106 protein-coding genes and 2 tRNA genes (2 of these 108 cut by a window edge) are annotated in these 112,146 nt (G+C 65.0%); 55 read left to right on the plus strand and 53 right to left on the minus strand.

Annotated features, from left to right (window positions below; all coding sequences use genetic code 11):
- The 7 genes from ftsH to V6B15_RS11270 form a co-directional block, all read right to left on the minus strand.
- Window positions 1–501, minus strand: partial view of an ATP-dependent zinc metalloprotease FtsH gene (gene ftsH / locus V6B15_RS11240; protein WP_334201210.1) — the 5' portion only. 1,458 nt of this gene lie to the left of the window's left edge; 501 of the gene's 1,959 nt are visible here — the first part of the coding sequence; the start codon lies at window positions 499–501; the stop codon falls past the left edge of the window.
- Between the two features lie 120 nt (window positions 502–621).
- The gene (locus V6B15_RS11245; protein ID WP_442969019.1) at window positions 622–1,251 is read right to left on the minus strand and encodes an exopolysaccharide biosynthesis protein; all 630 of its coding nucleotides are present in this window, start codon (window positions 1,249–1,251) and stop codon (window positions 622–624) included.
- 60 nt (window positions 1,252–1,311) lie between these two features.
- The gene (locus tag V6B15_RS11250; protein ID WP_334201211.1) at window positions 1,312–1,764 is read right to left on the minus strand and encodes a MaoC family dehydratase; all 453 of its coding nucleotides are present in this window, start codon (window positions 1,762–1,764) and stop codon (window positions 1,312–1,314) included.
- Window positions 1,764–3,182 (minus strand): aldehyde dehydrogenase family protein, encoded by a 1,419-nt coding sequence (locus tag V6B15_RS11255; RefSeq protein ID WP_334201212.1) that lies wholly within the window; start codon window positions 3,180–3,182, stop codon window positions 1,764–1,766. The genes V6B15_RS11250 and V6B15_RS11255 overlap by 1 nt, the downstream gene beginning before the upstream one ends.
- A 25-nt stretch (window positions 3,183–3,207) precedes the next feature.
- Window positions 3,208–4,284 (minus strand): CaiB/BaiF CoA transferase family protein, encoded by a 1,077-nt coding sequence (locus tag V6B15_RS11260; RefSeq protein WP_334201213.1) that lies wholly within the window; start codon window positions 4,282–4,284, stop codon window positions 3,208–3,210.
- Window positions 4,285–4,311: 27 nt separating this feature from the next.
- Window positions 4,312–5,478 (minus strand): acyl-CoA dehydrogenase family protein, encoded by a 1,167-nt coding sequence (locus V6B15_RS11265; RefSeq protein WP_334201214.1) that lies wholly within the window; start codon window positions 5,476–5,478, stop codon window positions 4,312–4,314.
- 51 nt (window positions 5,479–5,529) lie between these two features.
- Window positions 5,530–5,603, minus strand: a tRNA-Gln gene (locus tag V6B15_RS11270).
- A gap of 188 nt (window positions 5,604–5,791) precedes the next feature.
- Between V6B15_RS11270 and V6B15_RS11275 the strand changes: the two genes are divergently transcribed.
- Together V6B15_RS11275 and V6B15_RS11280 are read left to right on the plus strand one after the other, a co-directional pair.
- On the plus strand, window positions 5,792–7,000 hold the full coding sequence (locus V6B15_RS11275; protein ID WP_253520001.1) for a Ppx/GppA phosphatase family protein: 1,209 nt from the start codon (window positions 5,792–5,794) through the stop codon (window positions 6,998–7,000).
- Window positions 6,993–7,658 (plus strand): RlmE family RNA methyltransferase, encoded by a 666-nt coding sequence (locus V6B15_RS11280; protein WP_334201215.1) that lies wholly within the window; start codon window positions 6,993–6,995, stop codon window positions 7,656–7,658. The genes V6B15_RS11275 and V6B15_RS11280 overlap by 8 nt, the downstream gene beginning before the upstream one ends.
- A 55-nt stretch (window positions 7,659–7,713) precedes the next feature.
- Here V6B15_RS11280 and V6B15_RS11285 read toward each other — a convergent pair whose 3' ends face one another.
- On the minus strand, window positions 7,714–8,415 hold the full coding sequence (locus tag V6B15_RS11285) for a c-type cytochrome (RefSeq protein ID WP_334201216.1): 702 nt from the start codon (window positions 8,413–8,415) through the stop codon (window positions 7,714–7,716).
- A 135-nt stretch (window positions 8,416–8,550) separates the two neighbouring features.
- Between V6B15_RS11285 and V6B15_RS11290 the strand changes: the two genes are divergently transcribed.
- A complete protein-coding gene (locus tag V6B15_RS11290; protein ID WP_334201217.1) occupies window positions 8,551–9,444 on the plus strand; it encodes a prephenate dehydratase in 894 nt (297 codons plus the stop codon).
- Window positions 9,445–9,448: 4 nt separating this feature from the next.
- Here V6B15_RS11290 and V6B15_RS11295 read toward each other — a convergent pair whose 3' ends face one another.
- Window positions 9,449–10,546, minus strand: a complete 1,098-nt coding sequence (locus V6B15_RS11295; protein WP_334201218.1) for an isoaspartyl peptidase/L-asparaginase family protein — start codon at window positions 10,544–10,546, stop codon at window positions 9,449–9,451.
- 110 nt (window positions 10,547–10,656) lie between these two features.
- Here V6B15_RS11295 and V6B15_RS11300 point away from each other — a divergent pair, with 110 nt between their 5' ends.
- Both V6B15_RS11300 and V6B15_RS11305 read left to right on the plus strand, forming a co-directional pair.
- Window positions 10,657–11,892: a mechanosensitive ion channel gene (locus V6B15_RS11300; protein WP_334201219.1), complete on the plus strand. Its 1,236-nt coding sequence runs from the start codon at window positions 10,657–10,659 to the stop codon at window positions 11,890–11,892.
- Between the two features lie 97 nt (window positions 11,893–11,989).
- The gene (locus V6B15_RS11305; RefSeq protein ID WP_334201220.1) at window positions 11,990–12,952 is read left to right on the plus strand and encodes an SDR family NAD(P)-dependent oxidoreductase; all 963 of its coding nucleotides are present in this window, start codon (window positions 11,990–11,992) and stop codon (window positions 12,950–12,952) included.
- 56 nt (window positions 12,953–13,008) lie between these two features.
- Here the strand turns inward: V6B15_RS11305 and V6B15_RS11310 are convergent, their stop codons facing one another.
- Together V6B15_RS11310 and V6B15_RS11315 are read right to left on the minus strand one after the other, a co-directional pair.
- The gene (locus V6B15_RS11310) at window positions 13,009–14,010 is read right to left on the minus strand and encodes a zinc transporter ZntB (protein WP_334201221.1); all 1,002 of its coding nucleotides are present in this window, start codon (window positions 14,008–14,010) and stop codon (window positions 13,009–13,011) included.
- Window positions 14,007–15,212 carry an acyltransferase family protein gene (locus tag V6B15_RS11315; protein ID WP_334201222.1) on the minus strand — a complete coding sequence of 402 codons (1,206 nt, stop codon included), beginning with the start codon at window positions 15,210–15,212 and terminating at the stop codon, window positions 14,007–14,009. Before V6B15_RS11315 ends, V6B15_RS11310 begins: the two co-directional genes overlap by 4 nt.
- Before the next feature lie 68 nt (window positions 15,213–15,280).
- On the opposite strand from V6B15_RS11315, the gene V6B15_RS11320 reads away from it, so the two are divergent.
- The 4 genes from V6B15_RS11320 to V6B15_RS11335 all read left to right on the plus strand — a co-directional run bounded on the left by V6B15_RS11320 (window position 15,281) and on the right by V6B15_RS11335 (window position 18,667).
- Entirely contained in the window at window positions 15,281–16,111 is an 831-nt protein-coding gene (locus V6B15_RS11320; RefSeq protein ID WP_334201223.1) for a LytTR family DNA-binding domain-containing protein, read from the plus strand.
- Window positions 16,112–16,155: 44 nt separating this feature from the next.
- Entirely contained in the window at window positions 16,156–17,307 is a 1,152-nt protein-coding gene (gene ispG, locus V6B15_RS11325; RefSeq protein WP_334201224.1) for a flavodoxin-dependent (E)-4-hydroxy-3-methylbut-2-enyl-diphosphate synthase, read from the plus strand.
- A gap of 42 nt (window positions 17,308–17,349) precedes the next feature.
- Window positions 17,350–17,898 (plus strand): retropepsin-like aspartic protease family protein, encoded by a 549-nt coding sequence (locus V6B15_RS11330; protein ID WP_334201225.1) that lies wholly within the window; start codon window positions 17,350–17,352, stop codon window positions 17,896–17,898.
- Window positions 17,899–17,959: 61 nt separating this feature from the next.
- Window positions 17,960–18,667, plus strand: a complete 708-nt coding sequence (locus V6B15_RS11335) for a murein L,D-transpeptidase catalytic domain-containing protein (protein WP_334201226.1) — start codon at window positions 17,960–17,962, stop codon at window positions 18,665–18,667.
- A 5-nt stretch (window positions 18,668–18,672) separates the two neighbouring features.
- Here the strand turns inward: V6B15_RS11335 and V6B15_RS11340 are convergent, their stop codons facing one another.
- A complete protein-coding gene (locus V6B15_RS11340; protein ID WP_334201227.1) occupies window positions 18,673–20,100 on the minus strand; it encodes a L,D-transpeptidase family protein in 1,428 nt (475 codons plus the stop codon).
- Window positions 20,101–20,241: 141 nt separating this feature from the next.
- On the opposite strand from V6B15_RS11340, the gene V6B15_RS11345 reads away from it, so the two are divergent.
- Window positions 20,242–21,132, plus strand: coding sequence for a DMT family transporter (locus tag V6B15_RS11345; protein ID WP_253520067.1), 891 nt, complete (start codon window positions 20,242–20,244; stop codon window positions 21,130–21,132).
- Here V6B15_RS11345 and V6B15_RS11350 read toward each other — a convergent pair.
- A complete protein-coding gene (locus V6B15_RS11350; protein WP_334201228.1) occupies window positions 21,129–21,281 on the minus strand; it encodes a hypothetical protein in 153 nt (50 codons plus the stop codon). The genes V6B15_RS11345 and V6B15_RS11350 overlap by 4 nt on opposite strands.
- A 217-nt stretch (window positions 21,282–21,498) precedes the next feature.
- Between V6B15_RS11350 and acnA the strand changes: the two genes are divergently transcribed.
- Genes acnA through V6B15_RS11365 form a run of 3 tightly spaced genes read left to right on the plus strand, consistent with a single transcriptional unit; the run spans window position 21,499 to window position 25,548 of the window.
- On the plus strand, window positions 21,499–24,174 hold the full coding sequence (gene acnA / locus V6B15_RS11355) for an aconitate hydratase AcnA (protein ID WP_334201229.1): 2,676 nt from the start codon (window positions 21,499–21,501) through the stop codon (window positions 24,172–24,174).
- 29 nt (window positions 24,175–24,203) lie between these two features.
- On the plus strand, window positions 24,204–24,923 hold the full coding sequence (locus V6B15_RS11360; RefSeq protein WP_334201230.1) for a prolyl hydroxylase family protein: 720 nt from the start codon (window positions 24,204–24,206) through the stop codon (window positions 24,921–24,923).
- A 43-nt stretch (window positions 24,924–24,966) separates the two neighbouring features.
- Window positions 24,967–25,548, plus strand: a complete 582-nt coding sequence (locus tag V6B15_RS11365) for a hypothetical protein (RefSeq protein ID WP_334201231.1) — start codon at window positions 24,967–24,969, stop codon at window positions 25,546–25,548.
- A 486-nt stretch (window positions 25,549–26,034) separates the two neighbouring features.
- Here V6B15_RS11365 and ruvB read toward each other — a convergent pair whose 3' ends face one another.
- From ruvB to ruvA, 4 genes are read right to left on the minus strand one after another with little or no spacing between them, the layout of a single operon-like run.
- Complete coding sequence (gene ruvB, locus V6B15_RS11370; protein ID WP_334201232.1) at window positions 26,035–27,060, minus strand: Holliday junction branch migration DNA helicase RuvB; 1,026 nt, start codon at window positions 27,058–27,060, stop codon at window positions 26,035–26,037.
- Window positions 27,057–27,554, minus strand: a complete 498-nt coding sequence (locus V6B15_RS11375; RefSeq protein WP_334201233.1) for a hypothetical protein — start codon at window positions 27,552–27,554, stop codon at window positions 27,057–27,059. Before V6B15_RS11375 ends, ruvB begins: the two co-directional genes overlap by 4 nt.
- Entirely contained in the window at window positions 27,554–28,078 is a 525-nt protein-coding gene (locus tag V6B15_RS11380; protein WP_334201234.1) for a DsrE family protein, read from the minus strand. The genes V6B15_RS11375 and V6B15_RS11380 overlap by 1 nt, the downstream gene beginning before the upstream one ends.
- 2 nt (window positions 28,079–28,080) lie before the next feature.
- A complete protein-coding gene (ruvA, locus tag V6B15_RS11385) occupies window positions 28,081–28,686 on the minus strand; it encodes a Holliday junction branch migration protein RuvA (protein WP_334201235.1) in 606 nt (201 codons plus the stop codon).
- Between the two features lie 79 nt (window positions 28,687–28,765).
- Here ruvA and aroC point away from each other — a divergent pair, with 79 nt between their 5' ends.
- From aroC to katG, 6 genes are all read left to right on the plus strand, one after another.
- On the plus strand, window positions 28,766–29,833 hold the full coding sequence (aroC, locus tag V6B15_RS11390; protein WP_334201236.1) for a chorismate synthase: 1,068 nt from the start codon (window positions 28,766–28,768) through the stop codon (window positions 29,831–29,833).
- A 67-nt stretch (window positions 29,834–29,900) separates the two neighbouring features.
- Entirely contained in the window at window positions 29,901–30,998 is a 1,098-nt protein-coding gene (locus V6B15_RS11395) for a sensor histidine kinase (protein WP_334201237.1), read from the plus strand.
- A gap of 152 nt (window positions 30,999–31,150) precedes the next feature.
- Window positions 31,151–31,717 (plus strand): alkyl hydroperoxide reductase subunit C, encoded by a 567-nt coding sequence (ahpC, locus tag V6B15_RS11400; protein WP_320181016.1) that lies wholly within the window; start codon window positions 31,151–31,153, stop codon window positions 31,715–31,717.
- A gap of 166 nt (window positions 31,718–31,883) precedes the next feature.
- Window positions 31,884–33,473, plus strand: coding sequence for an alkyl hydroperoxide reductase subunit F (ahpF, locus tag V6B15_RS11405; RefSeq protein WP_334201238.1), 1,590 nt, complete (start codon window positions 31,884–31,886; stop codon window positions 33,471–33,473).
- 381 nt (window positions 33,474–33,854) lie between these two features.
- Window positions 33,855–34,691: a hypothetical protein gene (locus V6B15_RS11410; RefSeq protein WP_334201239.1), complete on the plus strand. Its 837-nt coding sequence runs from the start codon at window positions 33,855–33,857 to the stop codon at window positions 34,689–34,691.
- A 143-nt stretch (window positions 34,692–34,834) separates the two neighbouring features.
- Complete coding sequence (gene katG, locus V6B15_RS11415; RefSeq protein ID WP_334201240.1) at window positions 34,835–37,051, plus strand: catalase/peroxidase HPI; 2,217 nt, start codon at window positions 34,835–34,837, stop codon at window positions 37,049–37,051.
- 267 nt (window positions 37,052–37,318) lie between these two features.
- Here the strand turns inward: katG and V6B15_RS11420 are convergent, their stop codons facing one another.
- The 3 genes from V6B15_RS11420 to V6B15_RS11430 are packed head-to-tail and all read right to left on the minus strand — an operon-like array spanning window position 37,319 to window position 39,737.
- On the minus strand, window positions 37,319–37,876 hold the full coding sequence (locus V6B15_RS11420) for a Smr/MutS family protein (protein WP_334201241.1): 558 nt from the start codon (window positions 37,874–37,876) through the stop codon (window positions 37,319–37,321).
- Window positions 37,873–39,057, minus strand: coding sequence for a murein transglycosylase A (gene mltA / locus V6B15_RS11425; RefSeq protein ID WP_334201242.1), 1,185 nt, complete (start codon window positions 39,055–39,057; stop codon window positions 37,873–37,875). The genes V6B15_RS11420 and mltA overlap by 4 nt, the downstream gene beginning before the upstream one ends.
- 26 nt (window positions 39,058–39,083) lie before the next feature.
- Window positions 39,084–39,737 carry a Tim44/TimA family putative adaptor protein gene (locus tag V6B15_RS11430; RefSeq protein ID WP_334201243.1) on the minus strand — a complete coding sequence of 218 codons (654 nt, stop codon included), beginning with the start codon at window positions 39,735–39,737 and terminating at the stop codon, window positions 39,084–39,086.
- 252 nt (window positions 39,738–39,989) lie between these two features.
- On the opposite strand from V6B15_RS11430, the gene secB reads away from it, so the two are divergent.
- The 4 genes from secB to V6B15_RS11450 all read left to right on the plus strand — a co-directional run bounded on the left by secB (window position 39,990) and on the right by V6B15_RS11450 (window position 44,036).
- Window positions 39,990–40,526 (plus strand): protein-export chaperone SecB, encoded by a 537-nt coding sequence (gene secB, locus V6B15_RS11435; protein ID WP_253520134.1) that lies wholly within the window; start codon window positions 39,990–39,992, stop codon window positions 40,524–40,526.
- Window positions 40,527–40,556: 30 nt separating this feature from the next.
- Window positions 40,557–42,122, plus strand: a complete 1,566-nt coding sequence (gene murJ, locus V6B15_RS11440) for a murein biosynthesis integral membrane protein MurJ (RefSeq protein ID WP_334201244.1) — start codon at window positions 40,557–40,559, stop codon at window positions 42,120–42,122.
- A 30-nt stretch (window positions 42,123–42,152) separates the two neighbouring features.
- On the plus strand, window positions 42,153–43,166 hold the full coding sequence (trpS, locus tag V6B15_RS11445; protein WP_334201245.1) for a tryptophan--tRNA ligase: 1,014 nt from the start codon (window positions 42,153–42,155) through the stop codon (window positions 43,164–43,166).
- Between the two features lie 165 nt (window positions 43,167–43,331).
- Window positions 43,332–44,036 carry a DUF4136 domain-containing protein gene (locus tag V6B15_RS11450; protein WP_334201246.1) on the plus strand — a complete coding sequence of 235 codons (705 nt, stop codon included), beginning with the start codon at window positions 43,332–43,334 and terminating at the stop codon, window positions 44,034–44,036.
- 71 nt (window positions 44,037–44,107) lie between these two features.
- Here V6B15_RS11450 and dut read toward each other — a convergent pair whose 3' ends face one another.
- Window positions 44,108–44,569 carry a dUTP diphosphatase gene (gene dut / locus V6B15_RS11455; RefSeq protein WP_334201247.1) on the minus strand — a complete coding sequence of 154 codons (462 nt, stop codon included), beginning with the start codon at window positions 44,567–44,569 and terminating at the stop codon, window positions 44,108–44,110.
- Window positions 44,562–46,325 (minus strand): bifunctional phosphopantothenoylcysteine decarboxylase/phosphopantothenate synthase, encoded by a 1,764-nt coding sequence (locus V6B15_RS11460; protein ID WP_334201248.1) that lies wholly within the window; start codon window positions 46,323–46,325, stop codon window positions 44,562–44,564. Before V6B15_RS11460 ends, dut begins: the two co-directional genes overlap by 8 nt.
- A gap of 186 nt (window positions 46,326–46,511) precedes the next feature.
- Between V6B15_RS11460 and V6B15_RS11465 the strand changes: the two genes are divergently transcribed.
- Window positions 46,512–46,901: a hypothetical protein gene (locus V6B15_RS11465; protein WP_334201249.1), complete on the plus strand. Its 390-nt coding sequence runs from the start codon at window positions 46,512–46,514 to the stop codon at window positions 46,899–46,901.
- Here the strand turns inward: V6B15_RS11465 and V6B15_RS11470 are convergent.
- Genes V6B15_RS11470 through V6B15_RS11485 form a run of 4 tightly spaced genes read right to left on the minus strand, consistent with a single transcriptional unit; the run spans window position 46,852 to window position 51,352 of the window.
- A complete protein-coding gene (locus V6B15_RS11470; RefSeq protein WP_334201250.1) occupies window positions 46,852–47,949 on the minus strand; it encodes a hypothetical protein in 1,098 nt (365 codons plus the stop codon). The two genes, V6B15_RS11465 and V6B15_RS11470, sit on opposite strands and share 50 nt — an antisense overlap.
- On the minus strand, window positions 47,946–49,088 hold the full coding sequence (locus V6B15_RS11475) for a hypothetical protein (RefSeq protein ID WP_334201251.1): 1,143 nt from the start codon (window positions 49,086–49,088) through the stop codon (window positions 47,946–47,948). The genes V6B15_RS11470 and V6B15_RS11475 overlap by 4 nt, the downstream gene beginning before the upstream one ends.
- The gene (gene ubiB, locus V6B15_RS11480; protein WP_334201252.1) at window positions 49,055–50,617 is read right to left on the minus strand and encodes a 2-polyprenylphenol 6-hydroxylase; all 1,563 of its coding nucleotides are present in this window, start codon (window positions 50,615–50,617) and stop codon (window positions 49,055–49,057) included. Before ubiB ends, V6B15_RS11475 begins: the two co-directional genes overlap by 34 nt.
- 3 nt (window positions 50,618–50,620) lie before the next feature.
- Complete coding sequence (locus V6B15_RS11485; protein WP_253520163.1) at window positions 50,621–51,352, minus strand: class I SAM-dependent methyltransferase; 732 nt, start codon at window positions 51,350–51,352, stop codon at window positions 50,621–50,623.
- 232 nt (window positions 51,353–51,584) lie between these two features.
- Between V6B15_RS11485 and mutM the strand changes: the two genes are divergently transcribed.
- On the plus strand, window positions 51,585–52,400 hold the full coding sequence (mutM, locus tag V6B15_RS11490; RefSeq protein WP_334201253.1) for a bifunctional DNA-formamidopyrimidine glycosylase/DNA-(apurinic or apyrimidinic site) lyase: 816 nt from the start codon (window positions 51,585–51,587) through the stop codon (window positions 52,398–52,400).
- Window positions 52,401–52,404: 4 nt separating this feature from the next.
- Here the strand turns inward: mutM and V6B15_RS11495 are convergent, their stop codons facing one another.
- The 3 genes from V6B15_RS11495 to V6B15_RS11505 form a co-directional block, all read right to left on the minus strand.
- Window positions 52,405–53,076: a glutathione S-transferase family protein gene (locus V6B15_RS11495; RefSeq protein ID WP_253520175.1), complete on the minus strand. Its 672-nt coding sequence runs from the start codon at window positions 53,074–53,076 to the stop codon at window positions 52,405–52,407.
- Between the two features lie 77 nt (window positions 53,077–53,153).
- Entirely contained in the window at window positions 53,154–53,573 is a 420-nt protein-coding gene (locus V6B15_RS11500) for a hypothetical protein (RefSeq protein WP_334201254.1), read from the minus strand.
- Between the two features lie 86 nt (window positions 53,574–53,659).
- Window positions 53,660–54,031, minus strand: coding sequence for a hypothetical protein (locus V6B15_RS11505; RefSeq protein ID WP_334201255.1), 372 nt, complete (start codon window positions 54,029–54,031; stop codon window positions 53,660–53,662).
- A 114-nt stretch (window positions 54,032–54,145) separates the two neighbouring features.
- Here V6B15_RS11505 and V6B15_RS11510 point away from each other — a divergent pair, with 114 nt between their 5' ends.
- Window positions 54,146–54,538: a VOC family protein gene (locus V6B15_RS11510; protein ID WP_334201256.1), complete on the plus strand. Its 393-nt coding sequence runs from the start codon at window positions 54,146–54,148 to the stop codon at window positions 54,536–54,538.
- A 63-nt stretch (window positions 54,539–54,601) separates the two neighbouring features.
- Here V6B15_RS11510 and metW read toward each other — a convergent pair whose 3' ends face one another.
- Window positions 54,602–55,186 carry a methionine biosynthesis protein MetW gene (gene metW, locus V6B15_RS11515; protein WP_253520184.1) on the minus strand — a complete coding sequence of 195 codons (585 nt, stop codon included), beginning with the start codon at window positions 55,184–55,186 and terminating at the stop codon, window positions 54,602–54,604.
- Window positions 55,183–56,286, minus strand: a complete 1,104-nt coding sequence (gene metX / locus V6B15_RS11520; RefSeq protein WP_334201257.1) for a homoserine O-acetyltransferase MetX — start codon at window positions 56,284–56,286, stop codon at window positions 55,183–55,185. The genes metW and metX overlap by 4 nt, the downstream gene beginning before the upstream one ends.
- A 94-nt stretch (window positions 56,287–56,380) precedes the next feature.
- Here metX and hisC point away from each other — a divergent pair, with 94 nt between their 5' ends.
- Both hisC and V6B15_RS11530 read left to right on the plus strand, forming a co-directional pair.
- On the plus strand, window positions 56,381–57,481 hold the full coding sequence (gene hisC / locus V6B15_RS11525) for a histidinol-phosphate transaminase (protein ID WP_334201258.1): 1,101 nt from the start codon (window positions 56,381–56,383) through the stop codon (window positions 57,479–57,481).
- Window positions 57,478–58,383 carry a prephenate/arogenate dehydrogenase family protein gene (locus tag V6B15_RS11530; RefSeq protein ID WP_334201259.1) on the plus strand — a complete coding sequence of 302 codons (906 nt, stop codon included), beginning with the start codon at window positions 57,478–57,480 and terminating at the stop codon, window positions 58,381–58,383. The genes hisC and V6B15_RS11530 overlap by 4 nt, the downstream gene beginning before the upstream one ends.
- A gap of 39 nt (window positions 58,384–58,422) precedes the next feature.
- Here V6B15_RS11530 and V6B15_RS11535 read toward each other — a convergent pair whose 3' ends face one another.
- The 4 genes from V6B15_RS11535 to ftsE are packed head-to-tail and all read right to left on the minus strand — an operon-like array spanning window position 58,423 to window position 61,290.
- Window positions 58,423–59,100 (minus strand): lysophospholipid acyltransferase family protein, encoded by a 678-nt coding sequence (locus tag V6B15_RS11535; RefSeq protein WP_334201260.1) that lies wholly within the window; start codon window positions 59,098–59,100, stop codon window positions 58,423–58,425.
- A gap of 8 nt (window positions 59,101–59,108) precedes the next feature.
- Window positions 59,109–59,639: a YdcF family protein gene (locus tag V6B15_RS11540; RefSeq protein ID WP_320181039.1), complete on the minus strand. Its 531-nt coding sequence runs from the start codon at window positions 59,637–59,639 to the stop codon at window positions 59,109–59,111.
- Window positions 59,636–60,568 (minus strand): cell division protein FtsX, encoded by a 933-nt coding sequence (locus V6B15_RS11545; protein WP_334201261.1) that lies wholly within the window; start codon window positions 60,566–60,568, stop codon window positions 59,636–59,638. Before V6B15_RS11545 ends, V6B15_RS11540 begins: the two co-directional genes overlap by 4 nt.
- The gene (ftsE, locus tag V6B15_RS11550) at window positions 60,565–61,290 is read right to left on the minus strand and encodes a cell division ATP-binding protein FtsE (protein ID WP_253520202.1); all 726 of its coding nucleotides are present in this window, start codon (window positions 61,288–61,290) and stop codon (window positions 60,565–60,567) included. Before ftsE ends, V6B15_RS11545 begins: the two co-directional genes overlap by 4 nt.
- A 155-nt stretch (window positions 61,291–61,445) precedes the next feature.
- Here ftsE and V6B15_RS11555 point away from each other — a divergent pair, with 155 nt between their 5' ends.
- Together V6B15_RS11555 and V6B15_RS11560 are read left to right on the plus strand one after the other, a co-directional pair.
- Window positions 61,446–62,324 carry an MJ0042-type zinc finger domain-containing protein gene (locus tag V6B15_RS11555; RefSeq protein ID WP_334201262.1) on the plus strand — a complete coding sequence of 293 codons (879 nt, stop codon included), beginning with the start codon at window positions 61,446–61,448 and terminating at the stop codon, window positions 62,322–62,324.
- Window positions 62,325–62,434: 110 nt separating this feature from the next.
- A tRNA-Leu gene (locus V6B15_RS11560) sits at window positions 62,435–62,521 on the plus strand.
- A 352-nt stretch (window positions 62,522–62,873) separates the two neighbouring features.
- Here V6B15_RS11560 and V6B15_RS11565 read toward each other — a convergent pair.
- From V6B15_RS11565 to V6B15_RS11580, 4 genes are all read right to left on the minus strand, one after another.
- Window positions 62,874–63,287 (minus strand): RidA family protein, encoded by a 414-nt coding sequence (locus V6B15_RS11565; RefSeq protein WP_334201263.1) that lies wholly within the window; start codon window positions 63,285–63,287, stop codon window positions 62,874–62,876.
- A 60-nt stretch (window positions 63,288–63,347) separates the two neighbouring features.
- Window positions 63,348–64,739, minus strand: coding sequence for a DUF5996 family protein (locus V6B15_RS11570; protein WP_334201264.1), 1,392 nt, complete (start codon window positions 64,737–64,739; stop codon window positions 63,348–63,350).
- Window positions 64,687–65,703: a zinc-dependent alcohol dehydrogenase family protein gene (locus V6B15_RS11575; RefSeq protein WP_334201265.1), complete on the minus strand. Its 1,017-nt coding sequence runs from the start codon at window positions 65,701–65,703 to the stop codon at window positions 64,687–64,689. The genes V6B15_RS11570 and V6B15_RS11575 overlap by 53 nt, the downstream gene beginning before the upstream one ends.
- Window positions 65,704–65,849: 146 nt before the next feature.
- On the minus strand, window positions 65,850–65,990 hold the full coding sequence (locus V6B15_RS11580; protein ID WP_334201266.1) for a hypothetical protein: 141 nt from the start codon (window positions 65,988–65,990) through the stop codon (window positions 65,850–65,852).
- Window positions 65,991–66,203: 213 nt separating this feature from the next.
- Between V6B15_RS11580 and V6B15_RS11585 the strand changes: the two genes are divergently transcribed.
- On the plus strand, window positions 66,204–67,034 hold the full coding sequence (locus V6B15_RS11585) for an alpha/beta fold hydrolase (protein WP_334201267.1): 831 nt from the start codon (window positions 66,204–66,206) through the stop codon (window positions 67,032–67,034).
- A 177-nt stretch (window positions 67,035–67,211) separates the two neighbouring features.
- Here V6B15_RS11585 and V6B15_RS11590 read toward each other — a convergent pair whose 3' ends face one another.
- A complete protein-coding gene (locus V6B15_RS11590) occupies window positions 67,212–67,838 on the minus strand; it encodes a glutathione S-transferase family protein (RefSeq protein ID WP_334201268.1) in 627 nt (208 codons plus the stop codon).
- 397 nt (window positions 67,839–68,235) lie between these two features.
- Between V6B15_RS11590 and V6B15_RS11595 the strand changes: the two genes are divergently transcribed.
- Window positions 68,236–68,889 carry a hydrolase gene (locus V6B15_RS11595; protein ID WP_334201269.1) on the plus strand — a complete coding sequence of 218 codons (654 nt, stop codon included), beginning with the start codon at window positions 68,236–68,238 and terminating at the stop codon, window positions 68,887–68,889.
- A gap of 185 nt (window positions 68,890–69,074) precedes the next feature.
- On the opposite strand, the gene V6B15_RS11600 is transcribed toward V6B15_RS11595, so the two are convergent.
- Window positions 69,075–69,980, minus strand: a complete 906-nt coding sequence (locus tag V6B15_RS11600) for an AraC family transcriptional regulator (protein WP_334201270.1) — start codon at window positions 69,978–69,980, stop codon at window positions 69,075–69,077.
- A 573-nt stretch (window positions 69,981–70,553) separates the two neighbouring features.
- Here V6B15_RS11600 and V6B15_RS11605 point away from each other — a divergent pair.
- On the plus strand, window positions 70,554–71,144 hold the full coding sequence (locus tag V6B15_RS11605) for an NADPH-dependent FMN reductase (protein ID WP_334201271.1): 591 nt from the start codon (window positions 70,554–70,556) through the stop codon (window positions 71,142–71,144).
- 41 nt (window positions 71,145–71,185) lie between these two features.
- Here the strand turns inward: V6B15_RS11605 and V6B15_RS11610 are convergent, their stop codons facing one another.
- From V6B15_RS11610 to V6B15_RS11620, 3 genes are all read right to left on the minus strand, one after another.
- Window positions 71,186–71,536, minus strand: coding sequence for a GNAT family N-acetyltransferase (locus V6B15_RS11610; RefSeq protein ID WP_334201272.1), 351 nt, complete (start codon window positions 71,534–71,536; stop codon window positions 71,186–71,188).
- A complete protein-coding gene (locus tag V6B15_RS11615; RefSeq protein ID WP_334201273.1) occupies window positions 71,529–72,413 on the minus strand; it encodes a pirin family protein in 885 nt (294 codons plus the stop codon). Before V6B15_RS11615 ends, V6B15_RS11610 begins: the two co-directional genes overlap by 8 nt.
- A gap of 104 nt (window positions 72,414–72,517) precedes the next feature.
- Window positions 72,518–73,381 (minus strand): pirin family protein, encoded by an 864-nt coding sequence (locus tag V6B15_RS11620; RefSeq protein ID WP_334201274.1) that lies wholly within the window; start codon window positions 73,379–73,381, stop codon window positions 72,518–72,520.
- Window positions 73,382–73,497: 116 nt separating this feature from the next.
- On the opposite strand from V6B15_RS11620, the gene V6B15_RS11625 reads away from it, so the two are divergent.
- The 4 genes from V6B15_RS11625 to V6B15_RS11640 all read left to right on the plus strand — a co-directional run bounded on the left by V6B15_RS11625 (window position 73,498) and on the right by V6B15_RS11640 (window position 76,868).
- Window positions 73,498–73,836: a winged helix-turn-helix transcriptional regulator gene (locus tag V6B15_RS11625; protein WP_334201275.1), complete on the plus strand. Its 339-nt coding sequence runs from the start codon at window positions 73,498–73,500 to the stop codon at window positions 73,834–73,836.
- Window positions 73,837–74,449: 613 nt separating this feature from the next.
- On the plus strand, window positions 74,450–74,827 hold the full coding sequence (locus tag V6B15_RS11630; protein WP_334201276.1) for a hypothetical protein: 378 nt from the start codon (window positions 74,450–74,452) through the stop codon (window positions 74,825–74,827).
- A gap of 105 nt (window positions 74,828–74,932) precedes the next feature.
- Window positions 74,933–75,262 (plus strand): UrcA family protein, encoded by a 330-nt coding sequence (locus V6B15_RS11635; protein WP_334201277.1) that lies wholly within the window; start codon window positions 74,933–74,935, stop codon window positions 75,260–75,262.
- Window positions 75,263–75,299: 37 nt separating this feature from the next.
- On the plus strand, window positions 75,300–76,868 hold the full coding sequence (locus V6B15_RS11640; RefSeq protein WP_334201278.1) for a tetratricopeptide repeat-containing sulfotransferase family protein: 1,569 nt from the start codon (window positions 75,300–75,302) through the stop codon (window positions 76,866–76,868).
- Window positions 76,869–76,947: 79 nt separating this feature from the next.
- On the opposite strand, the gene V6B15_RS11645 is transcribed toward V6B15_RS11640, so the two are convergent.
- The 4 genes from V6B15_RS11645 to V6B15_RS11660 form a co-directional block, all read right to left on the minus strand.
- Window positions 76,948–79,350 (minus strand): TonB-dependent receptor, encoded by a 2,403-nt coding sequence (locus V6B15_RS11645; RefSeq protein ID WP_320181045.1) that lies wholly within the window; start codon window positions 79,348–79,350, stop codon window positions 76,948–76,950.
- Window positions 79,351–80,076: 726 nt separating this feature from the next.
- Entirely contained in the window at window positions 80,077–81,000 is a 924-nt protein-coding gene (locus tag V6B15_RS11650) for a Vgb family protein (protein WP_334201279.1), read from the minus strand.
- Window positions 81,001–81,055: 55 nt separating this feature from the next.
- Window positions 81,056–82,063: an MBL fold metallo-hydrolase gene (locus tag V6B15_RS11655; RefSeq protein ID WP_334201280.1), complete on the minus strand. Its 1,008-nt coding sequence runs from the start codon at window positions 82,061–82,063 to the stop codon at window positions 81,056–81,058.
- Between the two features lie 17 nt (window positions 82,064–82,080).
- Window positions 82,081–83,169, minus strand: a complete 1,089-nt coding sequence (locus V6B15_RS11660; RefSeq protein WP_334201281.1) for an MBL fold metallo-hydrolase — start codon at window positions 83,167–83,169, stop codon at window positions 82,081–82,083.
- A 212-nt stretch (window positions 83,170–83,381) separates the two neighbouring features.
- On the opposite strand from V6B15_RS11660, the gene V6B15_RS11665 reads away from it, so the two are divergent.
- The 11 genes from V6B15_RS11665 to V6B15_RS11715 all read left to right on the plus strand — a co-directional run bounded on the left by V6B15_RS11665 (window position 83,382) and on the right by V6B15_RS11715 (window position 95,935).
- The gene (locus V6B15_RS11665; protein WP_334201282.1) at window positions 83,382–84,467 is read left to right on the plus strand and encodes a putative urea ABC transporter substrate-binding protein; all 1,086 of its coding nucleotides are present in this window, start codon (window positions 83,382–83,384) and stop codon (window positions 84,465–84,467) included.
- Window positions 84,468–84,509: 42 nt separating this feature from the next.
- The gene (locus V6B15_RS11670) at window positions 84,510–85,325 is read left to right on the plus strand and encodes an ABC transporter permease (protein WP_334201283.1); all 816 of its coding nucleotides are present in this window, start codon (window positions 84,510–84,512) and stop codon (window positions 85,323–85,325) included.
- Window positions 85,322–86,092 (plus strand): ATP-binding cassette domain-containing protein, encoded by a 771-nt coding sequence (locus V6B15_RS11675; protein WP_334201284.1) that lies wholly within the window; start codon window positions 85,322–85,324, stop codon window positions 86,090–86,092. Before V6B15_RS11670 ends, V6B15_RS11675 begins: the two co-directional genes overlap by 4 nt.
- 57 nt (window positions 86,093–86,149) lie before the next feature.
- Window positions 86,150–86,659, plus strand: a complete 510-nt coding sequence (locus V6B15_RS11680; RefSeq protein ID WP_253520231.1) for a CopG family ribbon-helix-helix protein — start codon at window positions 86,150–86,152, stop codon at window positions 86,657–86,659.
- The gene (locus V6B15_RS11685) at window positions 86,656–87,480 is read left to right on the plus strand and encodes an urea amidolyase associated protein UAAP1 (protein ID WP_334201285.1); all 825 of its coding nucleotides are present in this window, start codon (window positions 86,656–86,658) and stop codon (window positions 87,478–87,480) included. The genes V6B15_RS11680 and V6B15_RS11685 overlap by 4 nt, the downstream gene beginning before the upstream one ends.
- 20 nt (window positions 87,481–87,500) lie before the next feature.
- Window positions 87,501–88,136 carry an urea amidolyase associated protein UAAP2 gene (locus V6B15_RS11690; RefSeq protein ID WP_334201286.1) on the plus strand — a complete coding sequence of 212 codons (636 nt, stop codon included), beginning with the start codon at window positions 87,501–87,503 and terminating at the stop codon, window positions 88,134–88,136.
- Window positions 88,133–91,738, plus strand: coding sequence for an urea carboxylase (gene uca, locus V6B15_RS11695; protein ID WP_334201287.1), 3,606 nt, complete (start codon window positions 88,133–88,135; stop codon window positions 91,736–91,738). Before V6B15_RS11690 ends, uca begins: the two co-directional genes overlap by 4 nt.
- Window positions 91,738–93,501, plus strand: coding sequence for an allophanate hydrolase (gene atzF / locus V6B15_RS11700; RefSeq protein WP_334201288.1), 1,764 nt, complete (start codon window positions 91,738–91,740; stop codon window positions 93,499–93,501). Before uca ends, atzF begins: the two co-directional genes overlap by 1 nt.
- Window positions 93,502–93,760: 259 nt before the next feature.
- A complete protein-coding gene (locus V6B15_RS11705) occupies window positions 93,761–94,750 on the plus strand; it encodes a sterol desaturase family protein (RefSeq protein WP_334201289.1) in 990 nt (329 codons plus the stop codon).
- A 118-nt stretch (window positions 94,751–94,868) separates the two neighbouring features.
- Window positions 94,869–95,531, plus strand: coding sequence for a hypothetical protein (locus V6B15_RS11710; RefSeq protein WP_334201290.1), 663 nt, complete (start codon window positions 94,869–94,871; stop codon window positions 95,529–95,531).
- A gap of 89 nt (window positions 95,532–95,620) precedes the next feature.
- Window positions 95,621–95,935, plus strand: a complete 315-nt coding sequence (locus V6B15_RS11715) for a 2Fe-2S iron-sulfur cluster-binding protein (RefSeq protein ID WP_334201291.1) — start codon at window positions 95,621–95,623, stop codon at window positions 95,933–95,935.
- A 32-nt stretch (window positions 95,936–95,967) separates the two neighbouring features.
- On the opposite strand, the gene V6B15_RS11720 is transcribed toward V6B15_RS11715, so the two are convergent.
- On the minus strand, window positions 95,968–97,308 hold the full coding sequence (locus V6B15_RS11720) for a patatin-like phospholipase family protein (RefSeq protein WP_334201292.1): 1,341 nt from the start codon (window positions 97,306–97,308) through the stop codon (window positions 95,968–95,970).
- 58 nt (window positions 97,309–97,366) lie between these two features.
- Window positions 97,367–100,147 (minus strand): phosphoenolpyruvate carboxylase, encoded by a 2,781-nt coding sequence (locus V6B15_RS11725; protein ID WP_334201293.1) that lies wholly within the window; start codon window positions 100,145–100,147, stop codon window positions 97,367–97,369.
- 257 nt (window positions 100,148–100,404) lie between these two features.
- Between V6B15_RS11725 and mtnP the strand changes: the two genes are divergently transcribed.
- The 3 genes from mtnP (at window position 100,405) to putA (ending at window position 105,993) form a co-directional block, all read left to right on the plus strand.
- Window positions 100,405–101,277, plus strand: coding sequence for an S-methyl-5'-thioadenosine phosphorylase (mtnP, locus tag V6B15_RS11730; RefSeq protein ID WP_334201294.1), 873 nt, complete (start codon window positions 100,405–100,407; stop codon window positions 101,275–101,277).
- Complete coding sequence (gene glpD / locus V6B15_RS11735; RefSeq protein ID WP_334201295.1) at window positions 101,274–102,761, plus strand: glycerol-3-phosphate dehydrogenase; 1,488 nt, start codon at window positions 101,274–101,276, stop codon at window positions 102,759–102,761. Before mtnP ends, glpD begins: the two co-directional genes overlap by 4 nt.
- Window positions 102,762–102,855: 94 nt before the next feature.
- Entirely contained in the window at window positions 102,856–105,993 is a 3,138-nt protein-coding gene (gene putA / locus V6B15_RS11740) for a bifunctional proline dehydrogenase/L-glutamate gamma-semialdehyde dehydrogenase PutA (RefSeq protein ID WP_334201296.1), read from the plus strand.
- Window positions 105,994–106,070: 77 nt separating this feature from the next.
- On the opposite strand, the gene V6B15_RS11745 is transcribed toward putA, so the two are convergent.
- The gene (locus tag V6B15_RS11745; protein ID WP_334201297.1) at window positions 106,071–106,355 is read right to left on the minus strand and encodes a GIY-YIG nuclease family protein; all 285 of its coding nucleotides are present in this window, start codon (window positions 106,353–106,355) and stop codon (window positions 106,071–106,073) included.
- A 150-nt stretch (window positions 106,356–106,505) separates the two neighbouring features.
- Here V6B15_RS11745 and dcd point away from each other — a divergent pair, with 150 nt between their 5' ends.
- Genes dcd through V6B15_RS11765 form a run of 4 tightly spaced genes read left to right on the plus strand, consistent with a single transcriptional unit; the run spans window position 106,506 to window position 109,616 of the window.
- Window positions 106,506–107,060: a dCTP deaminase gene (gene dcd, locus V6B15_RS11750; RefSeq protein ID WP_160766087.1), complete on the plus strand. Its 555-nt coding sequence runs from the start codon at window positions 106,506–106,508 to the stop codon at window positions 107,058–107,060.
- A 10-nt stretch (window positions 107,061–107,070) separates the two neighbouring features.
- On the plus strand, window positions 107,071–107,853 hold the full coding sequence (locus V6B15_RS11755; RefSeq protein WP_334201298.1) for an acyl-CoA thioesterase domain-containing protein: 783 nt from the start codon (window positions 107,071–107,073) through the stop codon (window positions 107,851–107,853).
- 53 nt (window positions 107,854–107,906) lie between these two features.
- Complete coding sequence (locus V6B15_RS11760; protein WP_334201299.1) at window positions 107,907–109,082, plus strand: saccharopine dehydrogenase family protein; 1,176 nt, start codon at window positions 107,907–107,909, stop codon at window positions 109,080–109,082.
- 51 nt (window positions 109,083–109,133) lie between these two features.
- Complete coding sequence (locus V6B15_RS11765) at window positions 109,134–109,616, plus strand: DoxX family protein (RefSeq protein ID WP_334201300.1); 483 nt, start codon at window positions 109,134–109,136, stop codon at window positions 109,614–109,616.
- 6 nt (window positions 109,617–109,622) lie between these two features.
- On the opposite strand, the gene V6B15_RS11770 is transcribed toward V6B15_RS11765, so the two are convergent.
- Together V6B15_RS11770 and V6B15_RS11775 are read right to left on the minus strand one after the other, a co-directional pair.
- The gene (locus tag V6B15_RS11770; protein ID WP_334201301.1) at window positions 109,623–111,833 is read right to left on the minus strand and encodes a TonB-dependent receptor; all 2,211 of its coding nucleotides are present in this window, start codon (window positions 111,831–111,833) and stop codon (window positions 109,623–109,625) included.
- 111 nt (window positions 111,834–111,944) lie between these two features.
- Window positions 111,945–112,146, minus strand: partial view of a hypothetical protein gene (locus V6B15_RS11775; RefSeq protein WP_334201302.1) — the 3' portion only. 140 nt of this gene lie beyond the right edge of the window; the window shows 202 of its 342 coding nt (coding positions 141–342); the start codon falls outside the window, past its right edge; its stop codon occupies window positions 111,945–111,947.

Below are 112,146 nucleotides of genomic sequence, written 5' to 3' on the forward strand. Positions count from 1 at the left end.
CTTGCCCTGCCGTTCGGTGAGCATCTTGGCCTTGGACTTGCCAAAGCCCATCGCGCCGCCCGCGCCGCCGCCCTTCTGGACCTGGCGCAGGGCGAAGAAGGCGATGCCGAGGATCAGCACGAAGGGCAGGATCTGGATCAGCGCGTAAAGCAGGAGATTGCCGCTATCGGCCTCGACCCCCGAATAGCGCACGCCATTGTCTTCGAGCAGCTGCGGCAGCGTGGTGTCGTTGGGGACGGGAATGGCCGAGAACTGCTCGCCATTCTTCATCTCGCCGACAATCGAGGTGTCGGAAATCTGCACGCTGGCAACCGAACCTTCGGCGACCTTGTCGCGGAAGTCGGAATAGAGGATCTGCGCGCCACCGCCGCTCGACCCGCCGCCGAAGACCGAAACGACCATCAGCAGGGCAAGGAAGATGCCGCCCCAGATCATCAGGCTCTTCACCCAGGGGTTCGGGCCGTTGCCCTCAGGCTCGGGCGGGGAATTCTGGTCGCTCATGCACGGAGTCCTTTCGTTCCCGATTATGTAGGGTGCGACAGGTGAATGGCAAGTTGCGCCGAGCCAAGGGAATTCCCGTTATGCTCGCTGCGGGCGCGGCCGGACCGGCGGCAGCGCTGGCTAGAGGAACGGCAAGCCCGCGCCGTCGCCCGAGGAATTGAAGTACATGGCGAGCCCCAGAGCGGTGGCAAGCGCGGTAAACAGCAGCGCTCCCAGCACCAGCGCGCCGTCGCGTACGGTCAGGGCCAGCCCGAGAACCGCTATGGCGAGCATCGGAACCGAACTGGCGAAAGGCAGGAACTCGAGCGGCGGAACCGTGCAGCACAGCAGGATCACCGCCGCCGCGACCAGCCTGATCGCCGCGCCCTGCGTCAGGCTTTCCAGCCGTCCTTCGCTATGGTGATCGAGAAAATTGGCGAGCCCGCGCAGCTTGCGGACCGATTTGTGCAGTTTCTTCGAGCCGACCGAGCGCTGCTGGACGAAGCGCGGCATCCATACATGGTCGCGCCCCACGAGCAGCTGGATCGCGATCAGCGCGATAAACAGCGCCAGCGCGGTGGGCAGGCCGGGGATGCCGCCGATGGGCGTGATTTCAAGCAGCGCGGGGAGCATGATGAACGGGCCGAAGCTGCGTTCGCCGAAATCGTCGAGCACATCGGCAACGCAGACCTCGTCATGCGTCGAGGCCAGCTCGTCGAGCTCACCGAGCACTTCGCCCATGCTGGTCGGTTCGTGTTGCACCAGAGCCATCTCCCTTGCGCCATAAACGCGCCGGGAGCCAAAAGGTTACGCGCGCAGAAAGGGACGGTGTCAGGCGGGTCGCTTGTTGAGCAGCGCCGAGCGTTCGCAGCGGCACACCACTTCGTCGCGCTGGTTCACCGCTTCGTGGAGGAAGGTGACGATGCCCGCATCGGGGCGCGACTTGCTTTCGCGCAGGCCGATTACCTCGCTCGTCGCATGCAGCGTATCGCCGATGAAGACGGGCTTGGGCATGACCAGCTTGTCGTAACCCAGATTGGCCACAAGGGTACCTAGCGTGGTGTCACCGACACTGAGCCCCACCATCAGCGAGAAGGTGAAGGTCCCGTTGACGAGGATCTGCCCGAACTCGCTCGCCTTGGCCGCTTCCGCGTCGAGATGGAGCGGCTGCGGGTTGTGCGTCATGGTGGTGAAGAGCAGATTGTCGGTCTCGGTCACCGTCCGGCGAATGTCGTGCGTCAGCGTATCGCCGACCTGCCATTCGTCGAAATACTTCCCCACCATCAGCCGTGCCCCATGACGGCTTTGACCTCGAGGAAGTCGTGGAAGCCCCATTCGCCCCATTCGCGGCCATTGCCCGACTTCTTGTAGCCACCGAAGGCGGCGCCGAGATCGTAGCCGCCATTGATCGCCACGCGGCCCGCGCGAATGCGCTTGGCAAGGCTGCGGGCGAGTTCGATGTCCTCACCGGTGATCGCGCTGGCGAGGCCGTATTCGGTGGCGTTGGCGATGCGGATCGCGTCGTCGTAATCCTCGTAGCCGAGGATACACAGCACCGGGCCGAAGATTTCTTCGCGCGCGATGGTCATGTCATTGGTGACATCGGCGAAGACGGTCGGCTTGACGTAGTGCCCGGTCTCCAGCCCCTCGGGCTTGCCGGGGCCGCCCGCAACCAGCGTCGCGCCTTCCTCGACGCCCTTCTCGATCAGGCCCTGGATCTTGTCCCACTGCGCGCGGCTGACGACCGGCCCGATCGCTGCGTTGCCTTTCGGGTCGCCGGGAATGACGCCCTCGGCAGCTTCCTTCGCTGCGGCCTTGGCTTCCGCCATTCGCGCATGCGGCACCAGCATCCGGCTGGGCGCGGTGCAGGTCTGACCCGAATTACCCATCATTGCCACCGTGCCCTTGGCAACCGACTTGGTGAAAGCGGAATCGTCGAGCACGATATTGGGGCTCTTGCCGCCCAGTTCCTGCGCCACGCGCTTGACGGTATCGGCGGCATTCTTGGCGATCGCGATGCCCGCGCGAGTCGAACCGGTGAAGCTGACCATGTCGATGTCGGGATGCCCGCTGATCGCTTCGCCGACGCCCGGCCCGTCGCCATTGACCAGGTTGAACACGCCCGCGGGAACACCCGCCGCATGCATGATCTCGGCGAAGATATAGGCGTTGAAGGGCGCGATCTCGCTGGGCTTGAGCACCATGGTGTTGCCCGTCGCCAGCGCGGGAAAGACCTTGCAAGCGATCTGGTTGAGCGGCCAGTTCCACGGGGTGATCATGCCGACCACGCCGACCGGCTCCCACACATGCAGCGTCGGCCCGTCGAGCCGTTCGAATGCGAAGCCTTCGAGCACTTCGATGGCCTTCTGGCAATGGCCCGCAAGCAGGCCGACATGCGGCCCGTTGGCGAGGCTTAGCGGCGCGCCCATTTCGTCGCTGACCGCAGTCGCCAGCTCTTCCTTGCGGGTCTCGATCTCCGCCTGGATCGCGCGCAGCAGCGTCAGCCGTTCTTCCTTGCTGGTCTGGCTGAAGCTCTCGAATGCCCTGCGCCCGGCGACCACGGCCTTGTCGACATCGGCCGCGGTGCCGAAGCTGATGTGGCCGATGGTCTGCTCGGTGGCGGGGTTCTCCACCGCAACGGTGTTTTCCTCGACCGGGTCGACCCATTGGCCGTCGATGTAGAACTTGGTGCAATCGCGCATCGGAAACTCTCCTTTGCGCGCGCCTCTAGCTCTCCTGACGCCAGCGCGCCACCACCTCTTCGCCATCGCTGGCACTGTCGCGGATCGTGTTGGGCGTGCGGTCGAACCGCGGTGCGGGGGCAGTGTGCCAGCGTCCGCCGTGTTCGACGAAAGCCCCGCGCGCCTTCATATGCGGATGGTCCTTGGCGTGATCGAGCGGAACGACGGGCGAGAAACAGGCGTCGGTGCCTTCGAGCAATTCGCACCATTCGTCTTGCGTCTTCGTCACGAACAGCGCGGCCATATCCTCGGCATAGCTGTCCCAATTCGCCGGGTGCATCTGCGCCTCGCGCAAATGCTCGGGCGCATCGGCGCGCTGGAGCAGTTCGGCGTAGAATTGCGGTTCGATCGCGCCGACGCTGATCTCCTTGCCATCCTTGCAGGTATAGCAGCGATAGAAATGCGCCGCCCCGCCCAGCAGGCCGGCGCCGCGATCCACCGTGCGCAGCGCGCTATGCGGCTGGCCGTAGAAGAAGCTCATCAGGCTGGTCACGCCATCGACGATCGCGGCATCGACCACCTGCCCCTTGCCGCTGCGTTCGCGTTCGAACAGCGCCGCGAGCACGCCCATCGCGCAATACATCGATCCGCCGCCGAAATCGCCGACGAGGTTCTGCGGCGGCACGGGCAGTTCGCCGCGCTTGCCGATCGCGTCGAGCGCGCCGGTGATGGCAATATAGTTGAGATCGTGGCCGGCGGCCTGCGCCAGCGGGCCGTCCTGCCCCCAGCCGGTCATCCGCGCATAGACCAGCCGCGGATTGGCCTCGAGCAATTCCTGCGGGCCCAGCCCCAGCCGTTCCATCACGCCCGGACGAAAGCCTTCGACCAGCACGTCTGCATGCGCCAGCGCCTGCTTGACGAAGGCCTGACCTTCGGCGCTTTTGAGATCGACTTCCGCGCGGTGCCGGGCGCGTTCGACCACCGGGTTCATCGGCTGGTGGCCGGCGCGTTCGATGCGCACGACCTCCGCGCCCATATCGGCCAGCATCATGCAGACATGCGGGCCCGGGCCGATGCCCTGGAATTCGACGACCTTGAGGCCGGTCAGCGGACCGTTCGACATTACTCTCTCCTCGGAAACTTGTGTGTTCTAGAAACTCTTGGGCAGACCCAGCACATGTGTGGCGACATGGCTCAGGATCAGGTTCGTGCTGATCGGCGCGACCTGGTAGAGGCGCGTCTCGCGGAACTTGCGCTCGACGTCGTATTCCTCGGCAAAGCCGAACCCGCCGTGGGTCTGGATGCACATGTCGGCGGCAAACCAGCTGGCCTCGCTCGCCAGCATCTTCGACATGTTCGCTTCGGTCCCGCCGGTTTCGCCGACATCGAACATGCGCGCCGCCTTGGTCACCATTTCGGCCGCCGCGGATAGCTGGACATAGGCGCGCGCGATGGGGAACTGGACGCCCTGGTTCTCGCCGATGGCGCGGCCGAACACGCTGCGGTCCTTCGCATAGGCAGCCGCGCGGTCGATGAAGAAGCGCCCGTCGCCGATGCATTCACTGGCGATCAGGATGCGCTCGGCATTCATCCCCGAAAGGATGTAGCGGAAGCCCTTGCCCTCCTCGCCGATCAACGCGCTGGCGGGCACGCGCAAATCGTCGAAGAACAGTTCGGTGGTGGCATGGTTGAGCATGGTGCGCACCGGGCGGATGGTCAGCCCGTTGCCCACCGCCTCGCGCATATCGACCAGCAGCACGCTCATCCCGTCGGAGGGCTTGGCGCATTCCTCGCGCGGGGTCGTGCGGCACAGCAGCACCATCAGGTCCGAATGCTCCGCGCGGCTGATCCAGATCTTCTGGCCGTTGACCACGTAATCGTCGCCATCGCGGCGCGCGAAGGTGCTGATCCGCGTCGTATCGGTACCCGCGCCGGGTTCGGTCACGCCGAAGGCCTGCAACCGCAATTCGCCGCTGGCGATCTTGGGCAGGTATTCGTGCTTCTGCCGGTCCGAGCCATGCTTGAGCAGGGTGCCCATCGTGTACATCTGCGCATGGCAGGCACCGCCGTTCGATCCCGACCGGTGGATTTCCTCGAGCACCGCGCAGGCTGCCTCGAGCCCGAGGCCCGAGCCGCCATATTCCTCGGGAATCAGTACCGACAGGAAGCCGGCCTCGGTCAGCGCGGCAACGAATTCGCTCGGATAGGCGCGCTCGCGGTCGAGCTTCTGCCAGTATTCGCCGGGGAAGCGCGCGCACAGCCGGCGCACCGCTTCGCGGATTTCCGGAAAGGTCTCACTCAAATGTCCGTCTCCCATTGCAACCTGTTTGGCGCGGGAAGACGGCTTTGGCAACGGATGTGCGAAAACTGGATGCCCCGTGAGGATTCGAACCTCAATTGACGGAGTCAGAGTCCGTAGTCTTACCATTAGACGACGGGGCATCAGCTGGCCGGGCGGGCGAGAATCGCGGGCCGCTCCGGAACAGAGGCCGCGCATCTAGTTTTGCCGGGGCGCGAGGTCAACCCCGCGCGCGCCGCCTGCCCTTGCCCCGTCTCCGCTTCACCGCTAGCATCGCCGCCAAGTCCCCGTGCACGCTGGTTTGCGCGGGAGGAACAAGAAAGCTCTCGATATGGCGGATCATTCTCCGCCGGACACGAACAGGGGGCCAGGGACAAAACGGGGCGGCAAGTCCGGCAAGGTAGCCGATTTCCGCTACAAGCGCCCCTCCCGGCCCGACGGCAAGCACGGCGACCGGCGCAATGCGTCACGCCGCGATGGCACCTTCGCGCCCCGCCCGAATGTTGCTGCAGCCAGCCCTCCCGCGCGCCGCCAGGCCTATGCCGCGCTCGACCTCGGGACCAACAATTGCCGCCTGCTGATCGCCCGCCCGTCGGGTGAAAATTTCACCGTGATCGATGCCTTCAGCCGGGTCGTCCGGCTGGGCGAGGGTCTGGCCGCGAGCGGCAAATTGTCCGACGAAGCGATGGAGCGCACGCTCGCCGCCTTGCAGGTCTGCGCGGAGAAGCTGCGCCGGCGCAATGTCCGGCTGGCGCGCTCGGTCGCCACCGAGGCGTGCCGCCGCGCCAGCAACGGTCCGGCCTTTATCGAACGGGTGCGCCGCGAAACCGGGATCATGCTCGACATCATTTCCGCGCAGGAAGAGGCGCGGCTGGCAGTGCTCGGCTGCCATGTCCTGCTCGAGGAAGGCAACGGCCCCGCGATCATCTTCGACATCGGCGGCGGTTCGACCGAGCTTGTGCTGGTCCAGCCGGGCGAGAACGTGCCGCGCATCGTCGACTGGCTGAGCGTGCCCTGGGGGGTGGTTTCGCTGACCGACACGGTCGAGGGATCGGACGACACCGAAACCACCCGGCTCGAACGCTATTGCGAGATGCGGCGCACCGTCGGGCGCAGCTTCGCCGAATTCGCCGAGCGCATCCGCGAGCATACGCATTCGCGCGAACCGATCCGCCTGCTGGGTACCAGCGGCACCGTAACGACGCTGGCAAGCCTGCATCTCGAACTGCCGCAATACGACCGGCGGGCGGTCGATGGGCTGATCGTGCCGTCGCAATCGATGCGCGATATCTCCACCCGCCTGTCGCGGATGAGCAGCGCCGAACGCAAGTGCCTGCCGTGCATCGGCGACGACCGCGCCAATCTGGTCATCGCGGGTTGTGCGATCCTTGAATCGATCCTCGACATCTGGCCCGCCGAACAATTGGGCGTGGCCGACCGGGGCATCCGCGAAGGGATCCTGCGCAGCCTGATCGCTGCCGATGCCGAGGGCGAACGCAGCCGCGCGACAGTACAAAGAATGCGAGAACAGGATGTCTAGATCGGGCAAGGATCGCGACGTTCGCGTGCGCACCGCAAAGAAACGCACCGCGAGTTCGACGCGCTGGCTCCAGCGCCAGCTCAACGACCCCTATGTCAAGCAGGCCAAGGCTGACGGCTATCGTAGCCGCGCGGCGTATAAGCTGACCGAGCTGAACGAGAAATACGACCTGCTCAAGGGAGTCACCCGCGTGGTCGACCTCGGCATTGCGCCGGGCGGCTGGAGCCAGGTGGTGCGCAAGCTCAAGCCCAAGGCGCTGGTCGTCGGGATCGACCTGCTCGAAGTCGAGCCGATCCAGGGCGTCACGATCTTCCAGATGGATTTCATGGACGACGACGCCCCGCGCGTGCTCGAAGAGGCGCTGGGCGGCAAGGCCGAGCTGGTGATGAGCGACATGGCGGCCAATACCGTCGGCCACAAGCAGACCGATCACCTGCGGACGATGGGGCTGGTTGAGGCGGGGGCATGGTTTGCGATCGAGAACCTCGCGCCGGGCGGGACCTTCCTTGCCAAGGTGCTCGCAGGCGGGACCGACAACGATCTGCTCACGCTGCTCAAGCAGCATTTCCGCACGGTGAAGCACGCCAAGCCGCCCGCCAGTCGCAAGGACTCAAGCGAGTGGTACGTCATCGCGCAAGGCTTCAAGGACAACGGCTGAAACGAAAAAGGCCCCGCTGCAGCGAGGCCTTTTCGATTATCCCGCGAGGGAAGGCTTATTCGTCGACCTTGGTCGCGCCATCGTTGTTGGTCGCGGCATTGCCCGCCGGGACCGGCTGGTCCGCGCCCATGCTGCCAGCCGATTCCATGGCCCCGGCTTCCGCGCCTTCGACCGGTCCGGCACCCGCGCCGGGCGCGTCTTCGCCCTCGGCCGGCTCTTCCGCCACGACCGGCGCAGGCTTGGCCGGCGCACCGCCATAGGTGGACATGAATTCCATGACATTGGCGCGGTCTTCAGCCTTGCCCAGACCGGCGAAGCTCATCTTGGTGCCATTGGCGAAGGCGCGCGGGCTGGTCAGCCATTCGTCCATCGCTTCCCAGGTCCAGGAGCCGCCCTTGCTGGCCAGCGCCGAACTGTAGGCGAAGCCCGCGGCGTGACCGCCGATCGGCTTGCCCATCACGCCATAAAGGTTCGGGCCAATGCCGTTGGCGCCGCCCTGGTCGATCGTGTGACACGCGGTGCACTTGGCGAAGACTTTCTCGCCCGCCGCGGCATCCGCGCTGGCGAGCAGCGTGCCGAGGTCGGGGCCCGCATCGGCACCGCCTTCTTCGGCTGCGCCTTCGATGAAGTAGCCCGGCTCTTCGGGGTGCTCGGCGCTATCGGCATGGAAATACATGCCCGAAACGATGGAGCTGCCCAGTGCCACGATACCGGCGGCAAGGACCCAGCCTGCAGCGGTGTTGAAACGATCGTCCATTGCGTAAAATACCCGGCGAAAATCGGTTGGTCAGATGGTTGCGCGCCGCTCTAGTGTGCACCGCCGCCTTTCGCAAGTGCGCAAGCCGCAATAGCGCTTGATGCGACCGGAACGCAGCCGTAACGCCCGCAGACCATGCGCCAGTTTGCCAAGCCTGCCCTCGCCCTTGTCGATTCGATGCGCGCCGCTGCTGCGCAGGAACCGCTGCGCGCCATCGCCTTTGGCGGGGCCCCCGGATCGAATTCGCACCAGGCGGCGATGCAATTCGCCCCCGAGGCACTGCCGCTGCCGTGCTTCAGTTTCGAGGACGCGCTCGAAGCGGTGGAAAGCGGCGCGGCGGGATGCGCGATGATCCCGATCGAGAACAGCCAGCACGGGCGCGTGGCGGATATCCACTTCCTGCTCCCCGAAAGCGGGCTGTCGATCGTGGCCGAACACTTCATGCGCATCACCCACTGCCTGATGGCGCTGGGCGCGGGCCCGTTCGGGGCCGCCTACAGCCATCCGCAGGCGCTGGGCCAGTCGCATAAATTCCTCAGCGAGCGGGGCATCGTCGGCCTCGCCCATGCCGATACGGCGGGCGCGGCCGCCTTCGTGGCGGAAAGCGGCAAGTCCGACATCGCCGCCATCGCCCCCGCGCTCGCCGCCGACCTCTACGGGCTCGAAATCGTCGAGCGCGAGGTCGAGGATGCGCCCGACAATACGACACGCTTCGTGGTGCTGGCGAACGAGGCACTCGATCCGGCCGCGCTGGCGGACACGCAGGCGATGACGACCTTCATCTTCGAAGTGAAGAACACGCCCGCCGCGCTGTACAAGGCGCTGGGCTGCTTCGCGACCAATGGCGTCAACATGACCAAGCTCGAAAGCTACCAGAAGGGCGCGAGTTTCGCCGCGACGATGTTCTTTGCCGACATCGAGGGCGCGCCAGGCGATGCCCGGGTCGACACGGCGCTGGAGGAACTCGCCTTCCAGACCAATGGCGTGCGCCTGCTCGGCAGCTATGCGCAGGCCCGCCCACGCGGCTGAACGCCTACTCGTCGCCGTAGATCGCCACTTCGCGCAGCCCGTCGCTGGTAGCGCGCCCGCGGTACATGCCCGAAGTGTTCATGCTGAACAGCGGATGCCCGTCGCGCGTCACCACAATCACCCCGCCGTCACCCCCGAGACTGCCGACATCGGCGATGACCGCGTCGATTTCCTCCTGCGCCTGCGCGGCGTCGAGACCGAATTCGCTGGCGTGGACGATATAGGTCGGAAGACCCTCGTCATCGAGCGGTACACTGGTCTGCGCGTTGTCGATTTCGGTACGGTAACGATGGCGTAGCCGGGTGCAGATTTCATGCGCCACGCCGACGCGGATGAAAAACTCGCCCCAGCCGGTGGCCGAGACCGCGCAGGCGCGGTTGTCGGCATAGGTGCCCGCGCCGATGATCGGCGCATCGCCGATACGGCCCCAGCGTTTACCGGTCATCCCGCCGGTCGATGTGCCCGCCGCCATATTGCCATCCCGGTCGAGCGCCACTGCCCCGACCGTGCCGAACTTGATATCGACATCGAGCGCGGAGAGCCGCTCGGCCTTCATCCGCTCAAGCGCCTTCTGGCGCCGTTCGGTCTCGAACCATTCGGGGGGCATGGTCGCAAGACCCTGCTCGGCCGCGAACTGAGCCGCTCCGGCCCCGGCCAGCATGACATGTGGACTGTCGGTCATCACCTTGCGCGCAAGCGCGATCGGGTGGCGGATGCCCCTGACCCCTGCCACGGCGCCCGCATCGCGGGTACGGCCATCCATGATCGAAGCGTCGAGTTCGATGTCGCCGTCCCAAGTGAATACCGCGCCGCGCCCGGCGTTGAACAGCGGATCGTCTTCCATCGGCTCGATCGCGGCCTGGATCGCATCCATCGCGCTGCCGCCTTCGCGAAGCACCTGCGCGCCCGCGTCGAGCGCGCTTTGCAGTGCAGCGCGATAGGCCGCATCCTGCTGCGGCGTCATATCGTCGCGCGCGATGGTCCCCGCGCCGCCATGAATGGCGATCGACCAGCCGGGCTCGTCCTCAGCCGCGGCAGGTGCAGCAATGAAGACGAAAAGCGCGGCAAATGCGCGGGCGATGCGGGTGGAAAATCCTCTCATGTAAAAGCGGTAGCATGACCGCTTTTCCACTTCATCCGTTAATGCGTTTTGGAGAATAACGGTTTGCGTGATAGCCCTTCCCTTACGGAAACCACTTGGGGGACGGGGTTATGATTTTCGACCGCTATCGTTTCGACGAACAGGTGGCGATGGAACTGGGAGAAAAGATTCTCCTCGCCGTCGTCGCGCTGATCATCACCTGGCTTATCGCGCGCGGGGCCAAATGGGCTTTCGCCAAACTCGTCGATACCGTCGACTTCTTCAAGCGCGGGACCGGCAGCGGCCAGTCGCTGGGAGAATCGCTCGGCAAGATCGTCAGCCTGCTGGTCTGGCTGTTCGGGCTGTTGATCATTCTCAACATCCTCGAACTCGGCGGAGTAGCCGGCCCGATCGACAGCCTGCTCGAAAACGTCGTCGCCTTCCTCCCCAACCTGCTGTGGGCGGGGCTGATCTTCTTCATCGGGATGATGGTGGCGCGGATCGTCCGCGACCTCGTCGTGACCATGCTGCAGACGGTCGATTTCGACAAATGGGCCAATCGCGGCGGGGTCGAAGGTGTCACCGGCAACAGCGCCATCAGCAAGACCATCGGCACGATCATCTATGTCCTGATCGCCATTCCGGTGGCGATCGCCGCGCTCGAACAACTCGGGATCGATTCGATCAGCGCGCCGGCCAGCGAAATGCTGCGGATGATCTTCGCTGCCATTCCGAACATCATCGCTGCGGCGGTCCTGCTCGGCATCGGCTATCTCATCAGCAAGTTCGTGGTCCAGATCGCCAAGGAAGTCCTGCCGGGGCTGGGCGTCGACCGGGCCATGGCCGAAAGCGGGCTGGTAACCGAAGGCACGACCGCATCGAGCATCATCGCGCGGGTCGCACAGGTCGCGATCATCCTGTTCTTCGCGATCGCGGCGACGCGGCTGCTCGGCTTTCCCGAGCTGACCGCAATCCTCGACCAGCTGCTCGAACTGGGCGGACGGGTGATCTTCGGGGCGGTGGTCATCGCATTCGGCTTCCTGATCGCCAACCTGCTCGCACGGCTCATCGCCGGCGATGCGGGCGGGTCGACCGCCGGCACCATCGTGCGCTGGGCGACCATTATCCTGTTCGTCTTCATGGGCCTGCAGTTCACCGGCATCGGCGGGATGATCCCGGCCAATGCGCTGACGATCCTCATCGCCGGCGTCGCGGTGGCTGGTGCGCTTGCCTTCGGCCTCGGTGGCCGCGACTGGGCAGCGCGCAAGCTCGAACAGATGGACAGTGATCTGGGCGGCACCTCCGCACCCAAGCCGGGCCGCAAGGCCGCGTCCAAATCGGCCGATCCGCTCCCCCCGGGGGCCTAGGCCAACCGACCTTTCGGTCTCGCAAATTACGGGCGTGGGATTAATCATCCCGCGCCCTTTTTTCTGTGCTACGCCGCCTTGCAGAGGGAGAGAGCGTATGAGCGAGTTCGGGTTCGAAAGCACGGCCGACGAGGTCCTTGCAGACCGCGATCTGAACGGGCGGACCGCGCTGGTCACGGGCGGATATTCGGGACTCGGGAAGGAAACCGCGCGGGCGATGGCGGCCAAGGGCGCGCATGTCATCCTGGCTGGGCGCGATGCGACCAAGCTGTCCGCCGCCGCCGACGAGATTGCCGAGGGAACCGGCGCGAGGGTGGACACGCTCGTCTGCGACCTCGCCTCGCTCGACAGCGTGCGCGCGGCAGCCAAGGATGCCGCCAATCGCTTCGACAAGATTGACCTGCTGATCAACAATGCCGGGGTGATGGCTTCCCCGCTCGATCGCACCGCCGACGGTTTCGAAATGCAGTTCGGCACCAACCATGTCGGTCATTTCCTGCTGACCAATCTGCTCATGCCGCTGGTCGAACGGGGCGAGGCACCGCGCATCGTCAATTTGTCGAGCCGCGGTCATCATATCGACCGCATGCATTTCGAAGATCCCAATTACGAGCAGCGCGATTACGACAAATGGGAGGCCTATGGGCAGTCGAAGACCGCCAACATCCTGTTCTCGGTCGGGCTGGAACGACGGCTCGCGGACAAGGGCATCTATGCCTATGCGGTGCATCCGGGCGGGATCATGACGAACCTCGGACGCCACATGACCGAGCAGGACCGCGAATGGATGATGGAGCGGATGCGCAAGTCGGCCGAGGAATCGGGCCAGCCGGGTCAGGGCTTCAAGACCATTCCGCAGGGCGCCGCGACCACCTGCTGGGCGGCGACGAGCGACGCGGTTGCCGGTAGCGGCGGGCTCTATTGCGAGGATTGCCATGTCGCCGACCAAGACGATGCAAGCCCGATGGGCGGCGTGCGCAGCTATGCACTCGACCCGGACAGCGCCGAACAGCTGTGGGCGATGAGCGAGGACCTGGTCGGCGAACGTTTCGCTTACTGACCGAGGCGGGCGCGGCGGGCGCGCGCGTCACCATGCCGCCGCTGGTGCGCTGGTAGTCAGAGCCAGCGCAACCGCCGGAAGGCGACGATCAGTGCGGTGAACAGCAGCCCGCACAGCGCCACCACCGCCCAGAAGGCGTCGGGGTCCTGCATCCCGGGCATACCGCCGACATTGATCCCGAGCAGGCCGGTGAGGAAGCTCAAGGGCAGGAAAATGCCCGCGACGATGGTCAGCATATAGGTCGCGTGCTCGCTCGAGGCGAGGCTGCGCGCCCGGATCTCGTCCTGCAGCACCAATGCGCTTTCCTTGCTGATGTCGATATCGTCGAGATAGCGGCGCAGGCGGGCGATGCTCTCGGCGATCTCGCGCCGGTCGTGTTCCTCGAACCAGAAAGGCCCATCGCGGCTGATCTGTTCGAGCGCCTCGTGCTGCGGCGCCATATGCCGCTTGAGCCCGAGGCAATTGCGGCGGATGGTCGAGATCCGTTTGAGCATGCGCTCGGCATGTTCTTCGGGATCGTCGTGTTCGAGCACGTCGAGCACATCGTTCATGTCCACGATCGACTGGCTCATTCGCGCGATCAGCAGTTCGGCGAGCAGCGTGATCGTTGCCCCTGCATCGGGCGGCCCCTCGCCGCGATCGAGCAGCGCCACGACCTCGCGCGGGATCTGCAGCGGGTCGCGGCGCAGCGTGACCAGCCGCCGCCCGTCGCACCAGAACTGCATCGAGATCATGTCTTCGGGTTCGGCGCCGGGATTGAAGTTGATCCCCCGCAGCGTGCCGACCAGCGTTTCGCCTTCGCGAAAGGCGCGCGGACGCGTCTGGTCGCTGACGAGCAGTTCCGCAGTCGGTTCGGGAATGTGCAACCCGCCCTCGAGCCATTCCAGCACGCCGGGGCGATTGCGGCAGATATGCACCCACAGCACTTCGCCTGCCGCGGCCGGCTGCCATTCCAGCGCCTCCGCCCAGGCGATCGGCCGGGCGCCGCCCTGGCCATCGAGCACCCGCCCGAACAGCAGCGGTGTTTCGGTCTCGGCGGCTTCGGTTGTCTGGCTCATACCCGCCTGAATGCCGCATCCATCGGGGCGGTGGAAGGGGGAATGCGCCACCCGCGCAGCCCGATGAGCAACCGCAGGCCGGGTACCGCGCGCCCGATACGGTAGAACAGCCAGCATCCGATCGCGGTGATCGCCACGGTCAGCAGGAACGCCGCCATCGCGGGCATGGCCACCGGGCGCAGATACCAGATGAACATGACGATGATGGTCTGGTGAATGATATAGAAGGGAAAGACCGCCTCGTTGAGCATGGTCCGACAGCGCGCGTCGCGGTTCCAGAAGCGGTCGGCGATGCCGAGCAGGGCGAGGATCGTGCACCATGATTGCACCGCGCGCACCACGGCGTAGATCGCCGCCGCCTCGTCCGACCATTCCTGCCCGGTCAGCCACCAGACCTGTCCGAGCATGGCCGCCGTAGCCGCTAGGGCGACCAGTCCTGCAAGCTGCCAAGTGGCGCGGATGGCCGACCACAGCGGCGCGGAATGGCGCAGCAGGAAACCGAACAGGAAAGCGGCGAGGAAAATGTAATGCGCCGCGAAATCGTCGAGCAGCGCATGCGTATCCTCGACCCCGGGGAAGAAGAAGAGGGGGCGCAGCACGGCCCACAGCACCGGGATCATCAGCAGACCGCCCGCGGAAGCGAACACCTTTCCCAGCAGTTTGACGATCCAGCGCCGAGCCTGGGCGGGGAGCAGTGCATGAAGCGCGAGGACGACCAGCGTATAGGCGAACAGATAGACGACAAACCACAGGTGCTGCCACGTCGGCATGACGATGCCCTCGAGCGTGCCGAAGCGGAAGTAATCGGTGCGCCAGAACGCCGCGAAGGGCTGCGCATATCCATGGTTGTACATCAGATCGATCCACACCTGCGGCGGAATGACGACGATGATCGCGAAGACGGTCGGGATCAGCAGGCGCGCGCTGCGCGACCGCAGGAAGGCAAGCCGTTCGCTGCGGGCAAGCAGGGCTGCGGTGGCATATCCCGACACCACGAACAGCAGCGCCAGCCGCCAGCCGTTCAGCGCCAGCATGGGCAGCCGGGAGAACTCGCTGATCTCGTTCCATTGCACATGCCAGCCCCAGGGCACGAAAGCCATGCCGACATGGTAGAGGATGAGCAGCGCGAAGGCCGCGATGCGCAGCCAGTCCATGCCGAAATGGCGGCCGGATGTCGGGTCGGGCAGCGAGTTTGTGTCCATGCTCCGAAGATTAGGCGAAGCGCCGCCCTCTCTGCTATCTCTAGGCCATGAACGGGGGAGCGGCAGGGATGGATGGCACCGGACCGGGGACAAGCGGCGGGCCACGAGGGACGAACGGCAATCGCTATTTCGTCCTGCTGGGCGTGGTGTCGGCGTTGCTGGTCTATGCGGCGCTGCAGCTGTGGGCCAATGTCGGGTCGAAGCTGACCGATAGCGAAGGCAGCGCCGATCCGCGGACCGTCTGGACGCTCGAACTGTCCAGCTTTGCCGCATGGTGCATCGTCGTCCTGCTGCTGTGGCGCGCGATCCCGCATATGCTGCCGCCGCGCCGCAGCTGGCCCGTCGCAGCGGTTCTGCTGGTGGTGGGTGCCCCCATCGCCTCGGCGCTTCACGTGGGTCTCATGGTCGGCCTGCGCGAGATCGCCTGGGCGCTTGCGGGCGGGGACTACCACTTCCCCGAAGGGATGCGCGGTTTCCCCTATGAATTGCGCAAGGACATTGCCGACTATGCCCTGCTGGCTGCGATTGCCGCGGCACTGCATTGGTACATGCTGCGTCCGGCCTCCACCGCCGGCCACGGGGCCGGCGCCGAGCGCGTCCTCGAGATATCCGATGGCAATCGCCGCATCCGCGTGCCGCTTGCCGTTATCGACCGGATCGAGGCCGCCGCGAATTACGTGGAAATCCACGCGCAGGGCGAGACCTACCTATACCGCGCAACGATGGCGGCGGTGGAAGCCGAACTGGGCCCCGCCTTCGCGCGCATCCACCGGAGCCGCCTTATCCGCCGCGATGCCGTGCGCGCGATCGAGAGCGGACAGAGCGGGGACTTCACCGTCACGCTGGCAAATGGCGAGCGTGTGCGCGGCAGTCGGCGCTATCGCGACGCCCTGGCCTAGCAGCGTCATTGCCCCTTCACACTGGGGGCTCTATATTGCCGCACATGTCTTCAATTCGTCCCTGGCGCACTATCGAGCGCCGCCCGTCCCGCCAGATCATGGTTGGCAACGTCCCCGTCGGCGGCGATGCGCCGATCACCGTGCAGACCATGACCAATACGCCGACCGAGGATGTCGGTGCGACGATCGACCAGATCCGTCGCTGCGAGGATGCCGGCGCGGACATTATCCGCGTGTCCTGCCCCACGGCGGAATCGACCGCACATTTCGACAGGATCACCGCGGCGGCCAATGTGCCGATCGTCGCCGACATCCATTTTCACTACAAACGTGCGCTCGAAGCGGCGGACAAGGGCGCCGCCTGCCTGCGGATCAATCCGGGCAATATCGGCAGCAGCGAGCGCGTCGCCGAAGTCGTCCGCGCGGCCAAGGCCAATGGCTGCGCGATCCGCATCGGGGTCAATGCCGGCAGCCTGGAAAAGGACCTGCTGGAAAAATACGGCGAGCCCTGCCCCGAGGCGCTGATCGAAAGCGCGCTCGACCATATCAAGCTGCTGCAGGACCACGATTTCCACGAATACAAGGTCGCGGTGAAGGCGAGTGACGTATTCCTCGCGGTCGCCGCCTATCACGGCCTCGCCGAAGCGGTCGATTGCCCGCTGCACCTCGGCATTACCGAAGCGGGCGGGCTGATCGGCGGCACCGTCAAGAGCTCGATCGGCATCGGCAGCCTGCTGTGGGCGGGCATTGGCGATACGATCCGCGTCTCGCTCTCCGCCGAACCCGAACAGGAAGTGAAGGTCGGCTTCGAAATGCTCAAGGCGCTGGGCCTGCGCACCCGCGGCGTCCGCGTGGTGTCCTGCCCGAGCTGCTCGCGCCAGGGGTTCGACGTCATCCGCACGGTCGAAACGCTCGAGAAGCGGCTTGAGCACATCAAGACGCCGATGAGCCTCTCGGTGCTCGGCTGCGTGGTCAACGGCCCCGGCGAAGCGCGCGAAACCGACATCGGCATCACCGGTGGCGGCGCGGGCAAGCACATGGTGTTCCTCTCGGGCGTGACCGACCACCATGTGAAAAGCGAAGACATGCTCGACCACATCGTTGCGCTGGTCGAAGCCAAGGCCTCGCAGATCGAGGCGGGCGAGGCGGTTGCCTTCGATCCGCACGCCGCGCAGCCGGCCGAAGCGGCGGAATAGGGACTTTACGCCAAATTAAGCCCCATCGCGCATGCTGGTGCCATGCGCGAGGCCATCTTTCTTGCCATTGCCATGCTGGCCTTCGTCGGTGCCGCTTTCGTGCCCGGCGGCGCAATCGATTCGGCGACCGAAGGCGCAGAAGACTTCGCGAGCGAAAAGACCAACGCCCCCGCCGCTCTGGTCCGCCATTCGAACAGCAGCGCCAGCTATGCCAGCTGGGCCGCGGGTGCGACCGAACTGCCGCGTGCAGCGGACGGACATTTTTATACCGAAACGCGGATCAACGGATCGCAGGTTGAATTCCTGGTCGATACCGGCGCGACCAAGGTCGCACTGACCGGCACCGATGCGCGCGCAGCGGGGCTCTACTGGTCCGATGCCGACGTGCACGAGGTCGCCCGCGGGGCTTCGGGACCTGTTTATGGCGTCAGCGTCACGCTCGACCGCGTCACGCTCGGCGGGCACGAGGCGCGCGATGTCGCGGCGATTGTCGTGCCCGAAGGCCTCAGCGTGTCGCTGCTTGGTCAAAGCTTCCTGTCGACCATCCACCCGGTCCGCATCGAACACGACCGGATGGTGCTGGGCGAATAGCTGCGCCGTTTCGCCGCAATATTCATGACGTAGCCAGCACAAGGCTGTTAAGGTGCCCAAGATGAAACGTCGCGATATTCTCAAAGGCTCGCTTGCCGCCGGTGCGGCGCTGACCCTGCCCGCGCGCCTGTTCGCACAGGTCAATCCCACCGCCGCGCGCGATGCGCAGCTGATGGCGATCGCGTGCGATGAACTCGCGCGGACGGGCAGCAGCATCTGGCGCAAGGATGTGGTCGGCATCGCCGATTTCGGGCTGCATTCGGCGCAGAAGCGGTTCCATTTCGTCGATCTCGCGAACGAGCGCGTGGAGAGTTTCCACGTCAGCCACGGTACCGGTTCCGACGGCGAACACGACGGCTGGCTCAAGCGCTATTCCAATATCGAGGGCAGCGAAGCCTCCAGCCGCGGCGCGTTCATGACGCGCAGCTGGTATGTCGGGCGCTACGGCACCTCGCTGCGGCTCGACGGGCTCGACCCGACCAATTCCAACGCGCTGCCCCGCGCGATCGTGATGCACCAGGCGAATTACGCCACCCCCGGCCACGTCGATCGCTTTGGCCGGTTAGGCCGCTCGAACGGGTGTTTCGCGATGGGGCCCGAACAGTTCGACCGCGCGCTGATCGACCTGTCGGGCGGTCGCCTGCTGGTCGCGGGCAGTTATGGCATTGCCGAAGACGGCAGCCGCGTCACTCCGCCGGTCGCGCAATACGACCTGCTGCGGAATGACCACGGCGGCACATTCGAACGGACCAATCCGGGCGTCTACTAACCCCGTCAGGTCGTCTGCAGGTCGTCGACGATCTCCACCACTTCTTCGCTTGTCTTGCGCGCCCGGTCACGCTCGCGCGGGGCGTCGAGCGCGGCCAGTACCGGCGCATCGCGATCGTAGATGTCGGCGAACTTGGTCAGATTGCCGTTCACGTCCACCCCATAGGTGAAATAGGTGATGTAGACCGGCCACTGCTTTTCCATCGGATAGCGTGTGTAGGTCCCGCTGGCAGTGATTTCTGACACTTCCTGCTGGATGACCGGCAGGTCCTCGCGCGTTTCGGCATTGCCCAGCATGGCCATCGTCATCGCCAGTTCGCGTGCGCCCTGCACGCGGATACAGCCGTGGCTGAGCGCGCGATTGTCCTGGTTGAACAGCGCCTTGGCAGGCGTGTCATGGAGGAAGATCGCATGCTCGTTGGGCATGTCGAGCTTCATCAGGCCGAGCGAATTGCCCGCCCCCGGCTGCTGCACCACGCTGACCCAGCCATTCGCGCCCTTGGTCGCCTTGTAGCCATTGGCGCGCGCCCAGGCGGGGTTGTTGAGCACTTTCGCGCCCAGTCCTTCGCCCTTCACGATCGATTGCGGAACGGTCCAGGTCGGGTTGAAGATCACCGCCTCGACCATTTCGGAGAGTTGCGGCGTGGCGGTGCGACCGGCCTTGCCCACCACCACGCGATAATTCTTGATGATCCGGTCGTTCACCGTCAGTCGCAGCTGGTATTCGGGGACATTGGTCAGCAGGTACTGCTTGCCCAGATCGCGCGCCAGCCAGCGCCAGCGATCCATATTGGCGCGGATCAGCTTGCGCTTTGCCGGATCGGTGGTCTTCGCCAGCTCGGTCTTGAGCCGCGCATAGTCGGGCGACACCGGGTTGAGCGCAGCCAGCGTGCCCGCGATATCGCCACTCTCGACCGCCTGTTCGAGCAGGCGATGCGAGGGCAGGACATCGGGGTCGGGATCGACCACGAACCACTGGCGCCGCGCGTCCATCGGCGTGCGCCCGTCGCGCAGATCCTCGACCAGCCAGATGAAGATCTGGCTCGCGATGTCATTCAGCGCCGCGCCTTCGCCCGCGGCGATTGCAGCGGACAGCTCGGCACTGCGGTAATCGGCAGGCACCAGCCCCTCGGCTTCGACAGTGGGGATGAAGGCCAGCAGCTTTTTCGCCTGCGGGATGCTCCATTCGCGGACCATCACCGGCAATTTCTGGACCACCTCGCCCGACGCCGTGCGGATATCGCCGAAGCTGTCCTCGACGCTCGGCGAGGTCGCCCCCGTCGGGGTCCCCGCGGTGTAATCGGGCAGTTTCTCGGTCACCTTCGCCGGTTCGGGCGGCAGCAGGTCTTCGGGCGCATTGTCCTGCGCCATTACCGAAGTTGCACACAGCGCCGCACCCATTGCGGAGCCGAAAATCAGACGGAAGCGTGTCATAAGTCCTACCAGATGCACCCCGCGCCCCTGTAGCGCGTATGGGGGGATATTAGTCCAATGCGCCAAGCTAATCCAATATCCCGGCTTTCGCAGTGCTGAATTACCGGTGACGGTTGCAGGATGCGCGGATAGAGCCGTGCGGTGACCCGCGACCATGTCCTGCTTCCTGTCTTCATGGCCGCGCTGGCGGTTGCCAGCCTGTCGCTGATGGATGCCTTCATGAAGAGCGCCGCACTGGCGGTAGGGGCACTCACCGCTTCGTGGCTGCGGTCGGTAATCGGTACGGGAATTGCGCTGCCGCTATGGCTGGCGCGCGGCGGCCGCTGGCCGCAGCGGCATGTGCTCAAATTGCATCTGCAGCGCTCGGTGGTCGCCACCTTCATGGCACTGGCCTTTTTCTATGCGCTTACCAAGCTGCCGCTGGCGGAAGCGATCGCGATCAGCTTCATTGCCCCGCTCATCGCGCTCTATCTCGCGCGCATCCTGCTAGGCGAGACCATTCGCAGGGAAGCGATCGCGGCGTCGCTGCTCGGTTTCGCGGGGACGCTGGTCATCGTCGGCGGCAAGATCGGGCAGGCCGATTTCGACCGCGATGCGGCGCTGGGGCTCGCCGCCATGCTCTTCTCGGCACTGCTCTATGCCTATGGGTTCATCCTTATCCGGCGCCAGTCGCAGGTTGCCGGCCCGGCCGAGATCGCCACCTTCCATTCGGGTGTCTCGGTGGTCCTGCTGGGCGTGGCCGCGCCGTTCGTGTTCGAAATGCCCGATAGAGCCACTTTGATCGATCTTGGCGCCGCCGCGGCGCTGACCGTGGCCGGGGCGATGGCCTTTGCCTGGGCCTATGCCCGCGCCGAGGCGCAAGTGCTGGTCCCGCTCGAATATTCGGGTTTCCTGTGGGCTTCCCTGTTCGGCTGGCTGTTCTTTGCCGAGCAGCTCACTCTGCCGACCGTGATCGGAACGGCGATTATCATCGCATCGTGTTGGCTGGCGACCCGCAGGCCCCGCGCGGCAGCGATGCCCCAGCTGCCCTAGCGCGCCTGTTCGACTGTAGCGGCGCGAACCGGCTGGTCGGCAAAGGTGAAAGCGGCGGTAAAGCATCCCGCCACGCCCAATGCCACCGCGGTGACGGCGATCCGCAAGGACCGTCGAGACCTGTCGCCGGCATCGAAAAACGAAGGCATTCAAATTACTCCTCATGCGGCCCTGGTGCCGGTGCGGGGTCAACGCCCCGATTCTGGCACACCAAGCGCACAAATCGCGCAAGGGTTCCTGCGAATACGCGATGTTGCACCGCCGCACACTTGATTTTTGCGGCGTTCCGGCGCAGGTGCGCGGCACATTCTGCAGTCCCGGCCATTGGGCAGGTGACGGCTCTCAAAAGAAAGGATCAACGCGCGCATGACCCAGGTCGGTAAGGACACGCTCGGAACCCGCTCAACCCTCACCGTGAACGGCAAGGACTACGCTTATTATTCCTTCGCCAAGGCGGAAGAAAAGATCGGCGACGTGTCGAAGCTGCCCTTCAGTCTCAAGGTCCTGCTCGAGAACATGCTGCGCTTCGAGGACGGTGGCTTCACCGTCTCGACCGATGACGCGCAGGCGATCGCCGACTGGCAGAAGAACCCGGCGACCGGCAAGGAAATCCAGTACCGCCCCGCGCGCGTGCTGCTCCAGGATTTCACCGGCGTGCCCTGCGTGGTCGACCTCGCCGCGATGCGCGATGCGATTTCCAAGCTCGGCGGTGACACCGCCAAGATCAACCCGCAGGTTCCCGTGAACCTGGTGATCGACCACTCGGTCATGGTCGATGAATTCGGCCACCCCAAGGCGTTCGAGAAGAACGTCGAGCTCGAATATGCCCGCAATGCGGAGCGTTACGACTTCCTCAAATGGGGATCGAAGAGCTTCGAGAACTTCTCCGCCGTGCCCCCGGGCACGGGCATCTGCCACCAGGTGAACCTGGAATATATCGGCAAGGGCGTATGGTCGACCGACGACCCCGACGGCAACGCAGTCGCCTATCCCGACACCTGCGTCGGCACCGACAGCCACACCACCATGATCAACGGCCTCGGCGTGCTGGGCTGGGGTGTCGGCGGGATTGAGGCCGAAGCTGCCATGCTCGGCCAGCCGATCTCGATGCTGATCCCCGAAGTGGTCGGCTTCAAACTGACCGGCGCGATGGCCGAAGGCGTTACCGCCACCGACCTCGTGCTGACCTGCGTGCAGATGCTGCGCGAAGTCGGCGTGGTCGGCCGTTTCGTGGAATTCTACGGCGACGGCGTCGCCAATCTCAGCCTCGCCGACCGCGCCACGATCGCCAATATGGCGCCCGAATACGGCGCGACCTGCGGGTTCTTCGGTATCGACGAGAAGACGCTCGAATACATGCGCCTCACCGGCCGCGACGAGGAAACCATCGCGCTGGTCGAAGCCTATTCGAAAGAACAGGGCATGTGGTTCACGCCCGAGGCCGAGCCGGTCTTCACCAAGACGCTCGATCTCGACGTGTCCAAGGTCGTCCCCAGCCTCGCGGGGCCCAAGCGTCCGCAGGACCGCGTGGCGCTGCCGGAGGTCGACGAGCTGTTCAATTCGGATCTCGAGAAGATCTACAAGAAGAGCGCGCCGGTCCGCGTCGAAGTCGAAAACACGCATCACGATATCGGCGATGGCGACGTGGTCATTGCCGCGATCACCAGCTGCACCAACACCTCCAACCCCGATGTGCTGATCGCTGCCGGCCTCGTGGCCAAGAAGGCGCATGAAAAGGGCCTTAAGCCCAAGCCGTGGGTCAAGACCAGCCTCGCACCCGGTTCGCAGGTGGTCACCGACTATCTGGTCAAATCCGGCCTGCAGGAAGACCTCAACGCCATGGGATTCGATCTTGTCGGCTATGGCTGCACCACCTGCATCGGCAACTCGGGCCCGCTCGCCCCGCCGATCAGCAAGGCGATCAACAATAACGACATCGTCGCCGCCAGCGTTCTGTCGGGCAACCGCAATTTCGAAGGCCGCGTGTCGCCCGACGTGCGCGCCAACTTCCTTGCCTCGCCGCCGCTGGTGGTCGCCTATTCGATCCTCGGCACGGTGACCAAGGACATCACCGACACCCCGGTCGGCCAGGATCAGCAGGGCAACGACGTGATGCTGGCCGACATCTGGCCGAGCAATGCCGAGGTGCGCGAACATCGCGCCGCCAATATCGACCGCGAGATGTTCGTCACCCGCTATGCCGACGTCTACAAGGGCGACGAGCACTGGCAGGCGATCAATGTCGAAGCCAGCGACACCTATCGCTGGAATCCGACCAGCACCTATGTCGCCAGCCCGCCCTTCTTCGAAGACATGGAAATGACGCCTGCGCCGGTGACCGACATCACCGACGCGAAGCCGCTGGCGATCCTCGGCGATTCGGTCACCACCGACCACATCTCGCCCGCCGGCTCGATCAAGGAAGACAGCCCTGCGGGTTCCTATTTGCAGAGCCACCAGGTCGCCAAGCAGGACTTCAACTCCTACGGCTCGCGCCGCGGCAACCACGACGTGATGATGCGCGGCACCTTCGCCAACATCCGCATCAAGAACGAAATGGTCCCCGGCGTCGAAGGCGGCGTGACGACCTACAATGGCGAGCAGATGCCGATCTACGATGCGGCAATGAAGCACAAGGAAGACGGCACCCCACTGGTGGTCGTTGCCGGCAAGGAATACGGCACGGGTTCGAGCCGCGACTGGGCGGCCAAGGGCACCATCCTGCTGGGCGTCAAGGCGGTCATGGTCGAAAGCTACGAGCGTATCCACCGCTCGAACCTGATCGGGATGGGCGTGCTGCCGCTGCAGTTCAAGGATGGCGATACGCGCAACACGCTGGGCCTGACCGCGACCGACAGCTTCACGATCAAGGGCCTCGCCGATCTCAGCCCGAGCCAGGACGTTGAAGTCGAGGTGACCCGCGAGGATGGCTCGACGTTCAGCTTCACGGCGCTGTGCCGCATCGATACTGCGAACGAGATGGAGTATTACCGCAATGGCGGCATCCTTCATTACGTCCTGCGCAAGCTCGCCGCGGCCTGATCCGACAGGTACGGTAGCGCTCCGGTAGCATGTCGGTCTTTGACCGCCTGTCACAGCTGCTGGGGCGCGCCGAACCCGATCCGCAGGCCGATCCCGCCATCATGCGCGCGATCGGCACTACGGTTCGCGAACGGCTGCTGGCCGACCCGCGTGTCGAACCGCGCGGCGGGGGGAAAGCCGACCTGTTCCTGATTCGCGGACTGCTGACGCAGCAGCAATGCCGCAAGCTGATCGCGGTGATCGACAGCCGCATCCAGCCTTCGGTGCTGTTTTCGGACAAGGCATCGCCGCGCGGACGCACCAGCTCGACCCACTTCTTCGCCAAGGACATGCCCGAAACGAAGGCGCTGGCGCGCAAGATCGGCGCGGTTACCGGCATCGCGCCGGTCCATGCCGAGCCACTGCAAGGCCAGCGCTATCGCGAAGGCGAGGAATATCGCCACCACCGCGACCATTTCCGCCCCGACCGCCCGCACTGGCAGGTCGAGCGGCGACGCGGCGGGCAGCGCAGCTGGACCGCGATGGTCTATCTCAATGCGGTAGACAGCGGCGGCGAAACCGAATTTCCCGAGCTGGACCTCAAGATCGTTCCCGAACCCGGCCTGCTGGTGATGTGGGACAATATGGACCGCAGCGGGCAGCCCAACCGCGCGACGCGCCATGCCGCGCTAGCCGTTGGCGCAGGCACGAAATACGTCGTAACGCAGTGGTATCGGCAAGGCGAATGGAGCCTCAGCCAGCGCGATTGAGCGCGATCGGCGTGGGCCTTAGGCCGCGCGTTTGATGCGAAACTTGCGGCGCCCGAGGATCGCGGCAGCGGCAAAGCCGAACAGCGCCATCATCGGCGGGGCGGGCACATCGGTGCCGCTGCTGCTGCCCGAGGTCGACGAACTGGTCGAGGACGAGGTCGAGCTCGATGTCGAGGTGGAAGACGAAGTCGAACTCGACGTGCTCGTCGAGGACGAGCTGCTCGTGCTGGTGGTGACGTTGCCGCTCGAAGTCGAGACTTCGCCGGTCGAGGTCGAGACGCTGCCAGTGGAAGTCGACACTTCGCCGGTGGAGGTGGAAACTTCGCCGGTGGAGGTCGAGATCGACCCGGTCGAAGTCGAGGTCGAAGTGCCGCCGGTCGAGGTGGTCGTGGAGACGTCGACGATCACATCGGGCGTGTCGCCGCCGGTGGTGGTGGTCGAATTGACGATCACGCTGCCGCCGCCGCTCGATCCGGAAAAGAAGCCGCCGAAGAAACCGCCGCCACCGAAGCCGCCGCCGCCCGAAGTGCTGCTGCCGCCGATCGAGCGCGATGCGCCGCCACCGCGTACCGGCGCGGCTGCGGGCAGCGGCGGGACGGGAACGGGCGCCATCGCCTGGCGATAGACGGGCGGGCAGATATTGTTCGGGCTGTTGGCCGCTGCGGGCGAATCGGCGGGCACGCATTCGACGGGGCGCGGAATCGTCCGCGCCCGCGGCACGGTCGGCCGGGGTACGGCGCGCGGGGTCGCCTGCTTGACGTATTTGACCGCCTTCGACTTATATTGCGGATTGTCGGAGATCGGACGCTCGGCAACATGCACCGCACCGCCCGCAAGCAGCGCGCCACCCGCCGCGGTGGCCGAGAGTTTGGCGAGAGCTGACTTGACAGACATAACTGTGACTTCCTGTTGCGACCGAGGAAAAGGGTTCTTTTTCCGTCCCTTACCACGATCCGGATGTACTCCGGCGAATCCCTTCCTCGGGGACTCGCCAATCTTTACGTTTCGCGGTACGCCTAGAAAGTAAATTTTTCGCCGAAATGCGAGCTTTGCGCAAGCCCCGTCCCGTTTCGGGACCGTCCAGCGGTGCTTTCCTACCGCTGCGGTAACCTCATTTGTCGAACATGTTTCCCTGCGGTGTGGAGGGCGGGGCCAGCCCCAGATGCAGCCAGCCGCCATCGTTGAGACAGCGCCCGCGCGCGGTCCGCGCGATCAGGCCGAGCTGGATGAGATAGGGCTCGATCACCTCCTCGACCGTGTCGCGCGGCTCGCTGAGACCCGCCGCGAGCGTTTCCACCCCGACCGGCCCGCCCTTGTAGGTGGTGGCGATCATGGTGAGATAGCGCCGGTCCATCGCATCGAGACCGAGGCTGTCGACCTCGAGCCGGGTGAGCGCATCGTCGGCCACGCGGCTGGTCACCACCGCCTCGCCCAGCACGCTGGCGAAATCGCGCACGCGGCGCATCAGCCGCCCCGCCACGCGCGGCGTCCCGCGGCTGCGGCGGGCGATCTCGCGCGCGCCGCCCTCGTCGATCCCCATGCCGAGCAGCCCGGCACCGCGCGTGACGACGCGGAGCAGTTCGTCCTCGGTGTAGAAATTGAGCCGCACCGGGATGCCGAAGCGGTCGCGCAGCGGCGTGGTCAGCAAGCCCTGCCGCGTGGTCGCGCCGACCAGCGTGAACGGCGGCAGGTCGATCCGCACGCTGCGCGCAGATGGTCCCTCGCCGATGATGATGTCGAGCGCGCGGTCTTCCATCGCCGGGTAAAGCACTTCCTCGACCACCGGATTGAGCCGGTGGATCTCGTCGATGAACAATACGTCGTGCGGCTCGAGATTGGTCAGCAACGCGGCGAGGTCGCCTGCTTTGGCGATCACCGGCCCGCTGGTGGCGCGGAAGCCCACGCCCAATTCCTTGGCGACGATCTGCGCCAGCGTGGTCTTGCCCAGCCCCGGCGGGCCGAAGAACAGCACATGATCCATCGCCTCGCCGCGGCCCTTCGCGGCCTCAACGAAGACGCGCAGGTTCTCGCGCGCCGCCTTCTGCCCGACGAATTCGGCGAGGCTCTTGGGGCGCAGCGCGGCGTCGGGGTCTTCGGCCTGGCGCTCGGGGGAGTGGATGGGGACGGGTTCGGTCATTGCGCGCCCTCGATCATAATGCCTGCGCCGATGACAAATGAGATGACCGACAAAACAGAGAGGAGGAACCCAAAGCCGCCAAGCGCCTCTCCATCGCGAATTTTTGTAGCATCAAGGGTTTCGAGCTTCTCAAGATCCCTCAGCCTCAGGGCAAGCTTGATGTCCTTCGCAAGAAGAGACTTGGTATGTGCAATCTTCAAGAATGCTGAAGCCAAAATCGCGGAAACGATCAACGCTAATAGCGCCCCTATAAGAAGCCATATTCCTGACCAAAGCCGTGATTGTGGGTCAAATTCAATTGCGTTGAGCGAGGCGACTAGCGCACCGGCATTGATTGTGAGACAGGTGGTCACAGACCACCTTAAGAGGACTGCCCCCTGTTCACGAAAGTGCGACCCTTGATTCGCAGCCTCTTCAATTAGGACCTCGCACTTCTGCCAAATTATCTCAGTTGTTGCTGCGATTGCCTCTGAATTATCTGGAGCGCGGGTCATCAAAACGGGTTCACCGTATAGCCCGCCTGCTGCAATTGCGCATGGGCGGTCATGGCGGAGAGCGCTAGTTCGGCGCCCGGGATGAGATCCGTCTCGGCCACGCCATGGACCGCCGCGCTCTGGCCGCAGACGATGAAGCGCACACCGTAATCGAGCAGTTGCGTGACCATCGCGCGCGAGCCGTTCTCCTCGGCGTCGAGCAAATCCTTCACCGCGCCGCCATGCACCACCACTGCGATCCGCATGTTCGCCGGGTCGACCGCGTGCGAGGCGTGCATGTTGATGAACCGTGCAGCGCTTTCGAACCCGCGGTTGCGCGTGCCTGCTTTGGCCTGGTCGGCGACGTCGAAGGCAATCGCGAATTCGGTATCGGGAGCGAAGGTTCCAACGCCTTCGACCGGAGCGTGGGCACCGAACTCCTCGAAGATCGGCCCGGTGCGAAACGCGCTCATGTCCTGCGCGCCTGCCGCGCTGGCAAGCAGCGCGCCCGCGGCCGCCAGTATCGTGAAGCGTATCGCCGTCATCGTCATCCTGCCGCCTTCTTCAATGCCACGCGGATCAACTCGCCCTCGCCCGCACCCTCGCCCAGTTCGCCCTGCGCCGCGGCCACTGCGCGCGCGGCGACTGCGGGCTTGAAGCCGAGGTTCTCCAGCGCGCTCACCGCATCGGCACTGGCGCCGCCCGCCGGAGTTGCGCCCGGACCAGTGCCCACCGTCCCGCCACCCGGCAGCGCGCCTGCCTTGTCCTTCAGTTCGTTGACGATCCGCCCCGCCAGTTTCGGCCCGACGCCGTTGGCGCGCGCGACCGTGGCGGCATCGCCCTGCGCGCAGGCCTGCTGCACTTCGCCGATCGACAGCGCCGAGAGGATCGCCAGCGCGACCTTGCTGCCCACGCCCTGCACCTGCGTCAGCAGGCGGAACCAGTCGCGCTCCACCGCCTCGGCGAAACCGAGCAGGCGCATGTCGTTCTCGCTCACCTGCAGATCGGTAAAGACAGTGCAGGCTTCGCCCACCTCGCCCAGTGCGGCGAGCGTCTTGGACGAGCAATGCACCAGATAGCCGACGCCCGCGACGTCGATCACCGCCCAGTCGGTACCGGTTTCGTCGAGCAGGCCCTTCAGCTTCGCAATCATGGTTTGTTCTTGGGCTTCAAGAAGGATTTGGTCCAGCGAGAATGGACAGGCGCCCACAGTTGCGGGCATGAGACGAGGCATGAGCTGGAATACATTCGGACGGACGCTGCGCTTCACCACTTGGGGCGAGAGCCATGGACCCGCGATCGGGGCGGTGGTCGACGGGTGCCCGCCGGGGCTGGCATTGGCCGAGGAAGACATCCAGCCCTTCCTCGATGCGCGCAAGCCGGGGCAGAACAAGTTCACCACCCAGCGCAAGGAACCCGATGCGGTGCGCATCCTGTCAGGCGTGTTCGAAGGCACCACCACGGGCACGCCGATCTCGCTGCTGATCGAGAACACCGACCAGCGGTCGAAGGATTATTCCGAGATCGCCAATACCTACCGCCCCGGCCATGCCGATTACGCCTATGATGCGAAATACGGGCTGCGCGACTATCGCGGGGGCGGGCGCAGCAGCGCACGCGAAACCGCGATGCGCGTGGCTGCGGGCGCAGTGGCGAGGCTGGTGATCCCCGAGGTTTCGATCCTCGCCTATGTCGCCGAAATCGGCGGCGATGTGGTGGACCCGGCGAAATTCGATGCCGACGAGATCGCGCGCAATCCCTTCTGGTGCCCCGATGCGGTCGCCGCGAAACGCTGGGAAGCGCTGGTCGACGAGGCACGCAAGGCGGGGTCCTCGCTGGGCGCGGTGGTCGAATGCGTCGCCACCGGCGTGCCCGCCGGATGGGGCGCGCCGATATATGCCAAGCTCGACAGCGATCTGGCGGCAGGGATGATGAGCATCAATGCGGTCAAGGGCGTCGAAATCGGCGACGGCTTCGGCGCGGCGCGGCTGACCGGCGAACAGAACGCCGACCCGATGCAACCCGGCAATGACGGCCCGCGTTTCGCCGCCAACCATGCCGGGGGGATCGCCGGGGGCATTTCGACCGGCCAGCCGGTTACCTGCCGCGTCGCGTTCAAGCCGACCAGTTCGATCCTCACGCCCGTGGACAGTATCACACGCGGCGGCGAGGCGACCGAAGTGCGCACCAAGGGGCGCCACGATCCCTGCGTCGGCATCCGCGGCACCCCGGTGGTCGAAGCGATGATGGCGCTGGTGCTGGCCGACCACAAGCTGCTGCACCGGGCGCAATGCGGCTGAAACGCGCGTGGGCTGCTCCATATGGCAACCCTATTGCCCTGTTCGAACAAGCGGGTAGGAAGGCCCTGTGACACCCGGCAAGCATCCCCAGGAAGAGGAACGGCTGCGCGAACTGCGCCGCTATGGCATTCTCGATACCGAACGCGAGCGCGATTTCGACGAGATCGTCGAACTGGCTTCCGAACTGTGCGGCAAGGCGGTCTCGGTGGTGAATTTCATCGATGACGACCGCCAGTGGTTCAAGGCCGAAGTCGGCCTCGGCGTGCGCTCGACCCCGCTCGACACCAGCCTGTGCGGCCATGTGATCCTGCAGGACGATTTCGTTGAGATCCCCGACACGCTGGCCGATCCGCGCATGGCGGACAATCCGCTGTGCACCGAGGAGCCGGGGTTCCGTTTCTACGCGGGCGCGGTGCTCAAGGGCGCGAACGGCCTGCCGCTGGGTACGCTCTGCGTGCTCGATCACACTCCCGGCACACTCAACGACACCCAGCGCCGCGTGATGAAGGTCCTCGCGCGGCAGGTGATGCGCGAGCTCGACCTGCGGCTGTCACTGGAGCGCGAGACCGCGCTGCGCCGCGAGATCGACCACCGGGTCAAGAACTCGCTCGCTTCGCTGGGGGCGATCCTCGCGATGCAGGCGCGGCGCTCGGACGACCCCGCGGTGCGCGCAGTGCTCGAGGAAGCCGGCGGGCGCGTCCGCGCGCTTGCCTCGCTGCATGCTGAGCTGCACGGCTTCGACGATGGCCGCAGCGTCGATATCTCGTCGCTGTTCAACCGGGTCGAAACCGATTTCCGCCAATTGCTGCCCAAGGGCATCCAGCTTGCCATCACGGTCAAGGGCGACCGGGCCAGCGCCGAGCTGGCCAATGCGCTGCTGCTGACGGTCAACGAATTCGTTTCCAACGCACTGAAGCACGGGTTTCCCGATGGCACGGGGACGATTGCGGCGCGGATCGCGGTCAATGCCGAAGGCTGGTCGCTGGTGTGCAGCGACAATGGCGGCGCCGATGACGAGGCGGCCGATCGCGCAGCGGCGGGAGCGGGTCTGGGCACGCGCGTGATCGCCTCGCTCGCGCATTCGATCGGCGCGCAACCTGCCTGGCGTGCGGTGGATGGCGGGATGCAGCTGACCCTACGCGGCGAGCGTCAGGACGACAGCTGAGCCGCGCGTCGAAGCTTTCGCAGCCGGAAAACATCGTTCCACGTCTGTGATAGAAAATTCCGATGCTCGCAATCGCAACATATCGCTTTTGTGCATCGCAACAATGCCTATCTGACACTCTCGAGTTTCAACCCGAACAACGGAGTACACCCATGGGTATCATCGGATCGCAGATCAAACCGTTCACCGCCACCGCCTTCCAGGCCGGCAAGGACTTTTTCGAAGTCACCGACGAAGACGTGAAGGGCAAGTGGGCCATTTTCTTCTTCTACCCGGCCGACTTCACTTTCGTATGCCCGACCGAGCTCGAAGACCTCGGCGAGCAGTATGCGATGCTCCAGAAGATGGACGTCGAAGTCTATGGCGTGTCGACCGACACCCATTTCAGCCACAAGGCTTGGCACGACACCTCGGAAAAGATCGGCAAGCTGCAGTTCCCCTTCCTGGGTGACCAGAACCACGTCCTCGCACGCAATTTCGACGTGCTGCGTGAAGGCGTCGGTCTTGCCGACCGGGCGACCTTCGTGGTCGATCCCGATGGCGTGATCCAGATCATGGAACAGACCTGCGAAGGCGTCGGCCGCAATGCCAACGAACTCGCGCGCAAGATCAAGGCGGCACAGTACGTCCGCGCCAACCCCGGTCAGGTCTGCCCGGCAGCCTGGGAAGAAGGCAGCGACACGCTGGCTCCCTCGCTCGACCTCGTCGGCAAGATCTAGGCGTTAAGCCAAGCGAAAGATCGGGCGTCCTAGCGGCGCCCGCACAAGAGCCCGGGATTCGTCCCGGGTCACTGGAAGGCCCGGGGCACCCCCCTCCCCCCGCCCCGGGCCTTTTCCTTCCCCGAATTTTCGAATGTCCGTTTCCCTTCCCGCCCGGAGTCCGCCCATGCTCGACGCAACGATGACCCAGCAACTCAAGACCTATCTCGCCAATCTGCGCGAGCCGGTCGAGCTCGTCGCCTCGCTCGGCGATGACGACAAGAGCGCGCAGACGCGCGAACTGCTCGAGGAAATTGCCGCGCTGCACGATCTCGTCAGCGCGAGCTTCGACGGAACCGACGAGCGCAAGCCCAGCTTCGTGATCCGCCGCGGCAGCGATGCGGAGAAATGGGTCCGCTTCGCAGGGCTGCCGATGGGGCACGAGTTTACCTCGCTGGTGCTTGCGCTGCTGTGGGCCGGCGGGCATCCGCCCAAGGTCGATGCCGACCTGCTCGAACAGGTCCGCGGGCTGGAGGGCGATTTCAATTTCGAGATGTATTTCTCGCTGTCGTGCCACAATTGCCCCGACGTGGTGCAGGCGCTGACGCTGATGGCGCTGGAAAACTCGCGCATCACCGCCACGCTGATCGAGGGCGGCACCTTCCAGGACGAGGTCGAGCGCCGCGATATCATGGCGGTGCCCGCGACCTTCCTCAACGGCGAACCCTTCTATAACGGCAAGCTCGAACTGGCCGAAATCCTCGCCAAGATCGACAAGGGCAGCGAAGCCAAGGCAGCCGAAAAACTGGCCGCCAAGGATCCGTTCGAAGTGCTGGTGGTGGGCGGCGGGCCCGCAGGCGCGGCGACCGCGATCTACACCGCGCGCAAGGGTTTCCGCACCGGCATCGCCGCCGAACGCTTCGGCGGGCAGTTGCACGATACGCTCGGCATCGAGAACCTGCCCGGCACGCCCTATACCGAAGGGCCCAAACTGGCGGGCGAGCTCAAGCGCCATGTCGGCGAATACGACATCGATGTGATGGACCTCGCACGCGCAGTGAAGCTGGTGCCTGCCAAGCAGGAAGGCGGCCTGCACACGGTCGAACTGGGCAATGGCGCGCGCCTGAAAGCACGCAGCCTGATCCTCGCGACCGGTGCGCGCTGGCGCAATCTCGGCGTGCCCGGCGAAGCCGAATATCGCAACAAGGGCGTCGCCTATTGCCCGCATTGCGACGGTCCGCTGTTCAAGGGCAAGCGCATCGCGGTCATCGGCGGCGGCAATTCGGGCGTCGAAGCGGCGATCGACCTGGCCAAGATCGTCGGCCATGTGACGCTGGTCGAATATGACGACAAGCTGCGCGCCGACGAAGTGCTGCAGGCCAAGCTGCGCAGCATGGACAATGTCGAGATCGTCACCAGCGGCCAGACGACCGAGATCACCGGCCGTGACGGCAAGGTCGACGGGATGATCGTAAAGGACCGCGCAACCGGCGACGAACGCCGTATCGAACTCGAAGGCGTGTTCATCCAGATCGGTCTCGTGCCCAATACCGAGTGGCTGCAGGACAGCGGGCTTGAACTGACCAAGCATGGCGAGATCGCCACCAACGAGGAAGGCCGCAGCAATCTGCCCGGTATCTTCGGGGCGGGCGATGTGACCGACGTACCGTACAAGCAGATCGTGGTGGCAATGGGCGAAGGTTCGAAAGCGGGCCTGTCGGCTTTCGACTACCTGATCCGCACCGAACCGGTCGAGGACATCGCGCAAGCGGCCTAGACTTCCGCCTTTCCCCTCCCTGACTTGCGAATATATAGAATTGAAGTAGTATTCGCGAGCTGGGAGGGGGGCAAATTGACGAATAATAGAAAATTTATATCGGCTTTGGCCGTGACGGCACTTGCCGCATCCTGCACTGGTTCCGGGGATGACGGGCGTGGCCCAGCTAGCGTACCGGTAGAAACCCCGACGCCCGTCCCCACGCCGCCGCCACCACCACCACCTCCTCCTCCGCCACCTCCACCGCCGCCAGTTCCCGATCCGCCACCCTCACCGACACCCACGTGGACGGGTTCGCCGGTCCTGCCGCCGCGCACAGGCGTACAGCCCGCTCAAATCGAGCCGACTGTCGCGGGAAGTTCCGGATACGATAGCTACGCGATGCTGGTGCAGGCCCATTCGGAGGCCGCAAACTGGCTCACCGGAGGCGACAGCGGCACGCTGACGGAAGAAGGGCTGCAGTCGATCCTGGGGGCGTGCGAGGAATTGAATGTCCGCCCCCGCGCTTGTGCTTCCAGAATTGTCAATCGTACCCGTCCCTTCGAGACCATGCGCGATGAGGCAGCTGCAGAGGCAGCACTGCTCTTGCGGGAATGCAGCGCATCGCAAACTCTCGGGGAATGCCGGCAGGATATCGAGGACGCCCGGTACGTCCGGGACCAGAACATCGGCCTAGCCGAACCGGCCACTCTCCAGATGCGCCAGTCCGAGCGGATTGATTGGCTGGTGTCGATAAAATCGACCGATCTCGGGTTCGATCCGGGTCGGCGCAACATCACCGTGCCCTCTCCGACCGAGGCCGATCCTGACCGCCGCGCACGCGTCGAAAACGCAATCGCCTATACCGAGAACACCTGTTTCGTTCTGGAATACGACCCGCAGGAATTCAACGTGGCGGCAGATCGCAGCTGCCCGGAATACCGGGGTGGTTCCATTCCCTACACCGCCAAGTGGAAGGTGAAGCCGCTGAAATCCGGTGAGCGGCAAATCTCCGTCAGTGCGGTGTATGTCCGCGATGGCCGCGAATTCGCCACTGCAACGGTCCCGCCCAGCCCGTTCAAGATTGAGGTGGAAGACTGGAAAATAGCGTGGATCAAGGATCTTGAACTGTGGCAGCAGCTCCTTGCCGCAGTCGGACTGATATTTACCACGGTAATGGGGTGGAAAATCTGGCAGCTGTTTCGGGGACGGAATAAATCCGGTCCAGGCGAGGCATAACGGGTCGTCCCGTGCTTCGCGCGCCTCGACGAGTGATCGCACAAGACAATCAATTCGACGCAATTAATCGATTGGACGAATTACAGGGATTGGCCCATTCCTTCATCTGTAAGATTTTCCGAGTCTAGATGGAGAGATGAACGATGGACGCTAAAACCGGTGAGATGAGTGGCTGCCCCTTCAGTGGCAACGGGGGCACGCGTGACCTCCTCGGTCGCAACAATCGCGACTGGTGGCCCGACCAGCTGCAGATCGAAATCCTCCAGACGGGCGGGCGCAATCCCGACCCGATGGGCGACGATTTCGACTATTGCGAGGCCTTCAACGCGCTCGACTATGCTGCGGTGAAACGCGATCTGACCGCGCTGATGACCGACAGCCAGGAATGGTGGCCGGCGGATTACGGGCACTATGGCCCGTTCTTCATCCGCATGGCGTGGCACGCGGCGGGTACCTATCGCACCGGCGACGGCCGCGGCGGCGCCTCGAGCGGGCAGCAGCGCTTCGCCCCGCTCAACAGCTGGCCCGACAATGGCAATCTCGACAAGGCCCGGCGCCTGCTGTGGCCGATCAAGCAGAAATACGGCAAGCACCTCAGCTGGGCCGACCTGTTCGTGCTTACCGGCAATGTCGCGATCGAATCGATGGGCGGGCCGGTGTTCGGCTTCGGCGGCGGCCGCAAGGACGTGTTCGAACCCGAACTGGTCTATTGGGGCTCGGAAGAAAAGTGGGTCGACGAGGGCGTCGAAACGCGCATCATCCCCGATGAGGGCAAGGCGCTCGAAAACCCGCTCGCGGCGATCCAGATGGGCCTGATCTACGTCAATCCCGAAGGCCCGGGCGGCAACCCGCACGATGCCGAGGGCATGGCGCGCGACATGCGCGAAACCTTCGCCCGCATGGCAATGAACGACGAGGAAACCGTCGCGCTGACCGCGGGCGGCCACGCCTTCGGCAAGTGCCACGGCGCAGCCCCGTCGGACACGTTCGGCGGCGGTCCCGAAGGCGAAGGCCTGCACTCGATGGGCTTCGGCTGGCTGACCGACCCCGAGGAAATCGGCAAGGGTCACATCACCACTTCGGGTATCGAAGGGGCCTGGACCCCCAACCCGACGCAGTGGGGCAATGACTATTTCCGCCTGCTGTTCAAATATGACTACGAGCTCACCCAGAGCCCGGCAGGTGCGAACCAGTGGACCCCGATCAACCCCGAGCCGGAGGACATGGCGCCTGACGCGCGGGACCCGAACAAGAAGGTCCCGACGATCATGACCACCGCCGACATGGCGCTCAAGCGCGACCCCGAATATCGCAAAATTTCGGAACGCTTCCGCGACGACCAGGCGGCGCTCGACGATGCCTTTGCCCGCGCGTGGTTCAAGCTGACCCACCGCGACATGGGCCCCAAGGTCCGTTACCTGGGTCCCGACGTCCCTGGCGAAGAAATGATCTGGCAGGACCCGGTCCCCGCCGGAACCACGCCTTCGGACAGCGCCGTGGCCGAGTTCAAGAAGGCCGTGCTGGGCAACGGGCTGAGCGTTCGCGAACTGGTCAAGGCAGCTTGGGCTTCGGCTTCGACCTATCGCAATTCGGACCATCGCGGCGGCGCCAACGGCGCGCACATCCGCTTCGATGAACTGAGGAACTGGAAGATCAACGATCCCGAGGAACTCGGCAAGGTGCTGGCCAAGCTCGACGAGCTGCGCGGCGATATCTCGATGGCCGATGCCATCGTCCTGGGCGGCGCAGCCGCGATCGAGAAGGCGGCCAAGGACGGCGGCTTCGACATCACCGTACCGGTCACCACCGGCCGCGGCGATGCCCGTGAAGACCAGTTCGATGCCGAGAGCTGGGAGCCGCTCGAGCCCTTCGCCGATGGCTTCCGCAACTATCTCAAGACCAAGGCCGAGGTGAAAACCGAGGATATGCTGGTCGACCGGGCGCACCTGCTCGGCCTGTCGATGCCCGAAATGACCGTATTGGTCGGCGGCATGCGCGCGCTGGGCGCAGTGTCCAAGCACACGCAGCACGGCAATAACATCGGCGTGCTGACCGAGCGCCCCGGCGTGTTGTCGAACGACTTCTTCGTCAACCTGCTTCACATGGGCACGGTCTGGGAAGTGATCGACGAGAGCGGCGACGAGGAATTCGTCGGCAAGTGCCGTCTCAAGGGCGATGTCAAATGGCACGCCACCCGCACCGACCTCGTCTTCGGCGCGAACTCGCAATTGCGCGCCGTCGCCGAAGTCTATGCCGAGAACGGGCACGAGCGGAAGTTCGTCGACGATTTCGTCGCGGCCTGGACCAAGGTCATGGACGCCGATCGCTTTGACATCATGTATCAGAAGTATCATAATTGATGGACAGACGGCCTGGCTGGTCGTCCACCGAGAGCCCCCGACCACGTGTCGGGGGCTTTTTTGTTGTCTTCTCAACAACTTGCCCGCGAATCGCCGCGAGTAGGTGAACGGGACCGAGCGCGGTCTGAAGGCAGCCCAAGCGGGCGCAAGCGGCGCCAGTGCCGCTACGAGCTACCTAACTACCCAGCTATTTCGCGCCTCTGGCGCACAATTTGTCACATTTCGTGGGTTGTTGCCCCGCGCAGTCGCCGGCCCTGGGCCGTCCGATCAGCGTTCGCGCTTGAGGACGATATATAGCGCGCCGTCGCCGCCATGGCGCTGGTGCGCGCGGCGTACGGCGGCGATGGCGGAATGGTGGCTCGAGGCGGCGAGCCAGTCGAGCACCTTGGCGCGGATTGCCCCGCGCCGCGACGCGCGGTCCGCCGCTTCGACCGGACGCGCTTTCCCTGTCACCAGCAGGATCGTGCGCGCCCCGATGGCCCGGGCCTGCGCCACCCCGCTCATCAGGCGGTCATAGGCGGCGTCGAGATTGTGGCCATGCAGGTCGAGCGTGAGCTCGGGCTGGAGTGTCCCCGACTTGAGCCGCCGGTCCCAATGCGAATCGAGCCCGCGGTCCTGCATCGCGACCGGTTTGGGCGGCGCTACCGGCGCGGGCCGGGGTGGCGCCACGGGCGCGCGCCTGACCGGCTTGGGCGGCGCGGGCGGTTTGGACGTGACAACCGCTTTCGGCTGCACCGGTTTGCGCGGATGCAGCGGGGCCACGGTGGCAGCCAGCTTTTCCCACGCCTCCGCCTCTTCGGAAGATAAACCGCGCGGGGAACTCACCGCCGAGTTTCAAGGCGGTCGAGCGTGCCGCGTGGCAGGAGTACCAGCGCCGACCCGCGCGCGCTCATGCCGCCCGCGATCTCGCGCGCATCGGCGCCATTGCCCCAGAAGGTATCGAAGCGGTTGGCGCCCTTGATCGCGCCGCCCGTATCCTGCGCGATCCACAGGCCGTCGGCGACCGGGCGATCCATGTCGAGGAAGACCGGCGCCCCGTAGGGGACGAACAGCGGATCGACCGCGACCGAGGCTTCGCGCCGCACGGGCACGCCGAGCGAACCCAGCGGGCCATCGGTGTTGAGTTCGCGGAAGAAAATCCAGCTCTTGTTGAGCCGCATGATGTCGCGGCCGTCGGCAGGATTGTCGCGGATATATTCCATGATGCCCTGCATCGAGGTGGCATAGGGCGTGCCCTCGCCGATCATCCCGCGTTCGCGCATGACGCGCCCGATGCCGACATATTCGCGCCCGTTCTGCGCCGCATAGCCGATCCGCATCAACTCGCCATTGGGCAGGCGGACCAGCCCCGAGCCCTGGATCTGGAGAAAGAAGAATTCGACCGGATCAGCGGCCCAGGCGATCTCGAGCCCGCGATTGGCCAGCGCGCCGAGCTCGATCTGGGTGCGGTCGTAGAACAGTACGAACTTGCCGCTGGCATCATACCGACCCAGCGGCGGCCGGCCGGTGCGTTCGCTTTCGGGCATGTCTTCGGGCCATGCGCGGACGAGTTCGGGCGGCGGGGCGTAGATCGGCACGTCATAGCCGGGCGCGCGCGTGCGGCTGCCGCGTATCTCGGGTTCGAAATAGCCGGTGGCGAAGGCCGCGCCATCGCCGACCCGCGCGGTTTCGAAATAGCTGGTAAAGAAGCGCCGCGCATCGGACACCGGCCAGCTTGTCGCGGCCTCGCAGGCGGGGCGCCAGTCCTCGGCGAAAGTCAGCCCGCTCTGGTCCTCGCGCGTGAGCACGGCCGGGCAGGATTCGAGGAAGGACACAAGCGCGGTGCCCGCATCATCGGGGGTAATTCCCAGCGCATCGACATCGACCCCGCGCACCAGCGGCGAAAAAGCGGCGCTGGATACGGTACCCGGCGGCAGCGGAACCGCCACTTTGGGCGCGGTGTCGGGCACCATGCGCACGCAGGCGGCCAACATCATGGTAGCCGCGATCACCAGCAGATAGCGCATTATCCCTCCCCGGGTTGCGCGGAGCGTCAGCCCTCGTCGGTCTCGTCGAGGATCCAGTTGGGATTGGCGGCACCGACATGGCGACTGAAAGTCCACACGTCGCGGCTTTCGATCGCATCGTCGAGCGAACCGGCGATGACGGTGCCGTCGCTGTCGCGTGTCACGGCAGCGATATCGGCGACGAACAATACCGCGATGCGCGCGGTACGGCCATCGAGTTCGGCCGATCGCACGGTCGCATCCTCGATCCGGATAAGGCGGTTGTCTAGCGTTTCGCCCGCTGCCTCGCGCGCGTCGATCGCACCGGCGAAGCTGTCATAGACATCGTCATCGGTCAGCTGGCGCAGCGTGTCCTTGTCGCCCTTCCAGAAGGCTTCGAGGATCACGCCATAAGCGCTCTTCGCCCCGTCGAGGAAGCCGAGCAGGTCGAAGCCCGGTTCGGCGGCGGCAATCGCGCGGATGCCCGCTTCATTGGCCGGGGCGCGGTTGTCGCCCGCGCGCAGCACCACCGGCTGACGGACCGCGCGCGGCGCATTGTCTGCCTGCGGCGGGGTATCGCTGCGTTCGAAGCGGTGCGGAATCGCCTCTTCCTCGTGCTCCGACCGGCGGCCGAGCACCGAATAGAGCCGCAGCCCGAGAAAGGCGGCGATCATGGCGAGGATAACGATCTCGGTGATCACGGTAATAACCTGCTTCCCAACTTCATTCCGGCGGCAACGCCCCCGGCAGTCCAACATTTGTCCTGCCCTAGATAGGAAAGAAATACAAACCGACAATGGTCCTGCGATGAACGGGACGCCGCCCGGCGTGCGGTCGCGGGCTGCGGATTGCTACGCGCGCCCGACAGTGCTAGTCGCGCGCACCGACGGTCCGGCGCGGCCCATGGCAGCGCGCGCGACCAGCAAAATCGGATAATTGGAAAGCGAATTCTCATGGCCGACGAAGGCGACGTTCTCACCGACCTCAACATGGATCCCGCAGCCGGCGCCAATGGGGCCGACACGCAGCCCAGCGCAGGCGTGATCTCGCAATATATCAAGGACCTTTCGGTCGAGAACCCGAACGCCCCGGCCTGCTTCCAGTGGACCGAGCAGCCGCAGCTCGACGTGCAGGTCAATATCGCCGCCGACAAGGTCGCCGACGATGTCCATGAAGTCACGCTCAAGGTGACCTGCACCGCCAAGACCAGCCAGGGCAATCTCTACCTCATCGACCTCGACTATTGCGGGTTGATGGGCATGCGCAACCTGCCGGACGAGCACGCTCATGCGTTCCTGTTCGCCGAAGCGCCGCGCATCCTGTTCCCCTTCGCCCGCCGCGTGATTGCCGATGCCAGCCGCGATGCCGGCTTCCCGCCGCTGATGCTCGATCCGATGGATTTCGGTGCGCTCTACCAGCAGCAGCTGGCCGCGCGCGCGCAGGAACAGCAGCAGGGCGAAGGCGCGATCCCGCCCGCCGGCGAGGCATAGGGCGCTGAACCGCAGCCGGGGCTCTGACGCGTGAGCCTGCTCAAGAACGTCGGGACGATCGGCGGGCTGACCGCGGTCAGCCGCGTGTTCGGCTTCGTGCGCGACATTCTGGTCGCGCGCGTGCTGGGCGCGACGCCGATGGGCGATGCGTGGCAGCTCGCGTTCATGCTGCCCAATATCTTCCGCCGGCTGTTTGCCGAGGGCGCCTTCGCCAGCGCCTTCGTGCCGCTGTTCAACCGGCGCATGGTCGAAGGGCGAAGCGAAGCGCAGCGCTTTGCCGAAAGCGTGCTGTCGATCCTGCTGCCGATCCTGATCGTGTTCGGCGCGATCGCGATGATGGTGATGCCATGGGTGGTCGCCTATTTCGCGCCCGAGGGGCTCGAACGCGATCCCGAGGCCTTGCCGATCGCGGTGATGATGGCGCAGATCACCTTCCCCTACCTGCTGTTCATGAGCCTCGCGACGCTGGTCGCCGCAGTGCTCAATTCGCTCTCGCGCTTTGCCGCGGCGGCGGCGGCACCGATCCTGCTCAACCTCTGCCTGATCGCCGCGCTGCTCTATGGCGCCTCGCTCGGCGAAGGCGTGATGGCGCGGCGCGAAACCGCCTTCTGGCAATCGGTCGCGCTCAGCGCGTCGGGGCTGCTCCAGCTGGTTTGGCTGTCGTTCTGGATGCACCGCGCGGGCTTCCGCATCCGCATGGTTCTGCCGCGCGTGTCGCCGGGGGTGAAGGAGCTGGGCATATTGATCGTGCCCGCAGTGTTCGGCGCGGGGATCTACCAGATCAGCCGCTTCGTCGACCTGTTCTTCCTCTCCACGCTGCAGGTCGGCAGCTATACCTATCTCGCAATGGCCGACCGTTGGAACCAGTTGCCGCTGGGCATCATCGGCATCGCGCTGGGCACCGCGATCCTGCCCGCGCTGTCGCGTTATCTCGCGCGCTCCGAAGATGCCGAGGCGCAGCGCCTGCAATCGAATGCGATCGAACTGGCGATGCTGCTGACCGTGCCGGCCGCGGTCGCGCTGTTCGTTGCGGGAAGCGCCTTCACCCGCGTGTTCTTCGCCGGCGGCGCGTTCAGCGTGGAAGACGCGATGATTACCGGCACGGTGGTCAGCGGGCTGGTCATCGGCCTGCCTGCCTATGTGCTGGTCAAGGTGCTGACGCCCAATTTCTTCGCGCGCAAGGACACCCGCACCCCGGTTTTCACTGCCGCGGTCTCGCTGGTGATCACGGTGGGGCTCAACATCCTGCTGGTCCCGCGTCTTGGCGTGCTGGCGCTGGCGATAGCGGGATCGATCGGCGCATGGTGCAATGTCGCGCTGCTCTATGCGATCCTTGCGCGGCGGGGCTATTTCCGCCTGCCCACGCGGATCGCGGGGCGCATCGTGCGGATCGCCATCGCCGCGCTGGCGATGGGGGCGGCGCTGTGGCTGCTGATGGACCCGCTCGATCCGTGGTTCGACGGCACGGTGCTCGAACGCACTGGCGGGATTGCCGCGGTGACATTGACGGGCAGCGCGGTCTACGGCATCGCGGCCTTCCTTCTGGGGGTCCTCGACCGGGACACGATCGCCCGGCTGCTGCGCCGCCAGACCTGAACTTGATTGAGAGAATTCATGCGCCCTGAAATGCGGGTAGTCTCCGGCATCCAGCCCACCGGCAATCTCCACCTCGGCAATTACCTCGGGGCGATCCGCAATTGGGTGCGCATGCAGGACGAGATGAAGGACGGCGAACAATGCCTGTTCTTCCTCGCCGATATGCACGCCATTTCCATGCCGCACACCCCGGCCGAGCTGCACAAGGCCACGCTCGAAATGGCCGCGGCGGTTGTCGCCTGCGGGATCGACCCGCAGCGCAGCGTATTGTTCAACCAGGCACAGGTGCCCGCGCATGCCGAGCTGCAATGGCTGCTCAACGGCACCGCGCGGATGGGCTGGCTCAACCGCATGACGCAGTGGAAGGACAAGGCGGGCAAGAACCGCGAAGGCCAGTCGGTCGCGCTGTTCGGCTATCCCGTCCTGCAGGCCGCCGACGTCCTGCTCTATCAAACCACACATGTGCCCGTGGGCGAGGACCAGAAACAGCATCTCGAGCTGGCGCGCGACATCGCGCAGAAGTTCAACAACGATTTCGCCAGCGAGGATGCGCCGGTCTTCACCCTGCCCGAAGCGATCACTCCGCCGCAGGCTGCGCGGATCATGAGCCTGCGTGACGGGTCGAAGAAGATGAGCAAATCCGACCCCTCCGAAATGAGCCGGATCGAGCTTGCCGACGACGCCGACACGGTAATGAAGAAGGTCAAGAAGGCCAAGACCGACCCCGAACCGCTGCCGAGCGAGGCCAAGGGCCTGGTCGGCCGACCCGAAGCGCTGAACCTGGTGACCATCTATGCCGCAGTCACCGATAAGACGGTCGATGCGGTGCTGGGCGAGTTCGGCGGCGAAGGCTTTGGCAAATTCAAGCCCGCGTTGGGCGAATTGCTGGTCGAGACGCTGCGTCCGATCTCGACGCGCTTCAACGAGCTGCTCGGCGATCGCGAGGCGCTCGATGCGATCCTTGCGCGCGGTGCCAGCCATGCGCGCGAGCTGGGCCGCCCGACGCTCGATGCGGCTTACACCGCGCTCGGCCTGGTTCGCTGACGCGCGCACCGGTGCAACATATGTGAATCGGGATATTCAATCCGGGTTCATCGACGTACCGCTAAATCCCCGGACATTCGCCGCTAATCCAGCGCGGCAGATTGGCGGGCTGCACGGGCGTGGAAAATCGTGTATTCCCCGCCCGTTACTCGAAAGGTATTGAGTATGACCAACCTGAAACAGGGTTGGGGGCGCAAACTCAAGCTCGCCTCCGTTCCCATGATCCTCGCGGGCCTTGCAGCCTGTGCCACCCCGTTCAAAGCGGATGTTTCGCGCTTCCAGTCGCAGCTGCCCGCCCCGCAGGGCGAAAGCTATGCCGTGGTTGCCGATGACCCGGCGCTCGCCGGCGGGCTCGAATTCGCGCAATATGCCGATCTCGTCGAAGCGCAGATGACGCGCCTCGGCTATTCGCAGGCGGCTTCGGTCGATGACGCATCACTGCTGGTGCGGTTCGACTACACGGTCGACAAGGGCCGCGAGCGCGTGCGTTCGACGGGCTTCCGCGATCCGTTCTATTCGCCCTGGTACGGCTACACCGCACGCGGCTACCGCGCGCGTCCGGGCTATTACAGCCCGCGCTATTACGGCAGCCATTGGGGCTACGGCTTCAACGATCCGTGGTTCGGCGGGCCCGAAGTGCGCAGCTACACCGTCTATACCAGCGGCATCGATCTGAAGATCGACCGCGCGGCCACCGGCGAGCGCCTGTTCGAAGGCGAGGCGCAGGCCGTCTCGACCTCGAACCGGCTGCAATATCTGGTGCCGAACCTGGTCGAAGCGATGTTCACCGACTTCCCCGGCAATTCGGGCGAAACGGTGCGCATCTCGATCGCGCCGGAAAAGACCACCGTGCGCCGGATTGAAGACTGACGATAGCTTCCCGGACGGGATGATACGAGAGAGGGCGGTTCCGGATCGGGCCGCCCTTTTTCATGCGCGGGTCAGGCGAGTTTGGCGTGACCGCCGGTGGAACCGAACCCGCCCGCGCCGCGCGTGGTGGTGTCCAGTTCGCTGACTTCTTCCCACGCGGCCTGCGTGACCGGCGCAAGGACCAGCTGCGCTATCCGGTCGCCGCGCTGGATCGCAAAGTCGCCGGCGCCGTGATTGATCAGGATTACCTTGAGCTCGCCGCGATAATCGCTGTCGATCGTGCCCGGCGTGTTGGGCACGGTGATGCCGTGTTTCAGCGCGAGGCCCGAACGCGGGCGCACCTGGATTTCGTACCCTTGCGGGATTGCCACGGCGAGACCGGTGGCCACCGCATGCCGCTGGCCAGGCGCGATCACGCAATCTTCGGCTGCGAGCACATCCATCCCCGCCGCACCGCTGGTGGCATAGGCGGGCAGGGCCAGCCCCTCGCCATGCGGCAAGCGTTTGAGACGCACACCGACGGGATCAGTCATGGTCGTCCTCGACGGGGGCGAGCGCGGCAGCGGCGCGACGCACCAGTTCGCGCGCGACGTCTTCCTTGGGCATTTCGGGCAGGCTTTCGACCCCGCCGGACGTGACGATATGGACCTGGTTGAGATCGCCGCCCATCACGCTGTTGCCTTCATTGCTCGAGACATTGTTGGCGATGATCCAGTCGGCGCCCTTGCGCTTGCGCTTCGACTTGGCGTTTTCGATCACATTCTCGGTCTCGGCGGCGAACCCGATCAGCAAGGTCGGCCGCTTGCGCCCTGCCGCAGTGCCCGCGAGGATATCGGGGTTCTCCGCCAGGATCAGCGCGGGCGGTGCGGAGCCGCGCTTCTTCATCTTCTCGCCCGCGACATGGCGGCTCTTCCAGTCGGCGACCGCGGCGACCATGAAGGCGATATCGACCGGCAATGCGCGGCGCACTTCTTCGGCCATATCTTCGGCGGTTTCGACATCGACGCGGTCGACGCCCACCGGTGTGGGCAAATGCACCGGTCCCGCGATCAGCGTGACCCGCGCACCGGCGGCAGCGGCCATCGCGGCAATCGAAAAGCCCTGCTTTCCGCTCGACCGGTTGGCGATATAGCGCACCGGATCGATCGGTTCATGCGTCGGCCCGGCGGTGATCAGCACATGCTTGCCGTAAAGCGGGCGGTGCTCGGGATCGGGATCGAAGGCGGCCTGCCCGGCCAGCGGCGAATCGTCGAAGGCAATTTCCGCGGTCTGCACATCATTGGCGATCTGCTGCGGCATGGCGCGCGCTTCCTGCGCCGCCGGATCGAAACCGAGCGCTGCGGGATCGGTCGGCGGGGCGGACGACGCCTTGCCCTTCTTGGCAAGGATCGGCCCGGCATCGGCGCCCTCGGGGATAGGCACGTCGAGCGGATCCTGCGGACCGGGCATATCCGGCTCCGGTTCGGCTTCGGATTCTGGCTCGGCTTCGAGATCGGCCTCGATCTCGTCATGGCTGCGCTGCTCGGTCGAGCGCGGGATGATCATCGAGAGCAGTTCGCCCAGCCCGCCGCCGCCCTGTTCGGCTTCGCCCTCGTCGCCATCGGCTTCGGTGTCAGCTTCGGCCTGCTCCTCGACCTCCGCTTCCGCTTCGGGTTCGCGCGCCGTGAGGACATCGCCCACAGGCGCCTGCGCCTCCGGCGCGGCGAGCTGTGCGGCTGCAGGCGGGGCCAGTTCGGGCATTTCGATATCGAGATCGAGTTCCGCGGCGATGCGGCCGAGAATCGCGGGCGGTTCGGGCATCCGCCCGGGACCGAATTCCCCGCAGGCCATCGGACCTTCGTCGGGATCCATCACCGCGACGCCCGCCTGCCGCAGCCAATCGGCATTGCGCTGGGTCGCGTGGTGTTCCCACATCTTCACATTCATCGCCGGAACGGTCAGCACCGGCTTGTCGGTGGCGAGGATCAGCGTGGTCGCCAGATCGTCGGCAATGCCCGCCGCCATTTTCGCCAGCATATCGGCGGTGGCGGGGCATACGACCACCAGATCGGCCTCGCGGCTAAGCTGGATATGACCCATCTCGACCTCGTCTTTGAGATCGAACAGCGAGGTATAGACCTTGTTCTCGCTCAGCGCGGCGAGCGCCATCGGAGTGACGAATTGCTGGCCGCCTTCGGTCAGCACGCAGGTCACCTCGCCGCCCGCCTTGCGGATCAGGCGAACAAGCTCGCACGCCTTGTAGGCCGCGATGCCCCCGCCGATGACGAGCAGGATCCGCGGACCGCTCATGCGGTGCGCCCTGCGGCTTGAGGCATGCTCGCGCGGGTCCGCGCGGATCGGCGAATGGATACCCATTGTGTCATCGCTGCGCTTGCTAGCGCCCCCCATCGATCATGGCCAGCGGGTTGCGCTGGCGTTTTTCCCATTACACCTTAACCTTACGAGGTGAAAAAAACGGAAACGGGGGAGGTTCCGATGCATGTGATTCTAAGCGCGATACTACTCGCGCTGGCGATACTCGACCTGGTGCTGGGGACGAGCTTCCTGGTCGACCCGGACAGTGCGGCGGCCGATTTCGGCATTGCGATCGTCACGACGCACGGCGAATCGACGCTGCGCGGGGATATGACCGCGTTCTTCTATGTCACGGCCTTGTCGCTCGCCTGGGGCGCGTGGAAGCGGCGCGGCGACGTGATGCTGCCCGCGCTCGGCCTGTTCGGCATCGCGTTGACCGGTCGCCTTATCAATCTGGTGGCGCAGGGCCCCTATGAGGGCTGGATCGTGCCAGTAGGCGTGGAGGCGTTCCACTGCCTCGTCATCGTCCTGGCGATGCGGGCCTGGGGCTGGCCGAAGAGGGACGCCTGAGCGCGGCGGCGAGATCGGCGACAGCGCGCGGCAGGAAGGCGAGGCCGACCCCGTAGGCGGGAATGAACAGCCCCATCCAGTAAAGGTTCTCCTGCCGCGCAAAAATCGCGGCGGCGGCGATGAAGCCGGCGAACCACAGGCTGGCCAGCGCGCCCAGCCTGCCGCCCGCGGCAAACCAGCCGAGCAGTGGCAGCACGCCCAGCGGTCCCGCGATCCAGGTGGGGAGTGTCTGCAGCAGGGTGGAGATATGGATGCCGTAGAGCGGCAAGGCGGGGCCGAGCAGCCCGTGCCACCCGGAGGACACGAGATCGCCGGGCTGGCGGATATTCGCCACCGCTGCAGCATGCAGCGTCAGTCCGAGCGCGAGCAGCGCGAGAACCACGGCGATCGCGCGCGCCTGTCGCCGGTCTTGCGCCACCAGTGCAACCGCGCCCCACGCGAGCAGGAAAGGCAGCGCCAGTTCGCGCAGCGCCACCGCGCAGGTCGCGAGCAGGAGCCCGGCTATCGGGGCATTGCGCGCGGCAAGCGCCAGCGCGAGCGACAGCATCATCCCGGCGAGGATTTCATGGCTGAACGGGATATCGGCGATAAACGCGACCATACCGAACAGACCGGCAAGGCCCGCCCCCGCCAATCCTTCGAACCGCCCCCGATCGCGCAAGGCCACGAACCAGGCGAGGATATTGGCGGCCCACAGGACCACCGCGATGATCCGCCAGCCGTCTTCACCCCATAGCGCACTGGTCCACGCCAGCACGGGCGTGCGCACGGTCACGAAGGGGCTGGTGGGCATGGCGAAGCTGCGATGCTCGATCGCCGCCGCCGCATAGTAACCCTCGCCAGCGGCAACACGCGCATTGACTGCGCGGTAGAGGTCCATATCGACCCGCTCGCCGCGGCCAAGCCGCTCGGCGACATCCGCCTCATGCGCAGTGTTGCGCATTTCCAGCGCAAAGCTGTTCCACACAGCGGCAAGCAGCGTCACCAATACCAGCGCCAGCGCCGCCCAGCGCGGCAGGCGCGACAGCGGCCGTGCGGGCAAGGTCATGCCCGCCCCCGCGCGGAGCGCAGCAGCGAGGACAACGCCATCGGCAGGAAAGCGAGACCGATGAACATGGCCGGCGCGACCACCGCGCCCCAGTAGAAATTGTTCGCCCGCCCGGCGAGCATGAAGGCGAGGCCATAGCCAAGGTAGAGCAAAGTGCCCGTGGTCCCTGCGGGCGATTTCCACCCCGCCCAGCCGAGCACCATCAGCACGACCAGCGGACCCGCGATGGCATGCGGCAAGAAGCGCAGGTTCGAACTCAGCACGATATTGCCAAGCCAGCCCGACAGCCCGCGCAGCACCAGCCAGTCGGGGCTGGCGGGATCGCCCGGCGCGATCTGCGGCGCAAGCTGCGTCCAATGCCACGCCATCGCGCCGAGGAAGACTGCGACCAGCGCGCCCCATGCCGCGGCTTCCTTCCAGTCGCGGCGCCACACGGCCATTGCCCCCAGCAACAGCACGAACGGCAGCGCATGTTCGCGGATCGCCAGCGCCAGCGCCGCGACCACCAGCGACCAGCCCCAGCGCCCCGGCCGATGAAGCCCGAAAGCCAGCGCCACCAGCATTCCCGCCCATAGCTCGTGCAGGACGAAGTAATAGCGGTTGAGGCCGAGCGATGCGCCCATCAGCATCAGCGCGGCGCCGACCCGGCGCATCCGCAGGCCGCCGGGTTCTTCGCCCAGCCGCCGCCACCATGCCCAGACGGTCGCCGCCATCAGCGCGATTGCCAGCGCGATCATGCCCCCCTCGCCCAGCCATGCATGGACATAGGCGAGCGTCGGCAGGCGCACGGCAAAGCCGGGGCGCACGGGATAATCGTGCGCGCGCTGTTCCTCGACGATGAAGTCGTAATAGGCCTCGCCGCGCGCGATCCGCTCGATCACCGTATCGTAAAAGGCGAGATCGTCGTCGCGCGGGGGTTCGGTGCTGGCTGCCGGTGTGCCCTGCACCGGACTCGATGCGGGCGCTGCCGGCTCATCGCGATCGACTGCCAATGGCGTCAGCGCGGCGAGCACCAGCAGGATCGCCGCCAGCGCGAGCAACACCCGCGCAGGCCATGCGCCCCAATGGGCGAAGCGGTCCCAGGCGGGCACCGCGCCGCCGCTGCCTAGCCGATCCACCCCTGCGTTATCGCTGCCCATGTAGCGAGCCCCCCTGCCACTGCCGCAACGGCATAGCCCAGCCAGCCGCGATCATGCTCCTTGCGGCGGCGCCTTTCCCCCATCAATTCGATATCGGGAAGCGGGGGCGGCTCGGGCGCGCCGCCCTTGGGCGGGAAACGGTCCTCGATCCGGCGCACCAGTTCGGGAATCCGCAGGAAGGTCGCAGTATCCTCGCGGATGCGATCGGCGATCGCCGCTTCGGGACCGAGCTCGTCGCGGATCCAACTGCGTACATAGGGCGCGCTGACATCCCACATGTTGATCGTGGGATCGAGCTGGGTGGCGATGCCTTCGACCATCACCATGGTCTTTTGCAGCAACAGCAGGTGCGGCTGCGTCTGCATGTCGAAATCGCGCGTGATCGCGAACAGCCCGTCGAGCATCTGGCCGACCGAAAGTTCGCTCACCGGCTTGCCGCGCATCGGCTCGCCTACCGCGCGCAGCGCCGTCGCGAACTCGTCGACATTGTGATAGCTGGGCACGTATTGCGCCTCGAAATGGATCTCGGCGACGCGTTTGTAATTGCCCGTCGTCAGCCCGTAGAGGATTTCCGCCAGCCACATCCGCGCGCGGCGGTCGATCCGCCCCATGATGCCGAAATCGATCGCGGCGATCGTGCCGTCGGCTTTCACGAACAGATTGCCCTGGTGCATGTCCGCGTGGAAGAAACCCGCCGCAATCGCCTGCTTGAGAAATGCGAGCACCAACCGGCTGGCGAGGTCCTTGGTATCGTGTCCCGCAGCCTTCAGCGCGGCGACATCGCTGATCTTGATGCCATCGATCCAGTCGACCGTCAGCACGCGGCCATTGGTGCGGTCCCAGTCGATCCCCGGAGTGTCATAGCCCGCCGTGCCGACCATATGCTCGGCCAGTTCGGACGCGCTGGCCGCTTCGCGCCGCAGATCGAGCTCGCGATTGGTCCAGCGCTTGAAATTGGCGATGATCAGCCGCGGGCGCAGCCGCGCCGCTTCGCCGCCGAAGCGTTCGAGATGCGCGGCGGCCCATTCATAAGTGCCGATATCGCGCGCGAAGCGTTCGCGCACGCCGGGGCGCAGCACCTTGACCGCGACCTGCCGGCCGTCATTCGTCACCGCGCGGTGGACCTGCGCGATCGACGCCGCCCCCACCGGCACGGGATCGAAATCGGCCCATAGCGTCTCGAGCGGCTGTTCGAAACTGGCTTCGATGCTCGACTTGATCTCCTCGAAATCGACCGGGGGAAGATTGTCCTGCAGGGTCAGGAGGTTGCGCGCGGCATCCTCGCCGACGAGGTCGGGCCGCGTGGCCAGCGTCTGCCCCAGCTTGATCGCGGCGGGGCCGATATCGCGAAAGGCGCCCGCATAGTCGGGCTCTTTGGGCTGCACCGTGCCGAAACGGGCAATCCGCGCGAGGCGCTTGACCTGCGGCGGCGTGTTCGGATCGTTCTCGATCCCGCGCAGCGCCCCGTGGCGCGCCAGCGTGCGGCCCCACTTGAGCAGGCGCAGGATATGCGTCGAGGGTCTGGCCACCCTTTAGACCTTCCACCCCGAGTGGATCGCGACGAGCCCGCCCATGATCGGCTCGACACGGGTATTCTCGAAGCCCGCATCGCGGATCATGCGCTCGAATCCAGGCATGTCGGGGAAGCGGCGGATCGATTCGACGAGGTAGCGATAGCTGTCCTCGTCATTGGCGATCGCCTTGCCGATCTGCGGTACCAGCTTGTGCGAATAGAGGTCGTAGGCTTCCTTGAAACCGGGCCATTCGACAGTGCTGAATTCGAGGCAGTAGAAGCGCCCGCCAAACTTGAGCACGCGGTGCGCTTCCTTCAGCGCGCGGTCGATATGCGTGACGTTGCGGATGCCGAACGCGATCGTATAGGCATCGAAGATGCGGCTGGAAAAGCTCAGTTCCTCGGCATTCTGGCGCGACCAGACAAGGCCGTCGATCCCGCGTTCCATCGCGCGTTCGATGCCGACATCGAGCATGTCCTGGTTGATGTCGGACACGGTCACGCTGGCGCCGTGCTGGGCCATGCGGAAGGCGATGTCGCCCGTGCCGCCCGCCATGTCGAGGATCGTCTCGCCCGGCTGCGGCTTCACCCGCTTGACGAAACGGTCCTTCCACAACCGGTGCATGCCCGCGCTCATGGCGTCGTTCATCACATCGTATTTGGCGGCAACATTGGAAAAGACCTCGCCCACGCGGCCGGTCTTTTCCGCGGCATCGATATCTTCGTAGCCGAAGGAAACGGTTTCGCTCATGCGGGGGCCTTAGGGGGAATTGTGGCCGGGGCAAAGGGGGGTTGGAGGAGTCTTTGTCGGGTGCGGGAAGCGCATCCGCGCTTCCCTTGCTGTTCCGTCCCACGCCCCCTCCCGGCCACCCATAGAATACCGTGCCGTGGGTGGCCGGGAGGGGGCGTGGAACGGAACAGGGCGCAGCGACCGAAGGGAGCGAATAGACGCCACGAGAAACCGCTGTTACGCGAAACTCGACATGCCCGAGCTCCCAGAAGTCGAAACCACCGTGCGCGGGCTGGCCCGGTTCCTCGAGGGCGAGCGGATCGTCAGCGTGCGCGTCAACCGGCCCGACATGCGCCGCCCCTTTCCCCCCGACCTGGTACAGGCGCTGACCGGGGCGACTGTCTCGGGTCTTTCGCGCCGCGCGAAATACGGGCTGATCCACACCGACCGCGATCATGCGATGGTGTTCCATCTCGGCATGAGCGGGCGCTGGCGGATCGATCCCGAGGACGAGGACAAGCACGACCATCTGGTGCTCGCGACCGAGGGCCATGTCTTCGCACTCAACGATCCGCGCCGGTTCGGCTCGGTCGATTTGCTGCTGAAACCCGAACTCGACCTGTGGCCGCCCTTTGCCGCGCTTGGCCCCGAGCCTTTGGGCGAGGCGCTGACGCCCGAACACCTGCGCGACGCAACGCGCGGCCGTAAGCAGGCGATCAAGCTGCTGTTGCTCGACCAGCGGATCGTGGCGGGGCTGGGCAATATCTATGTCTGCGAAGCGCTGTGGCAGGCCGGAATCCACCCGCGCAAGGCGGGCGGCAAGGTGACCATGCCGCAGCTCAGGCGGCTCGTCCCCGCGATCAAGGATGTGCTCACGCGCTCGATCGAAGACGGCGGCTCGACGCTGCGCGACTTCGCGCAGCCCGACGGCAATCTCGGCTATTTTGCCACCCGCTTCCATGTCTATGGTCGCGAGGGCGAAGCCTGCCACCGCGAGGATGGCGGCGTTATCCGGCGGATCGTGCAGGGTGGGCGGAGCACCTGGTTCTGCCCCATGTGCCAGAAGTAGCCGGTCAGGCGTCGACCAGCGCGTAATGCGGCGGCGGCGGCAAGCCTTCCATCTTCTCGCTCAACAGCGGGCGGAAGCTGGGACGGCTTTTCATCACCGAATACCAGTGCCGCGTCTGGTCGTGGCCCTTCCAGTCGATCCCGCCGAGATAGTCGGCGACCGACAGCTGCGACGCGCAGGCGAGGTCCGCCAGGCTCAGAGTAGCGCCGCCGAGCCATTGGCGGTTGTCGACCAGCCAGTCGATATAATCGAGATGCGCATGCGCATTCTTCATCGTCTCGCGCAGCATGCGCGAATCGGGCGGCTGGCGCAGGACCAGCCGTTTCTTCATCCGTTCGTGCAGCAGCGGCCCGGTTACATCGGCATAGAGATTTTCGTCAAACAGCGCGACCAGGCGGCGGATTTCCGCGCGCTGCAGGGCCGAGCCATTGACCATCGGGCTACGCTCGACCGTCTCTTCGAGGAATTCGCAGATCGCCTGGCTGTCCGACAGGCTGACCCCGCGCGCCGGGTCATGCAGGACCGGCGTGCGTCCGGCCGGGTTGAGGTGCCAGAATTCGTCGCGCCCCTCCCACGGATATTCGCGCACCAGTTCGTAGGCGATGTTCTTCTCGCCCATCAGCAGGCGCAGCTTGCGGCTGAACGGGCAAAGGGGGAATTGGTAGAGCTGCCACATGGATTCTGTCGCCTTGCCACAAGCCGCGGGGGCGCGTCCACTGGCGTGCCGGGGGCTCTCGCTGATTTTCGTGGGGATCAGTTGCGCGGCGGAGTGGCGTCGCGCATCCGCCCCGCCATGTCGCGCAGCAACGGTGCCATCGCAGCGAGGCCTTCCGCCATGGTCCCCGCGGCCTGCATGGCGCGCGGGACAGTGCGGGCGACCTCATCGCCCACCCGGTCCGCCTGCGGCACGGCGCGGCGCAAGGTCAGGTCGGGATCGATGTCACGGGTCTTCTCGCCCGCCATTTCGGCAGCGGCCTGCGCCAGCGGTGCAATCGGCATGTCGAGCAAGATTTCGGTCATCGCCTGCAGCATCAGCGCCATGTCGCGCTGATAGGCGGGATCGCGCATCTGCTCGCCCAGATCGGCCAGCGGTGCAGCAGGCGCATCCTGCGCCAACGCGGGCACGGGCAGAGTGCAGGCCGCAAGCGCGGCGGGCAGGATGAAGTTACGCATGGGGGGCCCCTGAAGCGATCGATGAGGCGATCAACGAATGGCCGCCAAGCTGGCGCACTGGCGCTGACCCTGTGCTGAACGCGGTGTCAGAGCCCTGCGGCGTCGAGCATCAACAGACAGGCTGGCATCACCTCGTCGACCCGTTCGGGGCTCTCCTTCAGCGCTGCGTGTTCGCGCATCACCAGCCCCATGATGGTCTCGCGGCTGGCCCCAAGTTCGTCCATCAACTGCGCGGTGGTGCGGACGAAGAACTCCTGTCCGCGCTCGGCCATGACCGGATATGACGCCGCCGCTTCGTCGCCGCTGTTCTGCGCGCGGTGGACCAGCCCGAAAGCGACCGAACAGCGCAGCGAACTGGACTGTTCGAGCGTCAGATCGGGGAGCTCGGTGGCGGCAGTCGGCGCACCGCCCGCAGCTTGCAGGAAGGACAGGGCGAGCGGGGCAAGAAGCAGGTGCATGGCATGCTTCTATACCCGCCGCGCTGAACCGCAAGCGACGAGATGCGATCCTCGCTTGTCACGATGCCGCGCGTGATTAAGGTGGCGAAACGAAACTCACAGGAGAGAGATACGATGTTCAACCACATCATGATCGGCACGAACGATATCGACAAATCGAAGGCCTTTTACGAAAAGGTGCTCAAGGTCGTCGGTGTCGAGGGGGCAATGGACAACACGCTCAACAGCGGAATCAAGCGCGTATTCTTCATGCATGACGGCGACGTGCTCGCGCTGTCGCAGCCGATCGACGGCGAGGTGGCCACCTGCGCTAATGGCATGACCATCGGCTTCAAATGCGATTCGCCCGAACAGGTGAAGGAACTGCATGATGCCGCGATCGCCGCGGGCGGCACCAGCATCGAAGACCCGCCGGGCCTGCGCGAAAGTTCGATGGGTGCGCTGCACCTTTGCTATTTCCGCGATCTCGACGGCCACAAGATCTGCGGTCTGCATCGTCCGGCATAAGATGCAGCACGGCGGCGGCGGAGCACCGAGCGTGCCCGCCCGCCGTGCATGGCTGAAGCCCGCCTAGCGCGACAGCTCGAATACGGCGAATTCGGCGCGGGCATTGGCGCCGATGCGCGCGATCGGGCGCTGATGCGAAAAATACCAGTCGCGTTCGATCGTCGCGGATTTTTCACGCGCGAGGTCCCGGAAATCCGCGATCGTGACGTGGTGGATGTTCTGCGTTTCATACCAGCTCACCGGGATGCTGCGCGTCACCGGCATGCGCCCGCCGACCAGCAGCGCGGCGCGCGTGCGCCAATGCGCGAAATTGGGGAAGCTGACAAAGGCGCGCGTACCCACGCGCAGCAGCTCGTCGAGCATCCGGTCGGGCCGCACTGCGGTCTGCAGCGTCTGGCTGAGCACGGCATAGTCGAAGCCCTTGTCGGGGTAATCGTGCAGATCGCGATCGGCATCGCCCTGCACCACCGACAGGCCCTGCGACACGCAGCGCTCGACGCTGGCGCCGTCTATCTCGATCCCGCGCACATCACAGCCCAGATCGCGCAAAGCGAGCATCAGCGCCCCGTCGCCGCAGCCGATATCGAGCACGCGGCTGCCCGGCGTGACATGCGCTGCGATCACGGCAAGGTCGGGGCGCAGGCTCATCCGAGGAACCCCTGCACGACCCGGTCGAGCGCAGGCACATCGAGCAGGAAGCTGTCATGGCCATGCGGGGCGGACAGTTCGACAAAGCTCACCGCGGCCCCCGCGGCATTGAGCGCATGGACGACATGGCGGCTCTCGCTTGTCGGATAGAGCCAGTCGCTGTCGAAGCTGACGAGGCAGAAGCGCGCGGTGGTCCCGGCGAAGGCATCGGCCAGCCGTCCGCCATGCTCTTCGGCGAGATCGAAATAATCCATCGCGCGGGTGATATAGAGATAGCTGTTCGCGTCGAACCGCCGGGTGAAGCCGCTGCCCTGGTAGCGCAGATAGCTTTCGACCTGGAAATCGGCGTCGAAGCCGAAGCTCTTCGCGCCCTTCGTCCCGTCGGGGCGGTCCTGCAGATTGCGCCCGAACTTCGCAGTCAGAGCCTCTTCGGACAGATAGGTGATATGCGCCGCCATCCGCGCCACGGAGAGCCCGCTGTCGGGCGCTTCGCCGCCGTAATAGTCGCCGTCCTGCCAGCGCGGATCGGCCATGATCGCCTGCCGCCCCAATTCGTGGAAACCGATGTTCTGCGCCGAATGGCGGCTGGTCGAGGCGATGACGAGCACGCGCTCGGTACGTTCGGGCCAGTTCGCGGCAAGGCTCAACGCCTGCATCCCGCCCATCGACCCGCCGACCACTGCATGCAGCCGGTCGATCCCCAGCACATCGAGCAGCGCGACATGCGCGCGGACCATGTCGCGGATGGTGATGACCGGGAAGCGCATCGCATAGGGCCGCCCGTCGCCGGCTGCGCTGGCGGGACCGGTCGAGCCCATGCAGCTGCCGATCACATTGGGGCAGATGACATGGAAGCGGTTGGTGTCGATCGGCTTGCCGGGACCGACCATGCGCTCCCACCAGCCAGGCTTGCCGGTCACCGGATGCACGCTGGCGACATGCTGGTCGCCGGTCAGCGCATGGCACAGCAGGATCGCATTCGATCCGTCGTCGGCCAGCGTGCCATAGGTCTCATATGCGACCTCGACACGCGCCAGTTCGGCGCCGCCATCGAGCGGCAGCGGGTCGGGCAGGAGCAGCGATTGGGGTTGCGCGTTCAAATCGGACCTTGGGATGAAACAATCAAACGCTGTCTCTATCGGCAAGCCTCCGGCTTGTCGAAGGGCCGTATTTCTTTCATGCGGCGAAGCTGAAATGGCAGACACACCCATCATGAAGCCCTGGATCGAAAGTATCCATGCCTATGTCCCGGGCAAATCGACCAGTGCCGACGGGCGCAAGCTGGTCAAACTGTCGGCAAACGAGAACCCGCTGGGGTGCAGCGCCGACGCGCTGGCGGCGCTGGCTGTCGACCATGCCCCGGCGGCCTATCCCGATCCCGACGCCGCTGCATTGCGCGCGGCGCTGGGCAGACAGCACGGCATCGATCCCGCGCGGATCGTTTGCGGCACGGGCTCGGACGAATTGCTCAATCTTGCCGCGCAGGGCTTTGCCGGTCCCGGCGACGAGGTCTTGTTCAGCCGCTACAGTTTTGCGGTCTACGATATCGCCGCGCGGCGCTGCGGCGCGACCCCGATGGAAGCGCCCGACGCCGATTACGGCACCGATGTCGATGCGCTGCTGGCCGCGGTGACCGAGCGCACCCGGGTGGTGTTCCTCGCCAATCCGAACAATCCCACCGGCACCTGCCTGCCCCGCGACGAGGTCGAGCGGCTTCATGCCGGATTGCCGGGCGACGTGCTGCTGGTAGTCGACCAGGCCTATGCCGAATATCTCGAGCCCGGCGAGGACGACGGCGGGCTGGATCTCGCCGCGCACCACGCCAACGTGCTGGTCACGCGGACCTTCTCCAAGATCTACGGCCTGGCGGGCGAGCGGATCGGCTGGGCCACCGGCGCGCCGGGGCTGGTCGATGTGCTCAACCGCATCCGCGGGCCGTTCAACGTGACCGCCAGCGGCCAGCGCGCCGCGCTTGCGGCCTTGGCTGACACGAACTTCCTCGCCCGCTCGCGCGAAGCCAACCGCGAGGAGCGCAAGCGGTTCGTCCATGCGATCGAGGCGCTGGGCAATCACGGGCTGCGCGCAGTGCCGAGCAAGGCCAATTTCGTGCTCGTGCTGTTCGAAGGTGACCTCGAGGCGGAAACCGCGCTGCAGGCAATCGCCGAGGCTGGCTATGCCGTGCGCCACCTGCCCGGACAGGGGCTGCCGCAGGCGCTGCGCATCACCATCGGGACCGCGCGCCAGATGGACGACATCACCCGCGTATTGCGCACGCTGTGCGGTGCGGACAGATGACGATTTCGCGCGTCGCAATCATCGGGCTGGGCCTGATCGGCGGTTCGATCGGGCTGGCAGTCCGCGAGATGCTGCCCGGCGTGGCGACCACCGGCTGGGATGCCGATGCCGCCGTGCGCCGCCGCGCTGCAGAGCGCGGGCTGGCCGGCACCATTTGCGAAACCGCGGGCGACGCCGTGCGCGAGGCCGAACTGGTGATCCTGTGCGTACCCGTCGGCGCGATGAATGCGGCGGCCGAGGCGATTGCCGCCGACCTTGTCCCCGGCACCATCGTCAGCGATGTCGGCTCCTCCAAACGCCGCGTCGGCGAGGCGCTGGCCAGGACGCTGCCCGAGGCAGTGGTCATCCCCGCGCACCCGGTCGCGGGGACCGAGAACAGCGGACCCGATGCCGGTTTCCCCGAACTGTTCCGCCATCGCTGGTGCATCGTCACGCCGGACGACACGGCCCCGCCCGCAGCGGTCGAGGCGCTCACGCAGTTCTGGGAAGGGCTTGGTGCCACGGTCGAAATCATGGACCCCGCGCATCACGACCTCGTGCTCGCGGTGACCAGCCACATCCCGCACCTGATCGCCTATACGATCGTCGGCACCGCATCCGATCTCGAGGACGTAACCCGCGGCGAAGTGATCAAATATTCGGCCGGCGGCTTCCGCGATTTCACCCGCATCGCCGCGAGCAATCCGACGATGTGGCGCGACGTGTTCCTGTCCAACCGCGACGCCGTGCTCGAAGTGCTGGGCCGGTTCACCGAAGATCTCAGCCTGCTCCAGCGCGCGATCCGCGACGGCGATGGCGAGACGCTGTTCGACCTGTTCGAACGCACCCGCGCGATCCGCCGCTCGATCATCGAGGAAGGCCAGGACGACGCGCGGCCCGACTTCGGGCGGACCGATCACTGAGCGATATCGGAGGCTGACAGCCGGTCGGACGGCGGGCGCTCAGTTCAGCGCGTTGATCGCCTCGCGCACGCGCTCTTCGACTTCGGCGCGCGGCAGGCCCGGCGGGATCGGCTCGCCAAAGCGGTAAGTGATCCGCCCCGACCGCTTGAGCCGCCGATGGTAGATTGGCCCGCTGTCCACTGCCACCGGCACCACTGGCAGGCCAAGCATCTTGTACAGCCCCGCAAACCCCGATTGCAGCGGCCTGCGTTCGCCATGCGGCACCCGCGTGCCTTCGGGAAAGATCACCAGCGGGCGGCCATCCGCGATCAGCGCCTTGGCGTGGCGGATCATCTTCATCAGCGCCTTAGCGCCCGCCTCGCGTTCGACCGGGACCAGGCCGAAGGCGGCCGCGGCGCGGCCCCATAGCGGGATCTTGAACAGCTCCTGCTTGGCGAAGACGCTCGGGCAGTTGAACAGCGCGGGCGCATCGATCGCCTCGAAGAAGCTCTCGTGCTTGATCGCATAGAGCACCGGCTCGTCGAGCGGCGCCCCCTCGTGGACGATCTCGCAGCCGAGCATATGGGTGACGCACCAGCGCTGCCATTGCGACCAATTGCGCACCCGCGCACGGAACGCGGTCACGCTGAAGGGCAGCGAGGCCAGCGACGCCGTCGTGATCAGCAGCGAGCCGCTGTAGAAGGCAAGATAGAAGGCGAGGTTGCGGAGAAAGAGCATGGGCTGCGTCAGCGCGGCAACCCCTGCGAGATCGCCGCCGCCAGCAGCTTGTTATATTCGAGATAGAGCGTCGCGAGTTGCGGGTGCGAGACCACCGCGTCCTTGACCACGAGCATGTCGGGCGGCAGCGTTTCGCTGAATTCGGCGGCGGAGCGCGCCATGTGCCAGTCGGTCGTCACGAGGCGCACCGAGGTGAACTCGTTTTCCTTGAGCCATTGCGCCGCTTCGCCGGCATTGCTGCGCGTATCGACCGCGAGATAGCCGAGCTTGACGCAGCATTGCATCACCCGCCGCGAGACATCGAATTCGGCGGCGAATTCGGCGGGGGTCACATCGGGATCGACGCCCGAGACGAACATTTCGCGCGCCAGCCCCTGCTCGACCACATCCAGGCCGCGCGCGATCCGGCCCGGTCCGCCGGTCAGCACGATCACCGCATCGGTCTTCTCATCCGCCGCCGGCTGGGGCAGCGAGACGGCAAAGCCGAGAAAACCGAACGCATAGACGAGCATGACGGCAGCGAAGAGGCGGAGGATCACAACATTTTCCTGAGCGACGCAAGCACGGTGAACCGCGCCGTATAGACCGCTAGAACAACCGCCCCCACAGGGACAAGGGCCAAGACCAGCCAATCGCTGGTTTCGAGCCCGCCGCCCGTCACGAGTCCCGAATCGAGCGCTGCGAATTGCGCGCCCATCACCCAGACCGCCGCCGCGCCGAGCGCCAGGCCGAGCACGCCCCCGCCCAGCGCATCGACCAGGATCGAGCGCTGGAAGATTCGCGCGATCTGGTCGTCATTGCCGCCCAAGAGATGGACGATCTCGATCGTGTCGCGATTGCTGCCCAGCGCATTGCGCGCCGCCAACCAAACCGCCGCTGCACCGGTGAAGGCGAGCAGGCCGATCAGCCCCAGCGCCATCCAGCCAAGCGCCGAGAGCGCAGCGAGCACGGGAGCGAGCCATTGCGCCTGCGCATCGATCCGCGCCGCGGGAACGCGGTCGGCGAGCAGGCTGCGCAGCCGGTCGAGCGTGGCGGCGTCCGCGCCATCGCGCAGCCGCAGATCGATGAGCGCGGGGATCGGCACCGTATCCTCGGGCGTGTCGGTGCCCAGCCACGGGGCGAGCAAGGCCTCGACCGATTCCTGCGGGACCTCCGCGAGCCCGGCGACCGCCCGGTCCTGCACCAGGATGGTCGCCGCATCCTCCGCCTGCCGCGCGCGCGATTGCGGATCCGCCTCGACGATCTGGACCGTCGCGCTGCCGGACAATTCGCCGCGTGCGCGGTCCGCCAGATTGTCGAGCGCCAGCCCGCCCCCTGCCGCCAGCACGGTCAGCGCGACCATGATCGCGATCACCCATGGCATCGGTCCGCCCAGCCGCGCCTGCGGCAGCAGATGCGCCGCGCGGCGACCCTGGAAGGGCGAGCGGCCACGCTCGACCATGCGCGGCGGGACCGGGGGCTTCTTCATTCGCCCGCCCCCACCCGCCGCGGCGGATAGCGCAGCGCGCCGGTGGGATCGGACAACAGCCCCTTGTCGAGCCGCATGATCAGCGAATCGGGCACCTTGCGCAGCAGGTGGACGTCATGCGTCGCCACCACCACGGTGGTGCCCAGCCGGTTGAGCGCTTCGAAAAGGCGAATCAGCTTGAGCGCCATTTCCGGATCGACATTGCCCGTCGGTTCGTCGGCCACGAGCATGTCGGGGCGGCCGATGACCGCGCGGGCGATGGCAACGCGTTGCTGCTCGCCGCCCGACAGCGTCGCCGGGCGCGCATCGGCGCGGTGGGCCAGCCCGACCCAGTCGAGCATGTCTGATACCGGCCCCTGCAGATCGGCTTCGCGTACGCCCGAAACGCGCAGGGGCAGCGCGACATTGTCGAAGGCCGACAAGTGATCGACCAGCCGGAAATCCTGGAACACCACCCCCATCCGCCGGCGATAGGCAGGCAGGCGCTCGCGCGGGAGGGTGATGACATCGGTCCCGAACATGCTGATCGCCCCTCGCGACGGGCGCTGCGCGAGATAAAGCAGGCGCAGCAGCGAGGTCTTGCCCGCCCCGCTGGCGCCGGTGAGGAAATAGAACCGGCCGGGGAACAGCGTGAAGGAAACGTTCGACAGGATTTCACGATCGGTGCCGTAACGCAGCCCGACATTGTCGAACCGGACGACCTCGTCCTCGGGCGCGCTCATCGCCTAGCCCGGTCGTTCAAGAGGAAAGTTGCACCCGTCATTGTAGGAAACTGCCTATAACCGCGCTTGCATGTGGAAAAAAGCCGCTCTCGGGGTTTGCGAACAGAGCTGTCGCTTGTCGTGATTCGCAACGGGTCCTAAGGCCTTGGGTCACCATGATCATTGCCTGCCCTGCTTGTTCCACGCGCTATGTCGTGCCCGACAGCGCTATCGGGATCGACGGGCGCACCGTGCGCTGCGCGAAATGCAAACACAGCTGGTTCCAGGACGGCCCCGATGCCGAACGGCTCGCCGCGGTTGCTGCCGTCCCGGTTCCGCCGCCCACTGCGCCATCCGCTCCCAGACCGGCGCCGCCTGCGCCGCCACCGCCCCCCGTGGCGGAGGGCCCCGATCCGCAGGCGCAACCCGGCTTCAGCTATGGCGAAACCGCCACCGCGGCGCCTGTGCGCGATGCCCCCACCCGCGACGCGCCCCGGCGCGACGGGCCCGATTTCGACGAAACCACCCCGCCCTATGGCGAAGTTCAGGACGAGCTGCCCCCCGCGCCCACGCCCGAGAGCGAGGATGCCCGCTCGCGTTTCGACCACGCGCCGCCGTTCCGTCCGCGTCGCAACCTCACCAAGCTGTGGACCTGGGCGGCAACGATTTTCGCAGTGATCGCGATCGGCACGATTGCCGCGGTGAATTATGCCGGCCTACCCGACTGGGTGCCGGTCAGCCGCCCGCTGTTCGGGGCAGCGCAGCCCGATCTGGAATTGTCCTTCCCGGTCGAGCAGCAGGAACGCCGCACGTTGCCCAATGGCACCGAATTCTTCGGCGCGCGCGTGATCGTCAAGAATACCGCGCGCGAATCGCGCCCGATCCCGCAAATCCTGATCGTCCTGCGCGACCAGCGCGAACGGCAGGTCTATAGCTGGGTCGTCCAGCCGCCGCAGTCGACGCTCGCACCGGGCGAGGAACTGACCATCAACGAGGCGGTCACCGACGTGCCCAAATCGGCGGTCTTCGCGGATATCGGCTGGGCCCCGCGCTAGCTTGCGCAGCCGCGCAACAAAGATGCTTGCGAGGCCGCAGCCTCGCTGCTAGTGGCGCGCTCCTACCGGCGGGAGCCCGTTCGCGGATTCGCTCCCGATGCAGACTGTGTGCGGTCGTGGCGGAACTGGTAGACGCGCAACGTTGAGGTCGTTGTGGCCGCAAGGCCGTGGAAGTTCGAGTCTTCTCGACCGCACCAATTTTCAATTATGGATAGAGACACGCTGACTCAAAACAGCAAACGGGTCAAAGCTGGGCTCTGATGTCGCTTTCTGGGCCGGTAGCAGATTGTCCGGTCTCAAGCACAAAAGACGAGAAGCTGACGCTCCGCCGGACCGGTGAAAGTCGCCCGCAAAGCAGCCATTACCGGCTTTGACGTCCCCTTACGACTGCCGTTCTTTCACACCCACTCAGGTGCGATTTCTGGGCCGAGGGCTAAATCGCGGCTTTCGGTGGAAGCCGTGCGAAACTGCCGGTTCCGCGCGCCGGAAGGCAGTATCGGCTTAGCCGTTTGTGAGGCAGAGGCACCGCCGCGACCCCAACGCAGCCATTCAAAACTCGAGATAATCAGGAGTTGCAGGAATTCGTGCGACAACCTTGATCTCGAAGTCGAAACCAGCCAGCCAGTTCACGCCTACCGCTGTCCAGTTCGGATAGGGCGGATCGCGGAAATGGCGGCGCCTTACTTTCATGATCGCATCGAACTGACGTTCGGGATCGGTGTGGAAGGTCGTCACATCGACGATATCGGCGAGTTCGCACTCTGCAGCGGCAAGGACCGCGATCAGATTTGCGAATGCCCGCTCGACCTGCGTTTCGAAGTCGGGCTCTGGCATGCCGTCGTTCCGGCTGCCGACCTGTCCGGAGACGAACAGGAGACTGCCGGAGCGGATCGCGGCGGAATATCCGTGTTCCTCGTAAAGTGCGTGCCGATCGGCGGGAAAGATGGCTTGGCTGGTGCTCATGGGAAAACCTGCGTCCTTACCAATAATGATCTGTAGCGGGGGTGCTGCTTGCTTTGCTGATCAACGTGTCGGCGCAGGTTCGCCTGTCGCCCTGCGCTGATGAAGAACGTCCCGGAGTTCGGGATTCCGGTCGATCTGCGCTTTTGCAAAGGGACATAGCGGAATGATCGCGAAGCCTTCGCGGCGCGCATCATCGACCGCTTGGCGCACCATCCGTTCGCCGACCCTGCGGCCGCGCAAGGCTTCGGGCACTTCGGTATGATCGATGATGATGAGCGTTTCGCTGGCGCGGCTGTAGGTCATCTCTGCTTCGGCTCCATCGACGAGCATATGGTAGCGCCCTTTGGAGGCTCCATCCTCTCGCTCAACCGGTTCTTCGGGTAATGGCACCTTGGATCGCCCCGATATCGGATCCGATGGTCGCACCGTAGCAGGGCGTCCAATTTCGCATTCTAGCAAGTCGCGGTCCCAGGCCCCGAGATCGGCTGCGGCTTCGTAAGTCGATGTCAGAAAGCATAACAACGCAGCATCGCCGTCCTGTGCCGTCTGGACGGCATCGTATGGCAAGACGAATTCAGCGAGTTGCTCGTGCCAGAATGCGGCATCGGGCTGAACCGGCGCGGTGCGGTAACCGTTCGGCGCAGGATAGGCATATGCATAGAAAGCGGGGTAATCGATAGGACCGCCTCCGGGCCAGAAGCCTGCCGAGGAGACCTCGCGGTCGTAGGCTTCCTGCGCCACGTCGTCCGGCAAGGCAGGAATGCCGCCGGGGTGGAGCGGTGCGCGCCGGCCCGAAAACCGGGTAACAGCCAGGTCCAGGGCGCCCCAGAACAGATGAACGGGGCTGGATTTGCCGAGAAACGACGTCCGGAACCGATTGAAGACCCTGTCGACCGATACGAGTGCATGATGATAGCGCTGAACCGCTTCGCGATCGTAGGGCCGGTCGCGATGATCGTCCTTGAAGGGCACCGGGTCGGGCACTTCATTTGGTCGCCCATCGAAGCTCGGCGTGCCGCCAAGGCTTGAGATCATCTCGGTGAACCGGGCGTGGAACGTTGCCACCGTCATCGGCTCGAGCGGGAATGCCGCCTTCCCGCCATCGCCGCCGCAGGTTCCCACGACCTCGTGCGCGCGAAGATCGAACATGATCTCGATCCCCGGGCCGTCCGGGATAGGCGAAGATACCAGTCCGCTGGGCGCGATGTAGAACGTGGCGTTCCAGGAATGGTTGAGCCACGGGCTATGAGCCAGCCGGTATTTGCCTGCTATCTGCAGGTAGAGATGAAGGGCCGAACAGGTTTCTCGCCAGCTAAGGTAGTCGAGCGGGGGCCAGCTATTCGTCATGTTGCGTTCTCCGTTCGGTATGGACCAGCACTGCAAGTCTCGGAACCCCGCATCATTCTGCGGCGGCGAGGGGCGGCACAATCGTTTCTGTCTCGCCGGAGACATCGATTGCGACCTTCCCACGCAGCCCGCGGCGCGCCCCCGTCTCCAGCACCTCGTGACCCTCCGCGAGGCGGTCGAGCGGCAGAACGGCGCCGATCACCGGCCGCACCAGCCCCCGTTCCACGAGGTTCGTGAGTTGGTCGAGTTTGCCGCGGTTCTGGCGGGTAAAGACAAAGTGATAGGAGGCGTTGCGCCCCCAGGCCTCGACCAGGTTTTGCGGCGTTGCGATATCGACAATCGAGACGACGCGCCCGAATGGCGCGAGCACGAGCGGGCTCCTTGTCAGTGTGTCGCCGCCGATCGTGTCGAAAACGACGTCGACCCCGCGTCCGCCGGTGAGCGTGTCCACGGCCTCGACGTAATCGGCATCGGAATAGTCGACCACATCGTCCGCGCCGAGTGCGCGGACGAAATCATGGTTCTGGGCGCGTACAGTCGTAATGACCCGGGCCCCGATCGCCTTGGCCACCTGGATCGCGATCGTTCCGACGCCGCCGGCACCGCCGTGGATGAGGATCGTCTCGCCGACGCGAAGTCCGGCGCGACTGATCAGAGCCTCCCACACGGTCCCGCCTACGAGCGTCAGGCTCGCTGCTTCGACGTGTGACAGGTTGCGGGGCTTGCGCCCGACCAGATCGACGTGGGCAACGTGGAATTCGGCGTAGGACCCGGCGCCGCCGAATATCTGCGGTGTGTAATAGACCTCGTCGCCGGGGCCGAACTCGGTGACCTCCGCGCCGACGGCATCCACGACCCCGGAAATGTCATATCCGATGACGGCCGGCAGCGGTACGTAATCGGCATAATCGCCGCGACGGATCTGAAAATCGAGCGGATTGATCGCGGTGGCGTGGACGCGAACGCGAACCTGCCGCGAGCCGACCGAGGGGACAAGAAGGCTCTGAACCTCGAACGCGTCGGGACCGCCAAAGCGGGTCAGGACGACAGCCTTCATTGCGTCGGACATATCGTCTTCCTTCCATCATATTGAAGCACGTCGATACGTCAAAACCGAGACGCAATCGCAATCCCGCGCACCCCGCACCAGTTCTTGCATGTTTAGCGCCACCACGCGTTGCCAGTGGTGGTGATGGCGCGAAGTGGAGACTTTACTCAGACGCCCAAGCAACGCGTTGCTAAGAATGCTGCGCAGGTGCCGATATTGCGCTCTTCCTCTTTCAAATTTTGGGCGGGCTGCTCGATCGCCGGTGTGTGAAAATGAAGCTCACCCCGCTCGGTGCGCGTGCTGAACATGGCGATGTGGTCGTGCCAGCAGCGCTTGGCCCGCAAGATCGGCACCGCAGCCGCAGTATCCGCGCCGCGCCTTGCGCAATCGCTTGCTAGGACCATCGTGCTTGAACCACCGAACGCCTTCTTCCGGAAAGATATGCATTTGGAGAAGTGCAGGACAGCAGAGCGCCGACACTTCTCGCGACACCGCGAAAGATAAACCCGAGGAATTTGGTCATGGCTACAATCACTACCTCTGACGGTACCGTTCTTTTTTACAAAGACTGGGGGCCGGAAGACGCGCAGCCCGTCATGTTCCATCACGGCTGGCCGCTAAGTTCCGACGACTGGGACGGCCAGATGCTGTTCTTTCTATCCCAAGGCTATCGCGTGATCGCCCATGACAGGCGCGGCCATGGCCGATCGGAGCAAACCGACACCGGCAACGAGATGGACACCTACGCCGCCGATGTCTCCGCCATCGTCGAGACACTGGACTTGCACGACGCCGTCCATATCGGCCATTCGACCGGAGGGGGCGAGGTCGCCCGCTATGCCGCCATGGCCGAGCGCGGCCGAGTCGCCAAGGCGGTGCTGATCGGTGCCGTTCCGCCGGTGATGGTCAAGTCCGACAAGAACCCGGACGGTATTCCGATGGAGGTGTTCGACGGATTTCGTGAGGCACTCTCCCGGAATCGCGCGGAGTTCTACAAGGGTATCCCGAGCGGCCCGTTTTACGGCTTCAACCGCGAGGGTACGGAAGTGAGTCAGGGCCTGATCGACAATTGGTGGCGCCAGGGAATGGCGGGCGGTGCGAAGGCACATTACGACTGCATCCAGGCATTTTCCGAGACCGACTTCACCGAGGATCTGAAGGCGATCACCGTACCCGCACTGTTTCTGCACGGTGAGGACGACCAGATCGTCCCGATCGAAAACTCGGCCCACAAGGCAGTCAGGCTGGTGCGGGACGGAACGTTGAAGACCTATCCGGGTCTTTCACACGGTCTTTTCGCCACCCACCCCGAGGTAGTGAACGCCGACCTGCTGACCTTCGTCCGCGACTGACTAGGCGCTCCAACAGGGGCAGATTCGCATGATGGCCTCGGGATGTCCGAGCCCCAAAGTTATCCAGATCAACCCCGGAGGTTGCGGTTTCCCGCCGATACGGCCTCGTTCGCGATGTCGCACAGGCCTCAAGTCCATCCTGTTGGTTGCTTTCATTCAGCTGACGGATCGGAGGTCTCAGGAGGACGCACCTGCCTCGCGAGCGAGAACTTTCTTTACAGCGGTATCTGCATCCAACTTGTCATGCAGGGCCTTCACATTGGGATACTCTTTGAGGCCGTGCGGCAAGAGATTGATCCCCCAACGGATCATCGGGAAGGCGTAGGCGTCGATCACGGAACGCCCGCCATCGAGGATGTAGTCGCGCCCTTCGAGGTGGTGTTCCAGGATGCCGAACTTCTTTGCGACCAGTTCGTGTCCCGCCTCGACCACCGCGCGCAGGGCCGCTTCGCTGTCGTCAGTCGTATAGCGAAAGGGCACGAAGATCGGCCAGAAGGAGGCATGCAGGTCCGAGGTGAAGAAGGCTGACCACCGATGGGCCTCAGCTCTGGCGCGGATGCTATCGCCGCCGGCAAGCCCTGCTTCGGGATGCTTCGATGCCAGGTAGTCGAGGATCGCGCCGCATTGTGTCAGCGACCAGCCGTCATTCTCCTGAAGCGTTGGTACGGCCCCGGCGGGGTTGACCGCGAGAAGGTCTTTTGAGCCGTATTGAACCCTGACGGCCTCGTAAGGTTCGCCGATCCACTCGAGAGCGACATGGGGCGCCAGTGAGCAAGCGCCAGCGGCGTAATACAGTGTGGTCATGGATTCTTTGTCCTTTCTGTTCCGCACTTGACCAGAAGGGCCCGGGCTTCCGGTGTGCTGTCGGCTGGCGGCGTGCTCGCCCGATGGTTTTCTACCCTTTCCAACCCGTGATCTCGGCTGGGCCGAAAGGCTCTCGCTGCCGTTGCTTCTGCCGTGTGAAAAGTCCGGGCGAACGAGCTTTAACGAGCGTCCTGTTGCGCTGCGGTTCTGAAGCTGCCGCGAAAGTGCCGATCTTGCGGCCTTTCTGCCTCACCAAAGAAAGGACTCCTGCGCTTGGGACTCTACATCACCGCAAGATTGGCGCGTTCGCGGCAGCTTCCGCGCCGCGCTGTTCGGGCATCTTCTCTAGGTCCGGATACCAGAGCTCGGCTCCTCCCAAGACACAAAGGATGACCCAATGACCTTCCGCAATGGCCTCGACTCGCTCCTTCGCCCCGAAGATTCGGTCCTCGTGTTGATCGATCACCAGCCATACCAGCTCGCGAACCTGAACAGTCACGATCCGCATATGGTGGTGAACAACACGACCGCGCTCGCCAAGGTGGCGAAGGTGTTCGGCGTGCCCACGATATTGACCAGCGTCATTGCCGACCGCGGCGGCGTCATCTTCCCGCATGTCACCGAAGTGTTCCCCGACAACGAGGTGATCGACCGTACGACGATTAACACCTGGGAGGATCCGAAGGTCGTCGATGCGGTCAAGGCGACCGGCCGCAAGCAGCTGGTCATGGCCGGCCTGTGGACGGAGGTCTGCGTAGCAATGCCCGCGATCCAGGCAGCGGGCGAAGGATGGGATGTGACCGTGATTACCGATGCGTCGGGCGGCACGTCGATCGAGGCCCACGAGGTCGCGATCCAGCGCATGATCGCAGCGGGCGTCAACGTGATGACCTGGCTCGCTCTATCGGCCGAATGGCAACGTGACTGGGCCCGGGCCGGGACTGCCATGCCGCTCAACGACGCCCTCAAATACCACAGTGGCGGAAGTGCCGTCGCCTATCTCTGGGAGCAGCAGTTGCTCAATACGCCAGTGCCGAGCACTTTGCGCTGATGGAGCTGCCAGAAAGGAGTCGGCGATGTATTTCCCAAGCATCATTCCGGCCAACCTTGACTTGGTCTTCGGCGAACGTGATCCCGAAAGCCTCCGAGGCGTTGAAATAGGCAGACTTACCGCCCCGGGCTCGGGAGATCGGTCGATGCGCTCTCTGGCGAACCAGAAAGCCCGCGAACGTTACGTCACGCGATAGATCGCGTGGGTTCCCGGACAGCGCGCCGATAGTCCGATGGGTTCATGCGCATGTGCTTGAGGAAGACCCGGGCGAGGACCTGGTTCGATGAGTATCCGACCTCGAAGGCAATCTGGGTGATCGGAAGGTCCGTTTGCTCGAGAAGTTCGCAGGCCTTCTCTACCCTCAGTCGCGTCAGATAGACCCGCGGCGGTGCACCGAGGGACTGCTTGAACATCCGGGCAAAATGGAAGGGTGACAACTGCGCCTCAGCCGCCAATTCGTCGAGGCTGAGGTCCTCCGCCAGCCGAGCATGCATCAGTTCCACACAGCGCCGTTGTGCCCACGGTGCGAGGCCGCCCTTCGCCGGGGCGAACGGAGCCCCGCCCAGCCGGCACAGTTCGGCGAGGATTTCGCAGCCCGCAGCCCGCGCCAGCAGCCGCGATGGCGCGCCCTCTTCCTCGCAGAGGGCCCACAAGTTCCGGACGGCCGAGCGGATTTTCCATGAATCGAATACTTGGCCGTAGATGCATGAGGTGTCGAACGAAAACCGGCCATCGGCGGCCTCGTCCAGTACGTGCTGCCACTGCGCCAAGGGAAATGCCAGCGTGCGAAGCCGATGTCTTTTTTCGTTGATCACCGTAGTCGCGAAATTGGGCGCAGCGATGGCGAGGGTGCCTCTTCGGGTCGTCACATCGAAGCGCCCTCCTCCCAGGTCTCCGCGGACCCGACTGCAGCCAAGCATGTCCTCCATCAGCACAATGTCCGACAAGGCCGGGCGAGACATGTCGCCGGCCGGTCGCTCAATCTCGAGGATGTCGAGAATTGCACCTGGGGACTTCATGGTGCGCAAGTAGGAGGCATGCTGACCGTTCCTGTGCCACTCGGCGAATGAGGAATGGCCATGGACGGTCATGGTTACCCCTCCTGCACCGCAGGCGTGCAAATCGGGATCAATGGACCAGCCGGATCGTGCCTCGCGAGCCGATAGGACGTCTGGTGCCCGCCGCGATCCCGGTTCGAGGAGGTCGAATTGGCCGCTACCATCATCACTATGTCTCCATTGGTGCGGCCGTGGTCTCGGTCTGAATATATACGGTCCGGTGGACGCCCAGGTGTATGGTACCCGTCATTCCAGCCCGGTGGCGTTGCAGCAATATGCACAAGATGGCCAAGTGGGTGAGCGCTTTCGCAACCTATCGGCAAGAACAGGGGCATTCGCTCCTTGCATCGAGCCTATCATAGCGATTGGTCAGTATTCGAGGAACCCACCCCAGTGCTATTGCCGCAAGATCGGCACCACGGCGTCAGCCTGAGCGCCGCACGGCACCAGAAAGCTCGCTAAGAGCGAGTCGCTTGCAAACGCCGCGCAATCCCTTTCGTCGCGTTGGCGAAAGGTTGAACTTCGCGTCTGAAGATTGCCATCACTTCCCTCACCGGCCATCACGGACCCTTCCGTTGCCCAAGATCGATCGAGGTGCCCGATCAGATGAAAGACCGCGTCCTTGTGCTTTACGGCTCCTATCGCTCCGATCGAATGGGAATCCGCCTGGCAGACTACGTCCTGCGTGGCCTCGAAGACCGCGGGAACGACGCCCGGTTGATCGACGCCCGCGCAATCGGGCTCCCCATGCTCGACCGGATGTACAAGGAATACGCTGCGGGCGAGGCGCCGCAGCCGATGCAGAACCTGGCAGAGCAGATCCGTAGCGCCGATGCTTTCGTGTTCGTGACGGGCGAATACAACTGGGGTGTCCAGCCAGGCCTCAAGAACCTTACCGACCATTTCCTCGAGGAATGGTTCTGGCGCCCGGCTGCGGTGGCGAGTTACTCTGCAGGCCGATTGTCGGGGGTCCGCGCCAATCTCGCCTGGCACGGGACCCTTACCGAGATGGGCATGGTGGTCATCCCCAGCACCGTCGCGGTCGGGCCAATCGCGAAGACGCTCGATAATAATGGAGCGCCGGTCGGCGAGGCCGGTCAGGCGCTCGACCGCGCCTTCTCGCGCTTTGCCGATGACCTGGCCTGGTGGACCACCGCTGCAAAGAACCAGCGCGCGACGACCCCGCCGCCCTATTGATCTGTCTGCAGTACTGTTCGGCGCCGGCCGCACAATCATTCTCACTTGCGATAAGCTGGCGTAAGCTTCGGCTTTTCGCCCGGACCGACCGTGAAGACGTCGCGCCATTCGGGGTGCTTTTCGTATCGTGCGCGAACAAAGGGGCAGAGCGGTACGACCTTGAAGCCGCGCCCCCGCGCATCGGCAACGAGGTAGTCGACCATCGCCGCCGCGAGACCTGTGCCTTTCAATTCCTTGGGAGCGCCCGTGTGGTCGGCGCTGATTAGCTCCGGTCCGAGCCGAGTGAAGGCGATCTCGCCTTCCGCATCGATCCCTTCGATCCTGCCGACATATCGGCCATGCTTTTCGCCATCTTCCAGCGTGACGCTGATTGCGGGCCGCTCGTCAGGCATAGGTCCGATCCTCCGGGAAGGGCGTGAACTCTTCATCGTCCGCATCGGGCAATTTCATGCGCCCCTGTATCCAGTCTTCCCGGGCCTGCTCGATCCGGTCCTTCGCCGAGCTGACGAAGTTCCACAGCATGAACCGCTCGCCGATCGGATCGCCGCCCAGCACCATGATCGTGGCCGCGTCTTTGGCGGTGACAGGCACGTCCTGGCCCGGCTCGATTACCGCCATCTGTCCCGTCCGTAGGACTTGGCCAGCGACCTCCGCGTTTCCAGCGGCGACGTAGACCGCGCGCTCCTGGTATTCGGCGGGCAAGGGGCGGCTCGCGCCTGCAACCATATCCCAGTGCATGTAGAATTGGGGGCTGTGGACTCTGACCGCCGATTGCATCCCTTCCGCGCTGCCTGCGATAAGGCGACCGCGCAGGCCCTTTTCTTCCCATGTCGGCAAATCGGCAGAGCCTTCGTGGTGATAGAAGGCCGGATCGGCCTCTTCATGCTCAGTCGGAAGGGCCACCCAGGCCTGGATACCGTGCATGTGCGCGCCGTGCTCGCGGGCGTGGTCGAAGCGTTCGGAATGGGTGATGCCGCTCCCGGTAACCATCCAGTTGACCTCGCCCGGACGAATGTCCTGCGTCACGCCCAAGCTGTCGCGATGGGTGAGGGCGCCATCATAAAGGTAGGTCACGGTCGAGATGCCGATGTGCGGATGCGGGCGCACGTCCATCTCGCGCGGAAAGCCTGGGGCGAGGTCGGCAGGGCCCATGTGATCGAAGAAGATATAGGGTCCGACCGTACGGCGGGCGTGGAACGGCAGCACGCGGCCCACCTCGAATCCGCCGCCGAGGTCATGCGTGCGCTTGTCTATGATGCGTTCGATCATTGGTGATTTCCTTCTACGGATTGCTTGAGCCGATATGACGACGAGAGCGTGACAGCCGCGAACACGGGCACCCGGAGAGTTCGCTCCCCTCCGGGCACCATGGTTCAGGCCGGAGCCAGCACGCCGAACTTGCCCGAATTGAACTCCGTGATTGCTTCTTGAATCTCGACCTCGGTGTTCATGACGAAAGGCCCGTAGCCGAACACGGGTTCGTCGATCGGCTCGCCTGTCAGCACCAGCAGCATGGCGTCGCCATCGGCCCTGACCGGCACGCCTTCGCCATCGCGCGAAAGGCGCGCGATCTCGGCCTCGCCGATTCCCTTTCCATCGATCGTCACATGTCCGGAGAGCACCGCGATCATCGTTGTATGACCCTTGGGAAGAGGGAGCGTCACTTCGGCATCGGCATCGAGCCGCACGTCCCACAGATTGATCGGCGTGAAGGTGGTGGCGGGGCCTTTGGTTCCGTCCAACTCGCCCGCGATGATCCGTGCGCGGCCTCCATTGAAGGGAACGTCCACAATCGCATCGCGCGGGATCGCCTGGTACTTGGCCGGGGTCAGCTTATCCTTCGCAGGCAGGTTCACCCACAACTGCACCATGCGGAATGGTCCGCCGGTCTTCGAATAGCCGGGCGAGTGGAATTCCTCGTGCAGCACGCCCGCACCGGCCGTCATCCACTGGACCTCGCCTGCTCCGATGGTTCCGCCGCCACCGGTCGAATCGCGGTGGCAGACCTCCCCGTCATAGACGATGGTGACGGTCTCGAATCCCTTGTGCGGATGCTCACCCACGCCGCGCGGATGACCCTCCACGGGTTCGAAGTTCCACGGTCCGGCATAGTCGAACAACAGGAACGGGCTGATTGCGGTGGTATCGCTATGGTAGCTGAACAGGGAGCGCACGGGAAAGCCGTCGCCAACCCAGTGAGAGCTGTCATTGCGTAGTATGGCGTCGATTGTCTTCATGACATTGACCTTTCGGAGGGCCTGTCGTCTACCCAGACCCGGGGCGTTGCTTTAGTATTGCGCGCAAAATAGGCGGCGCTCGCACCTCGGCAAGTACGGTCCGAAAGGATACTGCAATGACCCAATTCCCAGCGGTACAGCACGGCTGGCATTGCCCGGCAGAAAGGACGCTGGATTTCCTTTCCGGCAAATGGCGGCCAATGGTGATCTTCTGGCTCTTGGAGGGCCCGCTGCGTTTCAATGAATTGCAGCGCCGGCTCGGCGCAGTCACGCATCGGACCCTGGCGAAAACGCTGAGAGAGATGGAGGCGGACGGACTCGTTGAGCGAAGGGATTATGGCGAAATTCCGCCCCGCGTCGATTACTCGCTGACCGCCCGTGGCGTCAGCTTGAAGCCGGTCTTGATGGCGATGGAAGAATGGGCGCAGACCGATGCCGAGGACAGTCGCGGATGATCGCGCGATGACTAACAATGCCCGCTTGCCGCGCATTTCTTTCGCGCCGTGATAGGCGAACGTGCTGCCGTGCACTCTGACAACGCGGATCGTTGGCAAACTACGGTTGATTGGCGCCGAAGCACGATTGCCCACCCCGCCAGATCCTATTCACTGCTTCCTTAGTTCGACGAATACTTTTCTTACGACCGCGTAATCGCAGCATAAGTCCGATGATCACTCAGCGAAACTCGCACATGTCCGCTTCGAGGAGATTTGCACGCGAAGTTGAATGTCTGGAGTGAAGGCACGTATCTGTCATCCGCTCGGTACTGAACGAATGGCAGCTTGTGGGGCGCAGCGCGACAATCTCGAATGTCCGCGATGGGGCGCAAAGCTGCTCTAGCTAAGGCAGACTGAGTTGAATTTTCCAGTGTTTTGAGTGCCCATCTTCGTCCTCTTCTGGGCACCAATTTCTCTCCTTACCCCGATGACTGCCCTTTAGGACGCCGATATCGGCGCATGCTTGACGCTGCGACCGATTTGCGGAACACCTTACGCAAGAACAAAAACATTCGTGGGAGAGCTTCGGCAACCCGCGCCGGTCCTGCGGCGCGCGGAAAGGAGACTCCTCATGCGCGCGACCTCGCAGATTCTTATCGCAGGTGTTCTGCTCGCGCTTTCTCCGCCCATTTCCGCCGCACCGGCCCCCGAGGCCAGGCTGGTCCGCTGCGGCGTTCACGATTGCCTGCGGGTCTCGGGCCAGCGCGAGGATGCGCGCGTGCTGGTGATTGTAAACAGCCACGAAACCAGCCCGCGGGGTGCACGGAAATGGCACGTGGACCTTCCGCTCGATACGGTCAGGCGCCTCGCACCGCTGCACGCACGGACGGTCGAGGTGACGTTGCGCGATCCGGACACCGGCGACGAGACGTCCGCCAGTGTGCGGCTGCCGATCGGGCTGCTGGGCGGCACGACCCGGCTGACTGCGCTCGAGGTCACCGGTTCGTGAGCCTCGCTTCCATTCACCGCGAACCTTGCCAGCGCCGACGCGTGGGCATATCTCCCTGCGCAGCCGCCAGAGAGCGGCGCAATAACAACGCAGGAGACGATGATCATGAAAGCTGGCCTGATGGCCCTGGCTGCGTGCGCGCTTGCGGCGCCGGCCATGGCGGAAACCACCCCCTCCGACCCCTTCGTGCAGGACAGCGCGACGCTGCACCTCGGCGGGCTCGATCTTGCGACCGTCGACGGTCAGCGCCGCTTGGCCATCCGGATGAACGATGCCGCGCGCGCGGTATGCGGCGACGGCCTCGACACCGTGCATTTGCGCGCGCATGCGCGTTCGCAGGAGTGCCGTACCGAAGTCCTCGCCCGCATCCGCGAACGGATCGAAACGCGCGTCGCGCTGCAGGACACGGCCACCCGGCTCGCTTCGAGCCAGTAGGCCCCACACAGCAGGCCACCGCGCGAGGACCGCGGCGGTGAGCCTGGAGCGGCAGGCGCGCGACGCGCTCGAACGCGACGACCTCCTGGGAGCGACACAAGCTGCCAAGGCGATCGTCCTGCAGGATCGCGATGCACCGGTAGGATATTTCCTGCTGGGCATTGCGGCCGAGCAGGCCGGACAGATCGACAATGCGGTCCTGTTGTTGGACGCGGCCGTCCAGCGCGGCCCCGAGGCCGAGCATCTGGCCCAGCAGGCCCGGCTGCTCAGCCTCTTGCGCCGTGACGGAGAAGCCGCCGCGGCCAGCAAGCGCGCTCTCGCTCTCGCCCCCGCCGATGCGCATACGCTGGATACGATAGGGTGCGTTCTGACCCGGCTGGGCGACCACGAAGGCGCCCTTGGTCCATTCGCCGCGGCGGTGGCCCGCGAACCCGGCAATCTCGATTATCGCTACAATCTTGCCGCCGCGAGCAGCTTTACCGGACGCGTCGAAGACGCACGGCGGCATTACGAGGACATCCTTCGCGCCGATCCGGGCAATGCGCGCGCGCATTATGCACTCGCCATCCTGTCGCGCCAGACGCCCGAGACCAACCATCTCCCCCGGCTGCAACGCGCATTGGCTGCCGCGCAAGGCCCGGGCGATGCGCTGCGCATCCGTTATGCTCTGGCCAAGGAGCTGGAGGATCTGGGCGATCCCAGCGCGTTCGAGCACCTTGAGGCAGCTAATGCGCAGCAGAAGCGCGCGCTCGGCTACGATTTCGCGCAGGATGCAGAAATCTTCGACGCGCTCGAAACGGTGTTTACCAAGCCCGCAGGTGCGCTGCGCGAGGCGCCAGGCCATCCCGATACCGCACCGATCTTCGTCGTGGGCATGCCGCGAACGGGCACTACGCTGATCGATCGCATCCTGTCGTCGCATCGAGAGGTCGTATCGGCGGGAGAGCTTCAGGCCATGCCGGTGGCGGTCAAGCGGCTGGCTGGAACCGCATCGAAAAAGGTCATCGACGCAGAGACGATTGCCGCCAGCAGCACGATCGATCCAGCGCAGCTGGGCCGCGCCTATATCGAGCAGGCTGCTGCGCATCATTTGCCCGAACGAACGCCGCGCTTCGTCGACAAGCTCCCCGCCAATTTCCTGTATATCGGCCATATCGCCGCGGCGCTGCCGCATGCGCGGATCGTGTGCCTGCGCCGTAATCCGATGGATACGGTGTGGAGCAATTACAAAAATCTGTTTGCGAGCCAGTCGGCCTATTACGCCTATTCCTACGACCTCCTCGACACGGCGCGCTATTATGCGCGCTTCGACCGGTTGATGGCGCAGTGGGAGACGCTCTTTCCCGGGCGGATATTGCAGCTGGGCTATGAAGGCCTGGTCGCCGATCAGGACGGGCAGACGCGGCGATTGATCGACTTCTGCGGGCTCGACTGGGACGATGCCTGCCTGCACTTTCACGAGAATACGGCAGCGGTGGCCACGCCGAGTGCGGCGCAGGTGCGCCGGCCGCTCAACGCCGATGCCGTGGGCCGCTGGCGGACGCATGAGCGCGCGCTGGAGCCGGCACGCGCCTGGCTCGAAAAGCAGGGCATCTCCACCGGTTGAGGGGCACTTCGACAGTGCGCAAGAATAAGGGCGCCTGCGTAGGAACGCAGGCGCCCTTTGCTTGGGACGGTGTTGTCGCTCAGAACGACATGCGTGCTTCCACCCCGACGACCCGCGGACTCATTACCGCCTGGCGATAGTAACGCACCGCAACACCATCGTTCACGCCGATGCGCGAGCGATCGTTGGCAGTCGATACAACTGCGTATTTGTCGAAGATGTTGTTGGCGAACAGGCTGATGCTGTAGGTTTCCATCTCGTAGGTCAACGCAGCCCGGTGCAGCGTGTAACCGGGGATCAGATCGCCATAGGCGCGATCCCACCCGATCCTCGAAACGACATTGCCGCGATAGGTCGCCGTCCAGTTGGCCACCAGATCGGCATCGCCCATCGGCTGGACGTAGGTAACGCCAAGGCTGCCCGAATTCTTCGCCGAGCCGGGCAGCCGGTCGCCATCGAGCGCGTCCAGCTGGACGAAACGGTTCGAATAATCGCCCGGCGTTTCGCGAATGGTGATGATGCCCGGCACGTCTTCGGTGAGATAGGCGTCGGTATAGGAATAGGTCCCCTGGATCGACAGCTCGGGGATCGGCTTGAGCTGGAACGAGGCCTCGAAGCCGCGCGACTTGGCCGACCCGCCGTTCACCGTGATCCCGGTTGCGCCATAGAGCGTGGAGGAATTGACCTGGATCCCCTGCCACTTAACGTCGAAGACGTTGAAGTTGAGCGCCAGCACGTCGTTGAACAGCTGGCTGCGCATCCCGATCTCGATATTCTTGGTCGTGTCGGGGCCGTATTGCAGCTCGTCGGGCAGTGCGCAGATGATCTGCTGACCCGGCTGGATATCGGCCGGACAGGGCGCAACCCGGTTGGGCCCGCCAAGGCGGTAGCCCTTGCTGTACGTGGCATAGACCATGAAGTCGGGACTGAATTCATACGAGGTATTGAACTTCCACACCCAGCCGTCTTCCCCGGCATCGCCGCCATTGGACGGCAAATCATAGGGGCTGAGCGGATCGCCCAGGACAGGCAGGGCCGCCGCACCCGAGATCGTCGATGTATAGTCGAAATAGCGCGCGCCCGCGGTGACCTGCCAATCCGGCGTAACCTCGAACGTGGCTTCGCCGAAGATCGCCTTCTCCTTCACCTCGGAGGTGATGTAGCTGACATATTCCAGCGCTTCGGGGTTGGTGGTCGGGTCGACCCACGGGTGGTTGGGAATGCGTTCGGCGTAGTCGCTCTGATAATCGTTCTCGTTGTAGAAGCCGCCCAGAACCCAGCTGAACGGACCGCCATGGCTCGACACCAGCCGCAGTTCGAAGTTCTTTTGCTTGCGAGTGCGGTCGGATGCGTAATGGCCCGCGAATGCCGGGAACAGCTCGTAATCGTAATCGAGGTCGAGCAGCAGGTCGGTGACGTCGCCCTTATCGCTATAGCCCATCTCGGTGTAGGCGCCGGTGGCGACAATATCGACGATGTCGGCGATATTGGCATTGATCTCGGCGCTGACGAGATGCGCGTGACGGTCGACCGGTTCCTTGAACCGGCTGGCGTTCTCATAGCGTCCGGTACCCAGCACGCCCGCGCTGTTCGATTGCGCACCTTCGGTCTCGGTCTGCTGATACGCATAGGTCAGCAGCAATTGCAGGTCCTCGTCGGCCTGGAACAGCAATTGGTTGCGCGTGGTGAAGGTCCGCTCGAAATTGAGATCCTCTTCCTCGTAGAGGTTCGCTGCATAACCCGCATCGGAAATGCTGTCGGGGCCATCGGGCTGCGGCAACGACACGCCGGGTTCCTGGACGAGCAGCGAATAGTCGATGAATCCCGGGTCGAAGTAATACCCCGTCGCGCTGCGGAACGCGATGTGATCGGCCACGATGGGCAGGTTGATCACGCCATCGATCTGATAGCCGAAATCGTCGCTATGCGATTTGGCATAAGCGCGCGCATGGACCTCGCCCTCGACCACGCTGGGATCGGGCCGGTTGGGAATATAACGGATCGCCCCGGCCAGCGTACCAAGCCCGTAAAGCGTGCCCTGCGGGCCGAGCAGGGTTTCGACGCGGGCGATATCGACCAGCTTGAAATCGTAATAGAGCGGGACTTCGCCCAGATAGATGCCCAGCGCGTCGTCATAGATGGCGCCGCCGTCACCCACGCCCGAGGCATTGAGACCGCGGAGCACCACCGTGCCGGTCGAGCCCGGGCCGGTGTCCGAAATCGTCATGCCGGGGGTGAAATCGGCAATATCGCGAATGTCGTCGATCCGCTGCCGCGCCAGCTCTTCCGCGCTGACGGCGGTGATATTGATCGGCGTATCCATCAGCGTCGTCGCGCGGCGGGTGGCCGTAACGACGATCGTGACCGGAGCCGCGCTCTCCTCTTCCGGCTCCTCCTGGGCGAAAGCCGGTGCGGCCAGCGTGGTGGTCGAAAACACGGTTGCCGACAGCAAACCGAATTTCAGTTTTGCGCATTTTTTCATCGTTTTCTTCCCGTCTTTTGCGGTTGAGCTTCCCCGGGCCGCGACACGCATGTCGCAGCCGACCCAGCTTTACTTGAGGACCTGAGGTGCGCCTGTGCTCCGTTATTCGGACTTCAGGCATTCACCTTATCGACTCGACGAAACCAACCCGCCTATTCGCACGATCCCGCTTGCTTTTTCTTCGGTTGTTCGGATTTATCCGAATTGCCCCGCCTGCGATTGTTCTTCGTTCTCGATTGAGGGAATGAGAACGCGGTGTTTTCATATGGAGAGGGGTGTTTTGCGGGTCCGTATCGACGGGACCGCAACGAGCGCACGTGGGCGCGCCGCGAGAAATCATGTGCAGGTGTCGAAGATAGGGAGGCGGCCGGACCGGCAGCGCGGACGGCAGAGCGCTTGCTCTTCGCGAAGGTCCCGGCTCCCGATGTTCGGTCCATAGACAATCTCCATATCGAGCCGATAGCCGGCTCAATCCTGCAGATCCCCTTCCCAAGCGTTGCCGTTGCTTACGACGGCATGACACATACGCTAGAGATATTACGGAATGCGTCAAGAGTATTAATTGATCGCGCGAACAGCACCGCGAGCCTGGCGTTTGGATTTGAATTCACACGATTTTCACAGGGTTCGGCAAGTCACGCGAACCCTGTGGTTGCTGCGTCATATCGTCCCCTTCGCAGCCTCAGGGCTTGCGAGGTGCGGCTATCCCGAATCGATTCCGCGCCGTCACCGGGCTTCGCTGGTCCACCATGTCAGCGAGTGGACGTCATGCGCGCTCGTCCATATCCCGTCGGGCGTATAACGCAGCGCGCCGCTGCCCTCCGCCCGTCCGACGCGGGCGAGGATTTCGGCGGTCGCCGCATCGATCACGACGAAGGTCTGGTCGTCGGTCGTACGCAGCCACACCTTCCCGTCGCCCGTGTCGATATCGCCCCATTTGAGGTTGTCGCCGACGAGGGTACGGCCCGCCACTTCGCGCGTTTCGGGGTCGATCCGCGCGACGGTCCCGTCGCCCTGCTCCTGCACCCAGACGGCCCCTTCACCCGCGACGAGGAACCCGGGCGTATCGCCCAGCTGGATCGTGTCGGTGACCGCGTTGGTAGTCGGGTCCACGCGCTGCAGTGTCCCCCCGGTTCCGCTTACCGCCCATAGCGCGTCGAACCCGAAGGCGAGGAAAGTCGTACCCGGCGCCACCTCGATCGACGCGGAGATTTCATTGGTGGCAGGATCGATGCGGGAGATCGTCCCCTCCGCCTGGTTGGGGGCCCATACCGACCCGGCACCGGCGACCACGTTCTGTTCGCCGCTCGGTCCGATGCCCGCCGGTATGGTGGCCAGTACCTGCGCGGTTTCGGGGCCGATGCGATACAGCTCGCCCCCATCGCAATTGCCCACCCAAAGCGATCCGGATTCCATCGCCATCGTGCCGCACGGGCGCGGGATCGCGACCGAGGCCAGCTTCTCGGTTTTCGACCACTGCTCCACCCGGCCGTCGTTGGTGGTCCATACGGTATCGCCATCAACCTGGAGGAAATCGGCGAATCCGGGGACGTCGATCACATTCTCGGCGAATGTGGGCTCGGGGCCAATTTCGGCCGCCGGCGCGCAGGCCGCGGCAATGAGGGGCAGGAGGCAGATCGATCGGGTCATGGGCGTTGGTCCTTGCATGGCAGGCGGGGCGTGCCGGGCCGTCCCGGCGGCGGCGTCAACTGTAGCGATACGGATTGGTGTCGATGGTGGTGAGGCTGCGCGTTTGGTTGCAGAGGAACACCGTGCCGGTGAAATAGATGCCCGGTTCGGTGATCGTCTGGGCATAGGCATAGGCTTCGCGAAGCTGATCCACCGTCATCTGCACGGGCGCCTCGTCGGGTTGCCAGGTCAGACCGTAGGGGTAATCCTCCCCCGTCCTGCTGATTTCGACATGACACCCCATGACATGCGACACGGGATGGCTGTCGCAGAACTCGATCAGCCGCGTCATGCTGTCGAACCAGGGCTGCCAAAAGGTAATGTAGCAGCGCCCGCGATAGAACATGTCGCCAGTGTAGAGGATCTGCGTGTAGCTGTCGTAATAGGCGAATTCGGACGCCACATGGCCGGGCGAGCCCCAGATAAGGATATCGCGCCCGCCGAGATCGAGCGTGACGCGTTCCTCGGGGAAGTTGGTCATCCCCCAGAAGCCGAGCATCTCCTCATGCGTCAGCCCCATGTAGCGCGTATTGGGCCGGTCGGCGAACTGGTTGACCGCGGCATAGTGATCGGCGTGAAGGTGGCTGAAGGCGACGAGCAATTCGAGGTCGGCAGGATCGCGTCCGTTGCGCCTGCACCAATCCGCGATGCACTCGTCGACCACGCCGCGCAGGTCCCAGTCGGTGCGCAACTGGGTAAAGCCCTCGTCGAGCAACAGCACGCGATCATTGCCAAAATACAGCGGGGCAAAAGGCGCCTCGAAGCTGTAGGCCTTGTTCTGCCGAAGGATGGCCGTGTGTGCGTTGTACCAGTGCAAATGCACCGGCGGATCGGTGTTGTCCTTGAGCGATTCCGAACCGCAGATCCAGCGATCGGGGAAACTGCCGGGGGCAGGCAGGTCGCTTTTGAAATCGACCGGATCGGGCCGCAGCCCGGCGGCCTGCGCGGCCTGGCTATAGGTTGTCAGCGCAGCCGGAACCGCCAACGCTGCGGCATTGTACGACAGGAAAGTACGACGGTCCAAAGCGGTTCTCCCGGACGTCAAAAGGGGTGCGGCGGAGTGATGCGGGCGACGCCTTCGGGCCAGACCCGAGTCCGCTGGTCGGGACTGACCCCGTTGAACAGGACGAAGTCCGGGCGGATCAGCATCATGTCGCGGCCCTGCACCTCGCGCGCATAGTGCAAGGCCTCGTCGATCGTGGCGGGCGAAAGCTGCAGGATGCGCTCATAGGGTTTGTAGGTCGCGAAACGGGGATAATAGCAGCCCGGCGCGAACATCATGTCGATATGCCCGCCGAGCACCGCCTCGACCGGACTGCGTGCGGCGAACTCCTGCAACCGCGCCAGCGCCGCAATGTAATCCCGGTCATTGCCGATGTTGATCCGTCCGGGGAACAACAGGTCGCCCGTGAACAGGAAGTCGCAATAGGGATCGTAGAAGGTCACCCCGTCACGGTGGCTCCCGGGGGTGGGGATGACCTCGATCCGCCTGTCGCCGAGATCGATTACCCCGGTGCCGCCCGGCCAGTTGCCCGCAAGCCCGTAATGCGCCTGCATCGCCCCGATCGGTCTGGGGACGATGGTGGTTCGCGGGCGATCCGCGAATTGCCGCAGCCCCTGGTTCTGCGCGATGTCTTCGCCCGATGTCAGCGCGATGGTCAGCGGCATGCGCTTGCGGCCGCGCATCTGCTCCCAGCGGGTGATGATCGCATCGACGGTCTCGCGCAGCGGGAAATAGGCCGCTTTGGCGGTGGCCCCGCTGTCGATCAGCAAGGCTCCGGCATTGCCGAACAGCAGGTAGACGAACGGCGCTTCCCAATGGACGCAGACGTTCTGCCGCAGGACAAAAGTGTCTTCGTTATACTGCACCACCTGGATGCGCGGATCGGAGTTCGTCGCCGCGACATTCGACCCGTAGATCCAGCGGAAGCCGAGCCGCCCGGGCGCCGGCCCGCTGCTCGAATAGTCATGCACGATCGGTTCGCGGGGATGCAGCGGCAGCGCGGAATCGGTGTTGCGCACTCCCGGCGGATTATACGCCGCCGCGATATCGCCATTCCCCGCGAAGGTCGGCTGGACCGATGCGGCAGGGGTCGGGGGCGGTGCGGGGGCAGGCGTGGTCTGCGACATCGGGCGCTCCGGGCAAAGCCGCCAGGACAGCGGCAATTGGCTGCCTTCGATGCATGCCCCCCCAGGCGGTCCTCCGCGCGTCGGTAGCCTTACGGCCCCGCGCTCTGGAGCAATACCATATGATTATTACCAACAATGGCAATGGTAATAAATAAGTGATGGACAGGGGGCTCTTTTGGCGCAATGCTGCACATGCGAAAGGAGTTACCTCTATGTTGAACGGGATCCGCAAAGTGGGGGCAGCCGCAGCGCTGGCCTGTGCCTTATTCGTCGCCTCGTGCGCGCCCGCAGGCGAAGACGCCACCGCGCCCAAGACGCAGTTCACGATCGGCTGGTCGATCTATGCCGGGTGGATGCCGTGGCCTTATGCCGAACAGGCCGGGATCGTGAAGAAGTGGGGGGACAAATACGGGATCGAAATCGATATCGTGCTGGTCAACGATTACGTCGAATCGGTCAATCAATACACCGCCGGGCAGCTTGACGGGGTAACGGTCGCGAACATGGATGCGCTGACCATCCCCGCCGCCGGCGGGAAGGATACCACCGCCCTGATCATCGGCGACTATTCGAATGGCAATGACGGGGTCTTGCTCAAAGGCACCGACAACCTCGCCGGTATCGCCGGACAGCAGGTCAATCTGGTCGAGCTGTCGGTGTCGCATTATCTGCTCGCCCGGGCGCTTGAATCGGCAGACCTCGCGATGACTGATGTGCGGACGATCAATACCGCAGATGCGGATATTGCCGGTGCGTTCACCTCGCCCGATGTCACCGCCGCGGTGGCGTGGAACCCGCAGCTCCTGACGATGAAACAGGAAGCCGGCGCGCATGAGGTATTCAGCTCGGCCGACATTCCGGGTGAAATTCTCGACCTGCTGGTGGTCGATACCGCGACGCTCGAAGCCAACCCGAATCTGGGCAAGGCACTGGTGGGCATCTGGTACGAGACCATCGCGCTGATGCAGCAGGACGACGAAGCGGGCGAAGCCGCGCGTGCAGCGATGGCGCAGCTTGCGGGTACGACGCCGGAGATGTTCGAAGCGCAGGTGGCGACGACCTATCTTTATGTCGAGCCCGAGCAAGCGGTAGCGGCGGCGACCGATCCGGCACTGATCGAAACCATGACCCGCGTCCGCGACTTCAGTTTCTCGCAGGGCCTGTTCGGCCAGGGTGCCAGTTCGGCCGAAGCGGTGGGCATGGCCTTCCCGGGCGGCAAGACCTTGGGCGATGGCAACAGCATCACATTGCGCTTCGACGACAGCTTCATGCAGATGGCTGCCGATGGCGAGCTGTAGGCCGGTGAAGCGGACGGGCAGCGGACCGGGGATCGGCGCGTAGTGCGCTGGGTCGATCGGCGGATCGGGCGGACCAATTCCCTGCTTCTGGGGGCGATCCCGATCCTGCTCCTGATCCTGGTATATCTGTTCCTCGCGGTCGCGCGGAACGAGATCAACCCGGCCGACAAGATCCTCCCGCTCCCCGGCGCGATGGTCGACGCCATGCGCGCGCTGGTGTTCGAGCGGGATCCGCTCTCAGGCCGCCACCTGTTCTGGGCCGATACGCTGGCGAGCCTGCAGCGGCTCGGTCTCGGACTTGCCATTTCCACCGCCAGCGCGCTGCTGGTGGGCCTCGTTCTGGGGCTTCTGCCACCGGTTCGCGCCACCTTCGGCATGCTGGTCACCGGGATTGCGGTGATCCCGCCGATCGCGCTGCTGCCGATCCTGTTCATTGCCTTCGGGCTGGGTGAGACCGCCAAGGTGGCGCTTATCGTGATCGGCATTGCGCCCTTCATGATCCGCGATATCGCCGCGCATACGGCAGCGCTCCCGCGCGAGCAGATCATCAAGGCGCAGACGCTGGGCGCAAGCACATGGCAATTGGCGCTGCGCGTCGTCCTCCCGCAGGCCATGCCAAGGCTGATCCAGGCAGTGCGCCTGTCGCTGGGCCCGGCATGGGTATTCCTGATTTCGGCCGAAGCGATCGCCGCCGATATCGGGCTGGGCTACCGCATCTTCCTCGTTCGCCGCTATCTCGCGATGGATGTCATCCTGCCCTATGTAGCGTGGATCGCCATCCTCGCGGCGATCACCGACCTGCTGCTGTCATGGTCCAGCCGCCGCCTGTTCGGCTGGGCACACAGGGCCGAGAGATGAGCGGCTTCCTCAGCCTGCGCGACGTCTGGGTCGAATATGGCGACAAGATCGTGCTCGAACGCGTCAATCTCGAGATCGAGGAAGGCGCATTCGTCTCGGTCATCGGGCCATCGGGTGCAGGCAAGAGCAGCCTGCTGCGCGTGGTACTGGGCCAGGATGCGCCGACGCGCGGGACCATCACGCTCGACGGCGTCCCGCTCAAGCCCCAATGCGACAGCGATCGCGGCGTGGTGTTCCAGCGCTATTCGGTGTTTCCGCATCTGACGGTCCTGGAGAACACGCTGTTCGGAATCGAATGCGGGCGCGCCCCGCTGGCCGGGCGGCTGTTCGGCGCGGCGCGGCGGGCTGCGCTGGCCGAAGCGGAAGAAATGCTGGCCGCGGTCGGGCTGGAGGACAGCCTCCATTTGTATCCGGCGCAGATGTCGGGCGGCATGCAGCAACGCCTGGCGATCGCTCAGGCGCTGATCAAACGCCCGCGGATATTGCTGCTCGACGAACCCTTCGGCGCGCTCGATCCCGGGATCCGGTCCGATATGCACGCACTGATTACCAGCCTGTGGAGCGAATATGCGCTCACCGTAATGATGGTAACGCACGATATCGGCGAGGCCTTCGCGCTCGGCAATCGCGTGCTCACGCTCGATAAGCTGCGGCATGACCCGCACGCCCCAAATCGGTATGGTGCCTCCATCGTCTACGATCTTCCTCTCACGCGGAAGGCACCGCAGCGGGCGGAGACCCGCGCTGTCCTGACCCAATCCGCATGAGACAAAAATCGTAGTATTACGATTGACAATATAGATAATACTTGAGAGGACCGTCCCATGGCATCCGAACCCACCAACCTTGCCCGCCTCAGCATGAGCCTGCCCGCGGACCTGTTCCGCCAGCTCGACATGATGGTGGAAGAACGGGGTCTGCCGTCGCGCTCGCAGCTGATCGCCGAATTGATCCGGCACGCCCTCGCCGAGCACGAAGCGCAGACCCGGCCCGAAGAGATGCTCGCGGGCACGATCACGCTTGTCTATGTCGGCGATCGCGGCAGCATCCGCCAGCAGCTCGCGACGACGCAATTGCAATATCTGAAGGAAGTCATCTCCTCGCAGCATGTCTTCCTCGAGGACGACCAGTCGCTCGAAGTGCTGCTTGTGCAAGGCCCAGCCGTACGGCTCGAGGCGCTGTGCGATTCGCTGCGCTCGATTCGCGGGGTTCACCAGCTCCAGCTGGTCACCACCACCGCGCTGCTGCCGCCGCTGCATGAACAGGGCGAAGCCGACGCCAACGACAACAGCGCAGGCAAGAAGCCCAAACCGCCAAAGTCCGCGGCCGCATGACGGAGGGGCTGGCAAACCCGCTGGCAGCGCGCGACCACGCCCGCGCGATGGCCGGCACGGTGGTCGACGCGATGCCCGTCCTGCCGCCGGTTGCGCCAGACCTTCCCGAAGGCGTGGAACCGGACGACCTCCTATGGGAGGAAACCGTCGCCCCGGGCGGGTATGCTACCCGCAGCCTGGCGCGCGGATCGCGGGTCCGGCTGATCGATCTTGCCGGCGACGCCTGTGCCTCGATGCTCATCTACAATGCCGAAATGCCGACCGAACGGCTGAACGTGGCCGACACGGTCAAGGTGCAGTGGAACGGCTATCTCGGCGCGGGCAAGCTGCTGCTGTCCGACATGGGCCGCGTGATGATGAGCATCCTCGAAGATGGCGCCGCCACGCATGACGTTTTCTGCGGCACATCGAACGCCGCCACCAACGAAGCCAAATATGGCGAGGGCCGCAACAGCGGTGCCTTTCCCAATGGCCGCGACCGGCTGCTGCTGGGCTCGGCCAAGCACGGGCTGCAGCGCCGTGATGTCCACCCTTGCGTCAATCTGTTCAAGGGCACGCGGATCGAGGCCGATGGGGCCATCACGCCGCTGGTAGGCCCTTTCGAGGCGGGGCGCGAGATCGTGCTGCGCGCCGAAATGGATGTGATCGTGGTCCTGGCCAATTGCCCGCATGTCCTCGACCCGCGGGACGACTGGCAGGTTTCGCCGCTGCGCATAAGCGCGTGGCGCGGGCCCGTGACCGATCAGGACGATCCGGTCCGCTGTGCCACGCCCGAGGGCCTGCGCGCCTTCGAGAATGTCGAAGACTACTACCGCCGCTAGCAAGGAAGGGCGCAGACTGCATGACCGCTGATCCCGCAACAGGGGGCCTGCCCGGTGCCGTCGTCCATGACGAAATCGTGCCTGCCCGGGCGCCGTGGCTGCATCACATCGCGGCAGGGCAGACGCTGCGCATTATCGATGTGGAAGGCAATCAGGCGGTCGATTTCCTGCTCTACGCGGATCCCGACGATGCCGAACGGTATAGCTCGCAGGACACGGTGGCCGCGCAGGGGAACCTGTTCCTGCGCCAGGGCAGCGTCCTGCGTTCGAACGAAGGCCGCGCGATGATGACCATTACCGGCACTTCGGTCGCCTATCACGACACGATCGGCGGCGCGTGTTCCTGCGAATCCAACACGCTGCGTTATGGTCACCACACCAAGGCGCAGCACGCCTGCGTCGAGAACTTCCTCGAGGCCAATCTGTCCGAGGGGCGCGGCAAGCGCGACATGGTGCCCAATATCAACTTCTTCATGAACGTGCCCGTCGAGGAAGACGGGTCGCTCGGCATTGTGGACGGCATTTCCGCGCCCGGCCTTACGGTCGACCTGCGCGCGGATATGGATGTGGTCGTGGTGGTGTCGAACTGCCCGCAGATCAACAACCCGTGCAATGCCTTCAACCCGACTCCCGTGCGGATGATCGTCGCTGCATGAGCACGCCGACGGTACTGATCGCCAACCGCGGAGCGATTGCCACCAGGATTATCCGGACCTTGCGGACCATGGGTCTGCGTTCGGTCGCGGTCTATTCGGAAGCCGATGCCGATTCGCTGCATGTGTCGCTGGCGGACAGTGCGGTGTGCATCGGGCCGCCCCCCGCAACCGAAAGCTACCTCGATAGCGCCGCAATCATCGCCGCGGCGAAGGAGACGGGCGCGGGCTATATCCACCCCGGTTACGGGTTTCTCGCCGAGAATGCCGAATTTGCCGAAGCCTGCGAGGCTGCAGGGATCGTCTTCATCGGCCCGCGACCCGAGCATATCCGCACCTTCGGTCTCAAGCACAGCGCCCGCGCTCTGGCCGAGGACCAGGGCGTGCCGCTGGCGCCCGGCACCGGCCTGCTAACCGGGGAAGACGAGGCCGCCCGCGCGGCTGCCGACATCGGCTATCCGGTCATTCTCAAGGCGACCGCGGGCGGCGGCGGCATCGGCATGCGCATCTGCGCGGACGAGGCCGGGCTGCGCGACGGCTTTGCCGGCGTGGTACGCCAGGGCGAGAGCAGTTTCGGCGATGCGGGCGTGTTTCTCGAGCGCTACATCGCGCGGGCCCGGCATATCGAAGTCCAGATTTTCGGTGATGGCGAAGGCCACGTCATGCCGCTGGGCGAACGCGACTGTTCGCTCCAGCGCCGCAATCAGAAGGTCGTCGAGGAAGCCCCTGCCCCCTGCCTGTCGGATGCGCTGCGCCGCGACCTCATCCTGGCCGCGATCAACCTCGCTCAGGCAGCACAATATCGCTCGGCAGGGACGGTGGAATTCCTCTTCGACGCCGAACGGCAGGAATTCTTCTTCCTCGAAATGAACACCCGCCTGCAGGTCGAACACGGGGTCACCGAAGAGGTAATGGACGTCGATCTGGTCGAATGGATGGTGCGTGGGGGCATGGGCGACTACGCCTTCATGGATCGCGCTGCGCCGACCGCCCGTGGGCATGCGGTCCAGGTGCGACTGTATGCCGAGGACCCGGCGCTCGACTACCGCCCGACCACCGGCACGCTGTCGGCGCTGTCGTTCCCCGATAGCATTCGGGCGGAAACCTGGTGCGAAGCCGGCACCACGATCAGCGCATGGTACGATCCGATGATCGCCAAGCTGATCACGCATGCCGACACGCGCGAAGGCGCCATTGGCGCGATGCAGGCGGCGCTCGCCGAAAGCCGGATCGACGGGATCGAGACGAACCTGCGCTGGCTGCGCGATGTCGTGCAGGACGAATCCTTCATCGCGGGCACGGTCACGACCCGCCTGCTCGATACCATTCCCTATGCGCCCAGCAGCCTCCAGATCGTCTCCGGCGGCACTGCCACTACCGTACAGGACTGGCCGGGGCGCGAAGGACTATGGTCGGTCGGGGTCCCGCCGTCAGGGCCGATGGATGACCGCTCGTTCCGGCTGGGCAATCTGCGGCTGGGCAATCCAGAGGGCACGGCGGGGCTCGAGGTGACCTTCACCGGGCCGACGCTGCGCTTCAATGCGCCCGCGCGCCTGTGTCTTGCCGGGGCGGATTTCGGGGCCAGGCTCGATGGCAATCCGGTGGCGCGCGACACGCCGTTCGACGTCGTCGCCGGACAGACGCTGGCACTGGGCCGCGTTTCGGGCGGGGGCATGCGCGGCTATATCCTGTTTGCAGGCGGGCTGGATATCCCGCCCTATCTCGACAGCCGTAGCACCTTCGAACTGGGGCAGTTCGGCGGACATGCGGCGCGGCGGCTTCTCGCTGGCGACACGCTGCATCTGGCCGGCAACGCCACGACCACGGACATGCCCGCGGGGCCCGAACCCGAGCTGGGCAATTGCTGGACTTTGCGCGTCCTGTACGGTCCGCACGGCGCGCCCGACTTCTTCACCCCGGACGACGTACAAGCGATCACCAGTGCCGAATGGCAGGTGCATTACAACAGCAATCGCACCGGCGTCCGGCTGGTCGGCCCCAAGCCCGAATGGGCGCGCAAGGATGGCGGCGAGGCGGGGCTTCATCCGTCCAACATCCATGACAATCCCTATGCCATCGGTGCGGTCGATTTCACCGGCGACATGCCGATCATCCTCGGCCCCGATGGCCCCTCGCTGGGCGGTTTCGTCTGCCCCTTCGTGGTGATCGCCGCAGATCGCTGGAAGATCGGCCAACTGGCTCCGGGGAACCGCCTGCGCTTCCAGCCCGTGGATATCGCCGAAGCGCAAGCCGCCGACCAGGCCGCCCCCCTTGCCGGGGCAACGACCGGAGTGCCGGCTGACAGCGAGTCGCGCGCACCGGCCGATCTCAGCCCGATCCTCGCCGAAATCCCCGCCGAGGGGCATCGTCCGCGAACCGTCTACCGGCAGCAGGGCGATCGCAATATCCTGGTCGAATACGGGGCGATCGTGCTCGACCTCGAATTGCGTATCCGCGTCCATGCGCTGATGACCGTGCTCGAAGCGAAAGGGCTCCATGGGGTGGTCGACATCACCCCGGGCATCCGCTCGCTCCAGCTCCATTTCGACGGCAAGCAGGTCGACCAGCGCTCCGCCCTCGCAGCGCTGATGGAATGCGAGGACGAGCTCGGCGATCTGGAGGATTTCACCATTCCCTCGCGGATCGTCCACCTGCCGCTCAGCTGGCGCGATCCCGCGACCATTGCGACCGTCGAGAAATATATGGCGGCCGTGCGCGACGATGCGCCCTGGTGTCCCGACAACATCGAATTCATTCGCCGGATCAACGGCCTGCCCGATGCCGATGCGGTGCAGGATATCGTGTTCGATGCAAGCTACCTGGTGATGGGGTTGGGGGATGTCTATCTGGGTGCCCCCGTCGCCACACCGGTCGATCCGCGGCATCGGCTCGTCACGACCAAATACAATCCCGCGCGCACCTGGACCCCGCCCAATGTCGTCGGGATCGGCGGCGCCTATATGTGCATCTACGGGATGGAAGGCCCGGGCGGTTACCAACTGTTCGGGCGCACCATCCAGGTGTGGAACACCTATCGCCAGACCGACGCCTTCAAGGACGGCAAGCCATGGCTGCTGCGCTTCTTCGACCAGATCCGCTTTTTCGAAGTCTCGGCCGAAGAGCTCGAGGAATGGCGGCGGGACTTCCCTGCCGGGCGGCGGTCGATCGAGGTCGAGCATTCGGAATTCCGGCTGGCCGACTACCGCGCTTTCCTGAGCGAGAACGCGCAATCGATCGCCGCGTTCGAGGAGACCCGGCAGGCGGCATTCGATGCCGAACGGGGCGAATGGGAGCGTAACGGAGAATTCGACCGCCTTTCCGAACTGGCGGACGACATCGGCGGCGCGGCGCTGGATGCGCCGGCGGTCGACGTGCCGGAGGGCGCCGAAGTCGTCGAATCTCCCTTTGGCGGATACATCTGGAAATTGCTCGTCGCCGAGGGCGACGAGGTCGAAAAGGGGGACACCGTGGCCGTCATCGAAGCAATGAAGATGGAGTGTCCGCTGGAAAGCCCCGCTGCCGGGACGATTTCCTCGCTGTATATCGAGGAACGCCAGCCGATCGAACCGGGCGCGCCGCTCATGGCGCTGACGAGGCGGTGTTGATGGACCTCGCACGCCAGAGCGTCCAAACGATCGCCGCGGCGGTCAACACCGGCACGGCAAGCGCGCTCGACATTGCCGAGGCGACTCTGGCACGGATCGACGCCTATGACGAAATCCAGCCGCAGGTCTGGATCAGCCGCGCTTCGCCCGAACGCGTGGCAGAGGCCGCGCGCGCAGTGGATGCGCGGATAGCCGAGGGAGAAACGCTCCCGCTGGCCGGCGTCCCCTTTGCAGTGAAAGACAATATCGATGTCGCCGGTTTCGAGACAACCGCGGGATGCCCCGCGTTCTCCCACACACCCGAAACCACCGCACCGGCGGTCGCGCGGTTGCTCGACGCTGGCGCGATCTGCGTCGGCAAGACCAATCTCGACCAGTTCGCGACCGGGCTGGTTGGCACACGCAGTCCCTATGGCATTCCGCGCAACGCCTACAATCTCGCCTATGTGAGCGGGGGATCGAGTTCGGGCTCGGCGGTCGCGGTGGCGGCCGGTCTCGTGGCCTTTGCGCTGGGTACCGACACTGCCGGATCGGGGCGCGTGCCCGCAGCCTTCAACCATTTGGTGGGATACAAGCCGAGCAAGGGACGCTGGAGCACCACGGGGCTGGTACCTGCGTGCCGTACGCTCGACTGCATCAGCGTCTTCACCGACGACATCTCCGAAGCGCGGCTGGTCGACCAGATCATGGCGGGTTTCGATCCGCAGGATGCCTATTCTCGCGCCTTGCCCACTCGGGAATTGACCCCGAAACGCATCGGCGTCCCCCGTCCCGACCAGCGAGGCTGGTTCGGCGACGGCCAGTCGGAAGCGCTCTATTCCCGCGCGCTCGAAACTCTGGCGCGCGACGCCGAGATCTGCGATCTTGATATCGCCTTCCTGAACGAAGCCGCGAGCCTGCTCTACAGCGGCCCATGGGTAGCCGAGCGCGCGGCGGCGCTGGCCCCGTTGCTGGCCGCCAACCCCGAGGCGATCGACGCCACCGTCCGCGCAGTGGTGGCGCCGGGCCTCGACATTTCGGCGGTCGAACTGTTCAACGGGATCTATCGGCTCGCGCAGCTGCAACGGGATGCCGAGGAGATGTGGGCCAGCGTCGACATGCTCGCCTTCCCGACCACCGGCACGACCTACCGCGTGGCCGAACTGCAAGCCGCGCCGGTCGCGCTGAACAGCAATCTGGGCCTTTATACCAATTTCGTGAACCTGCTCGACATGGCCGCGATCGCCGTGCCGGCCGGTGCGCGCGAAAATGGCACCGGCTTCGGTATCACGCTGATCGGTCCGGCAGGCAGTGACAGCGGCCTTATGGACGCCGCCGACAGCTATCTCGCCAAGGCGGACTTGCCCGCGAGACCCGCGCTCGATCTGGAGGGAAGAATGGAAACCGTTAAGCTTGCCGTCGTCGGCGCACATCTGAAGGACATGCCGCTGCATTGGCAACTGACGTCGCGCGATGCGCGATTCGTCGGTGCGTTCGACACCGCCCCCGCCTACCGGCTCTATGCGATGGCCGACAGCACACCGCCAAAGCCCGCGCTGGTCCATAGCGAGGATGGCGCGGCGATCGCGGTCGAGGTCTACGAACTCGACGTGGCCGCCTTCGGCAGCTTCGTCGCCGAAGTCCCCGCCCCGCTCGCCATCGGCACGGTAACGCTGGAAGATGGCAGCAATGTCAAAGGCTTCGTAGCCGAGCCCCGTGCAACCACCGGAGCCGAAGATATCACCGAGCTGGGCGGATGGCGCGCCTATATTGCTCGCACCTGACCTTCAGCTTCGCATAAATGTCAAAAAAGGACCGTTATTACCCTTGACGGTTTTCATAATATCGATAGCCTCGCCGCAATAGCCAAAAAACGTTCGCCGGGAGAGACACAGAAACCAGCCGGATCGGTCATTCGATCCGAGCAAGGGGGAGTCCGTCGGTGCGCATCCCACAGAACCTCAGGAGGCCGGACAGCAGTCTGCCCAGGGTCCTGCGCATTGTCCGGCGTATCCCCACAGTCTCGCACGGGAGGTAGCGGATATGGCCGGTGTACGCGTAGGAAACAGGATCATCGGGGCGGACTCGCCGGTTACGGTCGGATGGGACAACATTCCCAAGGTGGAAGGCGGCCCGCTGAAGCGGTTCATCTTCACCTATTTCCAGCCCTTCTTCCTCTTTTCGCTGATCGCCTTCTGGTATTACGCGCCCAATTCGCTGGCCACGGCAACGACGGCGATCACCATTGCCATATCTTTCAAGGTCCTGCTGATCGGGATCGAGCTGGTGAACCCGCGTCACAAGAGCTGGCAGCTCACGTGGAAGGAACTGTGCACCGACCTGTTCTATGTCGGCCTGGGATACACGCTGCTGCGGATGGTCGATGTCTATATCGGCGCCGGCGTGGTCATCGAAGCCATCCAGGGCGCCTATGACTGGGGCAAGCTTGAATGGTTCACCGGCATGCCCTTGCTGGTGCAGGCGCTCCTGATCTCGCTGATCTTCGATTTCGGCCAGTACTGGATGCATCGCGGAATGCACAATTGGTATCCGCTGTGGCTGACGCATGCACCGCATCACTACATCACGCAGCTGAACATCAACAAAGGCGCGGTTGGCAACCCGATCGAATTGTTCCTGATTGGCCTCGGGATCGGCGGGTTCTTCGATTTCCTGCCGCGGGCCGCGCTGCTTGCCGCGACCTTCGGCCTCGCCATCGGCACCTATCAGCACATCAACGTGCGCTTCAACACGCCCCGCTGGTGGCGCTTCCTGTTCAACACGACCGAGCATCACAGCGTCCACCATTCGCAGGATTTCCAGGGCAGCCGTAGCAATTACGGCGCCACCTGGATCATCTTCGACCGGATCTTCGGAACCTGCGTCGATGGCGAAGCTGAAAAGCTCGGGATGGAGGGCGGCCGCAGGATGCAGATCAACGAGACGATGGTCTTTCCCTTCACCGAAGGGGTCAGGGCGGTGAAGGAGCGGATCCCCGCACGCTTCCGCCGCTCAGGCGTCCCAGCAGAATAGCCCCACATTGCGGCCTCATCCGGTCGCAACCCGACCCATCCTTCCGACGTGCCTGCCTGCGATCCGCTTCAGGACGTGGAAGGCTTGTGCCCGCCCGAAATTGCCGGAGACCCGCCACGTGCCCAAACTGTCTTTCATCGACTGGATATGGCGCGCGCGCGGTGTCGTGGAACTGGACCCGCCGCGCACACCGCAAAGCGCGTTCGCACGGCTCGATCCATTGCTGGACGCCGCCAGCCACGAGATCGACGGCGACACGCTGACCTATGTGAAGGACAACCCCGCCGCGCAGGACAAGCTGGCCACCTTCAGCCGCGGCACGCTCCAAGTCGTGGAGGAAGGCGGGACCGCCAAGCTGCGCTACGATCTGTTCAGCCCCGCACTGCTGCTGTGTGCACTGGCCCCGCTGCTGTTCCTCGCGATTGCACAGGCCACCATCGTCATCTCCGAGCTCGAAAGCGCCGCGGAAACCGAGGCGAGCGACGCGGAGGATGAGGAAGACGAGGAAGAGCCCAGGCCGCACAATATCGTCGACCAGATGCTTGGTGCCCCGCCGCCTGAATCGCTCGAGCAAAAGAAGCAGCGGATGGAGGAGCAGGAAGAGGAGCAGGAGGGCACGCACTCGCCCACGCCTGCTTTCGTCTTTGCCGGGCTGTTCTTCGCGCTGTTTCTCGTGGGCCGCGTGCTCGAGCCATGGCTGGTCAGGCGGACCTTTCGCCAGGTGCTGAACACCCAGGCCGAATCATCCGAGCCCGAACCGGGTCGCCCCGCCGAGGTCTGACGGCCCGGACGAGCTCACCGACGACGGCCCATCCGTCAATCACTCCCGCAACACCCCCAGCCGCCATCGCGCCGGAAGGAGCGCCATTCATGATCAAGCTGCACATCAAGAATCTCTCGGGCACCGAGCAAACCGTCGAGGTCGCACCGGATGGTTCGCTGATGGAAGCAATCCGCGACAGTGGTTTCCAGGACTTGCTGGCACTGTGCGGCGGATGCTGTTCGTGCGCGACCTGCCACATTGTCGTGGAGTCCGACTTCGTCGCGCCGGAACCGATGTCGAGCGAGGAGGACGAGTTGCTTGACGGGTCCGACCACCGCCAGGCGGGATCGCGATTGTCCTGCCAGATTCCGCTCACCGAGGCGTGCGACGGCTTGCAATTGCGGATCGTCCCCGCAGATTGACGCTCCTCCGCCGGGCGGCCGGAGCGTAAAGGCTAGGCGATCTTGCTCAGCGGCCACCACGGCCCGGTGGGGCGTTCGGCCTTGTGCCGGCCCAGGTCGCGCAGCCGCGCCATGAAGGCGGGCTTGAACATCTCGTCATCCTTGAAGTTCTCGCCCACATCGCTCGGGAAGGTGTCGTAGCGGTCGGCGCTGGTCAGCATGATCTTGCCATAGGGATTGTTGAGCCGCAGCCCCGCAATCGCGCCGATCTCGCTTTCATTGACCAGCAAATCATACCCGCGCTGGCCGTTCCTGAGCGGGCCCGAGGTGGTGTTGAGCGCTGCGTCGGGCTTGCGCGCGGTGGGGCCGTTGCGCACGACATAGACGGTCGGCGCCTTGCGTTCGTAATCGTCGCCGAAGCTCGCTTGCTTCATTGTCGCCAGCGCCTCCGGGCCGGTTTGCGCTGCCATCTGCTTGCGCACTTCCTGGTCGACCGCGGCCATCGCCCGGTCGAAGAACACCGAGCGGCGCACCCCGCCGTCATATTGCGTCATCGGCTTCCCATCGCTGCCCGCGACCCGCAATTGCTGGTGGAACACCGGCATGGCGGAAGACGCCATCGACGCCGCCGCCAGCGCCTGGGCCGCCGCCGCCGCATCGGGCGCAGCGTTCACCAACTGCTTGACCTCGGCATAGCGGAACACGCCGCGTTCGGCCTCGACGAAGCCGACGAACCCTTCGATGCTCGAATTGCCGATCGCCTCGACCAGCCGCGGATCGCCGCCCGGCATGAGCGCTTCGACGATCCGCTTGCGCAGCGGCGCAGTCCCCGCGGCCGAGCCGTAGAGCGGCACGGAGATGAGCTTGGTGTTGTTCACCACATCGCTTTCGCGTTCGGGCGAATAACCCCACACCAGCCGGTCGAGCGCGAAACGCCGCATGTCCGGGGTCTGCGTGGGGTCGAGCCCGACCATCAGCATCAGCGCCTGCAGCGAACCGGTCGAAATGCCGGTGATCACGCCGATACCCGGCAGGGCGAGCTCGTCGGGGCTGTGCCGGCTCAGCGTGTCGAACAGGCCCGCCCCATAGGCCCCCCATTGGCCACCGCCCGACAGCAGCAGCACATTGCAATCGGGCCGTTCGGCCTGGTTGTGGCATTGCACCGCATCGCGGATCGAACAAGACATGCGGTCGTCGAGCGTGCAGATCTTCGCGTCGGGGACGTCCGCCTGCACATCGCGGATAAAGGGGCCGACGTCGCCATCGACCACATGGCTGTAGAAGCCGTCGATCTCGAACGTCAGCGGCCCGCGGCGAAACAGCCGGAAGCCGAGATAGCCGAGCACGCCAAGCGCCACGATCGTCGCGCCGACTCCAAGCAGGAAATTCCCCATGACCGCATCCCCCAAGTTGATCGGGAGGGACAATGCGCCCGTATCGCGGCGATTTCAATCAGCCGTGTGCGCCGAACTCGTTGGCGATGGCGGTCGAGATCCGCAGGCACAGCGCATAGGCCTGCTCGATCGGCTCGATCGAATTGGCGCGGATCGTGGCATAGCCTTCTCCCTCGCCCAGCGGATACTCGCCCGCTTCGTCGAGCGCGAAATCGCCCTTGCGCGGAAAGCTGATGGGGAAGGCGCGGCGCAATTGCGCCAGCGCTTCGTCGATCCGCAGCGTGAACACCATTTCGAGCACATCGGTACGGCTGATGTCGTTGGCGCGGCTGAAGGCAGGCACCGAAACGACCTTGAGGAACATGTGCTGGAGCAGCGCGAGGCGCACCGCCTGAAGCACGCCGATCGCGCGGCGCACGCTTTCGCGTTCGGGATGCGGATCGTCATCGGGCACGAGGTCGAACAGGCGGTGGAGCTTGAGCGCATCGACGCGCAGCCTAGAGGCCAGCCGCCGGAACACGCCGTTGCGATCGTCCTTGATCAGATATTCGGCGAGCGCTTCACAGGACTGCGCAAGATGCTGTTCGGTGCCGCGATAGGGGCGGCTCGCCCAATAGGCCGAATTGAACAATTCGCCGAAGGCGGCGACGGTCTTGATGCTGGCCAGCGCATTCGAGGCGCGGACGAGCCGCATGATCTGGCGGCCGCGCGCGCTCTCGGTGAGCAGCGCGCCAAGCTCTTCGATGTTGCCTTCGGCCGCGCTGCCGACCCCGGCGATGATGTTCACCGGATAGCCCAGTTGCTGGAGGATCGCGTTGTGCGGGATCGCGCGGATCTGGCGCAGGCTCATCTCGCGATCGGCGGACAGGTCGCTCTGCCGGCGCGACTTGCGGCTGCCGGTTTCGTTGAGCAGGCCGAGACCGAAGGCGGTGATCGCGCGGCTATAGGTCCGGCTTTCGAGATGGTCGCGCTGGTGCTCCTTGATCGCGCGGTAGAAGTCGAGGCTGAGATCGGTCCGCCGATAGAAGGGATCGGTGGGCACGTCGGCATCGGTATGCGCGGGGCTGTGCGCGATGACCTGGGTCAGTGTGGCCAGCGCGAGGTCGGGCGTGGCGAAGGGCAGATACCCATCACCGCCCTGGAAGCTTGCTTCGGGCTCGAGCGCGATGCCTGCACGGGCGAAGCGGCGCTGCGCCCAGGCACTGAGCGCCCATTCGATGCGGTCTTCGAAGCTGGAAGGATGCGCGCCGCGGCCCATGCCTTCGCCATGCGTGTTGAAGATCAGCGCGGCGACATCGGTCAGCCCGTTGGCGGCCATCGCCTCCGCCAGCCGCCCCTGCAGCCGTTCGATTGCCAGGCTTGCGGGGATCTGGCCGACGAAGCGCCCCGCATCGGAGAAACCCGTCTGGATCGCCACGCGCCCGCGCACCTTGGCATAGGCCTTGTAGTCGGGCTCGGCGAGCAGCAGGTCGAGAAACCGTCCGCCATGTTCGAGCGCGGTCTCGGTCTCGAACAGCGGCGAGACATCGACCTTGTCGGCGATCCCGAACAGCTTAGCGAAATAGAGCGCGGCGAGCACGGTGGAGGGCTGCTCGCATTCGGCCACCAGCATACGAATCGGCGCATCGGCATCCACATGCTTGAGGATCTGCGCCATCGCGAGGAACTGCCGCACCGCGGTCGAGCTTTCGACCGCGAGGCTGGCGAAATTGGCGCTTTGCGGTTCAACGCTGGCGAGCAGTTCGCGCAAGGCGGCAATCGCGCCGCGGCTGGACAAGTCGATATCCGCCGCATCGCCGAGCCGGGTGCGGATCGCATTGTGCAATTGCTTGGCATTCACGCGGAAATGGATCCAGCTCATGCCGAGCCCGTCGGCGCGCATGGCGGCCGCTAGCGTGCGCAGGCCGATTGCATCCTCCGCATTGCTGTCGCCCGCCTCGCTCTCGAGCTGGTCGATCAGCGGGGCAAGCGTGAGCAGCTTGGCCGGATGGTCCGCCGTCAGCCGATTGGCGGCCGCCGACATTGCCGAAGGATCGGACAGGTCCCCGGCGAAGTCCGCCGCGCTCGCCGCCGCATGATCGCGGGCGGCGCGCAGCGCGGCGATGGCCCCGTGCGTCACGTCGATCGCCTCGAGCGTATCCGCATAGCGCCCCAGCCGCTGCGCCTTTTCGGCCAGACGGAAGGCGATCGAATTGTACCAGGTGATATCGGTGCGCCCGTCCATGTCGTAGCCGACCCAGCTGGCGAAGCGGAACGGCATGGGCTGCAATTCGGTCCAGCGGTCGGGATAGGCCCCGCGCGCCTCGCGCAGCACCGCGGCTACGATCCGGTCGCGCGCATCCTGCGCATTGGCCAGCGCGGCCATGGCGCATTCATGCTCGTAGCGCAGCGTGATTTCGGGCGTCTCGGAAGGGCCCTGCGGATCGGCCTCGCGTCCCGTTGCGACCGCAGTGGCCACCGCCTCGCTCTGCCGCGGCGTCAGCAGGAAGGTGGGGTGGGCGGTAAACACCGCGTGCATGTGCGGGCGCTCCCACGAGGCGCGGAAGCGCTCGAAATCATCGCCTGCCGCCAACAGCGTGGCGAGCCGGTGGTCGGCCTCCTGCGGTTCGAGCAGATTGCCGAGCCGCACAGCCCGCGCATCGAGCGATTGCGCTTCGAGCTCGTCAACCAGTCCCGCCAGCGCATCGATCCCCAGCTCGCCGCTTTCGAGCTTGCGCGAAATGTCGAGCGAAAGCTGGAACACGGGGTTGAACAGCGGCGTCTCGCGCGTCTGGCTGTGGAGCACGCGCAACCTGTCGCTCAGGCTAGCCAGGGTCGGTTCGATCTTCGTTTCGGCCATCATCATTCCCTATGCCCCGCATTGCGGAGGGTTCCGCGCGAAACCGGGCGCAGTGTCAAGCGGGGCGCCCACCGGTAGCGCGTGAATACCAATGCGTATGGCCTGGGCGGGCCTTGCACGCGACCCCGCATGCGAACCATTGGCCGATTTGAGGGGTGGACTTAGCCGCTGCCACCCGCCACGCCTCGCCGTCATGTTAACGCGATCTTGACCCGCGCTGCCGGACACGGATCGGCCTGCGACGCGAAAGGGAATATATGAGCGACTGGACCATCGGCATCATCGGAGGATCGGGGCTTTATGCCATCGATGCGCTCGAGGATGCGCAATGGATCCCGGTCCAGTCACCCTGGGGCCAGCCGTCGGACGAAGTCCTGTGCGGAACCATCGGCCATGTCCGCGTGCGCTTCCTGCCGCGTCATGGGCGGGGACACCGCATCGCCCCTTCGACGATCAATGCGCGCGCCAATATCGACGCGCTCAAACGCGCAGGCTGTACCGACATCCTCGCGATCAGCGCGGTCGGTTCGTTGTCGGAGGACCTGGCGCCGGGCCGCTTCGTCACGGTCGACCAGTTCATCGACAACACCAAGCGTCGCCCGTCGACCTTCTTCGGCGACGGCTTCGTCACGCATGTCAGCATGGCCGACCCGGTCTGCCCGCGGCTCGCCAAACACGCTGCCAAGGCAGTCACCGGCGCGGGCGGCGAATGCACCGAAGGCGCGACCTATCTGGCCATGGAAGGCCCGCAGTTTTCGACCAGGGCGGAAAGCCGGCTCTACCGCCATTGGGGCGCCGAAGTGATCGGGATGACCGGCATGCCCGAAGCCCGGCTCGCGCGCGAGGCCGAACTGCCCTACGCGCTGCTGGCCATGGTCACCGATTACGATTGCTGGCGCGAAGAGGGCGAGGCAGTCGATCTGGCGCAGGTCGTCGAGCAGATGGAGCAGAACTCCAAACTGGCGCGCAAGGCAGTCGAGGCGTTCTGCAAGGGCCTGCCGCGCAAGCGCAGCCCTTCGCCGATCGACCACGCGCTGAACGACGCGGTGATCACCGCTACCGAACAGCATGATCGTGCCACGCTGGCCAAGCTCGACGCCATTGCCGGGCGGTTGCTCCAGCAGGGATGAGCCAGGCTTACGACCTCCTAGTCATCGGTGGCGGAATCAACGGGGCCGGGATCGCGCGCGATGGCGCCGGGCGCGGGCTGCGCGTGCTGCTGGTCGAGAAAGACGACCTTGCCTCGCATACCTCATCGGCCAGCACCAAGCTGGTCCATGGCGGGTTGCGCTATCTCGAGCATTACGAGTTTCGGCTCGTCTCGGAGAGCCTGCGCGAACGCGAGGTGCTGCTGCGCAATGCACCGCATATCATCTGGCCGCTGCGTTTCGTGATGCCGCACGAACCGAGCATGCGGCCCAAATGGATGCTGCGCCTCGGCCTGTTGCTCTACGACCGCATCGGCGGGAAAATGAGCCTGCCGCGCAGCAAGCGTGTTGACCTGCGCGTCGCCCCGCATCGCGGGGTGCTGCATGAGCGGCTGAGGACCGGGTTCGAATATTCCGACTGCTGGGTCGAGGACGCACGGCTGGTGGTGCTGACGGTCAAGGATGCCGAGGAACGCGGCGCCGAGGTGCGGGTCGGGACCGAATGCACCGCGCTGGCGCGCGCCGCCGACGGGTGGCGGGCAACACTCCGCGATGGTTCTGGCGAGAGCCAAGTGACCGCGCGCGCGGTGATCAACGCCGCCGGCCCGTTTGTCGATCGCGTGGCGAAGACCGCGCTCGGCCGCAGCACACCGGCGCATCTGCGGCTGGTCAAGGGCAGCCATATCATCGTCTCGCGCCGCTTCCCTGGCGAGCATGCCTATATCTTCCAGCAGCCCGACGGGCGGATCGTCTTCGCCATCCCCTACGAGCGCGACTTCACGCTGATCGGCACCACCGACCAGCTGTACAAGGGCAATCTCGACGACGTGCGCATTGCGCCCGAGGAGGTCACCTATCTGTGCGAAGCGGCCTCGCGCTATTTCACCAGCGCGGTGAGCGAGGAGGAGATCGTCTCCACCTATGCCGGAGTGCGCCCGCTGTACGAAGACAATGCGGCGAGCAATTCGACCGTCACGCGCGACTATGTGTTCGAGCTGGAAGCCGAGGGCGGCGCGCCGATCCTGTCGGTCTATGGCGGCAAGATCACCACCTATCGCAAGCTTGCCGAACACGCGCTGGAAAAACTCGGTGCCGTGCTCGACCTGCCCGGCGCGGCGTGGACCGCGCAGGCGCCGCTGCCCGGGGGTGACATGCCCGATGGCGATTTCGCCGCTTTCCTGTGGCGCGCGAACGAACGCTATGGCTGGGTGCCGCCCGAAATGCTCCAGCGGCTGGCGCGCGCCTATGGCACCCGGCTCGGCCTCGTGCTGGGCGAGGCGACCTCGCTCGCCGATCTCGGGCGGCACTTCGGCGGCACGCTTTATGCAGCCGAGCTAAGCTACCTCGTCGCGCATGAATACGCCCGCACCGCCGAAGATGTGCTGTGGCGGCGCAGCAAGCTGGGGCTCCAGCTGGCGGAAGACGCGCAACAGGCCGTGACCGACTGGTTCGCCGCGCGCGACTGAACGACGCTACGGAACCACCGCGTTCCACAATGCTTGAAAGGGAACCACCGCAGGTCCAAGGGGCCTGCTTGATCCCTCGTTCTCCCGGAGTCGTATGGCCCTGCACGATCCTGCCCGCCTGTCCCCCATTTCCCGCCAAGCGCTCCGCGAAGCCTATCGCGCGGAAGAAAATGCCTGCGTCGCCGAACGCATGGCACAGGCCGGCACCGCCAGCGCGAAACACGAGGAAGCGGCGCGGATTGCGATCCGCCTGATCGAGGACGCGCGTCAGCGCAAGGCGAGCGGGATCGACGCCTTCCTTCATCAATACGGCCTCGCGACCGAGGAAGGCGTGGCGCTGATGTGCCTCGCCGAAGCATTGCTGCGCGTGCCCGATGCCGCCACCGCCGACGCGCTGATCCGTGACAAGATCGGCGATATCGACTGGGCCGAACACATGGGCGAAAGCTCGTCGACCTTCGTCAATGCCGCGACCTTCTCGCTGATGCTGACCGGCGAAGTGCTCGACCGCCCCGAGGATGCACAGAAGGGCATGGGCAAGACCCTCAAGCGCGCGGTCAACCGGCTTGGCGAACCCGTGATCCGCACCGCGACGCTGCAGGCCATGCGCATCCTCGGCGGCCAGTTCGTCTATGGCCGCACGATCCAGGAATCGCTCAAGCGCGCCGCGCCCGAACGCGCGCGCGGACTGACGCACAGCTTCGACATGCTGGGCGAAGCCGCGATGACCTATGACGATGCCGAACGGTACCGGGTGAATTATCACAAGGCGATCGACCGGCTGGTCAAGGAGGCTACCGGCGATGTCCGCACCGCGCCCGGCATTTCGGTCAAGCTGTCGGCGCTGCATCCGAAATATACCTTCCTCCACGCCGACCTTGCAGTGGCCGACCTGCTGCCGATCGTGCGCGATCTCGCCACTGCGGCGCGCGATGCGAATATCCACTTCACCATCGACGCCGAGGAAGCCGACCGGCTCGAGCTGTCGATGGACCTGATCGAGGCGCTGGCGCGCGACGACAGCCTGTTCACGCGTCCCGACGGCAGCCGCTGGGAAGGCTTCGGCCTGGCCATCCAGGCCTACCAGAAGCGCGGCGTGCCGATGGTCGACTGGACCGCCCGGCTGGCGCGCAAATACGATCGCAAGTTCTTCGTCCGGCTGGTCAAGGGCGCTTATTGGGATACCGAAATCAAGCTCAGCCAGGTCGGCGGGTTCAAGGATTTCCCCGTTTTCACGCGCAAGCTGGCGACCGATGTGAGCTACCTTGCCTGCGCGGAAAAGATGCTCGCCGCAGACGATGCGATCTATCCGGCATTCGCCACGCATAACGCCTACACCATCGGCGCGATCAAGGCGCTGGCGGGGAACAAGCCGCTCGAATTCCAGCGGCTGCACGGCATGGGCGAGGACATCTACGGCGCGCTCGCGCAGATGGAAGGCAGTGATCGCACCAATGTGCGCATCTATGCCCCCACCGGCACGCATAAGGACCTGCTCGCCTATCTGGTGCGGCGCCTCCTCGAAAACGGCGCCAACAGCTCCTTCGTCAATCGCATGGCCGATGCCGAAGTGCCTGCCGCCGAGCTGGCGACCGATCCGGTGGCCGACCTCGCGCTGCTCGAACCCTATCGCAATCCGACCATTCCGCTGCCGACCGATATCTTCCCCGGCCGCCCCAATTCGGCGGGGATCGACCTGTCCGACCCGCTGGTGCTCGAACCGCTGCAGGATCGCCTCGCCGCGCTCGAAAGCCGCCATTGGGTAGCCGAGCCGACCTTCGTATCGGGGGCCGAGGGCGAAGTGGCGCCGATCAACAAGCCGCACGACCTCTCCGCCGAAGTCGGCACGCGGCGCGACGCGCTCGATTTCGAAGTCGAAGAAGCGATCAGCCGCGCCGAAGCGATCCAGCCCGGCTGGGACCGTCTGGGCGGCGAGAAGCGCGCGCTGCTGCTCGATGCCGCCGCCGATCTGTTCGAGGACCATACCGACGAATTCCTCAGCCTGTGCCAGCGCGAAGCCGGCAAGACGCTGATGGATGCAGTGCTCGAACTGCGCGAAGCAGTCGATTTCCTGCGCTTCTACGCCAATGAGGCGCGGCGCCAGTTCACCGGCCCGATCCCGCTGCCCGGCCCGACCGGCGAGGAAAACCGGCTGAGCTTGCATGGCCGCGGCGTGTTTGCCTGCATCAGCCCGTGGAACTTCCCGCTGGCGATCTTCATCGGCACCCCCGCCGCCGCGCTGGCCGCGGGCAATACCGTCATCGCCAAGCCTGCCGAGCAGACCCCGCTGATCGCCGCGCTCGCAGTGCGCCTGTGCCATGAAGCGGGCATTCCCGAAGCGGCGTTCCAGCTCCTGCCCGGCGCGGGCGATGTGGGCGAGATGATCACTTCGGATCCGCGCATTGCAGGCGTTGCCTTTACCGGCTCGACCCAGACCGCGCAGGCGATCAATCGGGGACTGGCGGCGCGCGAAGGCCCCATCGCCACGCTGATCGCCGAAACGGGCGGGCAGAACGCGATGATCGTCGATTCCACCGCGCTGCCCGAACAGGTCACGCGCGACGTCGTCGCCAGCGCCTTCCAGAGTGCGGGCCAGCGCTGCTCCGCATTGCGCGTCCTCTACATCCAGGACGATGTCTATGATGACATGCTAAAGATGATCCGCGGCGGGTTCGAAGCGCTGACGATCGGCAATCCCGAACACCTTGCGACCGACGTCGGCCCGGTGATCGACATGGATGCCAAATCCTCGCTCGAGCGTCATGTCGCGCGCCGCAAGAAGGGCGGGCGACCGGTCTGGCGCCGCCGCCTGCACCGCGGGGCCAATGCGGGCTGCTACGTCGCACCGACGATCATCGAGATGGATTCGATCCTCGACCTGAAGCGCGAGAACTTCGGCCCGATCCTGCACGTGGTCCGCTGGAAGGCGTCCGACCTCGAGCGCGTGGTGGAAGATATCAACGCGACCGGTTTCGGCCTGACGCTGGGGCTCCACAGCCGCAATGACGACACGCGCGCCTTCGTGGAGGCGCGCGCCAAGGTCGGCAATTTCTACGTCAACCGCAACCAGATCGGCGCCGTAGTCGAAAGCCAGCCCTTCGGCGGCGAGGGCCTGTCGGGCACCGGCCCCAAGGCGGGCGGCCCGCACTATGTCGCGCGCTTCGCGACGGAACGCGTGGTGTGCATCGACACAACCGCAGCCGGCGGCAACGCCACGCTGTTGGCGAGCTAGATGAGGCACTAGGGCCGCCCACCTCCGCTCAGCCTGAGCCTGTCGAAGGCCACGCGCAGCCGCGCGCGGCTATGGCGTCAATGTTGTCTGTTCCTCGCGAGTTCGGTCACCCTGCTCCAGTCGCCCGCGATTAACGCCTCTTTCTTCGCCCGGCTCCAGCCTTTGATCTGGCGTTCGGCCTCGAACGCCTCATCGCGCGTCGGAAAATCCTGCGACCATAGCAGCACCACCGGAAGGCGCTTGGCGGTGTAACCTCCGAGTGCACCGGTTTGGTGCTGTGCCATCCGAATTTCGAGGTCCTCCGTATGGCCCGTGTAGTAGCTGCCATCGTTGCAGCGCAGGATATACGCGAAGAAGGCCATTCTTGGAGGATAAGCTGGGCGTATGGCCTTCGACAAGCTCAGGCCGAGCGGATGGGATGCGGATGGAAAGAAGACCCGGCAATCTCCGCGATACGGGATAAATCCCGCCTCCCGCTTGCCCCCGCCCCTCACTTCGGGAATTCCTCTCCCATGGCGATTCTTTCCGACAAGTGGATCCGCGACAAGGCGCAGAACGAAGGCATGATCGAGCCCTTCGTCGAGGCCCAGCGCCGCGAAGGGGTGATCAGCTACGGGCTGTCGAGCTATGGCTACGACGCGCGCGTGGCGCCCGAGTTCAAGATCTTCACCAATGTGAACAGCGCGGTGGTCGATCCGAAGAACTTCGACGGCGACAGCCTGGTCGACCGCGAAACTGACATCTGCGTGATCCCGCCCAACAGCTTCGCGCTGGCACGCACGGTCGAATATTTCCGCGTGCCCGAAGACGTGCTGGTGATCTGCCTTGGCAAGAGCACCTATGCGCGCTGCGGGATCATCGTCAACGTCACCCCGCTCGAGCCCGGCTGGGAAGGCCATGTGACGCTGGAGTTTTCCAACACCACCCCGCTGCCCGCGAAAATCTACGCCAATGAAGGCGCGTGCCAGTTCCTGTTTCTGCAGGGCAACGAGCGATGCGAGACCACCTACCGGGACCGCGCGGGCAAATATATGGGTCAGCGCGGCGTGACGCTGCCGCGGCTGTGACCGCGATCGGATGAGCGTTTCGCGCTTTCCCTTCTGGCGCGTCGCGCCGGGTCAGCGCGAGGGCGAATACGTCCTGCCGGTCATGCCGCCTGCCACGGTCGGGCCCGAAGGCGCACCGCATGTAATGGGCGGGGTCGCGCTGGCGGCGGCGGTCGACGCGCTCGAACTGGCGAGCGGGCAGAAGCTGCTGTGGTCGAACATCCAGTTCCTCGCCCCGACCACGCATGCGGAGGAACTGGTCGTTTCCTGCGAACAGTGCGGCGGCGGCCAGTCGGTCGGCCAATGGCAGGCGGAGATCCGCAGCAACGGCCGGCTGACCCACCGCGCCAGCGCGGCGCTGGGTGCGCGCGAGCCGAGCGAGCAGCGCATCTTCGCCGCAATGCCCGATGTCCCGCCCGCAGCCGAATGCGAACCGGGCGACCGCGGCTGGGGTGTCCCCGGCACGCTGGGCGACCAGATCGACATCCGCGTGGCGATGCAGGACGACGAGCGCGGCATCCAGGCGCTGTGGTCCCGCTCGCAGGCGGGATTCGCAGCGGATTCGGGCTGGCTGGCGATCGTCTCGGACTTCTTCCTCGGCGCGCATCCTGCTTCGCGCGGCGGATCGAGCCTCGACGATACCTATCGCTATATCCAGTCGGCGGACGATGGCTGGGTCCTGACGGTGACCGAGCTTGCCGCCTTCGGTCGCGGCGTGGTGCACGGCAGCGCCCGGCACTTCGCCGAAGACGGACGCTTGCTGGCGATTTCGAGCCAGTCGGGCGTTCTCCCGCGCATTGCGCGCGCGCCGTAACGTCTTTGACTCTCCTGCCTGCCACGCGCATTCAGGCGGCAAAGGAGAGACACATGGCCGACACCGAATTCGACATCATCGTCTATGGCGCCACCGGATATACCGGGCGCCTCGTCGCGGAGCATTTCGTGCGTGAATATGGCGCAGCGGCGGATGGGCCGAAATGGGCCATGGCCGGGCGGAGCATGGACAAGCTCGAAGCGGTCCGTGAGGAAATCGGCGCACCGGCCACGACGCCGCTGGTGGTCGCCGATGCCGACGATCCCGCCAGCCTCGAAGCGATGTGCCGCCGGACCAAGGTCGTCCTCAGCACCGTCGGCCCCTACCAGCTCTACGGCGACAAGCTGGTTGCCGCCTGCGTCAAGACGGGCACCGACTACGCCGATCTGTGCGGCGAACCGGCATGGATGCGCGAGCAGATCGATCTCCACCACGAAGCCGCCAAGACGAGCGGCGCACGGATAACCTTTTCGAGCGGGTTCGATTCGATCCCCTTCGATCTCGGCGTGCTGATGCTCCAGCATGAAGCGGTCGCCCGCCATGGTTCGCCCGCGCCGCGGGTCAAGGGCCGCGTCCGCGCGATGCAAGGTACCTTCTCGGGCGGCACCGCGGCGAGCCTGACCGCGACGATGAAGGCGGCGGCGAAGAATCCCGGGATCATCAAGGTGCTCAACGATCCCTTCGGCCTCGCCCCCGGTTTCGACGGCCCCGACCAGCCTTCGGGCATGATCCCGCATTATGAGGACGAACTGGGCAAATGGGCCGCGCCGTTCGTCATGGCGACGATCAACACCAAGAACGTCCATCGCACCAATTTCCTGCGCGGGCATCCCTATGGCGAGGACTTCCGCTATGACGAGATGATGCTCACCAGCCCCGGCGAAGCGGGCAAGGCGGCGGCCAATGCAGTGGTCGACATGCTCAAGAACCCGTTTGGCGCCAAGCCCCCCAAGCCCGGCGAAGGGCCGAGCAAGGACGAGCGCGAGAACGGGTATTACGACGTGCTGTTCGTGGGTGAATGGCCCGATGGCAAGCGGCTCCATTACGGGGTCAAGGGCAAGTATGATCCGGGCTATGGCTCGACCAGCCGGATGCTGGCCGAAACCGGCATGGCCTTGCTCGACAGCGACGCCGAAGGCGGCGTCGGCACGCCCGGTTCGTTCCTCGGCGAAGCGCTGGTCGAACGCCTGCGCGACCACGCCGAATTGCGGTTCGCAGTCGAGGAGTAGGGGGCGGGGTCGCACCGGCGGCGCCGAACAACACCACAGGGGAGAGACACAATGGCTACCATCGCAGCACTGATCGGGCGTATCCTACTCGGCGCATTGTTCGTCATGGCCGGGCTCGGCAAGGTCATGGATCCGGCGGCAACCGCTGCCTACATGGAAGCCGAATCGCCCTTTCCCGGCAGCCTTGCGCTTGCCGTGGGCGTGTTCGAGGTCGTGGCGGGGCTGATCCTGGCAAGCGGCTTCATGACACGGCTGGCCAGCCTCGCACTGCTCGTCTTCACCGCGCTGGCGACGCTGTTCTTCCACGAACAGGTGACCGACCAGACGCAGGCGGCGATGGCGCTCAAGAACGTCGCCATTATCGGCGGTCTGCTGATGGTGTTCGCCTATGGCCAGGTCCGCGGCCAGGTCGGCCTGTGGCGCGAACGTGACCGCGCGCATGATGCCGAGGTCAAGGCCGCGCATGCCGAAGGGAAAGCCGAAGGGGCGACCGCCGCGGCTGCCCGCAGCGATCGCCCCGCCGACAGTGTCTGACCCGGCCTAGAAGCTGGCGCGGATGCTCGCGCTGAAATTGCGCCCCGCCAGCGGCACGAAATCCTTGGTGACGCTGGTGTGGCGGCGCGCGGTCACATCGAAGATGTTGTCGGCCTTGAGCATCAGCGTGATCGACTCGTTCCCGTGCAGCGGGCGCCAGGCGAGCGCGGCATTGACGAAGGTGTAGCCCTCGGTCGCCGTTTCATACGCCGCGATGTCGTTCTGGTCGTCATACCATTCCACTTCGCCGCGCAGGTCGAAGGCATCGGTCGAAGCGGTCAGGGCGGCAGCGAGGTGAAGCGGCGGAATCCGCGGCACGAAGCTGTCGTCGCCGAGCCTGGCATGGACATAGTCGCCCTGCAGCTCGGTCCCGATGGTGAAATCGCCGGTATCGATCAGGTCGAAAGCCACTTCGCCCTCGATCCCGGTGTAGGTCGCATCCTGCTGAAGGAAGAGAAACACCGGTAGATCGTCTTCTTCCTCTCCATTCTGCGCGAGGTAGATGAAATCGTCGAACCAGCTGCGATAGGCGGCGATGCTGAAGCGCGCCCCGCCCACGCTACCGCGGGCGAAGATTTCCGCACCCCAGGCGCGTTCGATATCAAGATCGGGATTGCCGATCTCGAACGCTTGCGTGGCAATATGCGGGCCGTTGGAGAACAGTTCCTCGCCCGCCGGTGCACGCGCCACTCGGGACAGGTTGATCCCCGTCCGGACGGTTGGCGAAACCTCGTAGGCAAGACCGATCGCGCCCGAGAAGGTGTCGAAACTGCGTTCGATACCCAGCGTGGTCGCATCGACCCTGGTGTTCTCGTAGCGTAGCGAGCCTTCGACTTCGAACGGGCCGTCGCCATATTCCTGGAGCGCGAAAAAGGCGATCTGTTCGGTGCGGTTGGGCGCCACGAAGGCTTCCGCGCCGACCGCTTCGAAGTCGCGGAAGTAATATTGCGTGCCCAGCGATCCCCGCCATGCGCCCGAGGTGTTCTGGACCAGCTCAGCCCGCGCTTCGAGGCCTTCGACCTCGAACACCGTGCCGATCTCGTCGCCTTCGAATTCGGTATGGGTATAGTCCGAATAGCCCGCGCGGATTTTCAGCCGCTCGAAGAAGCCTTCGCCGAGGAAGATATCGCCGCGCAGATCGGCGCGGTACTGGCGCAGGCCGATGCTGACCTGCTCTTCGCCATGCTCTTCCTCGCCCTGCTCGTCTTCGTCGTGATCCTCGTCCTCGTGGTCTTCTTCCTCGCCATGATGATGCCCCGCACCCGGCCGGCCGGGAACGCCATAGGCGGTGTCGTAGACGCCGAAGGAGACACCCAGATTGCTATCGCCCTTGAAGAAGGCGAGGCCCGCATTGGCAGTCCAGGTTTCGGTCGCGCTATTGGGCAGCACGCCGCGCTGGTCGGCGGCCTCGCGCAGTTCCTCGGCCTCTTCGAACTCGCCCTCGTCCTCTTCTTCGGCAGCATCTGCGAGGATTTCGGCGCGCAGCGCAGGCGCCACCGAGAACCCGGCGATCTCGAGATCGTCGCTTTCGCGCCATGATCCGTCCACATGCGCCACGAGGCCGCTGGTGCCGAAGGGCACATCGACCGAGCCGCCGAATTCGCGCAGATCGCTGGCGGTGTCGGTGCGGGCGACAAAATCGACATGCACCGGCTCGTCCGGAACCCGGCGCGGGATCCGCTTGTCGATCACGTTCACCGCGCCGCCGATCGCCTGACTACCGAACAGCAGCACGGCAGGCCCGCGCAATACCTCGATGCTCTCGGCGGTCAGCGGGTCGATCGAGACCGCGTGATCGTCGGATGTGTTGGAGGCATCGATTGCGCCGATGCCGTCGACCAGCACCTTGACGCGTTCGCCCGAGAAGCCGCGCAGGATCGGGCGCGAGGCGCCCGGCGCAAAGCCCGATGCCGAAACGCCGGGCAGGCTGGCGAGCACTTCGCCCAGCTGGCCATCCATATTGCGCTGCAATTCGTCTGCCTCGACGACGCTGGTGCCTGCCAGGAGGTCGAATTCGCGCAGGCCCTGCGCGCTGACGATGATCTGGCCCTGATAGTTGATCCGGCGGTCGTGCAGGTCTTCGGCCGGGGGCGCGTCCGGCTCCGCCTCCGGTTCGGCATCGGCCTGTTGGGCCAGCGCCGGACCCGCGACCAGCATGGCCGCGAGCGAGAGGGTGGAGACGACAAGGCGAAGCGAGTGCTTTGAACGATACAACATATCCTGCGTGTTAGCGACGCTGGCCGGGCGCGCAAGGATTTTCTCTGCGCCCTGCGACCTAATCGACGAATGCATTCGCAAAGGCGACGAATTGCGCCCGGAAGCGACCGGTCATTGGGCGTGTAGCCGGACGGCTATCCGACCGGCGAGCATCGCAATCGCGACCCCATGGATCGCCAGAATACACGTGATGAACAATCCGGCCGCCCCAAGGCCGTTTTGCAACCACATCACAGGGATCTGCGAGAAGACGAGTATTCCCCCCGCGATCCAGCCGTCATCCCGCAGGAAAAACCCCGCCATTCCCGCAAGG

The sequence above is a fragment of the Qipengyuania sp. Mu-71 genome, assembly GCF_036867055.1.
Classification (GTDB): Bacteria; Pseudomonadota; Alphaproteobacteria; order Sphingomonadales; family Sphingomonadaceae; genus Qipengyuania; species Qipengyuania profunda.

Excerpts from the sequence above, each read along its gene's own strand:
- V6B15_RS11245 (WP_442969019.1), bottom strand. The coding sequence starts at position 1,251 with ATGGCTCTGGTGCAACACGAACCGACCAGCATGGGCGAAGTGCTCGGT.
- V6B15_RS11250 (WP_334201211.1), bottom strand. The coding sequence starts at position 1,764 with ATGGTGGGGAAGTATTTCGACGAATGGCAGGTCGGCGATACGCTGACG.
- V6B15_RS11255 (WP_334201212.1), bottom strand. The coding sequence starts at position 3,182 with ATGCGCGATTGCACCAAGTTCTACATCGACGGCCAATGGGTCGACCCG.
- V6B15_RS11260 (WP_334201213.1), bottom strand. The coding sequence starts at position 4,284 with ATGTCGAACGGTCCGCTGACCGGCCTCAAGGTCGTCGAATTCCAGGGC.
- V6B15_RS11265 (WP_334201214.1), bottom strand. The coding sequence starts at position 5,478 with ATGGGAGACGGACATTTGAGTGAGACCTTTCCGGAAATCCGCGAAGCG.
- V6B15_RS11275 (WP_253520001.1), top strand. The coding sequence starts at position 5,792 with ATGGCGGATCATTCTCCGCCGGACACGAACAGGGGGCCAGGGACAAAA.
- V6B15_RS11280 (WP_334201215.1), top strand. The coding sequence starts at position 6,993 with ATGTCTAGATCGGGCAAGGATCGCGACGTTCGCGTGCGCACCGCAAAG.
- V6B15_RS11285 (WP_334201216.1), bottom strand. The coding sequence starts at position 8,415 with ATGGACGATCGTTTCAACACCGCTGCAGGCTGGGTCCTTGCCGCCGGT.
- V6B15_RS11290 (WP_334201217.1), top strand. The coding sequence starts at position 8,551 with ATGCGCCAGTTTGCCAAGCCTGCCCTCGCCCTTGTCGATTCGATGCGC.
- V6B15_RS11295 (WP_334201218.1), bottom strand. The coding sequence starts at position 10,546 with ATGAGAGGATTTTCCACCCGCATCGCCCGCGCATTTGCCGCGCTTTTC.
- V6B15_RS11300 (WP_334201219.1), top strand. The coding sequence starts at position 10,657 with ATGATTTTCGACCGCTATCGTTTCGACGAACAGGTGGCGATGGAACTG.
- V6B15_RS11305 (WP_334201220.1), top strand. The coding sequence starts at position 11,990 with ATGAGCGAGTTCGGGTTCGAAAGCACGGCCGACGAGGTCCTTGCAGAC.
- V6B15_RS11310 (WP_334201221.1), bottom strand. The coding sequence starts at position 14,010 with ATGAGCCAGACAACCGAAGCCGCCGAGACCGAAACACCGCTGCTGTTC.
- V6B15_RS11315 (WP_334201222.1), bottom strand. The coding sequence starts at position 15,212 with ATGGACACAAACTCGCTGCCCGACCCGACATCCGGCCGCCATTTCGGC.
- V6B15_RS11320 (WP_334201223.1), top strand. The coding sequence starts at position 15,281 with ATGGATGGCACCGGACCGGGGACAAGCGGCGGGCCACGAGGGACGAAC.
- ispG (WP_334201224.1), top strand. The coding sequence starts at position 16,156 with ATGTCTTCAATTCGTCCCTGGCGCACTATCGAGCGCCGCCCGTCCCGC.
- V6B15_RS11330 (WP_334201225.1), top strand. The coding sequence starts at position 17,350 with ATGCGCGAGGCCATCTTTCTTGCCATTGCCATGCTGGCCTTCGTCGGT.
- V6B15_RS11335 (WP_334201226.1), top strand. The coding sequence starts at position 17,960 with ATGAAACGTCGCGATATTCTCAAAGGCTCGCTTGCCGCCGGTGCGGCG.
- V6B15_RS11340 (WP_334201227.1), bottom strand. The coding sequence starts at position 20,100 with ATGACACGCTTCCGTCTGATTTTCGGCTCCGCAATGGGTGCGGCGCTG.
- V6B15_RS11350 (WP_334201228.1), bottom strand. The coding sequence starts at position 21,281 with ATGCCTTCGTTTTTCGATGCCGGCGACAGGTCTCGACGGTCCTTGCGG.
- acnA (WP_334201229.1), top strand. The coding sequence starts at position 21,499 with ATGACCCAGGTCGGTAAGGACACGCTCGGAACCCGCTCAACCCTCACC.
- V6B15_RS11360 (WP_334201230.1), top strand. The coding sequence starts at position 24,204 with ATGTCGGTCTTTGACCGCCTGTCACAGCTGCTGGGGCGCGCCGAACCC.
- ruvB (WP_334201232.1), bottom strand. The coding sequence starts at position 27,060 with ATGACCGAACCCGTCCCCATCCACTCCCCCGAGCGCCAGGCCGAAGAC.
- V6B15_RS11375 (WP_334201233.1), bottom strand. The coding sequence starts at position 27,554 with ATGACCCGCGCTCCAGATAATTCAGAGGCAATCGCAGCAACAACTGAG.
- V6B15_RS11380 (WP_334201234.1), bottom strand. The coding sequence starts at position 28,078 with ATGACGGCGATACGCTTCACGATACTGGCGGCCGCGGGCGCGCTGCTT.
- ruvA (WP_334201235.1), bottom strand. The coding sequence starts at position 28,686 with ATGATTGCGAAGCTGAAGGGCCTGCTCGACGAAACCGGTACCGACTGG.
- aroC (WP_334201236.1), top strand. The coding sequence starts at position 28,766 with ATGAGCTGGAATACATTCGGACGGACGCTGCGCTTCACCACTTGGGGC.
- ahpC (WP_320181016.1), top strand. The coding sequence starts at position 31,151 with ATGGGTATCATCGGATCGCAGATCAAACCGTTCACCGCCACCGCCTTC.
- ahpF (WP_334201238.1), top strand. The coding sequence starts at position 31,884 with ATGCTCGACGCAACGATGACCCAGCAACTCAAGACCTATCTCGCCAAT.
- V6B15_RS11410 (WP_334201239.1), top strand. The coding sequence starts at position 33,855 with ATGCTGGTGCAGGCCCATTCGGAGGCCGCAAACTGGCTCACCGGAGGC.
- katG (WP_334201240.1), top strand. The coding sequence starts at position 34,835 with ATGGACGCTAAAACCGGTGAGATGAGTGGCTGCCCCTTCAGTGGCAAC.
- mltA (WP_334201242.1), bottom strand. The coding sequence starts at position 39,057 with ATGCGCTATCTGCTGGTGATCGCGGCTACCATGATGTTGGCCGCCTGC.
- secB (WP_253520134.1), top strand. The coding sequence starts at position 39,990 with ATGGCCGACGAAGGCGACGTTCTCACCGACCTCAACATGGATCCCGCA.
- trpS (WP_334201245.1), top strand. The coding sequence starts at position 42,153 with ATGCGGGTAGTCTCCGGCATCCAGCCCACCGGCAATCTCCACCTCGGC.
- V6B15_RS11450 (WP_334201246.1), top strand. The coding sequence starts at position 43,332 with ATGACCAACCTGAAACAGGGTTGGGGGCGCAAACTCAAGCTCGCCTCC.
- dut (WP_334201247.1), bottom strand. The coding sequence starts at position 44,569 with ATGACTGATCCCGTCGGTGTGCGTCTCAAACGCTTGCCGCATGGCGAG.
- V6B15_RS11460 (WP_334201248.1), bottom strand. The coding sequence starts at position 46,325 with ATGAGCGGTCCGCGGATCCTGCTCGTCATCGGCGGGGGCATCGCGGCC.
- V6B15_RS11465 (WP_334201249.1), top strand. The coding sequence starts at position 46,512 with ATGCATGTGATTCTAAGCGCGATACTACTCGCGCTGGCGATACTCGAC.
- V6B15_RS11470 (WP_334201250.1), bottom strand. The coding sequence starts at position 47,949 with ATGACCTTGCCCGCACGGCCGCTGTCGCGCCTGCCGCGCTGGGCGGCG.
- V6B15_RS11475 (WP_334201251.1), bottom strand. The coding sequence starts at position 49,088 with ATGGGCAGCGATAACGCAGGGGTGGATCGGCTAGGCAGCGGCGGCGCG.
- V6B15_RS11485 (WP_253520163.1), bottom strand. The coding sequence starts at position 51,352 with ATGAGCGAAACCGTTTCCTTCGGCTACGAAGATATCGATGCCGCGGAA.
- mutM (WP_334201253.1), top strand. The coding sequence starts at position 51,585 with ATGCCCGAGCTCCCAGAAGTCGAAACCACCGTGCGCGGGCTGGCCCGG.
- V6B15_RS11495 (WP_253520175.1), bottom strand. The coding sequence starts at position 53,076 with ATGTGGCAGCTCTACCAATTCCCCCTTTGCCCGTTCAGCCGCAAGCTG.
- V6B15_RS11500 (WP_334201254.1), bottom strand. The coding sequence starts at position 53,573 with ATGCGTAACTTCATCCTGCCCGCCGCGCTTGCGGCCTGCACTCTGCCC.
- V6B15_RS11505 (WP_334201255.1), bottom strand. The coding sequence starts at position 54,031 with ATGCACCTGCTTCTTGCCCCGCTCGCCCTGTCCTTCCTGCAAGCTGCG.
- V6B15_RS11510 (WP_334201256.1), top strand. The coding sequence starts at position 54,146 with ATGTTCAACCACATCATGATCGGCACGAACGATATCGACAAATCGAAG.
- metW (WP_253520184.1), bottom strand. The coding sequence starts at position 55,186 with ATGAGCCTGCGCCCCGACCTTGCCGTGATCGCAGCGCATGTCACGCCG.
- hisC (WP_334201258.1), top strand. The coding sequence starts at position 56,381 with ATGGCAGACACACCCATCATGAAGCCCTGGATCGAAAGTATCCATGCC.
- V6B15_RS11530 (WP_334201259.1), top strand. The coding sequence starts at position 57,478 with ATGACGATTTCGCGCGTCGCAATCATCGGGCTGGGCCTGATCGGCGGT.
- V6B15_RS11535 (WP_334201260.1), bottom strand. The coding sequence starts at position 59,100 with ATGCTCTTTCTCCGCAACCTCGCCTTCTATCTTGCCTTCTACAGCGGC.
- V6B15_RS11545 (WP_334201261.1), bottom strand. The coding sequence starts at position 60,568 with ATGAAGAAGCCCCCGGTCCCGCCGCGCATGGTCGAGCGTGGCCGCTCG.
- ftsE (WP_253520202.1), bottom strand. The coding sequence starts at position 61,290 with ATGAGCGCGCCCGAGGACGAGGTCGTCCGGTTCGACAATGTCGGGCTG.
- V6B15_RS11555 (WP_334201262.1), top strand. The coding sequence starts at position 61,446 with ATGATCATTGCCTGCCCTGCTTGTTCCACGCGCTATGTCGTGCCCGAC.
- V6B15_RS11565 (WP_334201263.1), bottom strand. The coding sequence starts at position 63,287 with ATGAGCACCAGCCAAGCCATCTTTCCCGCCGATCGGCACGCACTTTAC.
- V6B15_RS11570 (WP_334201264.1), bottom strand. The coding sequence starts at position 64,739 with ATGTCTCCGGCGAGACAGAAACGATTGTGCCGCCCCTCGCCGCCGCAG.
- V6B15_RS11575 (WP_334201265.1), bottom strand. The coding sequence starts at position 65,703 with ATGTCCGACGCAATGAAGGCTGTCGTCCTGACCCGCTTTGGCGGTCCC.
- V6B15_RS11580 (WP_334201266.1), bottom strand. The coding sequence starts at position 65,990 with ATGTTCAGCACGCGCACCGAGCGGGGTGAGCTTCATTTTCACACACCG.
- V6B15_RS11585 (WP_334201267.1), top strand. The coding sequence starts at position 66,204 with ATGGCTACAATCACTACCTCTGACGGTACCGTTCTTTTTTACAAAGAC.
- V6B15_RS11590 (WP_334201268.1), bottom strand. The coding sequence starts at position 67,838 with ATGACCACACTGTATTACGCCGCTGGCGCTTGCTCACTGGCGCCCCAT.
- V6B15_RS11595 (WP_334201269.1), top strand. The coding sequence starts at position 68,236 with ATGACCTTCCGCAATGGCCTCGACTCGCTCCTTCGCCCCGAAGATTCG.
- V6B15_RS11600 (WP_334201270.1), bottom strand. The coding sequence starts at position 69,980 with ATGACCGTCCATGGCCATTCCTCATTCGCCGAGTGGCACAGGAACGGT.
- V6B15_RS11605 (WP_334201271.1), top strand. The coding sequence starts at position 70,554 with ATGAAAGACCGCGTCCTTGTGCTTTACGGCTCCTATCGCTCCGATCGA.
- V6B15_RS11610 (WP_334201272.1), bottom strand. The coding sequence starts at position 71,536 with ATGCCTGACGAGCGGCCCGCAATCAGCGTCACGCTGGAAGATGGCGAA.
- V6B15_RS11615 (WP_334201273.1), bottom strand. The coding sequence starts at position 72,413 with ATGATCGAACGCATCATAGACAAGCGCACGCATGACCTCGGCGGCGGA.
- V6B15_RS11620 (WP_334201274.1), bottom strand. The coding sequence starts at position 73,381 with ATGAAGACAATCGACGCCATACTACGCAATGACAGCTCTCACTGGGTT.
- V6B15_RS11625 (WP_334201275.1), top strand. The coding sequence starts at position 73,498 with ATGACCCAATTCCCAGCGGTACAGCACGGCTGGCATTGCCCGGCAGAA.
- V6B15_RS11630 (WP_334201276.1), top strand. The coding sequence starts at position 74,450 with ATGCGCGCGACCTCGCAGATTCTTATCGCAGGTGTTCTGCTCGCGCTT.
- V6B15_RS11635 (WP_334201277.1), top strand. The coding sequence starts at position 74,933 with ATGAAAGCTGGCCTGATGGCCCTGGCTGCGTGCGCGCTTGCGGCGCCG.
- V6B15_RS11645 (WP_320181045.1), bottom strand. The coding sequence starts at position 79,350 with ATGAAAAAATGCGCAAAACTGAAATTCGGTTTGCTGTCGGCAACCGTG.
- V6B15_RS11650 (WP_334201279.1), bottom strand. The coding sequence starts at position 81,000 with ATGACCCGATCGATCTGCCTCCTGCCCCTCATTGCCGCGGCCTGCGCG.
- V6B15_RS11660 (WP_334201281.1), bottom strand. The coding sequence starts at position 83,169 with ATGTCGCAGACCACGCCTGCCCCCGCACCGCCCCCGACCCCTGCCGCA.
- V6B15_RS11665 (WP_334201282.1), top strand. The coding sequence starts at position 83,382 with ATGTTGAACGGGATCCGCAAAGTGGGGGCAGCCGCAGCGCTGGCCTGT.
- V6B15_RS11675 (WP_334201284.1), top strand. The coding sequence starts at position 85,322 with ATGAGCGGCTTCCTCAGCCTGCGCGACGTCTGGGTCGAATATGGCGAC.
- V6B15_RS11680 (WP_253520231.1), top strand. The coding sequence starts at position 86,150 with ATGGCATCCGAACCCACCAACCTTGCCCGCCTCAGCATGAGCCTGCCC.
- V6B15_RS11685 (WP_334201285.1), top strand. The coding sequence starts at position 86,656 with ATGACGGAGGGGCTGGCAAACCCGCTGGCAGCGCGCGACCACGCCCGC.
- V6B15_RS11690 (WP_334201286.1), top strand. The coding sequence starts at position 87,501 with ATGACCGCTGATCCCGCAACAGGGGGCCTGCCCGGTGCCGTCGTCCAT.
- uca (WP_334201287.1), top strand. The coding sequence starts at position 88,133 with ATGAGCACGCCGACGGTACTGATCGCCAACCGCGGAGCGATTGCCACC.
- atzF (WP_334201288.1), top strand. The coding sequence starts at position 91,738 with ATGGACCTCGCACGCCAGAGCGTCCAAACGATCGCCGCGGCGGTCAAC.
- V6B15_RS11705 (WP_334201289.1), top strand. The coding sequence starts at position 93,761 with ATGGCCGGTGTACGCGTAGGAAACAGGATCATCGGGGCGGACTCGCCG.
- V6B15_RS11715 (WP_334201291.1), top strand. The coding sequence starts at position 95,621 with ATGATCAAGCTGCACATCAAGAATCTCTCGGGCACCGAGCAAACCGTC.
- V6B15_RS11720 (WP_334201292.1), bottom strand. The coding sequence starts at position 97,308 with ATGGGGAATTTCCTGCTTGGAGTCGGCGCGACGATCGTGGCGCTTGGC.
- V6B15_RS11725 (WP_334201293.1), bottom strand. The coding sequence starts at position 100,147 with ATGGCCGAAACGAAGATCGAACCGACCCTGGCTAGCCTGAGCGACAGG.
- mtnP (WP_334201294.1), top strand. The coding sequence starts at position 100,405 with ATGAGCGACTGGACCATCGGCATCATCGGAGGATCGGGGCTTTATGCC.
- glpD (WP_334201295.1), top strand. The coding sequence starts at position 101,274 with ATGAGCCAGGCTTACGACCTCCTAGTCATCGGTGGCGGAATCAACGGG.
- putA (WP_334201296.1), top strand. The coding sequence starts at position 102,856 with ATGGCCCTGCACGATCCTGCCCGCCTGTCCCCCATTTCCCGCCAAGCG.
- V6B15_RS11745 (WP_334201297.1), bottom strand. The coding sequence starts at position 106,355 with ATGGCCTTCTTCGCGTATATCCTGCGCTGCAACGATGGCAGCTACTAC.
- dcd (WP_160766087.1), top strand. The coding sequence starts at position 106,506 with ATGGCGATTCTTTCCGACAAGTGGATCCGCGACAAGGCGCAGAACGAA.
- V6B15_RS11755 (WP_334201298.1), top strand. The coding sequence starts at position 107,071 with ATGAGCGTTTCGCGCTTTCCCTTCTGGCGCGTCGCGCCGGGTCAGCGC.
- V6B15_RS11760 (WP_334201299.1), top strand. The coding sequence starts at position 107,907 with ATGGCCGACACCGAATTCGACATCATCGTCTATGGCGCCACCGGATAT.
- V6B15_RS11765 (WP_334201300.1), top strand. The coding sequence starts at position 109,134 with ATGGCTACCATCGCAGCACTGATCGGGCGTATCCTACTCGGCGCATTG.
- V6B15_RS11770 (WP_334201301.1), bottom strand. The coding sequence starts at position 111,833 with ATGTTGTATCGTTCAAAGCACTCGCTTCGCCTTGTCGTCTCCACCCTC.